Origin of the sequence: Pseudomonas multiresinivorans (assembly GCF_012971725.1) — a bacterium.
Classification (GTDB): domain Bacteria; phylum Pseudomonadota; class Gammaproteobacteria; order Pseudomonadales; family Pseudomonadaceae; genus Pseudomonas; species Pseudomonas multiresinivorans.
The window spans coordinates 1-114,820 of the sequence record NZ_CP048833.1; the positions used below are offsets into that span (position 1 = coordinate 1).

The 114,820-nt window shown below is 65.4% G+C and carries 101 protein-coding genes, 1 tRNA gene and 2 pseudogenes (1 of these 104 cut by a window edge); 55 read left to right on the plus strand and 49 right to left on the minus strand.

From position 1 onward, the window contains the following. Nucleotides 1–194 precede the first annotated feature (194 nt). The 4 genes from dnaG to G4G71_RS00020 all read left to right on the plus strand — a co-directional run bounded on the left by dnaG (nt 195) and on the right by G4G71_RS00020 (nt 8,084). Entirely contained in the window at nt 195–2,219 is a 2,025-nt protein-coding gene (gene dnaG, locus G4G71_RS00005) for a DNA primase (RefSeq protein WP_169934900.1), read from the plus strand. 78 nt (nt 2,220–2,297) lie between these two features. Next, nucleotides 2,298–4,151, plus strand: a complete 1,854-nt coding sequence (gene rpoD / locus G4G71_RS00010; RefSeq protein ID WP_169934901.1) for an RNA polymerase sigma factor RpoD — start codon at nt 2,298–2,300, stop codon at nt 4,149–4,151. A gap of 105 nt (nt 4,152–4,256) precedes the next feature. After that, the gene (locus G4G71_RS00015; protein ID WP_169934902.1) at nt 4,257–7,991 is read left to right on the plus strand and encodes a bifunctional diguanylate cyclase/phosphodiesterase; all 3,735 of its coding nucleotides are present in this window, start codon (nt 4,257–4,259) and stop codon (nt 7,989–7,991) included. 16 nt (nt 7,992–8,007) lie between these two features. Further along, a tRNA-Ile gene (locus tag G4G71_RS00020) sits at nt 8,008–8,084 on the plus strand. A gap of 57 nt (nt 8,085–8,141) precedes the next feature. Here the strand turns inward: G4G71_RS00020 and G4G71_RS00025 are convergent. Next, a complete protein-coding gene (locus tag G4G71_RS00025) occupies nt 8,142–8,546 on the minus strand; it encodes a type II toxin-antitoxin system HicB family antitoxin (protein WP_169934903.1) in 405 nt (134 codons plus the stop codon). Between the two features lie 29 nt (nt 8,547–8,575). Further along, complete coding sequence (locus tag G4G71_RS00030) at nt 8,576–8,782, minus strand: type II toxin-antitoxin system HicA family toxin (RefSeq protein ID WP_169934904.1); 207 nt, start codon at nt 8,780–8,782, stop codon at nt 8,576–8,578. Between the two features lie 438 nt (nt 8,783–9,220). Between G4G71_RS00030 and G4G71_RS00035 the strand changes: the two genes are divergently transcribed. From G4G71_RS00035 to G4G71_RS00050, 4 genes are all read left to right on the plus strand, one after another. After that, nucleotides 9,221–9,706 (plus strand): BRO-N domain-containing protein, encoded by a 486-nt coding sequence (locus G4G71_RS00035; protein WP_169934905.1) that lies wholly within the window; start codon nt 9,221–9,223, stop codon nt 9,704–9,706. Nucleotides 9,707–10,146: 440 nt separating this feature from the next. Next, on the plus strand, nt 10,147–10,470 hold the full coding sequence (locus tag G4G71_RS00040) for a hypothetical protein (RefSeq protein ID WP_169934906.1): 324 nt from the start codon (nt 10,147–10,149) through the stop codon (nt 10,468–10,470). Between the two features lie 164 nt (nt 10,471–10,634). Next, the gene (locus G4G71_RS00045) at nt 10,635–12,815 is read left to right on the plus strand and encodes a putative bifunctional diguanylate cyclase/phosphodiesterase (protein WP_169934907.1); all 2,181 of its coding nucleotides are present in this window, start codon (nt 10,635–10,637) and stop codon (nt 12,813–12,815) included. Beyond that, nucleotides 12,812–14,380, plus strand: a complete 1,569-nt coding sequence (locus tag G4G71_RS00050) for a methyl-accepting chemotaxis protein (protein WP_169934908.1) — start codon at nt 12,812–12,814, stop codon at nt 14,378–14,380. Before G4G71_RS00045 ends, G4G71_RS00050 begins: the two co-directional genes overlap by 4 nt. Here the strand turns inward: G4G71_RS00050 and G4G71_RS00055 are convergent. From G4G71_RS00055 to G4G71_RS00075, 5 genes are all read right to left on the minus strand, one after another. Continuing rightward, complete coding sequence (locus tag G4G71_RS00055; RefSeq protein WP_003084988.1) at nt 14,377–14,535, minus strand: YqaE/Pmp3 family membrane protein; 159 nt, start codon at nt 14,533–14,535, stop codon at nt 14,377–14,379. The two genes, G4G71_RS00050 and G4G71_RS00055, sit on opposite strands and share 4 nt — an antisense overlap. A gap of 205 nt (nt 14,536–14,740) precedes the next feature. Further along, a complete protein-coding gene (locus G4G71_RS00060; RefSeq protein ID WP_169934909.1) occupies nt 14,741–16,090 on the minus strand; it encodes a glutamine synthetase family protein in 1,350 nt (449 codons plus the stop codon). A 77-nt stretch (nt 16,091–16,167) separates the two neighbouring features. Continuing rightward, on the minus strand, nt 16,168–16,719 hold the full coding sequence (locus G4G71_RS00065) for a helix-turn-helix domain-containing protein (protein WP_169934910.1): 552 nt from the start codon (nt 16,717–16,719) through the stop codon (nt 16,168–16,170). A 13-nt stretch (nt 16,720–16,732) separates the two neighbouring features. After that, nucleotides 16,733–18,022, minus strand: coding sequence for an NAD(P)/FAD-dependent oxidoreductase (locus tag G4G71_RS00070; RefSeq protein ID WP_169934911.1), 1,290 nt, complete (start codon nt 18,020–18,022; stop codon nt 16,733–16,735). A gap of 107 nt (nt 18,023–18,129) precedes the next feature. After that, a complete protein-coding gene (locus G4G71_RS00075; RefSeq protein WP_169934912.1) occupies nt 18,130–18,888 on the minus strand; it encodes a COG4705 family protein in 759 nt (252 codons plus the stop codon). A 287-nt stretch (nt 18,889–19,175) separates the two neighbouring features. Between G4G71_RS00075 and fnr the strand changes: the two genes are divergently transcribed. Beyond that, entirely contained in the window at nt 19,176–19,877 is a 702-nt protein-coding gene (gene fnr / locus G4G71_RS00080) for a fumarate/nitrate reduction transcriptional regulator Fnr (RefSeq protein ID WP_401035794.1), read from the plus strand. A gap of 158 nt (nt 19,878–20,035) precedes the next feature. On the opposite strand, the gene G4G71_RS00085 is transcribed toward fnr, so the two are convergent. Then, the gene (locus tag G4G71_RS00085) at nt 20,036–22,009 is read right to left on the minus strand and encodes a PhoX family protein (protein WP_169934914.1); all 1,974 of its coding nucleotides are present in this window, start codon (nt 22,007–22,009) and stop codon (nt 20,036–20,038) included. Nucleotides 22,010–22,216: 207 nt separating this feature from the next. Then, nucleotides 22,217–22,924 carry an MOSC domain-containing protein gene (locus tag G4G71_RS00090; RefSeq protein WP_169934915.1) on the minus strand — a complete coding sequence of 236 codons (708 nt, stop codon included), beginning with the start codon at nt 22,922–22,924 and terminating at the stop codon, nt 22,217–22,219. Between the two features lie 100 nt (nt 22,925–23,024). Here G4G71_RS00090 and G4G71_RS00095 point away from each other — a divergent pair, with 100 nt between their 5' ends. Beyond that, a complete protein-coding gene (locus G4G71_RS00095) occupies nt 23,025–23,903 on the plus strand; it encodes a LysR family transcriptional regulator (RefSeq protein ID WP_024763624.1) in 879 nt (292 codons plus the stop codon). Nucleotides 23,904–24,412: 509 nt separating this feature from the next. Here G4G71_RS00095 and G4G71_RS00100 read toward each other — a convergent pair. From G4G71_RS00100 to bioB, 10 genes are all read right to left on the minus strand, one after another. Continuing rightward, nucleotides 24,413–26,191 carry an acyl-CoA dehydrogenase C-terminal domain-containing protein gene (locus G4G71_RS00100; RefSeq protein ID WP_169934916.1) on the minus strand — a complete coding sequence of 593 codons (1,779 nt, stop codon included), beginning with the start codon at nt 26,189–26,191 and terminating at the stop codon, nt 24,413–24,415. 306 nt (nt 26,192–26,497) lie between these two features. Continuing rightward, nucleotides 26,498–28,294, minus strand: coding sequence for an acyl-CoA dehydrogenase C-terminal domain-containing protein (locus G4G71_RS00105; protein WP_169934917.1), 1,797 nt, complete (start codon nt 28,292–28,294; stop codon nt 26,498–26,500). A 119-nt stretch (nt 28,295–28,413) separates the two neighbouring features. Then, nucleotides 28,414–29,694 carry a GGDEF domain-containing protein gene (locus tag G4G71_RS00110; protein WP_169934918.1) on the minus strand — a complete coding sequence of 427 codons (1,281 nt, stop codon included), beginning with the start codon at nt 29,692–29,694 and terminating at the stop codon, nt 28,414–28,416. A gap of 165 nt (nt 29,695–29,859) precedes the next feature. Then, nucleotides 29,860–31,665, minus strand: coding sequence for a phenylacyl-CoA dehydrogenase (locus tag G4G71_RS00115; protein WP_054908004.1), 1,806 nt, complete (start codon nt 31,663–31,665; stop codon nt 29,860–29,862). A gap of 308 nt (nt 31,666–31,973) precedes the next feature. After that, a complete protein-coding gene (locus G4G71_RS00120; RefSeq protein ID WP_169934919.1) occupies nt 31,974–32,204 on the minus strand; it encodes a hypothetical protein in 231 nt (76 codons plus the stop codon). A 74-nt stretch (nt 32,205–32,278) separates the two neighbouring features. Continuing rightward, complete coding sequence (bioD, locus tag G4G71_RS00125) at nt 32,279–32,962, minus strand: dethiobiotin synthase (protein WP_169934920.1); 684 nt, start codon at nt 32,960–32,962, stop codon at nt 32,279–32,281. Between the two features lie 120 nt (nt 32,963–33,082). Continuing rightward, nucleotides 33,083–33,880 (minus strand): malonyl-ACP O-methyltransferase BioC, encoded by a 798-nt coding sequence (gene bioC, locus G4G71_RS00130; RefSeq protein WP_169934921.1) that lies wholly within the window; start codon nt 33,878–33,880, stop codon nt 33,083–33,085. Then, entirely contained in the window at nt 33,873–34,598 is a 726-nt protein-coding gene (locus G4G71_RS00135; RefSeq protein WP_169934922.1) for an alpha/beta fold hydrolase, read from the minus strand. Before G4G71_RS00135 ends, bioC begins: the two co-directional genes overlap by 8 nt. Continuing rightward, a complete protein-coding gene (bioF, locus tag G4G71_RS00140) occupies nt 34,591–35,796 on the minus strand; it encodes an 8-amino-7-oxononanoate synthase (RefSeq protein ID WP_169934923.1) in 1,206 nt (401 codons plus the stop codon). Before bioF ends, G4G71_RS00135 begins: the two co-directional genes overlap by 8 nt. Before the next feature lie 308 nt (nt 35,797–36,104). After that, nucleotides 36,105–37,163 (minus strand): biotin synthase BioB, encoded by a 1,059-nt coding sequence (bioB, locus tag G4G71_RS00145; RefSeq protein ID WP_138525334.1) that lies wholly within the window; start codon nt 37,161–37,163, stop codon nt 36,105–36,107. 243 nt (nt 37,164–37,406) lie between these two features. Here bioB and G4G71_RS00150 point away from each other — a divergent pair, with 243 nt between their 5' ends. The 7 genes from G4G71_RS00150 to rarD all read left to right on the plus strand — a co-directional run bounded on the left by G4G71_RS00150 (nt 37,407) and on the right by rarD (nt 42,894). Next, entirely contained in the window at nt 37,407–37,700 is a 294-nt protein-coding gene (locus G4G71_RS00150) for a hypothetical protein (RefSeq protein ID WP_024763634.1), read from the plus strand. A 24-nt stretch (nt 37,701–37,724) separates the two neighbouring features. Then, the gene (locus G4G71_RS00155) at nt 37,725–38,447 is read left to right on the plus strand and encodes a ComF family protein (RefSeq protein WP_169934924.1); all 723 of its coding nucleotides are present in this window, start codon (nt 37,725–37,727) and stop codon (nt 38,445–38,447) included. Nucleotides 38,448–38,540: 93 nt separating this feature from the next. Then, nucleotides 38,541–39,305: a TOBE domain-containing protein gene (locus G4G71_RS00160; protein WP_169934925.1), complete on the plus strand. Its 765-nt coding sequence runs from the start codon at nt 38,541–38,543 to the stop codon at nt 39,303–39,305. Between the two features lie 100 nt (nt 39,306–39,405). Further along, complete coding sequence (locus tag G4G71_RS00165; RefSeq protein WP_169934926.1) at nt 39,406–39,777, plus strand: type 2 periplasmic-binding domain-containing protein; 372 nt, start codon at nt 39,406–39,408, stop codon at nt 39,775–39,777. Nucleotides 39,778–39,845: 68 nt separating this feature from the next. Continuing rightward, nucleotides 39,846–40,820, plus strand: a complete 975-nt coding sequence (locus tag G4G71_RS00170; RefSeq protein ID WP_169934927.1) for a serine/threonine protein kinase — start codon at nt 39,846–39,848, stop codon at nt 40,818–40,820. 56 nt (nt 40,821–40,876) lie between these two features. Further along, on the plus strand, nt 40,877–41,875 hold the full coding sequence (locus G4G71_RS00175) for a lysozyme inhibitor LprI family protein (protein ID WP_169934928.1): 999 nt from the start codon (nt 40,877–40,879) through the stop codon (nt 41,873–41,875). Between the two features lie 131 nt (nt 41,876–42,006). Next, nucleotides 42,007–42,894, plus strand: coding sequence for an EamA family transporter RarD (gene rarD / locus G4G71_RS00180; protein WP_169934929.1), 888 nt, complete (start codon nt 42,007–42,009; stop codon nt 42,892–42,894). Nucleotides 42,895–43,541: 647 nt separating this feature from the next. Here the strand turns inward: rarD and G4G71_RS00185 are convergent. Further along, on the minus strand, nt 43,542–44,060 hold the full coding sequence (locus tag G4G71_RS00185) for a glycine cleavage system transcriptional repressor (protein WP_024763639.1): 519 nt from the start codon (nt 44,058–44,060) through the stop codon (nt 43,542–43,544). 19 nt (nt 44,061–44,079) lie between these two features. Further along, the gene (locus G4G71_RS00190; RefSeq protein WP_169934930.1) at nt 44,080–44,529 is read right to left on the minus strand and encodes a GNAT family N-acetyltransferase; all 450 of its coding nucleotides are present in this window, start codon (nt 44,527–44,529) and stop codon (nt 44,080–44,082) included. A gap of 294 nt (nt 44,530–44,823) precedes the next feature. On the opposite strand from G4G71_RS00190, the gene G4G71_RS00195 reads away from it, so the two are divergent. After that, entirely contained in the window at nt 44,824–47,001 is a 2,178-nt protein-coding gene (locus tag G4G71_RS00195; RefSeq protein ID WP_169934931.1) for a malate synthase G, read from the plus strand. 444 nt (nt 47,002–47,445) lie between these two features. After that, nucleotides 47,446–48,975, plus strand: coding sequence for an NCS1 family nucleobase:cation symporter-1 (locus G4G71_RS00200; RefSeq protein ID WP_169934932.1), 1,530 nt, complete (start codon nt 47,446–47,448; stop codon nt 48,973–48,975). A gap of 45 nt (nt 48,976–49,020) precedes the next feature. Here G4G71_RS00200 and pcaD read toward each other — a convergent pair whose 3' ends face one another. Then, a complete protein-coding gene (gene pcaD, locus G4G71_RS00205) occupies nt 49,021–49,818 on the minus strand; it encodes a 3-oxoadipate enol-lactonase (RefSeq protein ID WP_169934933.1) in 798 nt (265 codons plus the stop codon). A gap of 97 nt (nt 49,819–49,915) precedes the next feature. Between pcaD and G4G71_RS00210 the strand changes: the two genes are divergently transcribed. Further along, nucleotides 49,916–50,791, plus strand: coding sequence for a LysR family transcriptional regulator (locus tag G4G71_RS00210; protein WP_169934934.1), 876 nt, complete (start codon nt 49,916–49,918; stop codon nt 50,789–50,791). Here G4G71_RS00210 and G4G71_RS00215 read toward each other — a convergent pair whose 3' ends face one another. Beyond that, a complete protein-coding gene (locus G4G71_RS00215; RefSeq protein ID WP_169934935.1) occupies nt 50,792–51,544 on the minus strand; it encodes a glutathione S-transferase family protein in 753 nt (250 codons plus the stop codon). 177 nt (nt 51,545–51,721) lie between these two features. On the opposite strand from G4G71_RS00215, the gene G4G71_RS00220 reads away from it, so the two are divergent. The 3 genes from G4G71_RS00220 to G4G71_RS00230 all read left to right on the plus strand — a co-directional run bounded on the left by G4G71_RS00220 (nt 51,722) and on the right by G4G71_RS00230 (nt 55,789). Beyond that, nucleotides 51,722–52,225, plus strand: a complete 504-nt coding sequence (locus G4G71_RS00220; RefSeq protein ID WP_420826034.1) for an RNA polymerase sigma factor — start codon at nt 51,722–51,724, stop codon at nt 52,223–52,225. Further along, the gene (locus tag G4G71_RS00225; protein ID WP_169934937.1) at nt 52,222–53,184 is read left to right on the plus strand and encodes a FecR domain-containing protein; all 963 of its coding nucleotides are present in this window, start codon (nt 52,222–52,224) and stop codon (nt 53,182–53,184) included. Before G4G71_RS00220 ends, G4G71_RS00225 begins: the two co-directional genes overlap by 4 nt. 196 nt (nt 53,185–53,380) lie before the next feature. Further along, nucleotides 53,381–55,789: a TonB-dependent siderophore receptor gene (locus tag G4G71_RS00230; protein WP_169934938.1), complete on the plus strand. Its 2,409-nt coding sequence runs from the start codon at nt 53,381–53,383 to the stop codon at nt 55,787–55,789. Nucleotides 55,790–55,925: 136 nt separating this feature from the next. Here the strand turns inward: G4G71_RS00230 and G4G71_RS00235 are convergent, their stop codons facing one another. Then, a complete protein-coding gene (locus G4G71_RS00235; RefSeq protein ID WP_169934939.1) occupies nt 55,926–56,783 on the minus strand; it encodes a protein phosphatase 2C domain-containing protein in 858 nt (285 codons plus the stop codon). A gap of 80 nt (nt 56,784–56,863) precedes the next feature. On the opposite strand from G4G71_RS00235, the gene G4G71_RS00240 reads away from it, so the two are divergent. Both G4G71_RS00240 and G4G71_RS00245 read left to right on the plus strand, forming a co-directional pair. Further along, complete coding sequence (locus tag G4G71_RS00240; protein WP_169934940.1) at nt 56,864–57,814, plus strand: Vgb family protein; 951 nt, start codon at nt 56,864–56,866, stop codon at nt 57,812–57,814. Nucleotides 57,815–57,833: 19 nt separating this feature from the next. Continuing rightward, a complete protein-coding gene (locus G4G71_RS00245; protein ID WP_169934941.1) occupies nt 57,834–58,457 on the plus strand; it encodes a glutathione S-transferase in 624 nt (207 codons plus the stop codon). A 50-nt stretch (nt 58,458–58,507) separates the two neighbouring features. Here G4G71_RS00245 and G4G71_RS00250 read toward each other — a convergent pair whose 3' ends face one another. The 6 genes from G4G71_RS00250 to rloA2 form a co-directional block, all read right to left on the minus strand. Further along, the gene (locus G4G71_RS00250; protein ID WP_169934942.1) at nt 58,508–58,771 is read right to left on the minus strand and encodes an ABC transporter substrate-binding protein; all 264 of its coding nucleotides are present in this window, start codon (nt 58,769–58,771) and stop codon (nt 58,508–58,510) included. Then, entirely contained in the window at nt 58,768–59,076 is a 309-nt protein-coding gene (locus G4G71_RS00255; protein WP_169934943.1) for a hypothetical protein, read from the minus strand. Before G4G71_RS00255 ends, G4G71_RS00250 begins: the two co-directional genes overlap by 4 nt. Before the next feature lie 11 nt (nt 59,077–59,087). After that, on the minus strand, nt 59,088–60,530 hold the full coding sequence (gene creD, locus G4G71_RS00260) for a cell envelope integrity protein CreD (protein WP_169934944.1): 1,443 nt from the start codon (nt 60,528–60,530) through the stop codon (nt 59,088–59,090). A 188-nt stretch (nt 60,531–60,718) separates the two neighbouring features. After that, nucleotides 60,719–62,134, minus strand: coding sequence for a two-component system sensor histidine kinase CreC (gene creC, locus G4G71_RS00265; RefSeq protein ID WP_169934945.1), 1,416 nt, complete (start codon nt 62,132–62,134; stop codon nt 60,719–60,721). Next, nucleotides 62,134–62,823 carry a two-component system response regulator CreB gene (creB, locus tag G4G71_RS00270; RefSeq protein ID WP_169934946.1) on the minus strand — a complete coding sequence of 230 codons (690 nt, stop codon included), beginning with the start codon at nt 62,821–62,823 and terminating at the stop codon, nt 62,134–62,136. The genes creC and creB overlap by 1 nt, the downstream gene beginning before the upstream one ends. Before the next feature lie 65 nt (nt 62,824–62,888). Continuing rightward, entirely contained in the window at nt 62,889–63,425 is a 537-nt protein-coding gene (gene rloA2 / locus G4G71_RS00275; protein ID WP_169934947.1) for a retropepsin-like aspartic peptidase RloA2, read from the minus strand. 134 nt (nt 63,426–63,559) lie between these two features. Here rloA2 and G4G71_RS00280 point away from each other — a divergent pair, with 134 nt between their 5' ends. Beyond that, on the plus strand, nt 63,560–64,459 hold the full coding sequence (locus G4G71_RS00280; protein ID WP_169934948.1) for an acyltransferase: 900 nt from the start codon (nt 63,560–63,562) through the stop codon (nt 64,457–64,459). A 6-nt stretch (nt 64,460–64,465) separates the two neighbouring features. On the opposite strand, the gene G4G71_RS00285 is transcribed toward G4G71_RS00280, so the two are convergent. Together G4G71_RS00285 and G4G71_RS00290 are read right to left on the minus strand one after the other, a co-directional pair. Further along, a complete protein-coding gene (locus G4G71_RS00285) occupies nt 64,466–65,020 on the minus strand; it encodes a DUF2780 domain-containing protein (RefSeq protein WP_169934949.1) in 555 nt (184 codons plus the stop codon). A 97-nt stretch (nt 65,021–65,117) separates the two neighbouring features. Next, nucleotides 65,118–65,660 (minus strand): DUF2780 domain-containing protein, encoded by a 543-nt coding sequence (locus G4G71_RS00290; RefSeq protein WP_169934950.1) that lies wholly within the window; start codon nt 65,658–65,660, stop codon nt 65,118–65,120. A 288-nt stretch (nt 65,661–65,948) separates the two neighbouring features. On the opposite strand from G4G71_RS00290, the gene mdtD reads away from it, so the two are divergent. Further along, nucleotides 65,949–67,385 carry a multidrug transporter subunit MdtD gene (mdtD, locus tag G4G71_RS00295; protein WP_169934951.1) on the plus strand — a complete coding sequence of 479 codons (1,437 nt, stop codon included), beginning with the start codon at nt 65,949–65,951 and terminating at the stop codon, nt 67,383–67,385. Here the strand turns inward: mdtD and rloA3 are convergent, their stop codons facing one another. Both rloA3 and G4G71_RS00305 read right to left on the minus strand, forming a co-directional pair. Further along, the gene (gene rloA3, locus G4G71_RS00300; protein ID WP_169934952.1) at nt 67,386–67,898 is read right to left on the minus strand and encodes a retropepsin-like aspartic peptidase RloA3; all 513 of its coding nucleotides are present in this window, start codon (nt 67,896–67,898) and stop codon (nt 67,386–67,388) included. Between the two features lie 111 nt (nt 67,899–68,009). After that, on the minus strand, nt 68,010–68,219 hold the full coding sequence (locus G4G71_RS00305; RefSeq protein WP_169934953.1) for a cold-shock protein: 210 nt from the start codon (nt 68,217–68,219) through the stop codon (nt 68,010–68,012). A 323-nt stretch (nt 68,220–68,542) separates the two neighbouring features. On the opposite strand from G4G71_RS00305, the gene dbpA reads away from it, so the two are divergent. Next, entirely contained in the window at nt 68,543–69,919 is a 1,377-nt protein-coding gene (gene dbpA / locus G4G71_RS00310; RefSeq protein WP_169934954.1) for an ATP-dependent RNA helicase DbpA, read from the plus strand. A gap of 209 nt (nt 69,920–70,128) precedes the next feature. After that, complete coding sequence (yccS, locus tag G4G71_RS00315) at nt 70,129–72,324, plus strand: YccS family putative transporter (RefSeq protein ID WP_169934955.1); 2,196 nt, start codon at nt 70,129–70,131, stop codon at nt 72,322–72,324. Nucleotides 72,325–72,443: 119 nt separating this feature from the next. Here the strand turns inward: yccS and G4G71_RS00320 are convergent, their stop codons facing one another. The 6 genes from G4G71_RS00320 to rpmE form a co-directional block, all read right to left on the minus strand. Continuing rightward, nucleotides 72,444–73,178: a substrate-binding periplasmic protein gene (locus G4G71_RS00320; RefSeq protein ID WP_169934956.1), complete on the minus strand. Its 735-nt coding sequence runs from the start codon at nt 73,176–73,178 to the stop codon at nt 72,444–72,446. A 64-nt stretch (nt 73,179–73,242) separates the two neighbouring features. Continuing rightward, nucleotides 73,243–74,016, minus strand: a complete 774-nt coding sequence (locus G4G71_RS00325; RefSeq protein ID WP_169934957.1) for a phosphatase PAP2 family protein — start codon at nt 74,014–74,016, stop codon at nt 73,243–73,245. 180 nt (nt 74,017–74,196) lie between these two features. Further along, on the minus strand, nt 74,197–75,465 hold the full coding sequence (locus G4G71_RS00330) for a malic enzyme-like NAD(P)-binding protein (protein ID WP_169934958.1): 1,269 nt from the start codon (nt 75,463–75,465) through the stop codon (nt 74,197–74,199). A gap of 103 nt (nt 75,466–75,568) precedes the next feature. After that, entirely contained in the window at nt 75,569–77,020 is a 1,452-nt protein-coding gene (locus G4G71_RS00335) for a M48 family metalloprotease (protein ID WP_169934959.1), read from the minus strand. Next, nucleotides 77,017–77,769 carry a thermonuclease family protein gene (locus G4G71_RS00340; RefSeq protein WP_169934960.1) on the minus strand — a complete coding sequence of 251 codons (753 nt, stop codon included), beginning with the start codon at nt 77,767–77,769 and terminating at the stop codon, nt 77,017–77,019. The genes G4G71_RS00335 and G4G71_RS00340 overlap by 4 nt, the downstream gene beginning before the upstream one ends. Nucleotides 77,770–77,845: 76 nt before the next feature. Continuing rightward, on the minus strand, nt 77,846–78,061 hold the full coding sequence (gene rpmE / locus G4G71_RS00345; protein ID WP_024766509.1) for a 50S ribosomal protein L31: 216 nt from the start codon (nt 78,059–78,061) through the stop codon (nt 77,846–77,848). 175 nt (nt 78,062–78,236) lie between these two features. Here rpmE and G4G71_RS00350 point away from each other — a divergent pair, with 175 nt between their 5' ends. The 11 genes from G4G71_RS00350 to G4G71_RS00400 all read left to right on the plus strand — a co-directional run bounded on the left by G4G71_RS00350 (nt 78,237) and on the right by G4G71_RS00400 (nt 92,814). Then, the gene (locus G4G71_RS00350) at nt 78,237–80,498 is read left to right on the plus strand and encodes a primosomal protein N' (RefSeq protein WP_169934961.1); all 2,262 of its coding nucleotides are present in this window, start codon (nt 78,237–78,239) and stop codon (nt 80,496–80,498) included. Between the two features lie 205 nt (nt 80,499–80,703). Further along, nucleotides 80,704–82,443 carry an arginine--tRNA ligase gene (gene argS, locus G4G71_RS00355; protein WP_169934962.1) on the plus strand — a complete coding sequence of 580 codons (1,740 nt, stop codon included), beginning with the start codon at nt 80,704–80,706 and terminating at the stop codon, nt 82,441–82,443. Nucleotides 82,444–82,449: 6 nt separating this feature from the next. Further along, nucleotides 82,450–83,262 (plus strand): SPOR domain-containing protein, encoded by an 813-nt coding sequence (locus G4G71_RS00360; protein WP_169934963.1) that lies wholly within the window; start codon nt 82,450–82,452, stop codon nt 83,260–83,262. Nucleotides 83,263–83,396: 134 nt separating this feature from the next. Continuing rightward, the gene (gene hslV / locus G4G71_RS00365; RefSeq protein ID WP_037013407.1) at nt 83,397–83,933 is read left to right on the plus strand and encodes an ATP-dependent protease subunit HslV; all 537 of its coding nucleotides are present in this window, start codon (nt 83,397–83,399) and stop codon (nt 83,931–83,933) included. A 29-nt stretch (nt 83,934–83,962) separates the two neighbouring features. Then, complete coding sequence (gene hslU, locus G4G71_RS00370) at nt 83,963–85,303, plus strand: ATP-dependent protease ATPase subunit HslU (protein WP_084358347.1); 1,341 nt, start codon at nt 83,963–83,965, stop codon at nt 85,301–85,303. A 93-nt stretch (nt 85,304–85,396) separates the two neighbouring features. After that, nucleotides 85,397–85,768 (plus strand): gamma-butyrobetaine hydroxylase family protein, encoded by a 372-nt coding sequence (locus tag G4G71_RS00375; protein WP_169934964.1) that lies wholly within the window; start codon nt 85,397–85,399, stop codon nt 85,766–85,768. A 133-nt stretch (nt 85,769–85,901) separates the two neighbouring features. Next, on the plus strand, nt 85,902–86,843 hold the full coding sequence (locus G4G71_RS00380) for an IS481 family transposase (protein WP_169934965.1): 942 nt from the start codon (nt 85,902–85,904) through the stop codon (nt 86,841–86,843). A gap of 469 nt (nt 86,844–87,312) precedes the next feature. Then, entirely contained in the window at nt 87,313–88,992 is a 1,680-nt protein-coding gene (gene phaC, locus G4G71_RS00385; protein ID WP_169934966.1) for a class II poly(R)-hydroxyalkanoic acid synthase, read from the plus strand. Continuing rightward, nucleotides 88,989–89,993, plus strand: a complete 1,005-nt coding sequence (gene phaZ, locus G4G71_RS00390; protein ID WP_226045854.1) for a poly(3-hydroxyalkanoate) depolymerase — start codon at nt 88,989–88,991, stop codon at nt 89,991–89,993. Before phaC (G4G71_RS00385) ends, phaZ begins: the two co-directional genes overlap by 4 nt. A gap of 331 nt (nt 89,994–90,324) precedes the next feature. Next, the gene (phaC, locus tag G4G71_RS00395; RefSeq protein WP_169934967.1) at nt 90,325–92,007 is read left to right on the plus strand and encodes a class II poly(R)-hydroxyalkanoic acid synthase; all 1,683 of its coding nucleotides are present in this window, start codon (nt 90,325–90,327) and stop codon (nt 92,005–92,007) included. A gap of 192 nt (nt 92,008–92,199) precedes the next feature. After that, nucleotides 92,200–92,814, plus strand: a complete 615-nt coding sequence (locus G4G71_RS00400) for a TetR/AcrR family transcriptional regulator (RefSeq protein WP_169934968.1) — start codon at nt 92,200–92,202, stop codon at nt 92,812–92,814. A 78-nt stretch (nt 92,815–92,892) separates the two neighbouring features. Here G4G71_RS00400 and G4G71_RS00405 read toward each other — a convergent pair whose 3' ends face one another. From G4G71_RS00405 to G4G71_RS00415, 3 genes are all read right to left on the minus strand, one after another. Further along, nucleotides 92,893–93,834: a phasin family protein gene (locus G4G71_RS00405; protein WP_169934969.1), complete on the minus strand. Its 942-nt coding sequence runs from the start codon at nt 93,832–93,834 to the stop codon at nt 92,893–92,895. 10 nt (nt 93,835–93,844) lie between these two features. Further along, entirely contained in the window at nt 93,845–94,255 is a 411-nt protein-coding gene (locus tag G4G71_RS00410) for a phasin family protein (protein ID WP_169934970.1), read from the minus strand. A 169-nt stretch (nt 94,256–94,424) separates the two neighbouring features. After that, nucleotides 94,425–94,700 carry a polyhydroxyalkanoic acid system family protein gene (locus G4G71_RS00415; protein WP_024767449.1) on the minus strand — a complete coding sequence of 92 codons (276 nt, stop codon included), beginning with the start codon at nt 94,698–94,700 and terminating at the stop codon, nt 94,425–94,427. A 150-nt stretch (nt 94,701–94,850) separates the two neighbouring features. Here G4G71_RS00415 and ubiE point away from each other — a divergent pair, with 150 nt between their 5' ends. From ubiE to G4G71_RS00475, 14 genes and pseudogenes are all read left to right on the plus strand, one after another. Continuing rightward, nucleotides 94,851–95,633: a bifunctional demethylmenaquinone methyltransferase/2-methoxy-6-polyprenyl-1,4-benzoquinol methylase UbiE gene (gene ubiE, locus G4G71_RS00420; protein WP_169934971.1), complete on the plus strand. Its 783-nt coding sequence runs from the start codon at nt 94,851–94,853 to the stop codon at nt 95,631–95,633. After that, complete coding sequence (locus G4G71_RS00425; protein WP_240964989.1) at nt 95,630–96,256, plus strand: ubiquinone biosynthesis accessory factor UbiJ; 627 nt, start codon at nt 95,630–95,632, stop codon at nt 96,254–96,256. Before ubiE ends, G4G71_RS00425 begins: the two co-directional genes overlap by 4 nt. Next, entirely contained in the window at nt 96,253–97,860 is a 1,608-nt protein-coding gene (ubiB, locus tag G4G71_RS00430; RefSeq protein WP_169934973.1) for a ubiquinone biosynthesis regulatory protein kinase UbiB, read from the plus strand. The genes G4G71_RS00425 and ubiB overlap by 4 nt, the downstream gene beginning before the upstream one ends. Nucleotides 97,861–97,943: 83 nt before the next feature. After that, complete coding sequence (gene hisI, locus G4G71_RS00435) at nt 97,944–98,357, plus strand: phosphoribosyl-AMP cyclohydrolase (RefSeq protein ID WP_138213084.1); 414 nt, start codon at nt 97,944–97,946, stop codon at nt 98,355–98,357. Continuing rightward, entirely contained in the window at nt 98,347–98,685 is a 339-nt protein-coding gene (locus G4G71_RS00440) for a phosphoribosyl-ATP diphosphatase (RefSeq protein WP_169934974.1), read from the plus strand. Before hisI ends, G4G71_RS00440 begins: the two co-directional genes overlap by 11 nt. 24 nt (nt 98,686–98,709) lie before the next feature. Further along, nucleotides 98,710–98,958, plus strand: coding sequence for a twin-arginine translocase TatA/TatE family subunit (locus tag G4G71_RS00445; RefSeq protein ID WP_169934975.1), 249 nt, complete (start codon nt 98,710–98,712; stop codon nt 98,956–98,958). A gap of 3 nt (nt 98,959–98,961) precedes the next feature. Then, nucleotides 98,962–99,474, plus strand: a complete 513-nt coding sequence (gene tatB, locus G4G71_RS00450) for a Sec-independent protein translocase protein TatB (RefSeq protein WP_045212905.1) — start codon at nt 98,962–98,964, stop codon at nt 99,472–99,474. Continuing rightward, nucleotides 99,471–100,265, plus strand: coding sequence for a twin-arginine translocase subunit TatC (gene tatC, locus G4G71_RS00455; protein WP_169934976.1), 795 nt, complete (start codon nt 99,471–99,473; stop codon nt 100,263–100,265). The genes tatB and tatC overlap by 4 nt, the downstream gene beginning before the upstream one ends. Then, on the plus strand, nt 100,262–100,969 hold the full coding sequence (locus G4G71_RS00460) for a 16S rRNA (uracil(1498)-N(3))-methyltransferase (RefSeq protein ID WP_169934977.1): 708 nt from the start codon (nt 100,262–100,264) through the stop codon (nt 100,967–100,969). The genes tatC and G4G71_RS00460 overlap by 4 nt, the downstream gene beginning before the upstream one ends. 186 nt (nt 100,970–101,155) lie before the next feature. Next, nucleotides 101,156–102,148: pseudogene (locus tag G4G71_RS30120) on the plus strand (methyl-accepting chemotaxis protein); the annotation flags it as partial. A 216-nt stretch (nt 102,149–102,364) separates the two neighbouring features. Further along, nucleotides 102,365–103,069 (plus strand): methyl-accepting chemotaxis protein, encoded by a 705-nt coding sequence (locus G4G71_RS30125; protein ID WP_420826035.1) that lies wholly within the window; start codon nt 102,365–102,367, stop codon nt 103,067–103,069. Between the two features lie 515 nt (nt 103,070–103,584). Next, nucleotides 103,585–104,478: pseudogene (locus G4G71_RS30130) on the plus strand (methyl-accepting chemotaxis protein); the annotation flags it as partial. A gap of 201 nt (nt 104,479–104,679) precedes the next feature. Further along, a complete protein-coding gene (locus G4G71_RS30135; RefSeq protein WP_420826036.1) occupies nt 104,680–105,384 on the plus strand; it encodes a methyl-accepting chemotaxis protein in 705 nt (234 codons plus the stop codon). A 94-nt stretch (nt 105,385–105,478) separates the two neighbouring features. Continuing rightward, nucleotides 105,479–105,907, plus strand: coding sequence for a UPF0158 family protein (locus tag G4G71_RS00475; protein WP_169934980.1), 429 nt, complete (start codon nt 105,479–105,481; stop codon nt 105,905–105,907). Between the two features lie 148 nt (nt 105,908–106,055). Here G4G71_RS00475 and G4G71_RS00480 read toward each other — a convergent pair whose 3' ends face one another. From G4G71_RS00480 to mexA, 3 genes are read right to left on the minus strand one after another with little or no spacing between them, the layout of a single operon-like run. Beyond that, complete coding sequence (locus G4G71_RS00480; protein ID WP_169934981.1) at nt 106,056–107,513, minus strand: AdeC/AdeK/OprM family multidrug efflux complex outer membrane factor; 1,458 nt, start codon at nt 107,511–107,513, stop codon at nt 106,056–106,058. Between the two features lies 1 nt (nt 107,514). Further along, nucleotides 107,515–110,658: an efflux RND transporter permease subunit gene (locus tag G4G71_RS00485; protein WP_169934982.1), complete on the minus strand. Its 3,144-nt coding sequence runs from the start codon at nt 110,656–110,658 to the stop codon at nt 107,515–107,517. A 15-nt stretch (nt 110,659–110,673) separates the two neighbouring features. After that, nucleotides 110,674–111,831, minus strand: coding sequence for a multidrug efflux RND transporter periplasmic adaptor subunit MexA (gene mexA, locus G4G71_RS00490; RefSeq protein ID WP_169934983.1), 1,158 nt, complete (start codon nt 111,829–111,831; stop codon nt 110,674–110,676). A 270-nt stretch (nt 111,832–112,101) separates the two neighbouring features. Between mexA and G4G71_RS00495 the strand changes: the two genes are divergently transcribed. Continuing rightward, complete coding sequence (locus G4G71_RS00495) at nt 112,102–112,536, plus strand: MarR family winged helix-turn-helix transcriptional regulator (RefSeq protein ID WP_045212926.1); 435 nt, start codon at nt 112,102–112,104, stop codon at nt 112,534–112,536. 51 nt (nt 112,537–112,587) lie between these two features. Here G4G71_RS00495 and G4G71_RS00500 read toward each other — a convergent pair whose 3' ends face one another. From G4G71_RS00500 to G4G71_RS00510, 3 genes are all read right to left on the minus strand, one after another. Then, nucleotides 112,588–113,163 carry a YceI family protein gene (locus tag G4G71_RS00500; protein ID WP_017520144.1) on the minus strand — a complete coding sequence of 192 codons (576 nt, stop codon included), beginning with the start codon at nt 113,161–113,163 and terminating at the stop codon, nt 112,588–112,590. Nucleotides 113,164–113,191: 28 nt separating this feature from the next. Beyond that, the gene (locus G4G71_RS00505; protein ID WP_169934984.1) at nt 113,192–113,746 is read right to left on the minus strand and encodes a cytochrome b; all 555 of its coding nucleotides are present in this window, start codon (nt 113,744–113,746) and stop codon (nt 113,192–113,194) included. 176 nt (nt 113,747–113,922) lie between these two features. After that, nucleotides 113,923–114,820 carry the 3' portion of a flavin monoamine oxidase family protein gene (locus G4G71_RS00510; protein ID WP_169934985.1) on the minus strand. The gene runs 590 nt beyond the window's last position, so only the last 898 of its 1,488 coding nucleotides appear in the window; the start codon falls outside the window, past its right edge; the stop codon is at nt 113,923–113,925.

Genomic DNA, 114,820 nt, shown 5'->3' on the forward strand with positions numbered 1-114,820 from the left:
GCGCTTCGTCGCACGCTTTCCGCATCGCCCGGCCCACTCGCCGGGCGAGTGCCTGAAACAAGGCACCCGACTCCGATTCGCATTCGCGGACTTCGGAGTTTTTGCTTTTCAAGCCCCATGCTTAGTCTCAAGCCTCGCTCGCGGCTTCATCGCCCCGCGCTATGCTTGGGTCCACCCTGCGTCCCGATGAGTCTATGGCCGGCCTGATTCCACAATCCTTCATCGATGACCTGCTCAACCGCACCGATATTCTCGATGTGGTGAGTTCGCGCATCCAGCTGAAGAAGACCGGCAAGAACTACAGCGCCTGCTGCCCGTTCCACAAGGAGAAGACACCCTCCTTCACCGTCAGCCCGGACAAGCAGTTCTACTACTGCTTCGGCTGTGGCGCCGGCGGCAACGCGCTCGGCTTCATCATGGACCACGACCAGCTGGACTTCGTCCAGGCGGTCGAGGACCTGGCCAAGCGCGCCGGGATGGACATCCCCCGCGAGGAAGGCCGGCGCGGCAACAAGCCCCGGCAACCGGTCGACTCGCCGCTGTACCCGCTGCTGGCCGGCGCCGCCGAGTTCTACCGCCAGGCACTCAAGAGCCACCCGGCACGCAAGGCCGCCGTGGAATACCTCAAGGGTCGCGGCCTGACCGGCGAAATCGCCCGCGACTTCGGCCTGGGCTTCGCCCCGCCGGGCTGGGACAACCTGCTGAAGAACCTGGGCGGCGACAACCTGCAGCTCAAGGCCATGCTCGATGCCGGCCTGCTGGTGGAAAACCCCGACAGCGGCAAGCGCTACGACCGCTTCCGCGACCGGGTGATCTTCCCCATCCGCGACAGCCGCGGCCGGGTGATCGCCTTCGGCGGCCGCGTATTGGGCGACGACAAGCCGAAATACCTGAACTCGCCGGAAACCCCGGTCTTCCATAAAGGACAGGAGCTCTACGGCCTGTTCGAAGCGCGGAAGAACAACCGGGATCTCGACGAGATCATGGTGGTCGAAGGCTACATGGACGTCATCGCACTGGCGCAGCAGGGCATCCGCAACGCGGTCGCCACCCTGGGCACGGCCACCAGCGAAGAACACATCAAGCGGCTGTTCCGCATCGTGCCGAACATCCTCTTCTGCTTCGACGGCGACCAGGCCGGCCGCAATGCTGCCTGGCGCGCACTGGAGTCGGCACTGAGCAACCTGCAGGACGGACGCAAGGTGCGCTTCCTGTTCCTGCCCGAAGGCGAAGACCCGGACAGCCTGGTACGCGCCGAAGGCCCGGATGCGTTCCGTGCCCGCCTCGCCCACCAGGCACAGCCGCTGGCGGACTACTTCTTCCAGCAACTGACCGAGGAAGCCGACCCCAGCACGCTGGAAGGCAAGGCGCACCTGGCGACCCTGGCCGGACCGCTGCTGGAGAAGATCCCCGGCAATACGCTGCGCCTGCTGATGCGCCAGCGCCTGGGCGAGATCACTGGCCTGTCCGCCGAAGCGCTCAGCCAGATCAGTGCGCCGCGCTCGGGCCTCACCGGCCAGGCCAAACCGAATCACACCCCTGCAACGGCGCAGGCACCTGGCTCGGAGCAGCACGCCCACGAGTACGCCGACTACGACATGGGCCAGTTCGCCGGCCAAGGCGACAGTCATTACCAGGACGCTTCGAGTTACTTCGAAGCGCCGATGGAGTTTTCCCCCGGCAACGGCGGAGCCAAGCAGGGCAAGAAGCCCTGGAAGGGCGATCGCAAATGGGATGGCAAAGGCAGGAAAGGCGACTTCACGCCACGCCAGCCGCGCACCGAGATCAGCGTCGAATCGCCGACCCTGACCGCGCTGCGCACCCTGCTGCACCATCCCCAACTGGCGCAGAGCGTCGAGGATGCGAGCCACTTCTCCAACGAGGGACAGACCTATTCGCAATTGCTCGCCGCACTGGTCGAAGCGTTGCAGAAGAATCCGAAACAGAGCTCGATGCACCTCATCGCGCGCTGGCACGGAACGCCCCAAGGGCGCCTGCTACAGGTGCTGGCGGGAAAAGAATGGCTGATCGACGACGGCAATCTTGAAAAGCAGTTCGTCGACACCATTACTACACTTGCACACAACCAGCTGCTCAGCAGCCGTGAAGCCCGCTTGCACAGCGTGCTGCGAAAGAACCCCAGTGAACTGACCGACGAAGAGAAAGCGTTACTGCGGGAGCACTACAGCACCCCCTCTTCAACAGGCAGCCAGAGCTGAACTGGCGCCTGAAGCCTCGAATCTGGTATAATCCTCGGCTTATTTCAGCCCGCCAAGACCTTCAGTGGATAGGGTGTTATGTCCGGAAAAGCGCAACAGCAATCTCGTCTCAAAGAGTTGATCACCCGTGGTCGTGAGCAGGGTTACCTGACTTACGCGGAGGTCAACGACCACCTGCCGGAGGATATCTCTGATCCGGAACAGGTAGAAGACATCATCCGCATGATCAACGACATGGGGATCAACGTATTCGAGACAGCCCCGGATGCGGATGCCCTGTTGCTGGCGGAAACCGATACCGATGAAGCTGCCGCCGAAGAAGCTGCTGCCGCCCTTGCCGCGGTAGAGAGCGACGTTGGCCGTACGACCGACCCGGTGCGCATGTACATGCGTGAAATGGGTACCGTGGAGCTGCTGACCCGCGAAGGCGAGATCGAAATCGCCAAACGCATCGAGGAAGGCATCCGCGAGGTCATGAGCGCCATCGCCCAGTTCCCGGGCGCGGTGGACGGCATTCTCGAAGAGTACAACCGCATCGTTACCGAAGGCGGCCGCCTATCGGACGTTCTCAGCGGCTACATCGACCCGGATGACGGCACCCTGCCGGCCGAGGAAGTCGAGCCGGTCGGCCTGAAGGACGACGCCGAAGCCAAGGATAAGGACAAGGACGAAGAGGACGAAGAGTCCGACGGCGATAGCGAGGAAGAAGAAGGCGATGGCGGTCCGGATCCGGAAGAAGCCGCCCGTCGCTTCGGCGCCGTCTCCGAGCAGCTGGAAAAGGCCAAGAAGGCCCTGAAGAAGCACGGTCGCGGCAGTAAGCAGGCAACCGAAGAACTGGTCGCCCTGGCCGAGCTGTTCATGCCGATCAAGCTGGTGCCCAAGCAGTTCGACGTGCTGGTTGCCAAGGTCCGCGATGCGCTGGATAGCGTGCGCCGCCAGGAACGCGCCATCATGCAGCTGTGCGTGCGTGATGCTCGCATGCCGCGTGCCGACTTCCTGCGCCAGTTCCCCGGCCACGAAACCGACACCGCCTGGGTCGACTCCGTACTCAAGGGCAAGCCCAAGTACGCCGAGGCCATCGAGCGCCTGCGTGACGACATCCTGCGCAACCAGCAGAAGTTGGTCGACCTGGAAACCAGCTCGCAGCTGACCGTTGCCGAGATCAAGGACGTCAACCGTTCCATGTCCATCGGCGAGGCGAAAGCCCGTCGTGCGAAGAAGGAGATGGTCGAGGCGAACCTGCGTCTTGTGATCTCCATCGCCAAGAAGTACACCAACCGCGGCTTGCAGTTCCTCGACCTGATCCAGGAAGGCAACATCGGCCTGATGAAGGCGGTGGATAAGTTCGAATACCGTCGCGGCTACAAGTTCTCGACCTATGCCACCTGGTGGATCCGCCAGGCGATCACCCGTTCGATCGCCGACCAGGCCCGCACCATCCGTATTCCGGTGCACATGATCGAGACGATCAACAAGCTCAACCGTATCTCCCGCCAGATGTTGCAGGAGATGGGCCGTGAACCGACCCCGGAAGAGCTGGGCGAACGCATGGACATGCCGGAAGACAAAATCCGCAAGGTCCTGAAGATCGCCAAGGAACCGATCTCCATGGAAACGCCGATCGGTGACGACGAAGACTCGCACCTGGGCGACTTCATCGAGGACTCCACCATGCAGTCTCCGATCGAAGTGGCGACCAGCGAGAGCCTCAAGGAAGCCACCCGCGAAGTCCTCGCCGGCCTCACCGCTCGCGAAGCCAAGGTCCTGCGCATGCGCTTCGGCATCGACATGAATACCGACCACACCCTCGAGGAAGTCGGCAAGCAGTTCGATGTGACCCGCGAACGTATCCGCCAGATCGAAGCCAAGGCGTTGCGCAAGCTGCGCCACCCGTCGCGAAGCGAGCACCTGCGCTCCTTCCTCGACGAGTGATGAACAAACCCCCGGCCCAAAACCGGGGGTTTTTCTTTGGGCCTTCCATCGGGCAAAGTGCCACGTCTACACTTCGGCATAGTCCCCCCTGGAATGAGGCCCTTCATGCCGCGTCTGCAGGCAGTTCTACTGTGGTGCCTCGCATTCTGGGCGGGACAGGCATTCGCCCTGAGCCTCACGCCCGACGAACAGCAGTGGCTGCAGGCACACCCCTCCCTGCGCCTGGGTGTAGACGCCTCCTGGCCCCCCTTCGAATTCCGTGACAACGACGGCGTTTACCAGGGCCTGGCTGCCAGTTACGTCAAAGTCATCAGCGACAAGCTCAAGGTCCAGCTCCAACCGATCGAGCCGGCAAGCTGGAGCGAAGTCCTGCAACAGGCGCGGGACAGCCATCTCGACCTGCTCCCCGGCATCATGGCTACGCCGGAACGCCTCGAGTACCTGACCTTCACCCGCCCCTACCTCGACTTCCCGATCATCATCCTTGCCCGCAAGAACGGCCCCGCGCCAGCCAGCGTGAAGGAGCTTTACGGCCTCAAGGTCGGTGTGGTCGCCCACTACGCCCCGCATGAACTGCTGGTCGCCAGGCACCCCGACCTCAACCTGCAACCGCTGCCCAGTGTCGCTGCCGGACTGCAGGCGCTGGCGGTCGGCCAGGTGGATGCGTTTGTCGGCGACCTCGCCTCCAGTGTCTGGAACCTTCGTCAGCTCAAGCTCGAGGGCCTGCAGATCAGCGGCGAAACCCCCTACCGCTACCAGTTGGCCATGGGTGTGCCGAAGGACCAGGCGATCTTCGTCGGCATTCTCGACAAGGTGCTGGCGGACATGACCGTAGAACAGATCGACGCACTGCAGGCCCCCTGGGTCGGCGGCCTGGTCGACCACCGTAGCGTGTGGCCTGATGTGTTCCGCGTGGTCGTGCCCATCGCGGTTCTGACCACCCTCACCCTACTGGTCCTGTTCACCATGAACCGGCGCCTGCGCGGCGAGATGCAGCGCCGGGAGAAACTCGAGCAGGCCCTGCGCGACAGCGAACAGCACTACCGCGGCCTGGTGGAAAGCCTGACCGCCATCGCCTGGGAAATGCGCCTGGCGGAGAACCGCTTCACCTACGTCTCGCCCCACGCCCAGCGGCTGCTCGGCTACCCGCTGACCGACTGGCTGGAGCCCGGCTTCTGGCAACGCACCCTGCACCCGGAAGACGCCGAGCACGCGATCCACTTCTGCATGAGCGAGAGCCATGCCGGGCGCAACCACAGCTTCGATTACCGCATGCTCGCCGCCGATGGGCGAATCGTCTGGATCCGCGACATCGTCACGCTGATCCAGCATGGCGACGACCTGATCCTGCGCGGCCTGATGATCGACATCACCGAGGCGAAGCACACCGAACAGGCCCTGCGCCTGTCCGAGCAGAAATTCGCCTCGGTCTTCCATCACTGCCCCGACATCATCGTCCTCGCCCGCCGAGTCGACGGCGTGCTGCTGGCGGTGAACAGTACCTTCGAACAACAGATCGGCATCCCCGCCAGCGAAGCCCTGGGCAAGACTTCGACCGACCTGGGAATCTGGGGCGCCCCTGGCATGGGCCCGGCCATGCTGCAGCGCCTGCAGGGCGAACCGCTGAACAACGTCGAGATCCCGCTCAACCGCCGCGACGGCAGCCACTTCACCGCCCTGCTGTCGGCGCAGCACATCATCCTCGACGACACGCCGGCGCTGGTCGTCGTGGTGCGCAACATCTCCCAGGTCAAGGAAACCCAGGAGCAACTGCGCGTCTCCGAGGAAAAATTTGCCAAAGCCTTCCACGCCTCGCCCGACGGCATGCTCATCTCCCGCATCAGCGACGGCCGGTTGGTGGAAGTGAACCAGGGCTTCACCCGCATCACCGGCTACAGCCGTGAGGAAGCCGCCGAGCGCTCCACCCTCGACCTGCGCCTGTGGGCCAACCCGGCCGACCGCAGCAAACTGCTGGGCATCCTCGACAACGCCGCCAGCGCCCCAGGCTTCACCGCGCAGATTCGCACCCGCGACGGCAGCCTGCGCCTGTGCGAGCTGTCCGCCCACCGCATCACCATCGGCAGCGACGACTGCATGCTGACCATCGCTCGCGACATCACCGAGCAGCAGCAGATGCAGGAAAAACTCCGACTCGCCGCCACCGTATTCGAGAGCACCGCTGAAGGCGTGATGATCACCGACGCACGCCAGCGCATAGTCGCGGTCAACCGCGCCTTCAGCGAGATCACCGGCTACAGCGAACAGGAAGCCCTCGGCAGTTCGCCGCGCCTGCTCGCCTCCGGCCAGCACGACAGCAGCTTCTACGTCGCCCTCTGGCACCAGCTCAACGCCGAGGGCCATTGGCAGGGCGAAATCTGGAACCGCCGGAAGAACCAGGAGCTCTACCCGGAGTGGCTCACCGTCAGCGCCGTGCGCAATGCCGACGGCGAGTTGTCGCACTATGTCGGCGTGTTCGCCGACATCTCCACCCTCAAGTACGCCCAGGCACGGCTGGACTACCAGGCCCACCACGATCCACTCACCGGCCTGCCCAACCGCCTGCTGTTCGAAAGCCGCCTGAACGCCTCGCTCAAGGAAGCCCAGGAAGACGATCATCAGGGCGCCGTGCTGTTCCTCGACCTGGACCGCTTCAAGCACATCAACGATAGCCTCGGCCACCCGGTCGGCGACCTGCTGCTCAAGTCCATTGCCACCCGCCTGCGCGAGCAGCTGCGCGACGTCGATACGGTAGCGCGCCAGGGCGGAGATGAATTCATCATCCTGCTGCCCGGCCTGCACCACGCACTGGACGCCGAACACGTCGCCAACAAGCTGCTGCTCTGCTTCGACAAGCCGTTCATCGCCGGCGAACAGGAATTCTTCGTCAGCGCCAGCATCGGCATCTGCCTCTACCCCAGCGATGGCTCGGATGTCGCCACCCTGGTGAAGAACGCCGACGCCGCCATGTACCGGGCCAAGGCCCAGGGCCGCAACCGGGTGGAGTTCTACACCCGCGAACTGACCTTCCAGGCCACCGAGCGCATGGCCCTGGAACATGAATTGCGCCGCGCGCTGGAAAGCGACCAGCTGCAGCTCTACTACCAGCCCAAGCTCTCCCTCGGCACTGGCCAACTGGTCGGCGCCGAAGCCCTGATCCGCTGGAAACATCCTCAATTCGGCGCGATTTCGCCCGATCGCTTCATTCCGCTGGCCGAGGAAAACGGCCTGATCCTGCCATTGGGCGACTGGGTGCTGCGCGAAGCCTGCCGGCAGATGAGCCGCTGGCAGGACAGCCACGCCGCCTTCGGCCCACTTTCGGTCAACCTGGCTGGCGCCCAGCTGCGCCAGACCAACCTGGTCGAACGCATCCGTGAACTGCTCGCCCACTACAACCTGCAGCCCTCGCGCCTGCAGCTGGAAATCACCGAAAGCTTCCTCATGCACCAGACCGAGGAAGCCCTGTCGATCCTGCACAGCCTCAAGCATCTGGGCGTACAGCTGGCCATCGACGACTTCGGCACCGGCTACTCCTCCCTCAGCTACCTGAAGCAACTGCCGCTGGACACCCTGAAGATCGACCAGTCCTTCGTCCACGGCCTGCCGGACGACCCACACGACGCCGCCATTGCCCGGGCCATCATCGCCCTGGGGCGCAGCATGAACCTCATCGTGATCGCCGAAGGCGTGGAACACGAAGCCCAGGAACGCTTCCTCGAAGCCGAAGGTTGCGACCAGATCCAGGGCTACGCCCTGAGCGCCCCACTGCCGGCCGACGCCTTTGCCAACCGCTTCCTGGTCCCGCTGCATCCGATTGGCGCGACGCACAACGCGCCGGTATAATCCGCCCGCCTTCTGGGGGCCTATAGCTCAGTTGGTTAGAGCAGAGGACTCATAATCCTTTGGTCCACGGTTCAAGTCCGTGTGGGCCCACCACCTCTTCAGCAAAAAGCCGCGCGAATGCGCGGCTTTTGCGTTTCTGGCATTCGGTCGTCAGGAGTTCGCCAGTTCCCGCAGCGCCGCTGTGGCGAGGAAGCCGGAGCGGGAGCTGTAGCGCTGGTCTTTGCTGACGCGGTCGTCGATGCGTTGCAGCAGATGTTCGGGCAGCGTGGCGTTGAAGCGTACTGCTTTGCCCAAATACGGCGTGACGTCGAACTCGATAACCGCCCAGACACCACCGGCGTAGTCCGGGTTGTTCAGGTGCTGGTCAATGGCTTGCGGTTGGGGCAATTCTTCGCCGTCCGCGACCAGCCCCTCGAAATGCAAGGCAAGGGCTTCTTTCGCGTTATCCAGGGCTTCGTCGACGGTACAGCCAGCAGAAAAACAGCCGGACACATCCGGCAGGGTAACGCCGTAGTCGCTGTCGGGGTCCTTGTGGAGCACGACGGGAAATTTCATGGGTGGCTACCTGCTGTCACGTATTCGGTTCAGTGGCTGGCACTGGATTGTCCGAGCTTGAGGCCGGCCTGCTTGAGGATGCTGTTGACCGTTCCTTTAGGCAGGCTGGCTTTCGGATGTGGGACCGTCACCTTGCCGGGCCTGACCGGGTGCTTGAACTGGTGATGGCTGCCATTGCAGCCGATCTCGAACCAGCCATCCTCGATCAACAAATCAATGATCTCTTTGCTGCGCATCGACGCTCTCCCGACGGCGCAGCAGTGTGTACCGTACACACCAAAATCGAAGCCCGTCAATGTGACGAGGAGATAAGCCGACAGGCGCTGCAGTTACCCGTGCTGGAGGCAGGTTCGCCGCAGACCAGCGGTATTTCCCGAATTGCCCTACGCCGCAACGGCGTTGCTGTCCTACAAGGGCTCTGCGTAGCGTTCCGTCTGCCACGGCTCGCCGTGGTCAGGAGTGGAATCCTGAAAAAGGCACATTACGCAATGCAAGCCATAGCAGAGAGCGGCAGCCCCACGGCTGCAGGTCTTTGGTGGTCTATGGCGGGCCGTGCAAGGAGGGCTCCGTGCCCTACCGGTCGTGTGCCACACCGGCGATTCCACCCTTGCACGGTCCGCCGCCCTCTTCGGTTGTTCGGGCGGCGGCTTCCTGGATGTACATGGAGAGACAGCATGAAGTTTTCCGATTCGCCATCGGCCGACGAAGGCCTGATTCCTACCGTGTTCCACCGTTACAACCGTCGTCTGCGCGGGCTGCTGATCGAGCGGCAGGCGTGGTTCGTCCTGCGCGATTTGGCCAAGCTGACCAACAGCCACCTGGGCGAGCGGGTCACCAGCAAGCTCGATCCGGACCAGCTTCGCCATGAGCAGTTGGCAGGCTGCGACGAAAAGCTCTACCTGGTCAGTGAAAGCGGTCTCTATGCGCTGCTGCTGGTGCACTTCTATCACCCGGAGAACCGCAGCCTGCGGCAGTGGATCAGCACCGAGGTGCTGCCGGCCCTGCGCGATGCGCAGCAGAACAACCCACACCTGCCGCGCCGACGCATGGAGCAGATCGAAGGCCAGCCGACCAGCGTGATGGACTGGCAGGGCAAGGTCTGGGTGCGCTGGACCGATGCGGTGCGCATCATGGAAAACCAGGTGCGCTCGTTGCACTGATCCTGCCCGGTGCACTTCGTAGAATGGCGTGGAGCGAAGCGATACCCATCGCTTCCCGCCCCAATGAGCTTCGCAGACAAGGTCCGCTCCTACAGGATCAAAGCCCCCTCACCCTAACCCTCTCCCGCAAGCGGGAGAGGGGACCGTTCGGAGCGAGAAATAACCTCGGTGTCAGCCGGTACGTTTTGCCTGCTCTCCCAGCAGTAGGGCGCATAACGCGCCAGCGTTATCCGCCGCCGAGGGTCTGGCGGATAACCTGTTCCAGGTTATCCGCCCTACGTTTTCCGCGCGTTTATGGCAGTTTTCCGGCACCGTATTGCGGGCCACTTCACACCTAACGTCGTCCATCTGACGCAAGCGCCCCGCCGAGATGACTGGGGTCAATATCAGATAGCCACTAGCCATTAAATTGGCATCTCCCTGATATGAGTGAGCCCCTCATGACTCTTCACCGGTACCCGGTCCAGTTGCTGGTCACCTCCCAGGACGCGGCGCTGGCTCGCCAGGTTCGTGCGTTGCTGGCGGCCTATGAGCTGCCTTGCGCGGTGATGGAAGGACCAACCAACTGCGAGCAGGCACCGCTGTGCCGATGGTTCAAGGACGCGCCCTTGAGCGATTCGGCGCGGATGCTCGCGCTGCTGGCCGATGCCATCGGGGTGCTGGAGAGAACCCGCCACGCCTTCCGCTCCCGCGAGCTGGGCGAGTTGCGTCAGCGCCTGAGTGGCGCACTGCAGGAGTTGTCGGGGCCGCGCCCGCTGGTGTAAAAGACTTCCACCCGCGTTCCGCGTTGCGGAAGCTGGCTTTGCCGGGCAGGACTTGTGGGCCTGCAAGACAAAGCGCCGAGTTGGTCGCCGTCGATTTCGACGTGACGACGAGCCGGCGCTTTTTTCATGCCCGACAAAAACAGCAGACCCGCAAGGAGCCGAACATGGGCCTGGGACCGAAGCTCGATAGCGTGCTCGAGCGCATCGGCCTGTCGACGATGGAAGTCGATCAGCGCCTGAGTTACCTGGAGTGGCGCGAGGAGGATGGCCGCCATCTGCATGGCCGCGCCGCCGAACTGGAGGGCTGCCACCAGCGCTTCATCGAGCAGCTCTACGATCACCTGCGCCACTATCCGCCTCTGGGCGCGATCCTCTCCGAGCCGGCGACGCTGGCGCGGCTGAAATGCAGTCAGTTCGAATACTACCGCCAGCTCTGGGACGCCCCGCAGGACGCCGACTACGTGCGCGACCGCCTGCGCATCGGGCTGGTGCACCAGCAAGTCGGCGTCGAGCTGAAGTGGTACATGGGCGCCTATCGCCTGTACCTGGACCAGATGCTCGCCGACCTGATGGGCGACGCCCCGGAAGCCAAGACCTACGCCAGCCTGCTCAAGCGGGTGTTCTTCGACATGTCGCTGGCCATCGACACCTACGGCGCTGCCCAGCGTCAGGCGCTGGAGGACAGCGAGGCGCGCTTCGCCCGCGCGCTGCGCGGCGCCAACGACGGCATCTGGGACTGGGACCTGGGCAACGACCGCCTCTACGTCTCCGAGCGCTGGGCACGCATGCTCGGCCTGACCCGCGACAACCTCGGCGAAGGCAGCACCAGTTGGTTCGCCCGCGTGCATCCGGACGACCTGCCCGGCCTGCGCAAGGCCATCGACGCGCACCTGCGCGGCAGCAGTGCGCTGCTCAGCCACGAATACCGTATCCGCCAGCGTGACGGCAACTACCTCTGGGTGCTGGCGCGTGGCGTGGTCACCGATGGGCGCATGGCCGGCTCGCAAACCGACATCAGCCAGCACAAGGCCAGCGAGCACCAGCTCAGCCATGCGGCGCGGCATGACCCGCTGACCGGCCTGGGCAATCGTCTGCGCCTGGACGAGTTGCTGCAGCAAGCCCTGATGCGCCAACGCCGCCCCGGCGCGCGCGAGTCCGGCCTGCTGTTCATCGACCTGGACCGTTTCAAGCTGATCAACGACAGCCTCGGCCACGCGGTGGGCGACCGCGTATTGGTGGAGGTCTCCCAGCGCCTGCTGCGCTGCCTGCGGCCGGGCGACCACCTGGCGCGTTTCGGCGGCGACGAGTTCGTCGTGCTGCTGGACGACCTGGCCAGCCTGGTCGACGCCGAACAGGTCGCGCAGCGCATGCTCGACTGCCTGCGCCAGCCGCTGCACGTGGACGGCCGCACGCTGGTGGTCAGCGCCAGCATCGGCATCACCGGGCTGATGACCGACGGCCAGGCCATCGACACCCTGCAGGCCGCCGACCTTGCGCTGTATCGCGCCAAGGAAGCCGGCAAGGCGCAGTACGCGCGCTTCAGTCTCGAACTGCAGGCCGAGGCGCAGCGCCGGCTCGACCTGGAAAGCGCGCTGGCGCAAGCCCTGCGCCGCGAGGAGTTCAGCCTGCACTACCAGCCCATCGTGCGCCTGGATCGCGACACGCCGCACTGGGAAGCGGTGGAAGTACTGCTGCGCTGGAAGCACAACGGCGCGTCAGTCTCGCCGCTGGACTTCATCCCGGCGCTGGAGGAATCCGGCGAGATCGTCCCGGTCGGCGACTGGGTGCTGCGCCAGGCCTGCCGGCAGACGGCGCTCTGGCAGAGTCAGGGACATCGCAATCTCTACTGTTCGGTGAACCTGTCGAGCCGCCAACTGCAGCAGCCGGGCTTCGCTGCGCGGGTGCAACAGATCCTCGACGAGAGTGGCCTGTCGCCACGCAGCCTGGTGCTGGAGATCACCGAGAGCCTGCTGATGCAGGATGGCGCGGAAACCCTCGCCTGCCTGCGCGAACTGGCCGCCGAGGGTGTACGCCTGGCGCTGGATGATTTCGGCACCGGCTACTCCTCGCTGGGGTATCTCAAGCGCTACCCGCTGCACATTCTCAAGGTCGACCGCAGCTTCATCACCCGCGTGCCCGACGACCCTGAACTCAGCGCCATCTGCCGCGCCATCATCGGCCTGGGCCATAGCCTCGGCCTGGAAGTGGTGGCCGAGGGCGTCGAACGCCAGGAGCACCTGGACTTCCTGCGCACCGAAGGCTGCCGTCACGCCCAGGGCTTCCTGTTCAGCAAGCCGCTGGCGCCCGAACAACTGTTCCAACACAACCTGGAGCACCAGCGATGAAGCAGAACCTGCCGATCACCGGGCGCCAGGTGGATGTACCGGCCAACGCCAACATCCTCTCCACTACCGACCTCAAGGGCGCGGTCACCCATGTGAACCCGGACTTCCTCCGGATCAGCGGATTCGAAGCCGAAGAACTGGTGGGGTTCAACCACAACCGCGTGCGCCATCCGGACATGCCGCCCGCCGCCTTCGCCCACCTCTGGCAGACGTTGCAGGCCGGGCGCAGCTGGATGGGCCTGGTGAAGAATCGCTGCAAGAACGGCGACCACTACTGGGTCAGTGCCTTCGTCACACCGATTCGCCATGGCGGAAAAGTCGTGGAGTACCAGTCGGTGCGCACCCGCCCCGGCGCCGAGCAGGTCGATGCCGCGGAGCGCCTTTACGCGCGGATGCGCAAAGGGGCGAAGCCGAGCCGTACGCGCCTGCCACTCGCGGCGCAATTGCTGCTCGGCCTGCTGCTGGCTCAAGCCGGCGGCGCCCTCCTCGCCCTGCTGCTGCCCAAGCTGACGGTGCTGGCTTTCCTGCTCGCACTGGGCGCGTCCGGCGCCTGGCTGGTGCTGCGCCTGCAACCGCTGGGCGCGCTGCTCGGGCGAGCGCGGAAGATCGCCGACAACCCGCTCAGCCAGCAGCTGTATACGGGCCGGAACGACGAATTCGGCGAGCTGGAGTTCGCCTTCCGCATGCTGGAGGCGGAAACCGCCGCCGTGGTCGGGCGCATGGCAGATGCCTCGCAGCAGCTGGCCGAACACTCTGCGGCGCTAGCCGATGCCATGGCCGGCGGCAGCGCCGCTTCGCAGTTGCAGCAACGTGAGACGGAACAGGTTGCGAGCGCCATGCAGCAACTGGCCCAGAGCGTCCAGGAGGTCGCCCGCCACGCACAACATAGTGCGGTGGCAGCGCAGTGCAGCGAGCGCATTACCCAGTCCGGCCATGAGGATGTGCACGGCACGCGTGGGCAACTCGCCGCGCTGGAAGCCGGTGTCCGCGCGGCGAGCACGGCGGTGGAGCAGCAGAAGGAGCACAGCGAGGCTATCTCGCGGATGCTCGAAGTGATCCGCGATGTCGCCGGGCAGACCAACCTGCTGGCGCTCAATGCCGCCATCGAGGCGGCACGCGCCGGGGAAAGCGGGCGCGGTTTCGCGGTGGTCGCCGATGAGGTGCGGGCGCTGGCCTCGCGCACGGAGAATTCCGCGCGGGACATCCAGTCGCTGGTCGGCAATCTCCAGCAGGGCGCCGAGGATTCGGTGCGCGCGCTATGGCACTGCTGCGAGCAGGCGGTGGCCAGCCTGGAGCAGGCCGGGCACGCGGCGGGCACGCTGGAACAGATCAGCGAGCAGGTCTCGGCGATCCAGCGCATGAGCCTGGAGATTGCCGAAGCCATCGAGGAACAGGGCGTCGCCAGCGAAGACGTACAGCGCAGCCTGCACGCCATTCGCGGATCGGCAGACAGCAACGCGGAAAAAGTATCCACCTGCCAGCGCAGCGCCGCGCGCATGGCGGAACTGTCGGCGGAACTGCGGATACTGGCGGAGCATTTCTGGGAAGGCAGCCGGGCGGGTTAGCGCTTGGCGATGATGTACACGGCGTGGACGATACCGGGGATGTAGCCGAGCAGCGTCAGCAGGATGTTGAGCCAGAACGCGCCGCCGAAACCGACCTGGAGGAACACGCCCAGCGGCGGCAGAAGGATGGCGATCAGAATGCGGATGAGGTCCATGCAGTGGCTCCTTGTGAGATTGCCTTGTGCATGGAATTGACCGCAGGAAAGCGAAGCGGGTTCAGAGAAATAGGCGAAACGCTGCGCCGTGCTCACTCACGTGAGAGGCTTTTCTGTAGGAGCGAGCTTGCTCGCGAACAATCCCCGACGCGGGACTGGTTCGCGAGCAAGCTCGCTCCTACAAGGTGAGATCAGGCATCAGGCGTTACAGGAACCAGCGGTACTCCCGCGCGCTGACTTCGTTCATGAAGTCCAGGTGGTCGTGGCGCTTGTTCTCGCAATAGACGAAGACGAACTCGCTGCCCAGGCCTTCCTTCACCACCGGATGGTCTTCCATCTCGGCGACGGCGCCGAGCATGTCGCGGGGGAAGTCGATGCCGCTGGAGCGGTCTTCGTTGAGCGGCGGGATGGGCTCCTGGCGGGCCTCCAGGCCGTGCTCCATGCCAGTGAGAATCGCCGCGAGCACCAGGTACGGGTTGGCGTCGGCGCCAGCCAGGCGGTGTTCGATGCGCAGGTTCTTGCCATCCGATTCGGGAATGCGAATGCACGCATCGCGATCCTCGAAGCCCCAGCTGGCCTTGCTCGCGGCGTTCACGCGGGAGCCGTAGCGGCGGTAGGCGTTGTGGTTGGCGGCGAAGATCGGCATGCAGTGCGGCAGCAGTTCCAGGCAGCCGGCCACGGCGTGGCGCAGGGCCTGCTGGTTGTCGCGGTCGAGCAGGTTGTTGCCGTCGCGGTCGTAGAGACTGACGTGCACGTGCATGCCGCTGCCCGGCGCATGCAGGTAAGGCTTGCTCATGAAGCTGGCGCGGTGGCCATGCTTGAGCGCCACGCCACGGGTGGCGCGGGTGAACAGCGCGGCCTGGTCGGCGGCGTGCAGGCCGTCGTCGCAGTGGGCGAAGTTGATCTCGAACTGGCCAGGGCCGATCTCGGCGGTGATCACGTTGGCGTCCACGCCCTGCTCGCGGGAGGCTTCGACGATCTCGTGGAGCACATCGGAGAAGCGCGACAGGCGCTCGATGTGCATGTTCGGCTGGTCGTCCTCGTCGTCACACAGCGGGTCGCGCGGGTATTGCGGCAGGCCGTTGTCGAGCTTCTTGTCGAACAGGTAGAACTCCAGCTCAAAGGCCACCACCGGGCGGATGCCCTTGGACTCCAGGCGCTGCATGACGCGGGCGAGCACTTCGCGCGGTTCGAATTCGATGGGCGCCTCGGTGCCGTCGGAGCTGATCAGCATCTGCCCCAGCGGCTGGTTCTCCCAGCGCACCGGCTTGAGCGAGCCTGGGATCAGGCGGCGCGGCGCGTCCGGGTCGCCATCGTTGAAGCAGTAGTCGCCGATGGGGTGCAGGCCCCCCTGTACGCCCAGCAGCACACAGTTCTGCGGCAGTTTCAGCGGGCTGCCGGCGGCGACCTTCTCCAGCATGTCCACGGGGTAGCGCTTGCCGTAGAAGTGGCCGGGAATGTCCAGGCAGATCAGGTCAACGTAGCGGATGTCCGGGTATTGCTGGCGGAAGGCGCGGACTTCGCTGAGCAGGTCGGGATGCATCGGGCGGTTCATGATGTTCTCTGGGGCCTTTGTGCGGGGGGCGGCCGGATCGTTTTCCCAAGCCAACCCACGCGGGCTGGCTTGGGAAATTACGTGAAGATCCACAGCACCCTTGTTGGTTTATCGGTGAGGTTGCCGTAGCGGAACTGGCTGTGCGGCGGCAGCTGGAAACTGTCGTTGGGATAGAGGGTGACGGTGTCGTCCTCGTACCAGATGGTCAGCTCACCTTCGAGGACGAAACCGCCCTGCTCCGAGCTGTCGTCCAGGTGGCCTTCGCCGCTGGTGGCGCCGGGGGCGAGGATGCTGTCGAGCATGGAGAAGCCGCCGGACATGTTCGGCGAGGCGAGGATGTCGGTGACGCCACCGGCGTAGTACAGGGTGCGGCGATCGTTCGGCCGGGTGACCCAGTCGCGTTCGCGGCGGGTGTCGCCGGCGTAGAAGTAGGTGGTCGGCACGCCCAGGGCTTCGCTGATGGCAGTGAGGTCGGCCACGGTGGGTTGCGACAGGCCGCGCTCGACCTGGGACAGGAAACCCACCGAGCGGCCGATCTGTTCGGCCAGCTCACCCAGGGTGAGGTTCTTGTGCTTGCGCAGGTCGCGGATCAGCGTGGCAAGGTGTTCGTTGGCAGCCGTTTGAGTCATGGCAGGGTCCGGATCAGATGAAATCCCGTAATCGATACCAGGCCTTGCCGGCGGCTTCCAGTGGCGCGGCGAAGCGCTGGCCGCCGGGGAACCCGGGATTGCGGATGCGTTGATAGAGGTCAAGCTCGTCGCTGCGGCCCTGCATCGCCTCGCTCACGGCGTGGGCAGCGGCCAGGCTGGGCAGTACGCCGTGGCCGGAATAGCCCTGCAGCCAGTAGAGATCGCCGCGTCGACCGATGTCCGGGGTGCGCCGCATGCTGCAGTCGATGTGCCCGCCCCAGGCGTATTCCAGTTCCACGCCCTTGAGTTGCGGGAATACCCGTTCGACATAGGGGCGAGTGGCGGCGCGGATGTCCGAAGGCATGCCGCCCAGGTAGGTGCAGCCGCCGCCGAACAGCAGGCGATGATCGGGGGTCAGGCGGAAGTAGTCGAGGACGAACTGGTTGTCGGTGACGCAGCAGTTCTTCGGCAGCAGGGAACGAGCCAGCTCCTCGCCCAGAGGAGCGGTGGCAACCTGGTAGGTGCCCACCGGCAGGATGCGCTCGGAAACGTCGCGGTCGAGCCCGTCGATGTAGGCATTACAGGCCAGCACCAGGGACGCACAGCGGACGCTGCCATGCTCAGTGGTCACCTCGTAGCCATTGCCGCTCTCGCGGAAGCTCAGTGCGCGGGTCTGCTCGAAGATGCGCCCGCCAGCGCGCTCGATGGCGCCCGCCAGGCCGTAGGCCAGCTTGAGCGGATTCAAGTGCGCGGAGTTCGGGTCGTACAGGCCGGCCTGATAGCGGTCGCTGGCGATCCACTGCGGCAGGTCTTCACGGGGGATGAATTGCAGGCCTTCGTAGCCCCAGCGACGATTGGCTTCCGCCTGCCAGTCGTAGAGCGAGCCGACGCGGCGTTGCAGCACGGCGGTCCACAGGTGGCCGATGCGGTAATCGCAGTCGAAGCCGTGGCGTTGCGGCAGGTCGCGCAGCTCGTGGGCGGCCCACAACATGCCCTGCCACAGGCGCAGCGCGCCTTCATGGCCGAGGTCGTCCTCGATGGGGCCCAGGTCGCTGGACCAGCCCGGCAATGCCTGCCCGCCGTTGCGTCCGGAGGCAGCCCAGGCGATCCGGCTGGCTTCGATCATGCAGACCTGGCGGCCACTTTCGACCAGTTGCAGCGCCGTGTGCAGGCCGCTGAAACCGGCCCCGATCACCAGGACTTCGCATTCCAGCGGTTCGCGCAGCACATCGCGCGGCTGAATCAGCTCGGGGTTGGCGCCGGCGTAGTAGGTGCCGACCGGCTCGGCGGAGCGCAGGAACATCGCGACCTCGTGAAATTGTTCTGTTTATTTTTCATGAAAAATAACAGAACAAATTTCACAAGGCTAGTCCGCCGATCTTTTCGCCCGGCGGACTCCGCTTCAACTCGTCAGGAAGACAGCACCGCTGCGCTGCCCTGCTCTTCGCGCTTCTGCCGCACGCTGACCATGACCACCAGCGCCACCAGGATGCCGGCGAGGATGGCCGAGGAGCCGATGGTGCCGAAGTCCAGTCCACCCTTCTCGTGGGACTTGGTCAGCACGTCGCCCAGGGTCGCGCCGAACGGCCGGGTCAGCACGAAGGCGACCCAGAACAGCAGCACCGAGGAGAGCTTGGTGAAGTAGTGCAACAACACCACCACGGCGATCAGGCTGCCGATCAGCAGCGCGCCGCCGGCGAAGCCAAGGCCGGAGTCATCGGCGAGGAAGTCTCCCAGCGCGGTGCCCAGGGTGTTGGAGAAGAGGATGGCGATCCAATAGAACATTTCGCCCTTGAAGCTGCGGATGTTGTCGACCGACAAAGAGGTACCGCTGAAGCGCCAGGCCGCGAAGATCGCCACCAGGATGCTGACCAGGATCGCCGAGCCACTGGCGTAGCCCAGGCCCAGGGTGCGGTCCATGAAGTCGGACATGGTGGTGCCGGCGGTGCTGGTGGAGAGGATGACCAGCCAGTACAGCCAGGGTACGTAGCGCTTGCTTGCAAGCTGGCCGAACAGGGTGATGAGGAAGACGCTGATGAGGATCAGTGAGCTGATCGCATAACCGACGTTCAGGGTCATCGACAACAGATCGCCGGCGGTTTCCCCCAGGGTGGTGGCGCAGATTTTCATCACCCAGAAGGCCAGGGTGATCTGTGGCAGTTTGTTCACGACGTATCTCCGGAAAATGAGCGGGATCGACGCGCGGGTCGCGTCACGGCACCCCGGAGTTCCTGTGGTCTCCCCCAATGGCCCCGGTGCCTGGGCGTGGAGACTGAAGTCGGCGCAGTGAAGAAAGGGTCAAGCAGGTATGAAAAATCCATTGGCCTGCTTCCCGACTGGTGATCCGACGGATGACAGATGGCTGTCAGTTGCTATGGTTCCATGAGGGGGCGATGCGCCCGAGAAACGCTGAATTGCGCGCGATTGGCCGGCGCATGGGGATATGGATGAATCAGATGATCAAACCGCAACCGTACTGCAAGAACTGCCGGCTGGCGCCGCCAACCTTGAGCGACGACAAGGTCGAGGAGCTCGAGGCGATCATCAAGCCGGGGCACTTGCTGCACAAGGGTGACTTCGTGTTCCGCCAGGGCGATCCGTTCCACAGCGTGTACCTGGTGCGCTCCGGTTCGATCAAGACCTTCACCACCAACGAACAGGGCCTGGAAAAGATCACCGGCTTCTACTTCGCCACCGAGATCTTCGGCTTCTCCGGCATGGGCGAAGGCAGCTATCCGGTATCGGCGCAGGCACTGGAAAGCACGCTGTGCAGCGAGATTCCGTTCAACCAGCTGGAGGAGCTGTCGCTGCAGATTCCCGGCCTGTCGCACCAGATCATGCTGATGATGAGCCGCAAGATCCGTGAGGATCAGCAGATGAAGCTGCTGCTCTCGCGGCTGAACTCGGACTCGCGGATCGCCGCCTTCCTGCTGAACATTTCCGCGCACTTCCGCGAGCGCGGCTTCTCTGCCACGCGCTTCCGCCTGAGCATGTCGCGCAACGAGATCGGCGACTACCTGGGACTGGCGGTGGAAACGGTGTCGCGCAGCTTCACCCGCCTGCAGAAGCACGGCTTGATCCGGGTGGATGGGCGGGAGACAGAGATCGTCGATTTCACCGAGCTGTGTGCGTTGGCAGGCGGGGAAGTCGAGCTTTGAGGTTCCAGCGGTCCTTGTTCGCGAGCAAGCTCGCTCCTACAGGGTCCGCATTCCCCCGCTGGTTCCATGCTGGCTCCTGCTCTTGTAGGAGCGAGCTTGCTCGCGAACCGACCGAGCGGCGAGTTTCCTAAAGCCCTTCACCCTCGCCACTCTGCCCATCATGTCCCGATCACACCCCCATCATCCTTGGTGATCACCATCGTCGTAGAGCGCGGGATGCTCTTGCCGTCGCTGGCCGGGAAGCTGATGCCCGGGTGCTGGATATTCACCCACATCGTCCTGCCATCCGGGCTCTGGGTAATCCCCGTCAGCTCGCAGCCTCGCGGGCCGACCAGGAAGCGGCGCACCTCGCGGCTGTGCGGGTCGGCGCAGAGCAGCTGGTTGCAGCCCATGGCCTGCATCGGGGCCTCGGCATCGTCGTAGTCGGTCTCGATCCAGAGGCGGCCGGTGGTGTCGAAATACAGCCCATCCGGCGAGGAGAAGATATCGCCGTTGATGGTGCCGATCAGGTTCTCCGGCGCAGTGGAGCCCTTGTGCTCGCCAGCCAGCAGGAAGATTTCCCACTCGAAGGTGGTGGCGGTTGGATCGCCGCCGGCTTCGTTCCAGCGCAGAATCTGCCCGTGCAGGTTTTCCTTGCGCGGGTTGGCCGCGTCCACCGCCTGCTTCTTGCCGCGCGCATCGTTGTTGGTGAGGCTGACGTAGACCTCACGGGTGGTCTGCTGCACCGCGACCCACTCGGGACGATCCATCGGCGTGGCACCCAGCAGGTCGGCGGCGGCACGGGCGTTGACCAGTACCTCGGCCTGGCTGGCGAAGCCATTCTCGGTGGTCAGGCCATTCTGCCCGTGCACCAGCGGCAGCCACTGGCCACTGCCGTCGGCGTTGAAGCGCGCGACGTAGAGGATGCCCTCGTCCAGCAGGCCGATGTTGGCCGCTCGGTTGGCCGGATCGTACTTGCCCGCCGGAACGAACTTGTAGATGTACTCGCCCTTGGTGTCGTCGCCATAGTAGTAGGCCATGCGGTTATCCGCGCCCAGCGAGAGGGTCGAGCACTCGCGGCAGAAGCGGCCAACAGCGGTGCGCTTCTTCGGCGTGGATGTCGGATCGAAGGGGTCGATCTCCACCACCCAGCCGAAACGGTTCGGTTCGTTGACGTGGCCACCGTGGGGCTGGTCGGCTTTCGGCGTGGCATCGAAGCGTTCGTCCACCGCCTCCCAGGCGTAGTAGTTGCTGAACTGGCCGTTGGACAGCCCATAACGCTTGTGCGAGAGGCGCTTGGCGTAGTCGGCCTTGTTGCGGTTGACGAAGTACTGGTGCCAGTTTTCCTCGCACGCAAGGTAGGTGCCCCACGGCGTGACGCCCATGGAGCAGTTGTTCAGGGTGCCCAGCACCTGTTTCGCCTCCGGATCGCTGGCGGTGCGCAGCAGGTCGTGGCCGGCCAGCGGGCCGGACAGGGCCAGCGGCGAGCTGCCGGTGATACGGCGGTTGTAGCTCGAACCTTCAACGCGCTGCCATTGGCCGCCAGCGTCCTTCTTCACCTCAATGACGCTGAGGCCGTGGGCGGCGATCTCTTTGCGCACCTCGGCTTCCGGGCGACCACGGGTGCCGTCGGGGCGATCCTCGAAGGTCTGGCCCTTGGGGTGCAGCGTCGGGTTGATGTACTCGTGGTTGATCACCAGCAGACCGTGGCTGTCCGGCGCATCGGGGAAGGGGAAGTAGTGCATGCCGTCATGGTTGTCGCCGGCCTGAAGCTCCTGGGCTTTCCAGTCTTCGCTGGCGTCACCTTTCCAGGCCGGCGAGCCGGTCACCACCGCATCGCCCCAGGAGAAGAACGGCCGCGCGGTATAACCGTCGGCGACTATCACGCGGTCGAACTTCGCATCCTGCTGCACCGGCACGCCCTTGAAGCCCAGCAGCCCGGTCGGCACCGGGGCATCGGCGGCGAACAGGGAGCGGCCGGGGAACAGGCCGCCGCCGAGGAAGCCGACGGCGCCGAGCACCAGGCTGTTCTTCAGCAGGCGGCGGCGCGAGGCGTCGATCAGCTCGCTCATCGGCACGTTGGCGGAGGGGTTGATCGACTGGTCGTCGAAGGCGGCCAATCGGTCGTGGAAATCCTGGAAACGTTCGCTCATCACGGGGAGTCCTTCCGCAGGGCCGCTCTATGGTCGGCTCGGGTTGCCAGTAGAAGCTATCGGCGGAAGGTTAGGAACGCGGTGTTACGACGGCATGACAGCGCCGCCGAGTCCTGTGACAGGCTCGGCGGCGGGAATAAAAGCCGCCCCGCAGGACCAAGACGACGTCCGGGGGCGGGCGCGAGGGCATTTGCGAAACAGTGCGGCTCAGGCTTGCAGGCCGCCCTGCTCCGAACATTCGGGGCCCGCCAGGCGGGCCGTCCAGTCTTCCAGCACGCCACTGGTGAGGCGTTGCGCGGCGGTCTTGCGCCAGCGCAGGGATAAAGCATCGCAGGCCATCATCAGGCGCAGCCCGGTTCGGTCCAGCGGGTGGCCGAAGTACCAGTCCAGCAGGCTCGCCACGGAAAGCTGCGGGTAGTGCCGCTGCACCAGTTCCAGCGGTGCGTCGGGCACGACCATGCCGGAGCGGCGCACCCGGTAGAACCAGCCGCAGCGACCCTGCTCCTGCACTTCCAGCGGAAGCTCGGGCAGGTTCCAGCGCCGCGCCAGGCGGTAGCTGGGCGAGCGCGGCTGGCTCACTTCGATCAGCGCCTCGCCCCAGCGGAACAGGTCGCCGATACACACCTCGTGTTCGTTGAGGCCGAAGGTCGACAGGTTCTCGCCGAAGGCCGGCTGTCGCCAGCGCGTCTGCGGGTGCTGCTTGCGCCAGTGGCGGTAGTGCTCGGCCGGATAGTGATGCAAGGCGCGGTCCAGGCCTCCGTCGCGGCGCAGGTCGGCCCGTGCGTCCCCCGGCAGCCCTTCGGCGCCGAGCCAGACTTCCTGATGCGTTTCCAGCTTGTCGATATCGCTGAGCAGACCTCCCCAGCTTTCTTCGACTTTGCCTATGAAAACGCCCTGGATGACGATGCTTTCCACCTTTGTCTACCCATCTGAGACAGCGGACAAGCGCTAGAGTAGTGGCCTGGAGGGGTGACACTCCATTTCGATTTTCCAGTTTCGTTGATAAGCAGACCTTATGGATTTCCGCCAGCTCCGCTATTTCGTCGCGCTTTACGAGGAAGGCCATGTCGGGCGCGCCGCCGAACGCCTGGCGATTTCCCAGCCGGCGCTATCGCAGCAGATTCGCCAGTTGGAGCAGAACCTCGACGTCGCACTGTTCCAGCGCAGCGGCAAGCGCCTGCTGCCGACCGCCGCCGCGCACACGCTGTACAACCACGCGGTGCCGCTGCTCGAAGGCCTGGAGCGCGCCCGCGAGGCGCTGCGCGGCTTCCGTGGGCAGAGCGCACGCAGTTTGGCCATTGGCGTGCTGCAGACGGTCAACGCGAGCCTGGTTCCGCATCTGGTGGAACGCCTGCATGCGGCGCAACCTCACGTGCAGGTGCGCATCTACGAGCTCTCCGGCGTGGAGATCGAGCGCCGCCTGTTGATCGGCCAACTGGATATCGGCATCGGCTTCCTGCCGCCGCGCCAGCCGGCGCTGCACGGCGTGGAGCTGTATCCAGACGAACTGCAACTGGTGATCCCGGCGGACCATCCGCTGAAGGACTTCAAGAAGGTGTCGCTGGCCCAGGCCGCCGAATTGCCGATGCTGCTGCTGGGCGAAGAATTTCGTGCCCGGCAGATCTGGCAGGAGCAACTGGCGGCCATTGGCCGGCGGCCACGGGTGCAAGCGGAGCTGAACCATATGGGCGGCATCCTCGACAGCCTGCCGCAGAGCCGTTTCGCCACGGTCCTCCCCGGCCGTGCGCGGCAGATGCATGCGCACAAGGATTTGCTCTGGAAACCCCTGAGCGAGCCGCGCATTCCGCTGAGCGTGGGATTGGTCTATCGCGATGCGCAGCGCCAGCAGCCGACAGTGGAGTTGCTGCGTTCGTTGCTCGACGGCGCCGTATGAACGCACAGGGGCAGCCTTGTAGGAGCGAGCTTGCTCGCGAACCCAGACCCGCCGCAGAGTTTGTTCGCGAGCAAGCTCGCTCCTACAAGTGGCTCCAACACAGCTGCGTAGGGCGCATAACCTGGAACAGGTTATCCGCCGGCCCTGGCAGCGGCGGATAACGCTGGCGCGTTATTCGCCCTACGAGTGGGCGCCCTCAGGCGGGCAGGAATCACAGGCAAAGAAAAAACCCCGCCTCTTTCGAGGCGGGGTTTTGCAGACCGATATCCTGACGTCCGTGCTAGCCACCGTCCTTGGTGGATTCCCTTGTTTCCGTATTGTCGTTGGCGCTTCCTGCGCAATGTCCTGACTGAGATAAAGGTTACCGCTGTAGGCCTTTGTCAGAAAGACGCCGATCACCACCGCTGTTTGTAAGCCATAGCTTACAAAGATTCGAAATACCCTTCTTCTCAAAGGAAATATCCCAATAAAAAAGCCCCGCCAAGGCGGGGCTTTTCATACGCGACCGCTTAGAACTGTGCGGCGTCCAGCAGGTACAGCGACTCGCTGCCGGCCTTCACCGAGGCGGTCAGGGAGTGGATACGCGGCAGCAGGCGGGCGAAGTAGAAGCGCGCGGTGCCCAGCTTGCTGGCGTAGAACTCGTCCTGGCCTTCCTTGCCCAGCGAAGCGCGGGCCATCAGCGCCCACATGTACGCGTAGGCGGTGTAGCCGAAGGCGTGCAGGTATTCGACCGAGGCAGCGCCGATCTCGTTCGGGTTGCCCTTGGCACGGTCCAGGACCCACGCGGTCAGCTCGTCCAGGTTCTGCACGGCGGCGTTCAGCGGGCCGGTGAACTCGGCCAGCTCGGCAGAGGCCGATGCGGTGAATGCACGGATCTCGTCGGTGAACAGCTTGGAGTAAGCGCCGCCGCTGCCGACGATCTTGCGGCCCATCAGGTCCAGCGCCTGGATGCCGTTGGTGCCTTCGTAGATCTGGGTGATGCGGCAATCACGCACCAGTTGCTCCTGGCCCCACTCGCGGATGAAGCCGTGGCCGCCGAAGATCTGCTGGCCATGGATAGTGGTTTCCAGGCCCATGTCGGTAAGGAAGGCCTTGGCCACCGGGGTCAGCAGGGCGACCAGTTCCTCGGCGCGCTTGCGGGTGGTCGGCTCTTCGCTGTACTTGGCGGTGTCCAGCTGCATGGCAACGTAGCTGGAGAAGGCACGGCCGCCCTCGTTCAGCGCCTTCATGGTCAGCAGCATGCGACGCACGTCCGGGTGGACGATGATCGGGTCGGCGGCCTTGTCCTTGGCGACCGGGCCGGTCGGCGCGCGGCTCTGGATACGCTCGCGGGCGTATTCCACGGCGCTCTGGTAGGAGCGCTCGCCAGTGGCCAGGCCCTGGATGCCGACGCCCAGGCGCTCGTAGTTCATCATGGTGAACATGGCGGCCAGGCCCTTGTTCGGAGCGTCGACGATCCAGCCGGTGGCGCCGTCGAAGTTCATCACGCAGGTGGCGGAGCCCTTGATGCCCATCTTGTGCTCGATGGAGCCACAGGACACGGCGTTGCGTTCGGCCAGGGAACCGTCGGCGTTGACCATCACCTTCGGCACCAGGAACAGCGAGATGCCCTTGGAGCCTGCCGGCGCGTCGGGGAGCTTGGCCAGCACCAGGTGGATGATGTTCTCGGTCAGGTCGTGCTCACCGCCAGTGATGAAGATCTTGGTGCCGGAAATCTTGTAGCTGCCGTCAGCCTGCGGTTCGGCCTTGGTGCGGATGATGCCCAGGTCTGTGCCGGCGTGCGGCTCGGTCAGGCACATGGAACCGGCCCAGGTGCCGGCGTACATGTTCGGCAGGTACTTGGCCTTGAGTTCTTCGCTGGCGTGGTTGAGCAGCGACAGGCAGGCGCCGGCGGTCAGCATCGGGTACAGGCCGAAGGACAGGTTGGCCGAGTTGACCATTTCCTCGACCTGGGCGCCGATCACCTTGGGCATGCCCATGCCGCCGAATTCCGGCGCGCCGCCCACACCCACCCAGCCGCCTTCGGCGTAGGTGCGGTAGCCCTCGGGGAAGCCGGCCGGGGTCTTCACGCCCTCGGCGCTCCAGCTGCAGCCTTCTTCGTCGCCGCTGCGGTTCAGCGGGGCGATCACGCCGCCGGTAACCTTGCCGGCCTCTTCGAGGATCGCGGCCGCGGTCTCGACGTCGACGGTTTCGGCCAGGGCAGGCAGTTCGGCCCACAGATTGGCGACCTCGAAGACTTCATTGAGGACGAATTGCATGTCGCGCAGGGGAGCTTTGTAGTCAGCCATGATGGATCCTCGAACGAAAACGACGGCTGATCAGGCAGCCAGCGGTATCAGAATAGGAGGTACACGAAGGTACGCCGCCGGAGTTTACTCCAACAACTTTTCAGACTTTAAGCGTCATGTTGTGACCATACAACTACAGCTTAGTCACATTTTGTAGCGATGGGCAGAAGGCCCGCGCAGGGCGGGCCTCCTTGTCTGGCACACGGTCTCCAGCACGTAGGGCGCATAACGCCAAGGGCGTTATCCGCCGTTTGGACCGGCGGATAAAGCGTTCCGCTTTATCCGCCCTACGCGATCAGCCAGGGATTACAAGGCGAACTGCTCGGCCGACAGGCGCATCAGCACCTCGGAACCGGCTTCCGCCGCCGCCACGTGGGACAGCGCGCGGGGCAGCAGGCGGCTGAAGTAGAACTCGGCGGTGGCCAGCTTGGTTTCGTAGAAGGCCTTCTCGCCAGCGCCCTCCTCCAGCTTCTGCTGGGCGACCAGCGCCATGCGCAGCCAGAAGTAGCCGAGGGTGATGTAGCCGGAGTACATCAGGTAATCCACCGAGGCGGCGCCGACTTCGTCCGGGTTCTTCATGGCGGCCAGGCCGAGCTTCTGGGTCAGCTCGCCCCACTGCTTGTTCAGCGCTGCCAACTGGGCGATCTGGGCCTTGAGTTGAGGGTGCTCGGCGTGCTGCAGGCAGAGCTGGTGGACCAGCTTGGTGAAGCCCATCAGCAGCTTGCCCTGGCTACCGAGGACCTTGCGACCCAGCAGGTCCAGCGCCTGGATACCGTTGGTGCCCTCGTAGATTGGCGCGATGCGGCAGTCGCGCACCAGCTGCTCCATGCCCCATTCGCGGATGAAGCCGTGGCCGCCGAACACCTGCATGCCGTGGTTGGTGACTTCCAGACCGGTCTCGGTCATGAAGGCCTTGCAGATCGGCGTCAGGAAGGCCAGCAGGTTGCCGGCGCGCTCGCGCTCCTCGGCGTCCTGGGAGAGGTGTTCGATGTCCAGCAGTTGCGCGGTGAAGTACGCCAGCGCGCGGTTGCCCTCGTTGAACGCCTTCATGATCAGCAGCATGCGGCGCACGTCCGGGTGGACGATGATCGGGTCGGCGGGTTTCTCCGGCGCTTTCGGCCCGGTCAGCGAACGCATCTGCAGACGGTCCTGGGCGTAGCGCACGGCACCCTGGTAGCTGGTCTCGCCGAGGCAGAGGCCCTGCATGCCGGTGCCCAGGCGCGCGTGGTTCATCATGGTGAACATGCAGGCCAGGCCCTTGTTGGCCTCGCCGATCAGGAAGCCCTTGGCGCCATCGAAGTTCATCACGCAGGTGGCGGACGCCTTGATGCCCATCTTGTGCTCGATGGAGCCGCAGGCCACGGCGTTGCGCTCTCCGGCCTCGCCGTTCGCGTCGAGGTTGAACTTGGGAACGATGAACAGCGAGATGCCCTTGGTGCCGGCCGGCGCGTCAGGCAGCTTGGCCAGGACCAGGTGGATGATGTTCTCGGAGAGATCATGCTCGCCGGCGGAGATGAATATCTTGGTGCCGGTGATCGCGTAGCTGCCGTCGGCGTTGGGCACGGCGCGGGTCTTGATGATGCCCAGGTCGGTGCCGCAATGCGGTTCGGTCAGGCACATGGTGCCGGTCCATACCGCGCTGGTCATGCGCGGCAGGTAGGTGTTCTTCTGCTCGACGGTGCCGTGGGCGTGGATGGCGGCCATGGCGCCCTTGGTCAGGCCCGGGTACATGCCCCAGGAGCAGTTGGAGGCGCCGATCATCTCGCTGACCAGCAGGCCGAGGGACGGCGGCAGGCCCTGGCCACCGTATTCCGGATCGCTGGAAACGCCGTTCCAGCCGGCCTCGACGTACTGCGCGAAGGCTTCCTTGAAGCCCTTGGGCGTGGTCACCACGCCGTTGTCGAAGTGGCAGCCTTCCTCGTCGCCGGAGCGGTTCAGCGGGGCGATGACCTGTTCGCAGAACTTCGCGCCTTCCTCGAGGATGGCGGCGAACATGTCCGGGGTGGCGTCGGTGGCGCCGAGGGCTTCGTAGCGGCCAGTGAAGTCGAAGACTTCGTCGGTGAGGAAGCGCACGTCGCGCAGGGGAGCCTTGTACTCGGGCATCGCGAATCTCCGTTCGGTTCAGGGCGCCACAATGGCGCGCAAACTTCGAACCTAACGGTGCATGACCGCCCGGACAATCACGCTGCACGCGCTGAATGCGTGGTCATAACCCGGCCGGGTCAGGCAGTGCGCACCGCGCCGCGACGGGATTGCCCGTGTACGGCCACGCGGTTGCGCCCGCCGCTCTTGGCCGAGTACAGCGCCTCATCGGCGCCCTTGATGACTTCCTCCGGGCTGCGCCGCTCGCCGTCGCGCTCGGCGACGCCGACGCTGATGGTGACCGAAACGGTCTGCGCATCCTTGCCGCCGCGTTTGCTGCGACCCTGGCGGTCATCCTTGGGGCGGTTGCCGCGATCGCGCAGGTGCATGGCGTAACTCTCGATGGCCTGGCGCACGCCGTCGAGGTACGGCAGGCACTGTTCCACCGTCTTGCCGGCGAACACCAGGGTGAATTCCTCGCCGCCATAACGGTACGCCTTGCCGCCGCCACCCGTGCGACGCAGCTGGCTGGCGACCATGCGCAGCACCTGGTCGCCGACGTCGTGGCCGTGGCTGTCGTTGAATTTCTTGAAGTGGTCGACGTCGATCATCGCCAGCACGTACTGCTGGCCCAGGCGCTGGAAGCGCTCGTTCAATGCGCGACGCCCCGGCAGGCCGGTGAGTTCGTCGCGGAAGGCCATCTGGTACGCCTCGTGTGCGACGGCGCCGGCCAGGGTGAGCATCACCAGGCTGGTCATCACGGTGAGCGCATGGGGCAGGATGAAGACTTTGGGCAGCATCCACAGCAGGCCGAGCAGACCCAGCAGTTGCGCCGCATGCAACGGCCGCGGCTGGCGCACGTAGGCCGCGACCAGCGCAATCAGGGCGATGATGAAGCCGAAGTAGGACAGCTGCGCGAGGCTCATCCACTGGCCGTGCAGCGACGGCCAGTAGGTGTCGCTGAGCAGCTCCGCCAGGCCCTGCGGGAAGCGCTTGGCCAGGGCGGTCGCCACGCCCACCACGGCGATCAGCGCGGCGCTGCGGGCGAGCAGGTCCTGCAGCATATGCATGCGCTCCTGCCAGATGCCGTACATGCCGTAGAGCAGCGGCAGCAGCACGCAACAGAGATGGAACACCAGCGCCGCCTCCGGGAGTACCACGCGGTGCGCCTGGAAGTAGTCGACCTGGGTATCGAGGAGGAAATAGGCGATGTAGACCACCGCCAGCATGAACAGCTGACGCTGGCGCCCATAGACCATGCACAGCGCACCGCCGAGCAGCAGCAACAGGGTCGGCAGGACGTTGAACAGGGAGGTGAAGAAATCGGACAGTTCGGCCAGGGAGCCGGCGGCGATGCCGGCCGGGATCAGCAACAGGGGCGTGAGGAAGTGGCTGAGCCGGTAGGGGGCCGTGGGTCGCACAGGGGGTTCCGCAAGGTGGGTGCCGGGCTCGCCGTCAGTCTATCGGCAAGTGGCGTAATGATGGCATTTTCTGCGGACATTTGTGTGGGATCGGATACGAAAAAGCCCGCCTTGCGGCGGGCTTCTTCCTGTTCAGCAGACGGACGGCGAGCCGCCCTCCCCTGATCAGTAACCGAGGGCGAAATCTTCCTCGGCCAGGTCCATCAGGTTGTTGGCGCCGGACAGCATGGAGCCAACGTGCGCGCGGGTGCGCGGCAGGATGCGCTGGAAGTAGAAGCGCGCGGTCTTCAGCTTGGCCTGGTAGAAGGCCTCTTCGCTGGTACCGGCAGCCAGCTTCTCGGCAGCCAGGCGAGCCATGTCGGCCCAGAAGTAGGCCAGGCAGGCGTAGCCGGAGAACATCAGGTAGTCGACCGATGCGGCGCCGACTTCCTCGCGGTCCTTCATGGCGGCCATGCCGACCTTCATGGTCAGGTCGCCCCACTCCTTGTTCAGCGCAGCCAGCGGTGCAACGAACTCCTTGACGGCTTCGTTGGCTTCGTTGGCCTGGCAGAACTTGTGCACGATCTTGGTGAAGCCCTTGAGCGCTTCGCCCTGGGTCATGAGGATCTTGCGGCCCAGCAGGTCCAGCGCCTGAACGCCGGTGGTGCCTTCGTACAGCATGGAGATGCGGCTGTCGCGGACGTTCTGCTCCATGCCGTGCTCGGCGATGAAGCCGTGGCCGCCATAGATCTGCACACCGTGGTTGGCGGCTTCGAAGCCCACTTCGGTCATGAACGCCTTGGCGATCGGGGTGAGGAAGGCCAGCATCGAGTCAGCGGCTTTCTTCTCTTCTTCGTCCTGGCTGCGCTGGACGATGTCGACCTGCTTGGCAGCGAAGTACAGCATGGCGCGGTTGCCTTCGGCGAAAGCCTTGGCGGTCAGCAGCATGCGACGTACGTCCGGGTGCACGATGATCGGGTCAGCGGCTTTTTCCGGCGCTTTCGGGCCAGTCAGCGAACGCATCTGCAGACGCTCGCGAGCGTAGGCGATGCCACCCTGGAAACCGATTTCGGCGTGGGCCAGGCCTTGCAGCGCGGTACCCAGGCGAGCGGTGTTCATGAAGGTGAACATGCAGTTCAGGCCCTTGTTCGGCGGGCCGATCAGGAAGCCGGTAGCAGCGTCGAAGTTCATCACGCAGGTGGCGTTGCCGTGGATGCCCATCTTGTGCTCGAGCGAGCCGCAGGAAACGGCGTTGCGCTCGCCCACGTTGCCTTCGGCGTTGGGCAGGAACTTCGGCACGATGAACAGCGAGATGCCCTTGGTGCCCTGCGGGGCATCGGGCAGGCGAGCCAGCACGATGTGGACGATGTTGTCGGCCATGTCGTGTTCGCCAGCGGAGATGAAGATCTTGGTGCCGGTGATCTTGTAGGTGCCGTCAGCCTGCGGCTCGGCCTTGGTGCGCAGCATGCCCAGGTCGGTGCCGCAATGCGGCTCGGTCAGGCACATGGTGCCGGTCCACTCGCCGGAAACCAGCTTGGTCAGGTAGGTGTGCTGCTGCTCGGAGGTGCCGTGGGCGTGCAGGGTGTTCATGGCGCCGTGGGACAGGCCCGGGTACATGCCCCAGGACCAGTTGGCCTGGCCGACCATTTCGCTGATCGCAAGGCCGAGGGATTCGGGCAGGCCCTGACCGCCGTGCTCGACGTCATGGGCCAGGCTCGGCCAGCCGCCTTCGACGAACTGCTGGTAGGCCTCCTTGAAGCCGGTCGGAGTCTTGACGCCTTCCGGGCTCCATTTGCAGCCTTCCAGGTCGCCAGTACGGTTCAGCGGAGCGATTACCTGTTCGCAGAACTTCGCACCCTCTTCGAGGATGGCATTCACCATATCCGGAGTCGCGTCTTCGGCGCCCGGCAGGTTCTGGTAGTGCGCTTCGTAGCCCAGCAGCTCGTCGCGAACGAAACGGATATCACGCAAGGGGGCCTTGTAATCAGGCATAGCGGTAAACCTCTACGAAGGGTTCTGGTTAATGGGCGACCGGTTGCTGCGGTCGCAGTGCGGGAGCATTCCCGGCCGCCCAGTCGGTGCGCGCACGCATCCGGACAGTCAAACAGGCGTTTGAAACATACGTTTACGCCATACCCTTGTCAAGCGTGCAAACCGACCATCCGGTCACGCTCGCAAGGCGCTCAGCCGGGCATTCCGACAGCGAACTCCTGAGCTTGATTAAAGCCCATGGCAGAGCGGCCGGCGTGTCGTGAGGACAGCCGGCCGCCAGGGGAATTCAGTTCAGGGAAAAGTGGCCGTCAGGCGCGGATATCGATGAGCGTGCCGAGCGTTTCGTCGGCTGCCTGGATGACCTTGGCGTTGGCCTTGACCTCGTGCTCGCCGCGGCGCAGGTCCACGAGGCGATCGTTCAGCACTTCGCTGGGAGCGGTGCCGGCAGTGGCGATGTCGCTGCTGGCGCGGTCGACGCGGCGCTGGCCGCTCTGCACGCCATACAGGCCTGCAGAGAAAGCATTACCGGAAATTTCCATCGCAGCGCCTCCACAACAAAAAGCAGCAAGTGGCCACTATTCAAGCAGACAGACCGCCCCAGGCCAAGGCTCGGTTACAAATCCAGGATGCCCAGGTCCAGGTACGCAGAGACCGCCGCCGGAGTCGCCGAGGCCAGGCGCGGCACTCGCCCGAGGCAGGGCGCGGGCAATCGCTCGGCGAGGGTCGCGAGGTTTTCTTCCAGACGGGAGGTCTGCGCGTCGACGATGTTCGCCACCCAGCCGGCCAGCACCAGGCCGTCGCGCTGGATGGCCTCAGCGCTGAGCACGGCGTGGTTGATGCAGCCCAGGCGCACCCCGACCACCAGGATCACCGGCAGCCCGAGGGCGACGGCAAGGTCCGACAGATTCTCCTCCCCCGCCAGCGGCACGCGCCAGCCACCGGCGCCTTCCACCAGGGTGAAGTCGGCGCCCAGCTCCAGCACCAAACGCACCGGCCCCTTGAGCGCTTCCACCGTCAGCTTCACGCCCTGCTCGCGGGCGGCAAGGTGCGGCGCAATGGCCGGCTCGAAGGCGAAGGGGTTCACCTGCTCGTAAGCCAGCGGCACGCTGCACTCGCCCAGCAGCGCCAGCGCGTCGGAGTTGCGCAGGCCCTCGGGGCTACGCTCACAGCCGGAGGCCACGGGCTTGGCAGCGGCGGTGGACAAACCCGCCTGCCGCGCCGCGTGGAGCAGGCCGGCGGCGATGGTGGTCTTGCCGATTTCGGTGTCGGTGCCGGTGACGAAGTAGGCGTGGGACATGGGTTCCTCTTGGTGCTCTTTGTAGGATCGAGGGGGGCGCCCAGCTCTTGCTCGCGAACGGGACTCACCGGCAGCACCAAAGCTGGGGCGTGTTCGCGAGCAAGCTCGCTCCTACAGGATTCAGTTCTTGCGCAGGACGGCATAGACCACCCGATAGGTCGCCGGCAGCCCCTCGGGCTGGCGGAAGCGCTCGTAGGCGGCGATCAGCGCGCGCACCCGCTCGCGCCCGGTGAGGCCGTCGGGCCGGCCGGGGTTGAGGTTGTGCGCACCGAGCGCCTTGAGTTCATGGGTCAGGCTGCGCAGGTCGGGGAAGTGCAGGACGCGATCCTCGGTGCACAGCTCCAACACCTCCAGGTCGCTGTCGGCGCAATGACGCTGGTACTGCTCGAAGGCGCGGAAGCGGTTCACATGAACGAAACCGTCTACCTCCTCCCAGCTCTGCCGCAACTCGCCCAGGGTGCCGATGCACAGGCTGCTGAAGGCAAGCAGGCCACCGGGGCGCAGCACTCGGCTCGCTTCTGCGAGCACGGCCGGAAGATCGGCGCACCACTGCAGGGCCAGGCTGGAGAACAGCAGGTCCGCCGCGCCATCGCGCAGTGGCAGGCTTTCGGCGTCTCCGCCGACAAAGTACTGCGCGCCACCCTGCTCGCGGGCATGGCGCAGCATGCCCTCGGCAATGTCGACTGACAGTCCCTGCGCCTGTGGATAACGCGCCGCCAGCGCGCGGGTGAAATAACCGGTACCGCTCCCCAGGTCGATCCAGCGCTGCGGCGCGCCCCCGGCTGGCAAAGACTCCAGCAGACGGTTGCCGACAGCACGCTGCAGCTCAGCCACTGCGTCGTAGGTCGATGCGGCGCGGGAAAAGGAGGCGGCCACTTGGCGCTTGTCGGGCAGGCCGGTACTACTGCAATCAGGCATCGTCGCCCTCGTGGATGAAACGCAGGATGGCGCCGGCCACTTCGTCCGGCTGCTCCAGTGGCAGCCCGTGGCTGGTTCCGGGCAGCAGGTTGACCTCGACGTCCGGCAGCCACTCCAGCAAGGCATCCGCGGCGCTCGCCGGGACCAGCGCATCGTTGCCGGCGAACAGGTGCAACTGCGGTCCGGAATAGCGCCCCAATGCGGCGCGGGTATCCAGCTGCCCCAACAGTTGCAGGCCGGCGGTGAGCCCTTCGACATTCATCTGCGGCAGCGCCACCTGCAGCTGGCGAGCGAGAGTGCGCGCGTCGCGAGCCCCCTGGCTGACCAACATCGTGAAGCGCTTGCGCACCAGGTGCGGTTCCAGCAGGAAGGCTTCGAAGAAGTCCTCGAACACCTCATTAGGCATCGCTTCCGGCCAGTCCTCGCGGCGGCGGAAGCAGAGGTTGCTGGCCAGCGTGATCAAGCCGCGGCAGGACTCGCTCCGGCGCGCGGCCAGTTCGGCGCCGAGCATGCCGCCCAGCGACCAGCCGGCGATCCAGGCGTCGTGGGCGACATTGTCGTCCAGTTCGTCGAGCCAGGCATTCGGATCGGCGTCCGCCGGCAGCGGCTCGATCTGCACGTTCAAATGCGGTGCCTGCTCCAGCAGCGCATCACGCAGCGGTTCCAGCGGCGCGCTGCCCAGGCCCCAGCCTGGCAACAGGATCAGTTGGTCACGCATCATCGCCCTCCTCGGCATCGATCTCTGCCAGAAGGCTAGACGACACGCGCTGCCAGCTCTCCGCCAGCGCCACGAGCAGGCGATCGACCTGCGCTTCGGTGTGCGAAGCGGACAGCGTCACGCGCAGGCGCGCGGTGCCGGTCGGCACGGTGGGCGGGCGGATCGCGCCGACCAGAATGCCGCGCTGGCGCAGCTCGACCGACAACGCCATAGCCTGGGCACTGCCGCCGATGAGGATTGGCTGGATCGGCGTCGGGCTGTCCATCAGGCTCAGGCCGATGGCCTCGGCACCAGCGCGGAAACGCGCGATCAGCGCATTCAGGTGATCACGGCGCCAGCGCTCGGCGCGCAGCAGCTCCAGGCTTTTCAGCGTGGCGCAGGCCACGGCGGGCGGCTGGCTGGTGGTGTAGATGTAGGGGCGGGCGAACTGGATCAGCGTCTCGATCAGCTCCTCGCTGCCCGCGACGAAGGCGCCAGCGGTGCCGAAGGCCTTGCCGAGGGTGCCGACCAGCACGGGCACGTCCTCAATGCCCAAGCCGAAGTGTTCGACGATACCGCCGCCGCTAGCACCCAGCGGGCCGAAGCCGTGGGCGTCGTCGACCATCACCCAGGCATTCTGCTGTCGAGCCGTCGCGCAAAGACTGGGCAGGTCGGCCAGGTCGCCGTCCATGCTGAACACACCATCGGTGACGACCAGCGTATTGCCTTCGGCCTTCTCCAGGCGCGAGGCGAGGCTGGCAGCATCGTTGTGCAGGTAGCGCGAGAAGCGCGCACCGGAGAGCAACCCGGCATCCAGCAGCGAAGCGTGGTTGAGGCGGTCCTCCAGCACGCTGTCACCCTTGCCGACGAGGGCAGTGACGGTGCCGAGGTTGGCCATGTAGCCGGTGGAGAACAGCAGCGCGCGCGGTCGGCCGGTGAACTCGGCGAGCGCCAGCTCCAGTTCGTGGTGCGGGCCGCAGTGGCCGTTGACCAGGTGCGAGGCGCCACCACCGACGCCCCAGCGTTCGGCGCCGGCGCGCAGTGCGGCAATCACCTCGGGGTGATTGGCCAGCCCCAGGTAATCGTTGGAACAGAAGGCCAGCATCGGCTGGCCGTCGATGACCACCTCCGGGCCCTGCGGCGACTCAAGCAGCGGGCGGCGGCGGTAGAGGTCCTCCGCCTGGCGCTGGGCCAGGCGGGCGGCGAGATCAAAAGGCATACGCAACCCCGTGTCGGCGGCGGTCCTCCGGATGAAGGACCTGCAGGAGCAACAGTCTTCTTCCACGAAGTCCGTGCCGATGCTTCCCCTCTCCCCAGCCCTCTCCCTGAAGGGAGAGGGAGCAGTTCGTGCCGGCTGACACAGAGGCTTCGGCCTGCACCGAACGGTCCCCTCTCCCGCTTGCGGGAGAGGGTTAGGGAGAGGGGCACTTGTAGGAGCGAGCTTGCTCGCGAACACTTTTCCCGGCCATATCGATGCGCGGACGGTTCGCGAGCAAGCTCGCTCCTACATGAAGAAAAGCGGCTCTATCAGGCCGAAGCCGCGTTATAGAACAGCTGGGAGTCGCGTTGTTCCACCAACGCCTGCTCGATGGCGGCCTGGTGCACCTCGTCGGCGTGTTCCTCGCGCTCCTCGGGCTTGATGCCCAGACGCGCGAACAGCTGCATGTCCTTCTCGGCCTGCGGGTTGGTGGTGGTCAGCAGTTTCTCGCCGTAGAAGATCGAGTTGGCGCCAGCCATGAAGGCCAGGGCCTGCATCTGCTCGTTCATCTGCTCGCGGCCGGCGGACAGGCGCACATGGGATTTCGGCATCATGATCCGGGCGACCGCCAGGGTGCGAATGAAATCGAACGGATCGACGTCCTTCTCTTCGGCCAGCGGAGTGCCTTTCACCTTGACCAGCATGTTGATCGGCACCGACTCCGGGTGCTCGGGCAAGTTGGCCAACTGGATCAGCAGGCCGGCGCGGTCGTCCACCGACTCGCCCATGCCGAGGATGCCGCCGGAGCATATCTTCATCCCCGCCTCGCGCACGTACGCCAGGGTCTGCAGGCGCTCGCTGTAGGTGCGGGTGGTGATGATGTTGCCGTAGAACTCCGGCGAGGTATCGAGGTTGTGGTTGTAGTAGTCCAGGCCCGCTTCGGCCAGGGACTGGGTCTGCTCCTGGGTCAGCTTGCCCAGGGTCATGCAGGTTTCCAGGCCGAGCTTCTTCACGCCCTTCACCATTTCCAGCACGTAGGGCATGTCCTTGGCGGAGGGGTGCTTCCAGGCGGCGCCCATGCAGAAGCGGGTCGAGCCGATGGCCTTGGCCTCGGCAGCGGCCTGCAGCACCTTCTGCACTTCCATCAGCTTTTCCTTGTCCAGGCCGGTGTTGTAGTGGCCGGACTGCGGGCAATACTTGCAGTCTTCCGGGCAGGCACCGGTCTTGATCGACAGCAGCGTGGAAACCTGCACGCGATTCGGATCGAAATGCGCGCGGTGCAGGGTCTGCGCCTGGAACAGCAGGTCGTTGAACGGCTGTTCGAACAGGGCGCGGACTTCGGCAAGGGTCCAGTCGTGGCGGGTTACTTGGGCTGCGGTGGCACTCATCGGCAAAGTCCTTCGACGCTTGGGGGCGCGCCTCTTGTCTAAGGTGCCCCGGCGGCGCGCCACCGGGGAAATCAGGCTCAAGGCATCATATGTGGAGCTGTGACGCTGTCAACCACCCTCGCGACACAGGTCGACAAGTGATCATTTATTGACCATCAACATGCAGCAGGTGACTGCTGTCTCTGAACCGATCCGGCCATTTGCCGCTCCAACCAGACAGCACACTCAGGAGTCATTACCCAGATGGGAACAGAAGGATTCTTCGACGGCCTTGGCCAGATGGCCGGCAAGGCCATCCGCTTCATCGTCGATCTGCTGTCGGGCGTACTCGGCGGCCTCTGGCGCGCCATGGACGACTTCTTCCACGGCCTGGCACGCGCTGTGGGAATCGACGTCTCGATCTTCAGCTTCGTCCTGCTCTTCATCGGCCTGCTGCTGCTCTACAGTGGCATCCGCGCCTTCCTGCGGCGCTCGATCTTCGGCGGGCTGATCTGGACGGTACTGGGCCTGGTGGTCCTGAGCTGGCTGATCCACTGACGGCGCCGCCCTACGGAGGGCGGAATGCGGTTGCTTCAATGGCGCCCCATCTGGTGGCGCCTACGCGTGCAATGCCTGCTTTGCGGTGGAACGGCGGAACCGGCCGTGCTGCCGCTGTGCGCGGGTTGTGACGACGATCTGCCCTGGCTCGCCGGCCACTGCGTGATCTGTGCGCTACCCCTGCCGACCCTCGATCTCGCCTGCGGCCAATGCCTGCGCCGAGCACCGGCTTTCCAGAAAGTGGAAACGCCGTTGCGCTACGGCTTTCCCGTCGATGCGCTGATCACCCGCTTCAAGCATCAGGCAAACGCACCGCTGGGCCGCTTGCTCGGCCAGATACTGGCGCGCCATCTGCTGCACGCCTTCGACGAGGGGCTGCCACGGCCGGATCGCCTGGTCCCCGTGCCACTGTCCCGCCGGCGCGAACGCCAGCGCGGCTTCAACCAGGCCGCCCTGCTGGCCGACTGGATCGCCGACCCCCTCGGTGTGCCTGTGGATAACCGCCTGGTGCTGCGCACGCAGGACACCCCGGCACAGCAAGGCCTCGATGCCGCCACCCGCAAGCGCAACCTGCGCAATGCCTTCGTCCTGGCCGACGGCGCCATGGTCGAAGGCCTGCACCTGGCGCTGGTGGATGACGTGCTGACCACCGGCGCCACCGCCGAACGCATCGCCCGCCTGCTGCGCCGCGCGGGAGCCAGGCGGGTGGACGTCTACTGCCTGGCGCGCACGCCGGCCCCGGAATAGACGACCGTTCGGCCACATTCCTGGCATCTGCCCCTTGCGTTTTGCCCGCCAGCAACGGAGCCTCCCTGCATACCAATAAGTACCCGCGGAACCATGACCACCCTCAGCCTGTTGACCCAGCACGTTACCCGTCGCCCGCAGCGCATCGCCCTGCTGGCACAGATTGCCCAGCTCGGCTCGATCACCCACGCCGCCAAGGCCGCGGGGATGAGCTACAAGACCGCCTGGGACGCCATCGACGAACTGAACAACCTCTCCGACCGCCCGCTGGTGGAACGCAGCGTCGGCGGCAAGGGCGGCGGCGGTGCGCGCCTGACGGTCGAGGGCGAACGCCTGCTGGCGCTCTACCAGCGCCTGGAAGCGCTGCGCGAACACATCGTCGAGCACGTCGAACACCAGGCCGACCTGGAACTGATCGGCCGCCTGATGATGCGCACCAGTGCGCGCAACCAGTTGCACGGGCACGTTAGCGCGGTGGAGGCGTCCGGGCTGAATGACCTGATCAGCATCGAGCTGCCCGGCGGCTCGCGCATTCAGGCGCGGGTCACCCGCGAAAGCACCGAGAAGCTGGAGCTGGCCGATGGCGTTCCGGTGGTCGCCCTGATGAAGGCCGGCTGGCTCTATGTCGACCTCCCGCACATCCCTTGCCCGGAAGGGCTGAATGCCCTGGAAGGGCACATCGACGACATCCGCGAAGCCGACGACGGGCCCAGCGAAGTGCGCATCCAGCTGCCCAGCGGGCAGATGCTCTGCGCCCTGACCGACCCGGAGCGCATCGAGATCCTCGGCCTGAAAGCCGGCTCGCCGGTGCGCGCACAGTTCTCCCCGGCGCAGGTGATCCTCGGCACGCCGCTGTAGTTTCCCTGCCGCATATCAAGCCCCACGCCGCCGCGCCGCGCTCCAATAGCCTTCAGAGTCCCGCCCATGCCGGGCGGGCTTCGGCCAATTGGAGCCCACTATGCGCCGCCCACTTCTGCTGCTCGCCCTGCTGCTCGTGCCTTTCGCCAGCCAGGCCGGCCCCGACGTCTTGCGCGTCGGCGCCAGCAACGAGCTGATGTCGACGCTGGAGCCACTGGTGGATCAGTACCAGATCGAGACGCGCAACAAGGTCCTGCTGATCGGTGGCAGCGAAAGCGAACTCACCGAGCAGGTGCGCCAGGGCACGCCCTACGACCTGCTGCTGACGCCGCTGCACAACACGGCCAGGCCGTCCCAAGCGATCGAGTGCAAGGCCCGTTCGATGCAGAGACTGACCCTGGTGAAAGGCGAGCGCCGTGCGCTGGCTACGGACTTCGTCGACTACCTGAGCAAGCACTGCGCCGACCACTGAGGCGACTTCCCACCCATTGACGGTGGACTGGGTACACTAGGCAGCTTTACCACTGCCGGATCGTCGCCATGTCTCATCCTTTTTCCGACCTCACGCCCGATCTGGTACTGGATGCAGTGGAAAGCATCGGTTTTCTCAGCGACGCCCGTGTTCTTGCGCTCAACAGCTACGAGAACCGCGTCTACCAGGTGGGCATCGAGGACAGCGAGCCGCTGATCGCCAAGTTCTACCGCCCCGGGCGCTGGACCAGCGAGGCGATCCTCGAGGAACACACCTTCTCCGCTGAACTGGCCGAGTGCGAAGTCCCGGTAGTGGCGCCGCTGGTACATGAGGGTCAGACCCTTTTCGAGCACGCCGGCTTCCGCTTCACCCTGTTCCCCCGCCGTGGCGGTCGCGCGCCGGAGCCGGGCAACCTCGATCAGCTCTATCGCCTCGGCCAGCTGCTCGGTCGCCTGCACGCCGTGGGCGCCAATCGCCCCTTCGAGCACCGCGAGGCACTGACGCCGCGGAACTTCGGGCACGAGTCCCTGGCCACTCTGCTGGAAGGCAATTTCGTCCCGAAAAGCCTGCTGCCGGCCTATGAATCCGTGGCCCGCGACCTGCTGAAAAAAGTCGATGACCTGTACGCCCGCGTGAAATACACGCCTATCCGCATGCACGGGGATTGCCATCCCGGCAACCTGCTGTGCCGCGACGACACCTTCCACGTCGTCGACCTCGACGACTGCCGCATGGGCCCGGCTGTGCAGGACCTGTGGATGATGCTCGCCGGCGAGCGCCACGAGCGCCTGGGCCAGCTTTCCGAGCTGGTAGACGGCTACCAGGAATTCCACGATTTCGACCCGCGCGAACTGCCGCTGATCGAAGGCCTGCGCTCGCTGCGCCTGATGCACTACAGCGCCTGGCTGGCGCGCCGCTGGGACGACCCGGCGTTCCCGCCGAGCTTCCCCTGGTTCGGCAGTGAACGTTACTGGGGCGAGCAGGTGCTGGTGCTGCGCGAGCAGTTGGCGGCGCTGGATGAAGAGCCGTTGCGGTTGTTCTGATTCGGCACACCGACGCAGGAGCGTTCGGTATCGCGCCACTTCAAGGAAGAAACACCATGAAACTGCACCTCTTACTGATCCTTGCTGCCGGTCTGGCGACCGGCCTGATGCCGGCGCTGGCGGCCAGCTTCGATTGCCGGAAGGCCAGATCGCCGATGGAAGAAGCCATTTGCGCAAACGGCGATCTGTCTGCGCTGGATGACCAGTTGAACGCCTCCTACCGCGCGCATCTGGGCGATACCGAGCAGAACACGACCGCACTCAAGACCTCCCAGCGCGCCTGGCTCCGAGCGGTCCGTCAACGCTGCGAAGCGGTCGATGAAATAGCCGACTGCCTGAGCGACGCCTATCGCGAACGGCTGGAGAACCTCGGCCCCGCCACCAACGCCGCTCCACAGGGTCACGACTGGAAACTGGCATTGCGTATCGGCAACGCCGCTCCAGGCTACGACTTCCTCCTCGACATGCAGCCCTGCGCAGAGCAGACCTGCGAGGGCCCGGCCTATCTCGGCATCCAGCGCAAGGGCAGCAACCACGTGATGCAGGCGATCTACCTGCCCAATGTCTTCCTCACTCGACAGGACAATGGCGAACCGCTGGTGAACTCGGCCCGGCTCTACGACTACCAGGGTGTGATCAATAGCGGCGACTTCAATTTCGACGGCCAGCCGGACTTCGCTGTGCAGAATGGCAATCGTGGCTCCTACGGCGGGCCCAGCTACGACGTATTCCTCTTCGATGCACCGCGCCAGCGCTTTATCCACAGCCCCGAATTGAGCGACCTGACGCTGGAGAACCTGGGGTTCTTCGATGTCGACAGCAAGCGTAAGCGGCTCATCACCTTTGCCAAGAGCGGCTGCTGCTACCACGAGAAGAGCGAGTACATCGTCAAAGCCAACCAGCCGCTCGCCGTGAAACGCGAAATCGAGGACGCTGCCGGCGGAAGTGGCGAACCAGAAATGGTGCTGCTGGGCACGGAGGAGCTCGTCGACGGAAAGTGGCAGACCACCTCATCGCGCAAGGTTCCGTTCAAGGAGCTCTACGGCGACCAGTAGTGCGCCGTAAAGCCAACGTTACGCGCAATAGTCGGCCCTGGCTCGGCAACTCATGTGGCGGCACAGACAAGCCTTCGCGAGCGCCCTAGAATTGTGCAGCCACTCATTAGCTGCCTAACCAAGGATGTTCCATGGCCATCGCCAATCCCCGCCGGGGCTACGCCCTGGGCTTGACTGCCTATGTCATCTGGGGGCTCTTCCCAATCTACTTCAAGCTGCTCGAACGCATCCCCGCCCTGGAAATCATCACCCATCGCGCCATCTGGTCCGCGGTGTTCGGCGCCCTGCTGTTACTGGTCTGGAAGCATCCCGGCTGGTGGCGCGAACTGCGCGAGAATCCCAAGCGCATCGCCGTGCTCACCGCCAGCGGGCTGCTCATTGCCAGCAACTGGCTGGTCTACGTCTGGGCGGTGAACAACGGTCACATGATCGAGGCCAGCCTGGGTTACTACATCAACCCGCTGATCAACGTGCTGCTGGGCCTGGTGATCCTGCGCGAGCGCCTGCGCCCGCTGCAGTGGGTCGCTGTCGGCCTCGCCGCGCTGGGTGTGGCCCAACAGCTGTGGCAACTGGGCAGCCTGCCCTGGGTATCACTGGCGCTGGCGCTGACCTTCGGCTTCTACGGGCTGATCCGCAAGCAGGCGCCGGTAGCCGCGCTGCCGGGGCTGGTGGTGGAAACCTGGATCCTGCTGCCACTGGCGATCGGCTACCTCGTGCTGTTCGCCGACGGCCCCAGCGTGCACGCGGACTTCTGGACCACCAAGGACGCCCTCTGGCTCGCCGCCGCCGGCCCGATCACCCTGGTGCCGCTGGTGTGCTTCAACGCCGCCGCACGCCACCTCCCCTACGCCACCCTGGGCTTCCTGCAATACCTGGCGCCAACCCTCGTGCTGCTGCAGGCGATCCTGCTGTTCGGCGAGCACCTGGACACCACGCGCCTGATCTCCCTGTGCTGCATCTGGGCGGGTCTGGTCGTGTACAGCGTGGACATCTGGTATCGCCTCTCCCGCGGCGACTGATCATTAATTGATCCACCGCCTGCAAGCCACACCAGCTGTGGCTTGCAGGCAGTCACCAGCAGATTGTCCACAGCTCTATCCCGCGATTGCGGGGATAACGCTCGTTTCTTCCACAACCGGCCCCAGCCCGCTCCTCTCACTGCCTATTTCTGCGGCGGCAGAATGCCGACCGATCAATATCTGATCAAATCCATAGAGTCCGCGCCCCCTCTGGTCTGCAAGAACATTCCCCCGACTTTTCCACAGGCTGATCCCCGCTTCGTGTGGATGAGCGAGAGCCGCCCGATCAGAAAGTGGACAACTCTCTGGACGCCAGAAGCGGCGCCATCTGTAGCGTTCCATGAACGGCTTCTCCACAGACTCTTCCAGTGGATTTGTGCACAACGTCTGGAAGGTTCGGAGCACTGTTTTCACTGAGCCTCTGCTGTACAAAAAACAAGCAGCACCATCAAGCCCCCGAAAACAGTGCACCGCAGACAGTTATCAACAGAATGCCCACGGCGCGATCCCCGCGATCTGTGCACAGATTCAAGGCAGGAAGTGGATAAACGGGTTGGCGCCATGCCCAAATAAAATGGGCCCTCCGTCAATTCATCAACAGAGAGCCCACAGGTTTTTCCACAAGACGGAGGATCAGAGCAGAGCTGTTACTCCCCGCTGTGGAAATTCAGTTCCACCATCAGGTCGTCGGCCAGTTCTTCCAGCTTTCCTTGCAGGGTTTCCAGCGGCAGGGTCAGTGGCACGGCCAGCAGTGCCTCCGCGTGGAACAGCGGCTCGCTGCTCATGGGCGCGGGCAGTACCTCGGTGGTCAAGCTCTCCAGGTTCACGCCATGCTCGGCCAGCAGCTGGGTGATGTCGCGGACGATGCCGGGGCGGTCGTTGCCCACCAGGTCGAGATGGATCGGCTTCCAGTTGCAGGCCGGCTCGATACCGCTTTCCGCCAGCAGCACACGGATACCGTGCTCGCTCAGCTCCTGCAGGCCTTCCACCAGTTCGTCATAACCCTCGGCGGGCACCGCCACGCGGAGAATCCCGGCGAACTGCCCGGCCATGCGCGACATGCGGCTTTCCAGCCAGTTGCCACCGTGGGCAGCGATGCATTTGGCCACGCGCTCCACCAGGCCGGGCTGGTCCTGGGCGATGACGGTCAATACGAGGTGGTCCATGAGCAGTCTCCGCGAAGGGCTAGGCCGTGAGGTCCAGCCAATAGGTGTAGAACTTGTCGTCCCGCTTGTAGCCCAGGCGCTCGTACAGCGACTGGCCGGCGTGATTGGTCTTCGCCGTCTCCAGCATCAGGCCGCAGGCACCGGAGCTTTCGCCGTGGGCGCGAGCGGCGTTCATCAGCGCTTCGCCATAACCATCGCGGCGCGCGGCGGGCAGCACGTAGAGGTCGCTGACCAGCCACGACGCCTGCAGCGCCAGGGAGGCGAAGAAGGGGTACAGCTGCACGAAGCCTACCGCCAGCCCATCGATGCTGCGGGCGATGAAGACCGTGGATTGGCCGCTGCCGATGCGCGCCTGGAGGTACTCACGAATTTTCGCGTGGGGCGCGGGCACTTCGTAGAAATCGAGGTAGCCGGAAAACAGCGGAACCAGGTCATCCAGATCATTGGGGGTGGCAAGCGTCACGGACATGCGGGATTCTCCAAGAGGGAAGAAGCAGTATAGGCACGGCGAGGTTAGCCGGCTGCGACGGGCTGCCACAGGTACCCAAACGGGTTATCCGTGTACAGTTTTAAGATTTATCTGGAACAATCCAGAAGATTTTTGCGAACATATGACCTGCTACGTGACTGATATGCGTACTTTGGTCTAACCGCGACGCTAGCCCACTGATTTTTCCCACGGCATCATGTAGTATTCCGCGGCTCGGACTACAAGGCGTTTTGCCTGTGTCCAGAGCTGGTCCTGAGCAGAGTGAGGCAAGCAATGACTGAACGCGTTCAAGTCGGTGGCCTGCAGGTCGCCAAAGTCCTGTTCGACTTCGTAAACAACGAAGCCATTCCCGGCACCGGCATCGACGCCGGCAAGTTCTGGGCAGGTGTCGAAACCGTAATCAACGACCTGGCCCCCAAGAACAAGGCCCTGCTCGCCAAGCGCGACGAGATCCAGGCGAAGGTCGATGGCTGGCACCAGGCCCGCGCCGGCCAGCCGCATGACGCGGCCGCCTACAAGGCCTTCCTGCAGGAAATCGGTTACCTGCTGCCCGAGCCGGCCGACTTCCAGGCCAGCACCCAGAACGTCGACGAAGAAATCGCCCGCATGGCCGGCCCGCAGCTGGTCGTACCGGTCATGAATGCCCGCTTCGCCCTGAACGCCGCGAACGCCCGCTGGGGCTCGCTGTACGACGCACTCTACGGCACCGACGCCATCAGCGAAGAGAACGGCGCCGAGAAGGGCAAGGGCTACAACAAGGTCCGTGGTGACAAGGTCATCGCCTTCGCCCGCGCCTTCCTCGACGAAGCCGCCGCGCTGGAATCCGGCTCCCACGTCGACGCCACCGCCTATGTCGTGAAGAACGGCGCCCTGGCCGTGACCCTGAAGAATGGCAGCGAGACCGGCCTGAAGAACGCCGCTCAGTTCCTCGCCTTCCAGGGCGAAGCCGCCAAGCCGAAAGCCGTGCTGCTCAAGCACAACGGCCTGCACTTCGAAATCCAGATCGACCCCACCAGCCCGATCGGCCAGACCGACGCCGCTGGCGTGAAAGACGTCCTGATGGAGTCCGCGCTGACCACCATCATGGACTGCGAAGACTCCGTGGCCGCCGTCGATGCCGACGACAAGGTCGTGGTCTACCGCAACTGGCTGGGCCTGATGAAAGGCGACCTCGCCGAGCAGGTCTCCAAGGGCGGCAGCACCTTCACCCGTACCATGAACCCGGACCGCGTCTACACCAGGGCCGACGGTTCCGAGCTGAGCCTGCATGGCCGTTCGCTGCTGTTCATCCGTAACGTTGGCCACCTGATGACCAACCCGGCGATCCTCGACGCCCAGGGCAACGAAGTGCCCGAAGGCATCCAGGACGGCCTGTTCACCAGCCTGATCGCCATTCACAACCTGAACGGCAGCGCTTCCCGCAAGAACAGCCGCACCGGCAGCGTCTACATCGTCAAGCCGAAAATGCACGGTCCGGAAGAAGTCGCCTTCGCCGCCGAGATCTTCAGCCGCGTCGAGGACCTGCTGGGCCTGCCGCGCAACACGCTGAAAGTCGGCATCATGGACGAAGAGCGCCGCACCACCGTTAACCTGAAGGCCTGCATCAAGGCCGCCGCCGAGCGCGTGGTGTTCATCAATACCGGCTTCCTCGACCGCACCGGTGACGAGATCCACACCTCCATGGAAGCCGGCGCCATGGTGCGCAAGGGCGCCATGAAGACCGAGAAGTGGATCGGCTCCTACGAGAACAACAACGTCGACGTCGGCCTGGCTACTGGGCTGCAGGGCAAGGCGCAGATCGGCAAAGGCATGTGGGCCATGCCCGACCTGATGGCCGCCATGCTCGAGCAGAAGATCGCTCACCCGCTGGCTGGCGCCAACACCGCCTGGGTTCCGTCGCCGACCGCCGCCACACTGCACGCGCTGCACTACCACAAGGTCGACGTGTTCGCCCGTCAGGCCGAACTGGCCAAGCGCGCACCAGCTTCGGTGGACGACATCCTGACCATTCCGCTCGCCCCGAACACCAACTGGAGCGCGGAAGAGATCAAGAACGAGCTGGACAACAACTCCCAGGGCATCCTCGGCTATGTAGTGCGCTGGATCGACCAGGGCGTTGGCTGCTCCAAAGTGCCGGACATCAACGACGTCGGCCTGATGGAAGACCGCGCCACCCTGCGCATCTCCAGCCAGCTGCTGGCCAACTGGCTGCGCCACGGCGTAGTGACCGAAGAGCAGGTGCTGGAAAGCCTCAAGCGCATGGCGCCGGTGGTAGATCGCCAGAACGCCGGTGACGCCCAGTACCGCCCGATGGCGCCGAACTTCGACGACAACGTGGCCTTCCAGGCCGCGCTGGAACTGGTCATCGAAGGCGCCAAGCAGCCCAACGGCTACACCGAGCCGGTCCTGCACCGCCGCCGTCGCGAGTTCAAGGCCAAGAACGGCCTGTAAGAGCTTCGCCAAGCGTTGAAAGAACCGCCCTTCGGGGCGGTTTTTTATGGCTACCGGTTGGGATTTGCGCCGTTCCCAGCCGATCGCGGACAGAGCCCGCTCCTACGCAAACGGGTAGCTTCCGCGTAGGAGCGGACTCTGTCCGCGATTGCCTTTGGGCCACTTCGAACCCCATACGTAACGCCTGTGCACAATTATTGTGTACAAAATCCCCAATCCGCTTATTTTCCACACAGGCAAGAGCTGACTCTCAAGTCAATGATTGCTATGGAAAAATTATTTCGCGACCCCCTGGATACCTGGCAAAGCCGCACCAAGCAAGGGCTCTGCTCGATTCCCAAGAAAGTGGAAAATCCACCGGGACTGCAAGGAGAACCGGGCTGGCACGGAATTGGCTTTTGCACACAAACCACAAAAAGCCGTGCATACAAAGCCGAGTAGCCCATGACCAGCAGTCCCACGCACCTGTCCGGCGTTACCCCCATCCAATCTGCTGATAGCGCGGCCGCCGCCCGGCCGACCGCGCCAACCCTGAGCCCGCGTCTGTACAGCGCCGACTTGGCGCCGACCAAGGCTGCTGGCCGTAGTTGGGGGCGCTACAGCCTGTTCGCGCTGTGGACCAACGATGTGCACAACATCGCCAACTACTCCTTCGCCATCGGCCTGTTCGCGCTGGGCATGAGCGGCGCGCAGATCCTCGCCGCCTTCGCCCTCGGCGCGCTGGTGATCTACGGGCTGATGAACCTCTCCGGCTACATGGGCCAGAAGACCGGCCTGCCCTACCCGGTGATGTGCCGCATCAGCTTCGGCATCCACGGCGCCCAGGTGCCGGCGCTGATCCGCGCGGTGATCGCCATCGCCTGGTTCGGCATCCAGACCTACCTCGCCTCGGTAGTCCTGCGCGTGCTGCTCACCGCCATTGCACCGAGTCTTGCGGCCTACGACCAGGATTCGATCCTCGGCCTGTCGAGCCTTGGCTGGATCACCTTCCTCGGCATCTGGTGCGTTCAGTTGGTGATCTTCGCCTACGGCATGGAGATGGTGCGCCGCTACGAATCCTTTGCCGGCCCGATCATCCTCGTCGCCTTCGCCAGCCTCGCCGGCTGGATGTACTGGCGTGCCGGGCTGTCGATTGCCTGGTCCAGCGGTAACGCGCCGACCGGCTCGACGATGTGGCTCAAGGTGCTGGGCGCCGCCGCATTGTGGGTCTCGCTGTACGGCACCATGATCCTCAACTTCTGCGACTTCACCCGCAATTGTCCGGACCGCCGCACCATCAGCGTCGGCAACTTCTGGGGCCTGCCGGTGAACATGCTGGGCTTCGCGCTGATCGCCGTGGTGCTGGCCGGCGCGCAGTTCAGCATCGACGGCAAGCTGGTGCAGAACCCCACCGAGATCGTCGCCGCCATCCCCAACACCTTCGGCCTGGTGCTGGCCTGCCTGGCCTTCCTGATCGTCACCGTGGCGGTGAACATCATGGCCAACTTCGTCGCCCCGGCCTACGTGCTGACCAACCTCGCGCCGAACCTGCTGAACTTCCGCCGCGCCGGCCTGCTCAGTGCCACCATCGCCGTGCTGATCCTGCCGTGGCACCTGTACAACAGCCCGGCGGTGATCGTGTACTTCCTCGGCGGCCTGGGCGCACTGCTCGGCCCGCTGTACGGGATCATGGTCACCGACTACTACCTGGTGCGCCGTGGCCGGGTGAACCTGCCGGAGCTCTACAGCGAAAGCCGCGAGGCGGCCTATCACTTCAGCGGCGGGGTCAACCTGCGCGCGGTGGCGGCGTTCGTCCCCGCCGCGCTGATCGCCATCGTCCTCGCGCTGGTGCCGGCGTTCGAAAAGCTGTCGCATTTCTCCTGGTTCTTCGGCGCCGGGCTCGGTGCGCTGATCCACTTCGCCCTCGCCGATCGCAAGCGCAGCCATGTGGACGTCTGCGGCGAATCCATCGCAGTGGACGCTGCGCATCATTGAGGTTGTGGATAAACGACAAGGCCGCCTTCGGGCGGCCTTGTTCATTCAGCGAGCCAGCAGGAAGTCCAGCACCGCGCCTTCGAACTCGCGGGGAAACTCGATGTTCGATAAATGCACGGCCGGTAGCCTGAGCAGACAAGCACCGGGGATCGCTTCGGCGATCAGCTCCCCGTGGCTGGCGGCGGTGACGGTGTCGAACTGGCCAGCAATCACCAGAGTGGGCAGACGGACGTCCCGCAAGGCCGCGCGCAGATCGGTTTCCTGCACGGCGGCGAAGGAACCGGCCAGCCCGTGCCGGTTGGTCGCTAGCAGCGTCGCGCGGAACGGCTCCACCTCCGGGCGGCCTTGCGCCAGCCAGGTCGCCGGGAACCAGTTGCCAAGGAAGGTCGCGGCGGTGCCCCGCATATCTTCCGCCTCCAGCACTTCGGCGATGCGCGCATCCCACTGAGCCTGCGACCCCAGCCAGGCGGAGGTGTTCGCCAGCACCAACCGTTCGATGCGTTGCGGCGCGTTCAACGCCAGCCATTGGCCGACGAAGCCACCGAGCGACAAGCCGAGAAAATGCGCACGTTGCACACCCAGTGCGTCCAGCAATTCGATGACGTCTTCGCCCAGCTGCGCCAGCGAATACGGCCCCGGCGGCACGCTGGAAGCACCATGGCCGCGAGCGTCGTAACGCAGCACGCGGAAGTGCTCGCTCAGCGCGGCAATCTGGCCGTCCCACATGTGCAGGTCGGTGCCGATGGAGTTGGACAGCACCAGCAACGGCAAGCCGGCGGAGCCATCCAGGCGGTAGGCAATACGCGCGTTGTCGCGGGTCGTCAGGTAATGCAGCGGGCTCATGGGAGCGTCTCCGTCAGTGAAGGTGCAGACGAAGGTAGTTGCCGCGGCATTCCGAAGAAATTACAAAGATCTGACCAAGACTGTCAGGAAAGCTGACATGCACGATTTCACCCTGCACGACCTGCAATGCTTCGACGCGGTGGCCACGGCGGGCGGCTTCCAGGCGGCGGCGCAGCAACTGCACCGTTCGCACCCCGCGGTGTTCGCCGCCGTCGCCCGGCTGGAGCGGCAGCTCGGTTTCGCGCTGCTGGATCGCAGCGGCTACCGCGTCACCCTGACCGCCTCCGGCCAATCCTTCCATCGCCGCGCCCAGGGCTTGTTGCGCGAGCTGGGCAGCCTGCGCGACCACGCCACGCACCTGGCCGCCGGAGAGGAAAGCGAATTGCGCGTGGTGCTCGGCGACTTCTGCCCGCGCCCTACCCTGCTGGAGCGATTGGCGCGTTTCTTCTCCGGTGAACCGCAGACACGGCTGCAGCTGTACTTCGAAAGCGTCAGCGGCCCGCTGGAGCGGCTACTGGATGATGAGGCGGACCTGATCCTGCATCGCGTCGACAAGGCCGATCCGCGCCTGGAATGGCTGGACCTGGGCGCCGTGGATTTCATCCCGGTCATCGCCCCGGCGCTCCTGCCGGAAATGGCGAGCCCCGGCCCGGAACACCTACGCCCGCTCACCCAGTGCGTCATGCGTGACAGCGCCCGGCACTCGCCGCCAGTAGAGTTCTTCACCCTGGATGGCGCGCCGCAATGCAGCGTGCCGGACCAGGCGATGAAGAAAGAGCTGGTGCTGTACGGCCTGGCCTGGGGCCACCTGCCACGTCACCTGATAGAAGAGGAACTCGCCGACGGCCGCCTGCGCGACCTCCGCGGAGCACAGCTGCCCGGCCGCCGCGAGGAACTGGTCGCCGCGCGCCGCCGCGACCGTGCCCACGGCCCGGTCGCGCAACGGCTCTGGAGCTTCTTGCAGGCAGGCTGATCAGCTGCGACTCATTGGCCCGCGCACAGGCTGCTCGCGCAGGTGGCTGACCTCGCTGACTGGCGCGCCCGCTGCGATCAGCACCTCGCGCTGCTGCAGGATCGGCGTGCGGGCAATGGCGCGCTCGAACGGGTGGAGTTTTTCGAATGCCGGCAGGGCGAAGGCCACTTCCAGCATCGCCGCCAGTTTTGGCCAGCGCTGGGCGTCGAGCTGGTAGCGGGCGAACTGCGCGTTGCGCATGAAGCAGGCAACGCTGATGTCAGCGATGGACAGCTCGCCGAATAGCCAGCCGCTCGCCGGCAACTGTGCTTCCAGATAGTCAAGGACCGCTGGCAGGTCCTGCTGATAGGTCTTCTCCAGCACCGCCGCATCCGGCTCGCGGCCCCAGACGCCACGGCCGATCACCAGTTGGTCGAACAGCTGCCAGATCACCACCTGGCCCATGCGGCTGTCGGCGAACTCCTCGATCCAGCGCGCGCGGGCGCGCTGGGTGATATCCGTCGGGTAGAGCGCAGGCTGTGGATAACGATCTTCCAGGTACTGGCAGATCACCGAGGAGTCGTTGAGCACCAGTTCTCCGTCCACCAGCACCGGCACCTGGCGCAGCGGGCTGAGGCGCTCGAACTCGGCGTTGCCGTAAAAGGGCACGACGGAATCGATGCGGTAGTCCACGCCCTTCATTTCCAGCAGGACCAGCGCTTTGCGCACATAGGGGGACAGGTAGGAGCCGATGATGAGTACGGGGTCGGACATGGCTGTTTTTCTTATAGGAATAGGCGCCCGATTGTAGATCGTGCCGCGAACGGCAGACAAAAGCCGACGGGCGCCAATTGCGCGCGTGACTGCACTTTGCGATCATTTGCGAATAGTTATCGTTTTTGAACTTGATCCCATTCGGGTCATTGGGGGAGTAGCTTGTCGGCCATCCAGATGGGTAGCGGCGAACTCGTTGGCGCCTTGTATCGCGATCACCGCGACTGGCTGACTGCCTGGCTGAACCGCAACCTGGGCTGTCCGCAGCGCGCCGAAGACCTGAGCCAGGACACCTTCGTCCGCGTGCTCGGCCGTCGCGAGCTGCCTTTCCTGCGCGAACCGCGCGCCTTCCTGGTCACCGTCGCCAAGGGCCTGCTGGTGGATCACTGGCGCCGCGTGGCGCTGGAGCAGGCCTACCTGGAAGAGCTGAAGTTCCTGCCCGAAGCCGTGCAGCCCTCGGCCGAGGAACACTGCCTGATCCTCGCCGACCTGCGCGAGATCGACCGCCTGCTGGGCAAGCTGTCCACCCGCGCGCGCAGCGCCTTCCTGCTCAACCGCCTGGATGGCCTGGGCCACGCCGAGATCGCCGAACAACTGGGCGTTTCCGTGCCGCGGGTGCGCCAGTACATCGCCCAGGGCCTGCGCCAGTGCTACATCGCCTTGTACGGCGAGCCGACGTGAAGGGACCGGTTTCCCTGCAGGTGCTGGACGAGGCGATCAGCTGGCAGCTGCGCCTGGGCTCCGGGGAGTCGCGCCCGGACGATGAAGCTGCCTTCGCTCGCTGGCATTCCGCCCACAGCGAACATGCCCGCGCCTGGAGCCAGTTGGGCATGCTCGACCGCAGCCTTGCCGGCGCCGCCCCCAAGGCCGCACGCAATGCCTTGCTGCGCTCGCCCGGCGAGTCGCGGCGCAAGGTCCGCCGGCTGGCCGGCACCGGGCTGTCGCTGCTGCTGCTCGGCGCGCTCGCGCTAGGCGTAGGCAATCGCTATACGCCGGTACGCTACGTCTTCTCCGACCTGGTAACCGCCACCGGCGAGCAGCGCGAACTGCGCCTGCCGGACAACACCCTGCTCAAGCTCAACAGCCGCACCGCCGTCGACGTGCGCTTCGACGCCCAGCAGCGCCGCATCGTGCTGCTCAGCGGCGAGATCCTGGTGGAGACCGCCCACGGCGACAGCCGTCCGTTCATCGTCGAAACCGACGAGGGCCGCCTGCGTGCCCTCGGCACGCGCTTCCTGGTGGAGCGCGACGAAGGCGACAGCACCTTGCTCAGCGTCCTGCAGTCCGCCGTGGCCGCGCGCCCCGAACAACTGCCGGACGAGCGCGTGATCAACCAGGGCCAGCAGGTACGTGTGCGCGCCAACGGCTTCGGCACAGTGGAGGCCAACAGTGCCACTGCCGATGCCTGGACCCACGGCATGCTGGTGGTGGACAACGTGCGCCTGAGCGAGCTGATCGACCAACTGGCTCGCTACAGCCCCGGCTACCTGGCGGTGGACCCGGCGCTGGCGGACCTGCGCATCACCGGCAGCTTCCCGCTGAAGAACATCGACCTGGCGCTGAGCTCGCTGGAGCCGACGCTGCCGGTGCGTATCGAGAAGCACGGCCCCTGGTGGTCGCGCGTGGTACCGCGCGGCTGAACGCAAACGCCCCGTAGGAGCGGACTCTGTCCGCGATGGCCTCCGACGCGATGCGGACCTATCGCGGACGAAGTCCGCTCCTACAAAAACCCCGCCTAAGCAGAAGGCCGAATTTTTTTCACCCAGCCCTATCACTTTTTGATTCTCGTCCGGCAAGGAGGCATCGAGAAACGTTTTCATTCAGGAGTCGTTTTCAATGCGCCGCCCGTTCGAGCTTTCGCTTCGCCCTTGTCTGCTGGCCACCGCCATTCTGCTGGCAACCTCCTCGGCCCTCGCCGCCGACGCCGTGCGTGATTACCAACTGCCCGCCGGCCCGCTGGCCAGCACCCTCAACCGCATCGCCGCCGAAGGTGGCCTGAGCCTGAGCCTCGACCCGGCACTGGCCCAGGGCCGCAGCGCGCATGCCGTGCAGGGCCGCTTCGATGCCGCCAGCGCACTGCGCCAGGCGCTGCAGGGCACCGGGCTGGAGCTGGTGGAAAGCGAATCGGGCAGCTACAGCCTGCGCCCGGTGCCCAGCGACACCCTGTCGATGTCCGCCACCACCATCAGCGGTACCCAGGAAGACCCGGACGGCCCGACCGTCGGCTACCTCGCCACCCGCACCCGCGCCGGCACCAAGACCGACACCCCGCTGCTGGAAGCCCCGCGCTCCATCTCCGTCGCCACCCGCGAGCAGATGCAGGACCGCAACGTACAGAGCCTGGACGACGCGGTGCGCTACATGCCCGGCGTGATCGCCAGCAGCTACGGCAACGATACCCGCGCCGAATGGCTGAAGGTACGCGGCTTCGAGCCGACCCAGTTCCTCGACGGCCTGCCGCTGCCCAAGGGCTCCTACGTGATGCCCAAGCTGGAAACCTGGGACCTGGAACGCGTCGCCCTGCTGCGCGGCCCGGCGTCTTCGCTGTACGGCCAGACCCCGCCCGGCGGCCTGCTGGACATGACCAGCCGCCGTCCGGAAGCTGAAAGCAGCCATGAAGTGCAGCTGCAGGTCGGCAGCTACGAGCACAAGCAGATTTCCTTCGACAGCACCGGCAAGGTCGACGACGCCGGCAACCTGCTCTACCGCGTCAGCGGTGTGGTCCGCGACAGCAACACGCAGATCGAGCACGTCGACAACAAGCGCTACAACATCGCGCCGAGCCTGACCTGGAACTTCGACGAAGACACCAAGCTGACCTTCCTCTCGCAGTTCAACCGCGACGATACCGGCATCACCAGCCAGTTCCTGCCGCTGCAGGGCACCAAGCTGTCCACCCCGGCGGGCGAGGTGAAGTACCACAAGAACCTGGGCGACCCCGAGTGGGAGTTCTACGACAAGACCTATTACGCCCTGGGTTACGCCTTCGAGCACCGCATCAACGACGTCTGGCAGTTCCGTCAGAACCTGCGCTACACCAAGAGCGACCTGTCCTTCCAGGGCATCACCGCCGGCGGCAGCGCGACCTCGGTCAGCGACGACGGCACCCTGGCCCGCGGCGCCAACGTGGTGAATGAAGACATCAGCCAGTTCGCCATCGACAACAACCTCCAGGCGGACTTCTCCACCGGCCCGCTCAAGCACACCCTGCTGCTGGGCCTGGATCACCAGCGCGCCAACACCAACTACAAGTGGCTGTATGGCGCGGCGTCGACCAGCAATATCAACAAGCCGATCTACGGGCAGGACTTCAGCAACGTCGCCTTCACCGCGTACAACGATTACAACCAGAAGATGCGCGACACCGGCCTCTACGCGCAGGACCAGATAGCCCTCGACAACTGGCGCCTGACCCTGGGCGGCCGCCAGGACTGGGCCCACACCGGCTCGAAGTTCTACAACGCCGGCGGCGCCACCGATACCCGTCGCGACAGCCAGTTCAGCGGCAACGCAGCCCTCAGCTACGTGTTCGAGAATGGCGTGGCGCCCTACGTGTCCTATGCCGAGTCGTTCCAGACCGAAGCGGGCGGCGCCGCCGGCGCGGCCTTCGAGCCGAGCACCGGCAAGCAGTACGAGCTGGGCGTGAAATACCAGCCGGTGGGCACCGACCTGATGCTCAGCGCTGCCGTCTACGACCTGACCCGCAAGAACATTGTCCTCACCGGCAGCGACTTCATCAGCCGCCCGGTGGGCGAAGCGCAGGTGCGTGGCTTCGAGCTGGAAGCGGTGGGCAACGTCACCGAGAACCTCAAGGTGACCGCCGCCTACACCTACGCCAACAGCAAGATGACCAAGGTCGCCAACCCGCTGGACAAGAACCGTCCGCTGCCGCTCACCCCGGAAAACCAGGCCTCGCTGTGGGCCGACTACACCTGGCATGACGGCCTGCTCGACGGCTTTGGCCTGGGCTTCGGCACCCGCTACGTCGGCGAGACCCATAACATCGCCATCGGCAGCATGGGCTACGTGCGCGACAAGTCTGACGGCGACACCGGCTCCTACACCGTCTACGACGCCGCGGTGCACTATGACCTCGGCCGCCTGGACAACAGCCTCAACGGCCTGAACGTCGCGCTGAACGCCAACAACGTATTCGACAAGGAATACATCTCCACCTGCGACGGCTTCTACTGCTACTACGGCGACCGTCGCAACGTGGTGGCCAGCGTCAACTACAAGTTCTGACCGGAACCGGCGGCCCGCGCAACGCGGGCCGCTTCGATGTTTAGGGGAACGTAGGAGCGGGCTCCGTCCGCGATGGCCTCCGGCGCGAGGCGGACCTATCGCGGACAGAGTCCGCTCCTACGCAATGCCCACCTGCTCAGCGCCGCACGGCTCCCCAGACCACACTCGCATCGTCGTGGATCTTCAGGCGCGGATAGTCCAGCGCCTGGCCATCGGCGCTTTCCAGCGCGCGCAATTCGTCGATCAGCGCTTCGACGCCACGTTCGGGCAGCGCCGCGAACAGCGAATCCAGGTCGTAGCGACGGAAATCCAGCAGCCGGTCGAATCCATCGGTCACCAGCATGAACGCCTTCAGACCCGAAGGGTCGAGCACCCGGCGCTGCACATGCGCAATCCAGCGCTCGCTCGGATCGAGGCACCAATAGCCTTGCGGGGTGTTCGCCAGCGCCCGGTTGCGCCGTACCCACTCGCGACTGGCCTGCCACAGCTGCGCATGGGACCAATCCGGGTTTGCCTCGCGCAGCGCCAGCAGGCGCTGCACCGACTGGCGGTCGATCTCTTCCAGCGGGGTGTCGCCGAAGCTCTCCACATGCCCGTCATCCCACGCCAGGTGGATGCAGGTGTCGCAGAGATTGAGCAGCTCCAGCGAACCATCGCCCAGCACCCGCAGCAGGCTCAGGCAGGCGGTGGGCAGGTTCAGATCAAGACTCACGGCCACGCCGGAATCACGCTGGAAATCCACAGCGATGCCCGCCTGCAATTGCACCAGCAGGTCTTGAGTCGGCCGGTACGGCTGCTCCTCCAGCAGGCGCTGGAGGTGGGCATTGGCGCTCTGCGCCAGCCAGCGCGCATCGCTCTCGCCGCCCACCAGCCCCTGCCCGAGACTGGTCGCCCCGTCCAGCACCCAGGCCGCCGTGGCGGTATAGCCGATGGCATCGTCATTCACCGGCGAGCCCTGGCGGCACGCCGCCCCCAATACGGAAATCGTCGTCACAACCGCTCTCCTTCGTTTCGTCGGCCACACTGACCGGCGTACAGTCTCATCACCTTCCGGACTCTGCCAAGGAGAGCCCCATGTTTCGAGTCCTGCCGTTGCTGCTCGCCGGCCTGTTGCTGGCCACCGGCGCCCACGCCACGCAAGTGAAGTACTTCGACCTGCCCAAGGGCTCCGGCCCGCACGACGTGGCGCCCACCGAGGACGGCAAGGTCTGGTACACCGCGCAGAAGCTCGGCGTGCTTGGCCGGCTCGATCCGCAGACCGGGCAGAGCGAGCAGATCAGTCTCGGCAAGGGCTCCAGCCCCCACGGCGTGATCGCCGACGCCAACGGCGACGCCTGGATCACCGACAGTGGCCTCAACGCCATCGTCCACGTGGACGCGCAGCGTCTGGGCGTGGAAGTCATCCCATTGCCCAAGGAAGCGGCCAACGCCAATCTCAACACTGCGGTATTCGATGACGACGGCGTGCTGTGGTTCACCGGGCAGAATGGCTTCTACGGTCGACTCGACCCGGACAGCCGCGACCTGAAAGTCTGGCCGGCTCCGCGCGGCAAAGGCCCGTACGGCATCGCCGTGACTCCGGATGGAGGCGTCTGGTACGCGTCCCTCGCGGGCAACTACATCGGCCAGGTCGACGATATTGCCGATAACGCCACCACCTTCGACGCCCCCGGCAACGACAGCGGCCCGCGTCGCCTGTGGGCCGACTCCGTGGGGCGGCTGTGGATCAGCCAGTGGAACGCCGGAAGCCTGGCGCGCTTCGACCCCAGCGACAACCAGTGGAAAACCTGGAAGCTGCCGGGCGATCATCCGCAGCCCTACGCGGTCTACGTCGATGCCATGGACCAGGTCTGGCTGAGCGATTTCGCCGCCAATGCCCTGCTGCGCTTCGATCCGCAGAGCGAGAAATTCACCACCTACCCGAGCGACCACGAACACGCCAACGTGCGTCAGCTGCTCGGCCGGCCCGGCGAGGTGTGGGGTGCCGAATCCGGCACCGACCGCCTGGTCGTCATTCAAGATTGAACCCACCCAGGAGTCATCGATGAGTACCCGCCCCGTCCTGTTCCACGCCGCCGCGTCGCCCTTCGTGCGCAAGGTCATGGTCCTGCTGCACGAGACCGGCCAGGCCGATTCCGTGGAGCTGTACGCCGCCGTCCACACACCCATCGCGCCGGACGCCGGCGTGCTGCAGGACAACCCCGCCGGGAAGATTCCTGCCCTGCGCCTGGCCGACGGCCAGACCCTGCATGACAGCCGGGTGATCCTCGAATACCTCGACCAGCAGCACGCCGGCGAGCCGCTGATTCCCCGCGACGGCGCGGCACGCTGGCGCCGCCTGAGCCTCGCCTCATTGGCCGACGCAGTGCTGGATGCCGCCGTGCTGATTCGCTACGAAACCGCCATGCGCCCCCAGGAGAAACACTGGGACAAATGGCTCGACAACCAACAGCTGAAGATCGTCCGCACCCTCGCCTATTTCGACGGCCCGGCCCACCCCGAGCTGGCCGAGCGCTTCGACATCGCCGCGATCGGCGTCGCCTGCGCGCTGGGCTATCTGGACTTCCGCCAGCCGCACTGGGATTGGCGCGCGGACCATCCGCAGCTGGCGAAGTGGTTCGCCGAAGTCAGCCAGCGGCCGTCGATGCAGGCGACCGTGCCGGGCTGACTGACGATGGGTATCGCTGCGCTCCACCCATCCTACGAGGGCCAGGGTACTCAGCTCAGAGTGTGGGCCGGCATGCTCCAGACCTGCCAGCCCGCACCGCCCAGCCCCCTCTCCCCTCGGGAGAGGGTTGGGGTTAGGGGAAGACGGCTGCGCCAGGTCTTCATCATCGGCTGGCTGTGCCGCACGACCCGCCGCTGAAAACGCTCATCACGCATTTCCCTCCGCCCCATCCCCTGCTCGAACAACCCGGCGATACGCCGCGCCAGCCGCCGCCCCACCTCGCGCTCCTCGCGCAGCCCTGCCCACGCACTCATGACTGCTGCTCCTGGCGGCCGAAGCGATAGATCGGCAGCGCCAGCAGCAGGCCGAGCTGGGCGACTCCCACACACATCTCCAGGAAGGAGCGCACGTGGGGATTGTTCGCCGCATCCTCGACGCCGGTGAGCAACTCCCACCAATCGCCCGGCAGCAGCAGGGCGATGTGGGCCAGCGGTTTGCCGCTGGCCACCAGCAGGGCGATCCAGTCGAAGCGGCCGATGAGCATCAGCACTGGCAGGCACAGACCACTGACCAGCAGGCCGGCGAACAGGCACAGGGAAAAGCGCATCACGTTGGTCATCACGACTCTCCTCAGCGCTGTACGCGCACATCGTCCAGGGAAAATTCCAGGTCATCGCCACGGGGCTTGCCGATGCCATACCAGTCCAGCCGGCGAGTCAGCACCATCACGCCACCGAGCACACCGAACAGCAGCAGCGAGCCCATCAGCAATGCATAGTCTTCGGCGCTGAGCAGCGCGTAGAGCATCCCGTAGAGCCCGGCGAGCCCCAGGCTGAAACCGGCGCCGCGCCACAGGCTGTGCAACACGTGGCAGAGGTAGAAACCGATCAGCCCGACACAGGCGCCAGCGGACAGCAGGTACGCCAGCTCGAAGCCGAGGTGCTCGGAGAGCGACAGCAGGAGCAGGTAGAACAGCGCCAGCGCCATGCCCACCAGCGCGTACTGGATCGGGTGCACCGACAGGCGCTTAAGCACTTCGAAGAGGAAGAAGCCAGCGAAGGTGAGGACGATGAACAGCAGCGCGTACTTCACCGCGCGGTCGGTCTTCAGGTACTGGTCCACCGGGTCCACCAGCGCCACGCCGAAGCGATGCTCACCGAACTGGCTGCACTCGGCGGTGCTGGCGCCAGAGGTATCTGGATCATCCGCACCGACCGCGCGAGCCACATCGACCTGGGCCGGCGCGGTGCATGCACGCAGTTGGTCCTCCAGATTGGTGGCGAAGAAACTGGTGCGCCAGCGGGCGCTGAAACCCTGGTCGCTGACACTGCGCTCGATGGGCAGGAACTCGCCGCCGAAGCTGGGGTGCGGCCAGTCCGAGACCAGGTTGACCTGGCTGTCGCGGCCCACAGGGGTGATGTCCAGGCGGCTGCTGCCCAGCAGCGAAAGCTCGAAGGCGTAGTCGAAGCGCTGCTCGCGGTCGCTGGCCTTGAACGGCAGCAGCGCATGCACGCCGTTGCCGAGGAACTGGCTCTGGGTGCCGGGCTGGAAGTCGCGCAGTTCGTCGCCGATCTTCAGCTTCGGCGCGTTCTCGATGCCGCGCACATCGCTGATGCCTACCGCCAGCAGCGGCTCATCGAAACGGTAACTGGTGAGATCACTGGTGATGCCGTAGTTGGCCGGCAGGACGAAGCTGCCGCCGATCTGGCTGTCGGCATGGAACAGGCGCGCCTCGTAGATGCCGCGATGGCGCAGTTCGGTGCGCATCTGCCCATCGAGGCTGAAGACTTCCGGCAGGAAGTACAGCCGCCCGCGCACCTCGCGCTCCTGCAATACGCGCTGCTGGCTGGCCTTGTCCAGGCGCCAGGCGCGAATGGTGCGGGTGTAGGGCACGACCACCAGCGGGCCGGTGAGCTGCTGGCTGTAGCTGGCGCTGCGGGCGATGTCCTGCAGGACCTCGTCGCGGTAGTTCTGACGCTCGTCGACGAGGCCGTCGATCATTAGCAGGGGTATCAGCAGGAGGACGATCAACAGCGCGATGGCGCCGAGCTTGATGCCGAGTTGGCGGTTCATCGAAGGCTTTCTCCGTGGGTGGACGACGGAGAGAGCTTGGGGTTCGCACGTGGCGGCGCTCGGGGCGGAATGTGGAGAGTCTGTGGGGATTGTGTGGCTATGGCTTTTCGTAGGAGCGAGCTTGCTCGCGAACCTGAGCCCCACAGCGGGGGTTGTTCGCGAGCAAGGACTGGGCGTCCCCCTCGGTCCTACATAGGCAAGAACAGAGTCGCGCGGACGCCGCCGTCGACGTTCTCCACGCTCAGCTCGCCGCCATGCAAGGTCGCCACTTCCGCGACGAAATTGAGCCCCAGCCCGGTGCTCTTGCGGCCACTCGCCGGCCGCGGCAGGGAGTAGAAGCGCTCGGTCAATCGCGGCAGGGCGAACTCGGGAATCGCCTCGCCCTGGTTGAACAACTCGACGCGCCAACCTTCGCCATCGGGCTGCGCATCGAAGCGAATGACGCCACCCGCCGGCGTGAAATCCAGCGCGTTGTCCAGCAGGTTGCCCAGCGCCTGGCGCAGCAGGAAGCGCTCGCCGTGTACCGTCGCCTGCGACGGGATGGCGTTCTCCAGCTGCACGCCCTGCACCCGCGCCATACGCTCGTCGATCAGCTCGCTCGCCAGCTCATGCAAGGCCACCGGTACGCGCTCCTCCAGTCCCTGGCGCTGCTCCACCTGTGCCAGGCTCAGCAGGCGCTCAATCAGTTGCTGCAGGCGCTCGCTTTCCCCGGCGATATTGCCGACGAAGCGCGCTCGCTGCTCGGCGGGCATCTCGCCTTCGAGCAGTTCCGCCGCGCCGCGGATCGCCGCCAGCGGGCTCTTCAGTTCGTGGGTCAGGGTGTGCACGTAGCGCTCGACGTAATCCTTGCCCTCCAGTTGCACACGCATGCGCTCCACGGCGCCGGCCAGCTGCGCCATCTCGCCCCCGCGATAACGCGGCAGCTCCGCGCGGCGCCCTTCGCTGACGGCCTGGGCGTAGCGGGTGAGGCGATCCAGCGAGCGGCTCAGCCACCAGGACAGCCCCGCGCCGACCAGCAGGCCGAGCACGATCAGCCCCGCACCGAGCCATGCGAGGCGCCGTTGCGAACGGTCGATATAGGGCTGCAACGTGCGGTTGGGCTTGGAGACCGAAACCACGCCGATGATCTTCTCGCCATCGCGGATCGGCGCGGCGACATACATCACCGAGGATTCCGGGTCGTCCGCCGACTCGCGGCTGGAACGCGCGCCGTACTGGCCGCGCAGGGTCAGGTAGACGTCGTTCCAGCGCGAGTAGTCCTGGCCCACGGCCTGGCCGAGGGAATCCAGCAGGACGATGCCGCGCGCGTCGGTCACGTAGATGCGGTGGTTCACCGCGGTCTTGTTCACGCCCCAGATATCCGCCTGCGGACTGCGCGCGCCATAGGCGCGAAGCATCTCGGGCAGGCGGCTCTGGTCGAGGGTGCCGCGCTTCACGTCGGCCTGGAGAATCTCGGCCAGCAGGTTGGCCGTGTCCACCAGCGTCTCTTCGCTGGACTGGCGCACGCCGGGGCGGATTTCATCCATGACCGTGCGCAGCACGAACCAGCCGGTCAGCCCGACGAAGAAGAAGTAGACCAGGAAGATCCGCAGCGACAGGCGCATCAGCTCTTGTCCGGCGCGTAGCTGTAGCCCAGGCCGCGGTGGGTCTGGATCGGTTCGGCGACGGGGGCGACCTGGCGCAGCTTGGCGCGCAGGCTCTTGATGTGGCTGTCGACGTTGCGCTCGTAGCCGGCCTCGGCGGCGACGCCCAGGGCATCGAGCAACTGCTCGCGGCTGAACACCCGTTCGGGACGCGCCAGCAGCGTCTGCAGCAGACGGAATTCGTGGCGGGTCAGGCTCAGTGACTGGCCGTGGTAGCGGATCTGGAAGCGCTCCTCGTCCACCTCGAACGGGCCATTGCCGATCACCGCGGGGGCAGGCGCTTCACGCGGTGCCGTGCGCTTGAGGATGGCCTTCACCCGCGCGGCGACTTCGCGCGGGCTGAAGGGTTTGACGACGTAGTCGTCGGCACCGATTTCCAGGCCGACCACGCGGTCGATCTCGGCGTTGCGCGCGGTGAGGAAGATCACCGGCACCTCGGAGAAGCGACGCAGTTGTTTGCAGGCTTCGAAGCCGCTGATATCCGGCAGCCCGACGTCGAGGATGACCAGGTCGAAGGCGTCGCGCTGCAGGCGCTCGAGGGCGGGGCCGGCGAGGTTCAGCCAGGTCGTTTCGAAACCTTCGGCCTGCAGGGCATAGAGCAGCGTGTCGGCGATGGCGGCTTCATCTTCGACGATGAGGATGTGGGGCATGGGATTCCGATTCCCGGGAAAGTCCCGGAAGGGTCCACCAAGCCCCGCGCCGCGTCAATCGAGGATCAGGAGCAGTCCGGCTTGCCGGCGACGAAGCGCTCGCCCGCGTCCACCGCGACGTGGAACTTGCGCAGGCCCTTGGCGCCCATCAGGAAGGGGTAGTTGAAGTGGCTGCGGTCGGTGAGGTTGACCTCGATGGTGCGCTGGTCACCGCCCAGGCACACCGGCAGTTCGATCACCGGGCGCTGGCTGAGGCCGGGGCTGGACTCTTCCTCTTCATCCTCGCCGGCGCCGTCCGAGCGGTTCTTGATCTTGGAGATGCGCGCCAGCTTGTGTTCGTACACCGAGTCGCCGCCATCCTTGGTGGCCAGCTTGAAGCGCACCCAGTCCTCGCCGTCGCGCTGGAAGATCTGGATGTCCTTGGCCGACAGCGAGGAGGTGTAGGCGCCGGTGTCCATCTTGGCCTGCAGGGTCTGGTCGAGCTCGGGCAGGCTGACCCACTCGTAGCGGCCATAGAGCTTGGTCTCAGCGGCATGGGCGAGGCCGGGCAGGGCCAGCGCTATGAGGGTCGGCAGGGAAAGCAGGGCGAGGGCGCGTTTCACGCGGAATCTCCGGGGTGGATTACGTCGCATAGGACTAGCACGACGACCATTGGTTCGCCATACCTGCCCGGCTTGGGCCGAAGGAATTGTCTGCGTATCATGGCCGCGCCACCGTCGCACAAGGAAAGGAACCTATGCGGGCACGCCCTCTGCAAGCGCTGGCCGGAATCATCGCCGGCCTCCTGCTGTTGCTCAACACCCTGATCCTGATCGGCCCGATGCTGCTGATCGCCCTGCTCAAGCTCATCGTTCCCGGACAAGCGGCGAAGGATGCCTGCTCACGCGGCGTGATGTGGATCGCCGAGACCTGGGCGGAGATCGACAAGGCCATCTTCGCCCTGCTGACCCCGACCGTGTGGGACATCCGTGGCTCCGCCCAGTTGCGCGGCGACACTTCCTATCTGGTGATCAGTAACCACCAGTCCTGGGTCGACATCCCGGCGCTGGTGCAGGCCTTCAACCGCAAGACGCCCTACTTCAAGTTCTTCCTCAAGAAGGAACTGATCTGGGTGCCCTTCCTCGGCCTGGCCTTCTGGGCGCTCGACTATCCCTTCATGAAGCGCTACAGCAAGGCCTTCCTGGAGAAGCACCCGGAACTCAAGGGCAAGGACCTGGAGATCACCAAGGCGGCCTGCGAGAAGTTCAAGCGCATGCCGGTGACCGTGGTGAACTACCTCGAAGGCACGCGCTTCACCCCGGTCAAGCAGGCCAAGCAGCAATCGCCCTACCAAAACCTGCTGCGCCCCAAGGCCGGCGGCGTGGCCTTCGTGCTGGCGGCCCTGGGCGAACAGCTCGATACGCTACTGGACGTCACCCTGGTCTACCCGAAAGGCCCGCGACCAGGCTTCTGGGACCTGCTCTGTGGACGCGTGCCGCGGGTGATCGTGGACATCCAGGCGCGCGAGATCGACCCCGCGCTGTGGCAGGGCGATTACGAGAACGATCCGGAATTCCGCCAGTACGTGCAGAACTGGGTGTCGCAGTTGTGGGAGCAGAAGGACCAGCGCATCGAGCAGTTGCGCCAGGAGTTCTGACGCCCGTTACGCGCCTCGCCCGGCGACCGGCGCAGCCGGCTTCAGCGGGGTCCCCCAGAGTCCGCCGAGCGTACCCAGCAGCTGGCTGCTCAGGCCCTGTTCGGTGAAGTAGTCGAGGATCACCCCGGCGAAGCGGCCGATCATCGACTGGTCCATCCCCAGCACGCCGAAGATCTGGTCGACGTCCTGCAGGTTGTTGATTCCGCCCAGCAGCGCCGCGGCGTTGCCCAGCCCGCCGAAACCACCCAGCGCCCCGCCCAGGTCGCCCAGCGTACTGTTGCCGGCGAGCTGGTCGAGATTCGGCAGGGATTTCTGCAATTGCGCCGTGTCGGTTTCCTTCAGGCTGTTCATCGCCAGCCCCAGCAAGGCGCCCGTGCCACCGATGGCCTGCTGCTCGCTGACGCCCAGTTGCCGGGTGAGGTTGCCCAGCAGTGCGTTGGCAGCCGGCGGCACGCCCTGGGTTTCAGCGGCGGGCTCGCTGGTGTCGGTGAAGGTAGCGGCGAACACAGGGGACGCGACCAGCCAGGCGGCGACCAGGAAGACGGCGGAACGGGTGGGCATCGACGGCTCCGGAAAACGGATGTCCGGCCCCAGGTCGGGGCCGGATCGTCGATAGGACCGGTGCCCGGCGCGGCGGTTCCGCGCCGGCCGGCGGATATCAGGCGCCGGTGCCCCAGAGGCTGCCCAGGGTGCCGAGCAGGTTGCTGTTGGCGCCCTGCTTGCCGAGGTAATCCAGCAGCACGCTGGAGAATTTGCCGGTCATGTCCTGGTCCATGCCCAGCGCACCGAAGGCCTTGCTCACGTCGCCCATGCTGCTGACGTTGCCCAACAGGCCGCTGGAAGCGCCGCCGCCAAGATTGCCGAGCTGCCCGCCCAGGCCACCCAGGGCGTTGCTGCCGGTGAGCTTGTCGAGGCCAGGGACGGTCTTCGCCAGCTGCGAATAGTCGGCAGTGCTGAGCTTGTTCTTCGCCAGGCCCAGCAGGGCGCCGGTACCGCCGAGGGCCTGTTCGTCGCTGACACCGAGCTGGCCGGTCAGGGCGTTGAGCAGGCCGCTGGTCTGCGGGGTGGAGGCGACCCGCGAGGTATCGGCGCCGGTCGTGCCGGATACCGCCTTGGCGGCATCGCCCAGGTTGAAGGCAAAGGCTGAGGAAGCCGCCAGCAGGGCGGCCAGTGCGAGGGTGACACGGGGTTTGACGGACATCGCTGTCTCCTGGGGGTGTACCGGACGCCATATCGACCGGGTGCCGGAGCCGTTGTTCCGCCATGGACGGCCCCAAGGGACAAAGCACGGCTCGGTCACAGTGTCGCCAACGAGCGCCCATCTGCAGGCCCGGCGGGGAACTCCTTCATGTCGTCGCGACGAAAGGCCATTCGTACAATCATTGCGCAAGGGTCCATCGGAGAATCATCACGCCCCGGCCGCGGCGTTTTTCCCCGCGAGCACCAAAGATTCCCTAAGCTAGAGCCATTCCCGCCCGACGGACCGACCATGAGCGAACCCTTCCTCCTCACGCCCCGCGTGGCCCGCCTGTTGCCCTGGCTGGTGGCCATCGCCTTCTTCATGCAGGCCCTGGATGGCACCATCCTCAACACCGCCCTGCCGAGCATGGCCCGCTCGCTGGAGGAGGACCCTCTGCGCATGCAGGGCGTGGTGATCGCCTACCTGCTCACCGTGGCGCTGCTGATTCCCTCTTCGGGCTGGATTTCCGACCGTTTCGGTACGCGCCGGGTGTTCCTCTTCGCGATCTTCCTGTTCAGCTTCGGCTCGCTGCTCTGTGCGCTCTCGCCCAGCCTCGGCACGCTGGTCGGCGCACGGGTGGTGCAGGGTATCGGCGGCGCCCTGATGATGCCGGTGGGACGCCTGGTGATCCTGCGCGTGTACCCTCGCACGGAGCTGGTACGCATCCTCAGCTTCGTCACCATTCCCGGCCTGCTCGGCCCGCTGGCCGGCCCGACCATGGGCGGCTGGCTGGTGGAATACGCCAGCTGGCACTGGATCTTCCTGATCAACCTGCCGGTCGGGCTGGTGGGCTTCATCGTCGCCCTGCGCCTGATGCCCGACCTGCACGGCGTTCGCGCGACACGTTTCGACTCGATCGGCTTCCTGCTGTTCGGTGGCGCCATGGTGCTGATCACCATCGCTCTCGAAGGCCTGGGCGAACTGCACATGCCCCACGTACGCGTGGTCCTGTTGCTGGTAGGCGGGCTGGTGCTGCTGGCGGCTTACTGGCTGCGTGCGCTGCGCATCGAAGCACCGCTGTTCCCACCGTCGCTGTTCGCCACGCGCACCTTCGCCGTGGGCGTACTGGGCAACCTGTTCGCGCGCCTGGGCAGCGGCTCCCTGCCCTTCCTCACACCGCTGCTGCTGCAGATCGGCCTGGGCTTCTCGCCATCGCGTGCGGGCATGACCATGATCCCGATGGCCCTGGCGGCCATGGTCATCAAGTCGCTGGCGCGACCGCTGCTGGACCTGTTCGGCTACCGCAAATTGCTGGTCAGCAACACGTTGCTGCTGGGCGCGATGATCGCCAGCCTCGGTCTGGTCGACCAGGACACCCCTTACGCGCTGCTGCTGGTGCAGTTGGCAGTGCTGGGCGGGATCAACTCGCTGCAGTTCACTGCGATGAACACCCTGACCCTGATCGATCTGCGCGACGACAACGCCAGCGCCGGCAACAGCCTGCTCTCGGTGGTCATGCAGTTGTCCATCGGCATGGGCATCGCCTGCGCGGCAGCGCTGCTGGGCGGGTTTACGGGCGATCAGGAAAGCGTACAGGGTGACGTGCTGTCGGCCTTCCACGCGACCTACTTCAGCGTGGGCATCCTCTCGATGCTGGCGGCGGCGATCTTCTTCCAGCTCAACGCCGAAGACGGCCGCACCACACCACGCCGGGTCGAACCCGAGCATGGTGTCGACGAGCATTGATCAGGGCTTGCAGGTCGGTGCGACGGTCTGAGTCTTCGAGGCGTCCACCGGCCCCAGGTGTTCCAGGGTGCGACGCCCCAGCAGCACCGGGTAGTCCAGGGTCTGGCGGTCGCGCAGGGTGAACTGCTCGCGGTAGACCTTGCCGCCCAGGCAGACGTCCATCAGCACCACGGGAGCGCGCTCGACGCCGCTGGCGGTCTTGAACTTGAGCACGCGCTCGACACGCCGCTCGAAAGGCAGGCGCTCTTCCTTGCCGGTGGCCGGGTCAGTCAGCATCACGTCGTACTGTACCCAGCGCTCATCGTTCTTCCTGATGCGCGTGATGTTGCGCGCGTCCATCACCGAGGTCTGCGCGCCGGTATCCAGCTTCGCCTTGAGGGGTGCCTGCTCGGGCATCAGCGTGAGCGTCTCCACCCATCCCCAGGTGGTAGGCTGGGCGGGCGCGTCGGCGGCAAGGGCGCTGCCCGAAACGAGCAGACCGGCGAGCAGCAGGCGGAAGGCGGGCGATGGCATGGATGGCGGCTCCGGAAAATCGATGGCGGCACTATGGGCGACAAGGACATAGGCAATAAAAAACCCCGGATGTTTCCACCCGGGGTTCTTTTTGGCTAACGCCAGGGGATCTTAGATCACCTGTACGCGCTCAGCCTGCATGCCCTTCTGGCCAGGCACGACTTCGAAGCTGACTTTCTGGCCTTCAGCCAGGGTCTTGAAGCCGGTACCTTCGATAGCGCGGAAGTGTACGAACACGTCCGGGCCGCTTTCCGGGGTAATGAAGCCGTAGCCTTTGGTCTCGTTGAACCACTTGACGGTGCCGTTCTGACGATTCGACATGGTGTTCTCCTTGGAACGTATTTTTAAAAATTCAGCCACGAATGGCCAGGAACTGAGTTGCAAGGAGTTACAAGGAGTCGAGCAGGACGGGGTGGAATAACCGACCGCATCAGGTCACGATCGACGGCGACCCATGCAAACACAGTCCGGAAACTCTACGATAAAAATCTGCGGAAAGCGAATCTCTTGAAAAAACCGTTCATCGCCACTTGGAGAAATTCTGACGAGCGGCCTCAAACCCTTGCCATATCGGCTTCTCAGCCCTTTTGAGGGTGCTCTCCTGCTACACTGCGCGGCCATATGGATTCACCCGGGCTCCCTTCGTGACCACCTCTGCATTTTCCAGCCTCGCGCTGTCGGCCGACCTGCTGGCCAACCTCGATTCTCTCGGTTACCGCGAGATGACGCCGATCCAGGCCGCCGCCCTGCCGGCGATCCTCAAGGGCCGCGACCTGATCGCCCAGGCCAAGACCGGTAGCGGCAAGACCGCCGCCTTCGGCATCGGTCTGCTCAGCCCGCTGAATCCACGTTATTTCGGCTGCCAGGCACTGGTGCTGTGCCCGACCCGCGAGCTGGCCGACCAGGTCGCCAAGGAGATCCGCCGCCTCGCCCGCGCCGCCGACAACATCAAGGTGCTGACCCTCTGCGGCGGCACGCCCTTTGGTCCGCAGATCGGTTCGCTGGAGCACGGCGCCCACGTGGTGGTCGGTACGCCGGGACGGATTCAGGAACACCTGCGTCGCGGCACCTTGAAGCTCGACGGCCTGAACACCCTGGTACTGGACGAAGCCGACCGCATGCTCGACATGGGTTTCTACGACAGCATCGCCGACATCATCGGCCAGGCTCCGGCGCGCCGGCAGACCCTGCTGTTCTCCGCCACCTACCCCGACGGCATCGGCCAACTGGCGGCAAAGTTCCTGAAGAACCCCGAGCGCGTGGAAGTGGAAGCTCTGCACGACGACAGCCAGATCGAACAGCACTTCTACGAGATCGATTCGAAGCAGCGCCTGGATGCCGTCGTGCGCCTGCTCCAGCATTTCCGCCCGCAATCCTGCGTCGCCTTCTGCCATACCCGCCAGCAGTGCATGGAAGTGGTGGAGCAGCTCAATGCCCGCAAGATCTCCGCCCTGGCCCTGCACGGTGACCTCGAGCAGCGCGAGCGCGACCAGGTGCTGACCATGTTCGCCAACCGCAGCTGCAGCGTGCTGGTGGCCACCGACGTGGCCGCGCGCGGGCTGGACATCGCCGCGCTGGAAGCGGTGATCAACGTCGAGCTGTCGCGCGATGCGCAGGTCCATGTGCATCGCATCGGCCGCAGCGGCCGTGCCGGCGAGAAGGGCCTGGCGCTGTCGCTGGTGACCCCGGCCGAAGCCGGCCGCGCCCAGGCCATCGAAGACCTGCAGGGCGCGCCGCTGAACTGGGAGCGCATCGACTTCCTCAAGGCCAACGACGCCCCGCTGCTGCCGCCGATGACCACCCTGGCAATCGCCGGCGGGCGCAAGGACAAGCTGCGCCCCGGCGATATCCTCGGCGGGCTGACTGGCGACGCGGGACTCAAGGGCACGCAGGTCGGCAAGATCGCCATCTTCGACTTCCAGGCGTTCGTCGCCGTGGAGCGTGACGTCGCCAAGCAGGCGCTGAAGCACTTCAACGAAGGCAAGATCAAGGGCCGTTCGTTCAAGGCGCGGATTCTCTGAACTGAGTGCGCACCTGGCAGGGGCGTGGTACAGGTTCCCATACTGGGTAGGAGCGGACTTCGTCCGCGATTGGCCCCGCATCGCGCCGGACGGCATCGCGGACGGAGTCCGTTCCTACGACGTGCGTCAGCCTAACTACGCCCCCTGATAGCCGTGCCCGAAGCGTTCCGCTAGTCTGAGCAGCAGACATTCGGAAGTCCCCCACGCGCATGTTCTCCTCCCCACTGCTCCAGTCTCTGCAGCGCCTCTGGGCGCTGGACAAGTTCGCCTACAGCCTGCGGGTATTCGTTGCCCTCAGCGGGGTCATGCTCGCGTGCTGGCTGCAGGGCCGACCGGAGCTGGTGATCCCGCTGTTCCTCGGGGTCATCGCCAGCGCCCTGGCGGAAACCGACGATCACTGGCTCGGCCGCCTGCAGGCGCTGCTGGTGACGCTGGCCTGCTTCAGCATCGCCTCGCTGGCGGTGGAACTGCTGTTCCCCTACCCATCCCTTTTTGTCGCCGGGCTGGCGCTTTCGACCTTCGCGATGACGCTGCTCGGAGCCCTGGGCGAGCGCTACGCGGCTATCGCCTCGGCGACGCTGATCCTGTCGATCTACACCATGATCGGCGTCGACCAGCGCGGCGGTACGCCCACCGACTTCTGGCGCGAACCGCTGCTGCTGGTTGCCGGCGCCGGCTGGTACGGGCTGCTCTCGGTACTCTGGAACGCGCTGTTTGCCAACCAGCCGGTGCAGCAGAGCCTGGCGAAACTCTTCCTCGAACTGGGCGAGTACCTGAAGATCAAGTCGACCCTGCTGGAGCCACTGCGCCACCTTGATGTCCAGGCCCAGCGCTTGGCCCTGGCGCGGCAGAACGGCCGTGTGGTGGTGGCGCTGAACCAGGCCAAGGAGACCATCCTGGCGCGGCTCTCCCACGGCAGACCGAGCCCGAAGATCAGCCGCTACCTGAAGCTCTATTTCATCGCCCAGGACGTCCACGAGCGCGCCAGCTCCTCGCACTATCCGTACAACCAGTTGGCCGAAGCGTTTTTCCACAGCGACGTACTGTTCCGCTGCCAGCGCCTGCTCAACCAGCAGGGCAAGGCGTGCAAGGCACTGGCGAAGGCGATCCAGCTGCGCCAACCGTTCGACTACAACGACAGCGAACTGGCCCTCGCCGACCTCAACGCCTCGCTGGAACACCTGCGCCAGCAGGGTAATCCGGCCTGGCGCGGCCTGCTGCGCTCCCTCGGCGCCCTGGCGGCCAACCTCACCACGCTGGACCGCAAGCTCAGCGGCGCGAGCAATCCCGATGCGCTGGACGACGAACAGGACAGCACCTTGCTGGACCGCTCGCCGCGCTCGTTCAAGGATGCCCTGGAGCGCATCCGCCTGCAGATTTCGCCGACCTCGCTGCTGTTCCGCCACGCCCTGCGCCTATCGCTGGCGCTGGCTGCCGGCTACGGCGTGCTGCACCTGATCCACCCAACCCAGGGTTACTGGATCATGCTCACCACGGTATTCGTCTGCCAGCCGAACTACGGCGCCACGCGCATCCGGCTGGTGCAGCGGATACTCGGCACGCTGGTCGGTCTGGTGGCCGGCTGGGCGCTGATCGACCTGTTCCCCAACCCGCTGATCCAGTCGCTGCTGGCGGTGGTGGCCGGGGTCGCCTTCTTCGCCACGCGGAGTACCCGCTACACCCTGGCGACGGCGGCGATCACCCTGCTGGTGCTGTTCTGCTTCAACCAGGTGGGCGACGGCTACGGGCTGATCCTGCCGCGTCTGTTCGATACCCTGCTCGGCGCGCTGATCGCTGGCATCGCGGTGTTCCTGGTGCTACCCGACTGGCACGGGCGCAGCCTGCACCGGCTGGTCGGCGGCACCCTGGCCTGCAACAGTCGCTACCTGCGGGAAATCATGCAGCAGTACGCCAACGGCAAGCGCGACGACCTCGCCTACCGCACCGCTCGGCGCAACGCGCACAACGCCGACGCGACGCTCTCCACCACGCTGTCGAACATGCTGCTGGAGCCCGGCCACTTCCGGAAGGACGCGGAGATCGGCTTCCGCTTCCTGGTGCTGTCCCACACCCTGCTCAGCTACCTCTCCGCCCTTGGCGCGCACCGCAACCAGCTGCCGCCGGACGTCAACGACGACCTCATCGCCGAGGCCGCCGAGCGCCTCACCGCCAGCCTCGACGACATCGCCGCGCGCCTCAACGAGCGGCGCCCGGTAGCTATCTACAGCGACGAGGAAGACACGCTGGCCAAGCGCCTGGAAGAACTGCCCGATGAACAGGACGACGCCCACCGCCTGGTGCAGACCCAGCTGGCACTCATCTGCCGACAGCTCACGCCATTGCGCACCCTGGCGGCGCACCTGCTGAAGAAGGACATCGGCGCGGAGCAGACCGAAGCCGCCTGACGCTTTTGCAGGATCGAGGGGGACGCCCAGTTCTTGCTCGCGAACGCATTGCACCGGATGGTCTGGCGTGAAACCGGGTTCGCGAGCAAGCTCGCTCCTACATAGAGCCCAAAGCCCCGTCAGAGACCGTGCTCGCGCATCAGCTGGTCGTAGCTGCCATCCGCACGCATCTCGCGGATCGCCTTGTTGAAGGCCGCGACTATCTCGGCATGGTGCGGGTTATGCCGGCCGACGAGGATGTGCAGGCCGTTCTCGGCCAGCGGCACCGGCAGGAATTCCAGCTGCCCCTTGAGTTCGGCGAGGTCGCCGTTGAAATGCACGCGCGCGGTGATCTCGTCTTCCAGCGTCAGGTCCACCCGCCCGGCCTGCAGCATCAGCGCCGCGTTGACGAAGCTGAACACCGACACCCGCTGCAGCTTCGGGTCATTGTCGAAGGCCTCGGAGTAGGCGTAGCCACGCACCATGGCGATGCGGTACGGATACAGATCGGTCAGATTGCCAAAGACGATGGGCGAACCCAGGCGCTTGATCAGGCGCACGCGGTTGACCAGGTAGGGCTCGGAATACACGCCGAAGGACTCCCGCTCCGGCGTATACCAGGCGTCCGCCACCAGGTCGTACTCGCCGTTCGCCACACCGTGCAGCACGCGCGGCCAGGGCACCTCGATGTATTCGCTGGCATAGCCGGCGCGCTTGAGTGCCGCCTGTACCAGGTGCACGGCCACGCCATTGCCGGGCAACTGGCGGTCCGCGTAGGGCGGCCAGCGATCCGCGGCGATGCGCAGCACTTCGCCGGCTTGCGCCGCGCAGGAAACGCACAGGAACAGCAGGATCAGCAACAGGCGCAGCGGCATCGGGGATGTCGTCCAGGGAGAAGCTCTGGCAAGACTAGACGCTGCCCACCTCGGCGCGCCAACCTCAGAACAGCATCGCCGCGCGCAGGCTCATGCCACCGCCGGTTTCCGGGACCACCGCCACGTTGTAGCGCTCGCTTTCCGGCCCCTCGAGGAACAGGTTGTAGGTGAAGTTGGCGAAGAAGTTGCCCACCGCCATCCCGACCAGCACGTCGGTGGGGTAGTGCTTGTCCCCCTCCACACGCGACAGCGCGGTCAGCCCGTCGAGGGTGTAGAGCCCGGCCTTGGCGGTGTAGCGCCAGGTCGGATTCATGTCGATATAGTCCAGGTTGCGGCGGGTGAAGCTGTTGTGCACGGCCGTCACGGCGGTGTGCTTGGACGGGAAGGAGTCATCGGGGATTCCGTCCGGCCGCTCGCGCCCGGACCATTCCTTGGCCTCCTCGACGAAACCGGTCACCGCGTAGCGGTCCGCCGCCAGCAAGGTCAGGTTGCGCCCGCGCCAGCTCCATTTCTCCTCGGTGCTCACGTCCTTGGGCGAAGCCACCAGGGCGCTGACGACGCTCAGGCCGGTAGCGAGGTTGAGCATGCGGTCGGCGGCCTGGTTGGCGTCGCCGCCGAAGAACCAGTCGTGATTGCTCGCCGATTTCTGCCACTTGTGGTCCCAATTGCCTGCGGCGATCACCGCCGCGCCAGCCACAGGTGCCCAGACGTCGGCACTGGTGACCGCGCGCTGCGCCGAATCCCCCACCCGATCCCAGCTCATCTGCGGTGCCCCTGCGCAACCGATGAGCGCGGCGCTGGCCGCCAGGGTGGCAACTGCCAGCAAAGTCCGATTCATGATGTTCCCCCATGCGCCCGGCCCGCTCCAGGGCAGCGGACGCGTCAATGCATGAGCAGGGAAGGATAGTCGGGACGATTCTGAAGGCCCCTGCCTTCAGTCATGAATGGGTAACTCTTCGTTTCACTCAGCGGAAAAAGAAAAACCCCGCCGAGGCGGGGTTTTCCACGTCAGACGGAATCAGCCTTTGAAGACGTCTTCCACCGACTGCAGCGGGTAGTGCTTCGGATACGGCAGAGTCGCCACACCGGTCTCGATGGCAGCCTTGGCCACGGCGTCGGAGACGACGGTGATCAGGCGCTTGTCCATCGGCTTCGGAATGATGTACTCGCGGCCGAATTCCAGGGCGGTTACGCCGTAGGCGTCGCACACGTCCTTGGGCACCGGCAGCTTGGCCAGGTCACGCAGGGCCAGGGCGGCAGCGATCTTCATTTCTTCGTTGATGCGGGTGGCGCGCACGTCCAGGGCACCGCGGAAGATGAAGGGGAAGCCGAGCACGTTGTTGACCTGGTTCGGGTAGTCCGAACGGCCGGTGGCCATGATCACGTCGTTGCGGGTGGCGTGGGCCAGTTCCGGCTTGATTTCCGGGTCCGGGTTCGAGCAGGCGAAGACGATCGGGTTCGGCGCCATGCGCTGGAGGTCTTCGGCGCTGAGCAGGTTGGCGCCGGACAGGCCAACGAACACGTCGGCGCCTTCCAGGGCGTCGGACAGAGTGCGCTTGTCGGTCTCGGTGGCGAACACCGCCTTGTACTGGTTCAGGTCGTTACGGCCGGCGTGGATCACGCCCTGGCGGTCGATCATGTAGATGTTCTCGACCTTGGCGCCCATGCTCACCAGCAGCTTCATGCAGGAGATGGCGGCGGCGCCGGCGCCGAGGCAGACGATCTTCGCGGTTTCCAGCTTCTTGCCGGCGATTTCCAGGGCGTTGAGCATGCCGGCGGCGGTCACGATGGCGGTGCCGTGCTGGTCATCGTGGAACACCGGGATGTCGCACTGTTCGATCAGGGCGCGCTCGATCTCGAAGCACTCGGGTGCCTTGATGTCTTCCAGGTTGATGCCGCCGAAGGTGATGGAGATGCGCTTGACGGTATCGATGAAGGCCTGCGGGCTCTCGGCGTCGACTTCGATGTCGAATACGTCGACACCGGCGAAGCGCTTGAACAGGACGCCCTTGCCTTCCATGACCGGCTTGGAGGCCAGCGGGCCGAGGTTGCCCAGGCCGAGGATGGCGGTGCCGTCGGAAATGACCGCGACCAGGTTGCCCTTGCCGGTGTACTTGAAGGCGAGCTCGGGGTCACGCGCGATTTCGCGGACCGGCTCGGCGACACCTGGGCTGTACGCCAGCGACAGGTCGCGGGCGGTCACGGTCGGCTTGGTCAGCTCGACGCTCAGTTTTCCGGGGCGGGGTTGGGCGTGATATTCGAGGGCAGCGGTCTTGAGATCAGACATTTGGGCACTTCCGCTTTTGTTGCTTGTTGGACAGACGGGGGACCGAGCATACGCAGAAAGGCCGCACCTGCCAAGGTAGCCCAGGCCCCAGCTGTCAAGACCTCTAGCGTACGACTTTCAGCCAGTCGCCCGGTTTTGGCTGACCAGTTGGATACAAGTCATTCAATAAACGTATACGATTTATCGAGTCAGATTCCGGACCGGTTTCAGCCTTCGCGAACTGCTCGACAGTCTGCCCGGATTTGACCTGAACGACGGCGATCCGGCGCGGTTGCGCGAGTTTCTGCTCGTCGGCGCGCATCGGCCGGAAGCTGCGGATGACCTGCATGAAGTGATCGTCCTCGCTCTCCAGCGAGGCGCGACCTTTGACCACACCGATGAACAGGTAGGCGTGGTCCTTCTGGTAGACCACCGCCGCGCGACGGGCCGGATTGCCGGGAACCACGCCAGTGGCGACGTCGAGACCGTTCTGCTGGAAGCTTTCTTCGTTCGATAACCGCCCGCCAGCGCCTTTTCGCAGGTACTCCGCCGGAGTCAACTGGCCATCGCGCGGCACCAGCTTCATGCCGATGTAGGCCTGCTGGTCGGCGGTGTAGCCCACCAGCGCGGTCGGCTGGTTGAGGATGCCCCAGCCGGACGGGTAGGTCAGGGTGAAGTCCAGTTCCGAGTGGTAGAAGCTCTGCCCGCGGCGCACGCCGCTGGCGGCGGAATCGCCGAAGGGCATGCCGTCGATGGCTTTCAGGTAGCGCTCGGCAGCGACTTCGCGCTGGCCACTGCCGGCCAGGGCCTGGGCCGGGCCGAGGACCTGCTTGAGGCGCTCATCGTTGTCCGGGTGGGTGTCGAACAGCCCGTGGTAGCCGACCGGCTGGGCCGCCTGGCCCTTGCGCGCCGCCTCGTCGCGGGCGAAGTCTTCCTGGTTCTTCAGCACCCGCACCACCTGGATCATGGCGGTCGGGTCGTAGCCGGCGCGAGCCAGGTACTTGGCGCCCAGACCGTCGGCCTCCAGCTCCATGTCGCGGCCATAGCCACGCACGAAGGCGGTGCCAAGCACGTTGGTGAGGTCGGCGGCAGCGCCGACACCGGTGCCGAGGGCCACGGCCTGGCCGAGGATGCTCCAGGCGCTGGACTGGCTCTGCTGCTTGACGCTATGCCGCGCGGTCACGTGGCCGACCTCGTGGCCGAGCACGGCGGCCAGTTCCGCCTCCGAGCCCAGATACGCCATCAGCCCGCGGTGGATATAGATGTAGCCGCCGGGCAGGGCGAAGGCGTTGATGTCGGGAGTGTCGATGACCGTGAAGTGATACTGCAGCTGCGGCCGGTCGCCGGCACGGGCGACCCGCTCGCCAACCTGCTGGACGTAGGCCTGCAGCTTGGCATCCTCATAGCGCGGGTACTGCTTGGCGATTTCCTGGCTGTACTTCTGGCCCATCTCCAGTTCGCTCTGCTCGCTCATCATCACGAAGTCAGACTTGCCGGTGGCCGGGTTGGTGGCGCAACCGCCGAGGACGCACAGCAGCGCCAGCAGCACCAGGATTCCGAACGAGCGCACGCTCATGGCAATACCTCCATCATCGCCGGGTCGGTTACAGGCAGCATCCAGCGCGCCTGTCCGGTTTTCACTCCACCGCGCTCGGAACGGTCGATGACCCAGCCGCGCGCTTCTATTTGTCGACCCTTCAGCTCACGCAGGGTTGCATCGTCGAACTGCCTCACAAGGCGCGGCTGGATACGCAGCACCAGCGGGCCGTCGAGCTCGATCCACAGGCCGCCGCGGTTGCGTTGAACCTGCTCCACCCGACCGCGTACCACCGCAAAGCCGCTGTCCTGAACTTGCTGCGCCGTCTGCACCGGGGACTTTTTCCACAGCCCCAGCTTGGCGCTGCGCGCCTCGCGCTCGGCGGCCCGCTGGCAGGCGGTGAGATCAGTGTTGGGGGCGATAGCTACAAGGTAGCCCAGGCCTTCGGCGAGCAGGCGGGATTCGAGGTTGTTGCCCCGAGCGTCATAGGCGTGGGCCAGCGTGCGGCCGTACTTGTCCTTGCCCTGCTGACCGGTAACCAGGCCGACATCACCGTCATTGGCCGCCACCAGGTCCTGCAGGCGGCGCTGGGCGGCAACGGCAAAGGGCTCTTCGGAGCGGCCATGGTGAGCCAGTTCCGGGGCGTTCACGCCGATCAGGCGGACGCTGCGGCCGTCGGCCAGCTTCAGCGTGTCACCGTCCACCACCCGTGCCACGCGTACCGTTTCCGCTGACGAAGGCTTCGGGCAGGCAGCAGCGCTGGCGTCCAGGGAGAATAGGACGGCCATAAAAAAGGCGCCCACAAGGGACGCCTTTTTCGAATTACCGTGAAAAACCATCGTGGGCCTTTCCCGGAAATCGATCTTACTTCTTGCCGCCGAACATGGCGAAGCGCTGGTTGAAGCGGTCGATACGGCCGCCAGTGTCCAGAACTTTCTGCTTACCGGTGTAGAAGGGGTGGCACTCGGAGCAGACGTCCAGGTGAATGCCCTTGCACAGGGTGGAACGGGTCTTGATCACGTTGCCACAGCTGCAGGTAGCTTCGATGTCTTCGTACGCGGGATGGATTTCCGGTTTCATGGTCTCTTCCTCTCAGTGGTGTGCCGCCACCCAGTCTCTGGCAGAAGCCGAGCCACGGTCATCAAGGACCGCGGGCGGGATCTTTTACCGGGCACCGCACGGAAATTAAGGGCGTGGATCATACCAGAGAACGCTTTCAACGCAAGATCAGGCATGACCGACCGTCGCATTGCCCATGCTACCATCCAGCGCTCCCAGCCGCCCCGGAATCCGTCGCGTGCCCACACCCTCCATCCTGCGTCTCGCCCTGCCCTCGCCGCTGCGTCGCCTGTTCGATTATCTGCCTCCGCGCGGGGTCGACGTGACGCGCCTGCAGCCGGGCGTACGCCTGCGCGTGCCGTTCGGCCGGAGGGAGATGGTTGGCGTACTGGTGGAGCAGGTGGAAACCTCCGACGTGCCGGCGGACAAGCTGCGCCCGGCCCTGGCCGTGCTCGATCGCGAGCCGCCGATGCCGGCGCACCTGCTGGAGCTGTGCCGCTGGACGGCGCAGTACTACCAGCACAGCCTGGGCGACACCTTCTCCTGGGCGCTGCCCAACCTGCTGCGCCAGGGCGATCCGGCCGAAGCACGCCAGCAGCGCTTCTGGCACGCCGAACCCGGCGCCCGCGAGGAAGACCCGCGCCTGACCCGCGCGCCGCGCCAGCGCGAGACGTTGAAGATTCTCAAGCAGCACCCCCACGGCGTTGCCCACGACCTGCTCAGCCAGTTGCAGATCAACAAGGACAGCCTCGACCTGCTGCAGGAAAAAGGCCTGGTCACCCTGGAAGTGCGCGAGCACAGCGTGCTGCCACACCATGGCCCGTGGCTAGCGCAGGCGGAGCTGCCGCTCAATGCCGAACAACGCGCTGCCTTCGAGGCGGTTCGCGCCGGATTCGGCAGCTTCCACAGCTTCCTCCTGGCCGGCGTCACCGGCAGCGGCAAGACCGAGGTCTACCTGCAACTGATCCGCGAGGCCCTGGAAGCCGGCAAGCAGGCGCTGGTGCTGATCCCCGAGATCAACCTCGGCCCGCAGACGTTGAGCCGCTTCGAACGGCGCTTCAACGCGCGCATCGCCCTGCTGCACTCGGCGCTGACCGACCGCGAGCGCCTCGACGCCTGGCTGGCGGCCCGCGACGGCGAGGCGGACATCATCATCGGCACCCGCTCGGCATTGTTCACCCCGCTGAAGAATCCGGGGCTGATCATCATCGACGAGGAACACGACGCTTCCTATAAACAGCAGGAAGGCCTGCGCTACCACGCCCGCGACCTGGCCATGGTGCGCGCGCGGCTGGAGAACGTGCCGATCCTGCTGGGCTCGGCCACACCCGCGCTGGAAAGCCTGCACAACGCCCAAAGCGGCCGCTACGGCCTGCTACGCCTGACCCAGCGTGCCGGCGGCGCGCACCAGCCGAAGTTCCACCGCCTGGACGTGAAGAGCCTGCCGCTGGATTCCGGCATTTCCATGCCGTTGCAGCGCTCGATCAAGGAAACCCTCGCCGCCGGCCAGCAGGTGCTGGTCTACCTGAACCGCCGCGGCTTCGCCCCGACCCTGCTGTGCCACGACTGCGGCTGGATCAGCCAGTGCCCGCGCTGCGATGCGCGGATGACCGTGCACCAGGGCAGCGGCGAACTGCGCTGCCACCACTGCGACCACCGCGAGCGGCCGCCGCGCAACTGCCCGAAATGCGGCACCGTGGACCTGCGCCCGGTCGGCGCCGGCACCGAGCGCGCCGAGGAGCGCCTGCGCATCCTCTTCCCCGACTACCCGGTGCTGCGCATCGACCGCGACAGCACCTCGCGCAAGCACGCCATGCGCGACCTGTTCGCCACCATCAACAAAGGCGAGCCGTGCATCCTGGTCGGCACGCAGATGCTCGCCAAGGGGCACCACTTCCCGCGGGTCACCCTGGTGGCGATCCTCGACGCCGATGGCGGGCTGTTCTCCGCCGACTTCCGCGCCAGCGAGCGCATGGCCCAGCAGATCGTCCAGGTCGCCGGCCGCGCCGGGCGCGCCGAGGAGCCGGGCCGCGTGCTGATCCAGACCCATCTGGCCGACCACCCGCTGCTGGTGCAGCTCACCGAGCAGGGTTACTTCGCCTTCGCCGAGCAGGCCCTGACCGAGCGCCGCTCCGCCGGACTGCCACCCTTCTCGCACCTGGCGCTGCTACGCGCCGAGGCGCACAAGCCGGGACAGGCCGAAGGGTTCCTCGACGAGGCCTGCGCCGAGGCCGAGCGCCTGCAGGCCACCCTGGGCCACGACGTGGAACTCCTCGGCCCGGTACCGGCGCCCATGGAGCGCCGTGCCGGCCGCTATCGCGCCCAGTTGCTGCTGATGAGTACGGCCCGCGCTCCGCTGCACCGTCTTCTCACCCCCTGGCTGTTGACGCTCGAGGGCATGCCCAGTGGGCGCCAGGTGCGCTGGTCGCTGGATGTCGACCCGATCGATCTGTTCTGACGACCCTCTTTTATTCCCAAGAACCCGTCCGCCGCGCCGGAACCGTCCTACATTGACTTCCATCAGCCGCGACGGATGGCGCAGCGGCGAGACTGAACTCGGAGCGCTCCGCGGTTGGCAAGCCATGCCCAGCCACGGATAATGCGCGGTTGTGAGCCCGATAACCGGTCGCGCGCGCCGGATGCACGCGAGCACGGAGAAAACCATGAAAGACACGATTCGCCACCTGATCCAGCAAGCCCTTGTCAGCCTCACCGAAGACGGCACCCTGCCGGCCGGCCTGACGCCCGACATCCAGGTGGAGAACACCAAGGACCGAACCCACGGTGACTTCGCCAGCAACATCGCCATGATGCTGGCCAAGCCCACCGGCATGAAGCCGCGCGACCTGGCCACCAAGCTGGTCGAGGCGCTGCCGCAGAGCCCGGAAGTAGCCAAGGTCGAGATCGCCGGCCCCGGCTTCCTGAACTTCTTCCAGGACCAGGCCTGGCTCGCCGCCAGCCTCGACAAGGCCCTGGCCGATGAACGCATCGGTGTGCGCAAGGCCGGCCCCGCGCAGCGCGTGGTGGTGGACCTGTCCTCGCCGAACCTGGCGAAGGAAATGCACGTCGGCCACCTGCGCTCGACCATCATCGGCGACGGCGTCAGCCGCGTGCTGGAGTTCCTCGGCGACACGGTAATCCGCCAGAACCACGTGGGCGACTGGGGCACCCAGTTCGGCATGCTGCTGGCCTACCTGGAAGAACAACCGGTGGACGCCCAGGCCGAACTGCACGACCTGGAAGTCTTCTACCGCGCCGCCAAGCAGCGCTTCGACGAGTCGCCCGAGTTCGCCGACCGCGCCCGTGAACTGGTGGTCAAGCTGCAGGCCAAAGACCCCAAGTGCATGGCCCTGTGGACCCGCTTCAACGACATTTCCCTGTCGCACTGCCAGAAGGTCTACGACCTGCTGGACGTCAAGCTGACAATGGCCGACGTGAAGGGCGAGAGCGCCTATAACGACGACCTCGCCCAGGTAGTCGCCGACCTCACCGCCAAGGGCCTGCTGGTCGAGAGCGACGGCGCCCTGTGCGTGTTCCTCGACGAGTTCAAGAACGCCGAAGGCGAGCCGCTGCCGGTGATCGTGCAGAAGGCCGGCGGCGGCTACCTCTATGCCACCACCGACCTCGCCGCCATGCGCTACCGCCACAAGGTGCTGCACGCCGACCGCGTGCTGTACTTCGTCGACCAGCGCCAGGCCCTGCACTTCCAGCAGGTGTTCGAAGTGGCCCGCCGCGCCGGCTTCGTCCCGGCCAGCATGGACCTGGAGCACATGGGCTTCGGCACCATGAATGGCGCTGACGGCAAGCCGTTCAAGACCCGCGACGGCGGCACCGTGAAGCTGATCGACCTGCTGATCGAAGCCGAGGAGCGCGCCTACACCCTGGTGAAGGCCAAGAACCCCGACTTCAGCGAGCAGGACCTGCGCCAGATCGCCCACGCCGTTGGCATCGGCGCGGTGAAATACGCCGACCTGTCCAAGCACCGCACCAGCGACTACAGCTTCAACTTCGACCTGATGCTGAGCTTCGAAGGCAACACCGCGCCGTACCTGCTGTATGCGTACACCCGCGTGGCGAGCATCTTCCGCAAGCTGGGCAAGGGTTATGACGAAGTGGGCGGCAAGATCGTCCTGCAGCAACCGCAGGAAATCGCCCTGGCCGCACAGCTGGCGCAGTTCACCGACCTGCTCAACAACGTGGCGATCAAGGGTGTGCCGCACATTCTCTGCGCCTACCTGTACGAACTGGCCGGCCTGTTCTCCAGCTTCTACGAGCACTGCCCGATCCTCACCGCCGAAGACCCGGCGCAACAGGAAAGCCGCCTGCGCCTTGCCGCGCTGACCGGCCGCACCCTCAAGCAGGGCCTGGAGTTGCTGGGCCTGGAAACCCTGGAGCGCATGTAAGCACCCATGGCGAAGAAGAAACCCGCTCCCAAGCGCGGCGCCAGCCGCTACCAGGCCCCGGCCAAGAAGAGTTCGGTCCCCGGCTGGGTATGGCTGGTGGCCGGCCTGGCCATCGGCGGCTTCATCATGTTCCTGATGAAGCTGGAGCCGGGTCGCAACGACGTCAAACGCGAAAAGGCGGAGGCGCCCAAGGCCGTGGTCGGCTCCAACAAGCCCTCCGGCACCGTGCAGCCGCAACAGCCGGCCGCGCCGACCGGGGTGAAGCCCAAGTACGACTTCTACACCCTGCTGCCGGGCTCGGAAGTCGCGGTACCGCCGGAGGCCGTGCCGCCGCCGGCCAAGCCGACTCCGCCGCCGACCGTGGTCGCCACCAAGGAAGAAGCCGAGAAGATCGACACCCAGCGCGCCCTGACCGCCCTGAGCGGCCAGACTCCGCCACCGCCCGCAGTGGTCAAGCCGGCAACGCCCGCCACGCCGCCAGCGACCCAGGTCGCCAGCGCGCAGAAGCAGGCGCTGCCGCAGGCTCCGGCCAGCGATACCACGCCAGCCAAGCCGACACCGCCGCCGGCCGTAGCGGCCACGCAGTACTACCTGCAAGCCGGCTCGTTCCGTAAGCAGACCGACGCCGACCACCTGCGTGCGCAGATCATCATGATGGGCCAGAACGCCCGCGTGGAGTCCGGCACGGTGCGCGACGAAACCTGGTACCGCGTCATGGTCGGCCCCTACGGCGACCGCGCCAAGGCCTCCGCCGCGCAGAAGCAACTGGCCGGCAACGGCTTCAGCAACCTGCTGTTACAGCAGCGCCAGACCCGCTGATTCCAAGGCCCGCACCGACGAGTGGCGCGAGAAATGCGCACTGCTCGTCCGGTGCAGGACTTGAACCCCGCCTTCCTAGTCCCCATCTGACTCTGCATTCGGGCACATCGCCCCGCTAGTGTGGAGTAAGACCCTTGACCACCATCGTATCTGTCCGCCGTAACGGCAAAGTCGTCATGGGCGGCGACGGCCAGGTTTCCCTGGGCAACACCGTGATGAAAGGCAACGCGAAGAAAGTCCGCCGCCTGTACCACGGTGAAGTACTGGCCGGCTTCGCCGGCGCCACCGCCGATGCCTTCACCCTCTTCGAACGCTTCGAGCAGCAGCTGGAAAAACACCAGGGCCACCTGGTGCGCGCTGCCGTCGAGCTGGCCAAGGACTGGCGTACCGACCGTTCCCTGAGCCGCCTGGAGGCCATGCTGGCCGTGGCCAACAAGGACGCCTCCCTGATCATCACCGGCAACGGCGACGTGGTCGAACCCGAGCATGGCCTGATCGCCATGGGCTCCGGTGGCGGCTTCGCCCAGGCGGCCGCCATGGCGCTTCTGCAGAAAGCCAACGACGAGATGAGCGCCCGCGAAATCGCCGAGACCGCGCTGAACATCGCCGGCTCCATCTGCGTGTTCACCAACCAGAACCTGACCATCGAGGAGCTCGACAGCGCCCTCTGAGGCGTTGTCGTTCCGGAGTAACCCGTCAAATGTCCATGACTCCCCGCGAGATCGTCCACGAACTCAACCGCCACATCATCGGCCAGGACGACGCCAAGCGCGCCGTCGCCATCGCCCTGCGCAACCGCTGGCGGCGCATGCAGCTGCCGACCGAACTGCGCGCCGAAGTGACGCCGAAGAACATCCTGATGATCGGCCCGACCGGCGTCGGCAAGACCGAGATCGCCCGTCGTCTGGCCAAGCTGGCCAACGCGCCGTTCATCAAGGTGGAGGCGACCAAGTTCACCGAGGTCGGCTACGTCGGCCGTGACGTCGAGTCGATCATCCGCGACCTCGCCGATGCCGCGATCAAGATGCTCCGCGAGCAGGAAGTGCAGAAGGTCAAGTACCGCGCCGAAGACGCCGCCGAAGAGCGCATCCTCGACGCCCTGCTGCCGCCGGCGCGTACCGCCGGTTTCGGCGACGAGCCCGCACGCGAGGATTCCAACACCCGCCAGCTGTTCCGCAAGCGCCTGCGCGAAGGCCAGCTGGACGACAAGGAAATCGACATCGAGGTCGCCGATATTCCTTCGGGCGTGGAAATCATGGCCCCGCCCGGCATGGAAGAGATGACCAACCAGCTGCAGAGCCTGTTCTCCAACATGGGCAAGGGCAAGCGCAAGAGCCGCAAGCTGAAGGTCGCCGAGGCGATGAAGCTGATCCGCGACGAGGAAGCGCAGCGCCTGGTCAATGAAGAAGACCTCAAGGCCCGCGCCCTGGAAGCAGTGGAGCAGAACGGCATCGTCTTCATCGACGAGATCGACAAGATCGCCAAGCGCGGCAACGTCGGCGGCGCCGATGTCTCCCGCGAGGGTGTACAGCGCGACCTGCTGCCGCTGATCGAAGGCTGCACCGTGAACACCAAGCTGGGCATGGTGAAGACCGACCACATCCTGTTCATCGCCTCGGGCGCGTTCCACCTCTCCAAGCCCAGCGACCTGGTACCTGAACTGCAAGGCCGCCTGCCGATCCGCGTCGAACTGAAGGCCCTGAGCCCGAGCGACTTCGAGCGCATCCTCAGCGAGCCGCACGCGTCGCTGACCGAGCAGTACACCGCGCTGCTGAAGACCGAAGGCCTGGACATCGAGTTCGCCGCCGACGGCATCAAGCGCCTCGCGGAAATCGCCTTCCAGGTCAACGAGAAGACCGAGAACATCGGTGCGCGCCGCCTGCACACCCTGCTCGAACGTCTGCTCGAGGAGGTGTCGTTCGATGCCGCAGACCTGGCCAGCGAGCACAGCGACAAGGCCATCGTGATCGACGCGGCCTACGTCAACGGCCACCTGGGCGAACTGGCCCAGGACGAAGACCTGTCGCGTTACATCCTGTAAGCGGATCGACGCCACAGTGACGGGGCGCCTCAGGGCGCCCCGTTCCTTTTTGCGCGGCGCTACAATGCCGCCATGACCGTTCAGGAGTCCCCCATGCGCATCCCTTCCGCCATCAAGCTGCACAAGGCCTCCAAGAAGCTTTCGCTGACCTACGGGGAGCAGTCCTACGACCTTTCCGCGGAGTTCCTGCGCGTGCATTCCCCTTCGGCGGAAGTCCAGGGCCACGGCAACCCGGTGCTGCAGGTGGGCAAGCTGAATGTCGGCCTGAGCAACCTGGAGCCGGCCGGGCAGTACGCACTCAAGCTGACCTTCGATGACGGCCACGACAGCGGCCTGTTCACCTGGGATTACCTGTACGAGTTATGCGTGCGCCACGACGAGATGTGGGCCGACTACCTGGCGCAACTGGAAAAGGCCGGCAAGTCGCGTGACCCGTCGGAGTCCGTGGTCAAGCTGATGCTGTAAAGCTTCCGCCATCGCACATTGTTGCCTGCAGGACCGAGGGGGACGCCTAGTTGTGATTTCTCGGTAGGTTGTTCATCCGGGGCTTACCCGGAAAACTGGAAGTGCGACCAACCAATCCTTCCAGGAGCCCCGAATGAACCTGCATAAACATGCCCGTCTTACACCGCGCGGTCGAGCCCTTTTAGTCCAGCGCATGCTTCAGGGGTTACGTGCTGAAGAGGCAGCGCAGGCGGCCGGTGTCAGCGTACGTACGGCCTACAAATGGCTTCGGCGTTACCGCGAAGAGGGAGAGGCCGGCATGATGGATCGCACTTCGCGCCCTCACGCCTGCCCCCATGCCACACCCGAGTCCCGGCTCGAAAGGCTGATTGAGCGGCGCAGCGCCCGTCAAACCTATCGGCAAATTGCCAACGAGTTAGGGCTGGCAGTCAGTACCATCGCTCGCCACCTCAAACGACTCGGACTCAATCGGCTCCCCGAGTTGGAGCCCGCTCCGCCGATCAGGCGTTATCAGTACGCTCAACCAGGTGATCTACTGCATCTGGATATCAAGAAGCTCGCACGCTTTTGGAGACCGGGACATCGAGTTACGGGAACCCGGCTGATGGGCTCTGACGGAGCGGGCTGGGAGTTTGTCCATGTCGCCATCGACGATGCCTCGCGCATCGCCTTCTCCAGCCTGCATGCTGATGAACGAGGTGGAAGTGCCTGTCGCGCTCTGCTCCAGGCTTTGCGCTACTACCGCTCGCTGAAGATTCGATTTACTCGGGTCATGACTGACAACGGTGCCTGCTACCGATCAGGTCTATTCCGCCGCCTATGCCGGCGTCTGGGCTTACGACATATCCGCACCAGACCCTACACCCCACGTACCAATGGCAAAGCTGAGCGCTTCATTCAAACCAGCTTGCGGGAGTGGGCCTACGCCCGTAGCTACGAGAGCTCTGAGCAGCGCGCCCAGCATCTGGCCCTCTGGCTACACCAATACAACTGGCACAGGCCTCACTCCAGTCTGCATTACTGCCCACCCATCAGCCGCATTCCACTGAACAACCTACTGGGTTTACACACCTAGTCCTTGCTCGCGAATAGCCCCGCAGCGGAATCGGTTCGCGAGCAAGCTCGCTCCTACAGGTCGTTCGCCCCGCTCCCGCTCCATTCCTCGCACCAACCTTCGTCGGGCAATCGCCCAGGGCACGCCATTTGCAACATTCCTCCGGCAGACTGCTGTTCGCGTGGCCGCCGTCAGGGAGTTGGCGAGATGCCCCCGCTCTAGGGCGCGTTTTCTAACTTTTCCCGACATACTCCCAGGAGAAGGCCCACGCTGCACCAGCTTGCGCGGCGAAGGAAACTCGGGTAACCAAGGCAGTGCAATGTACGGAGTTACAGTGCACAGAGCGTGGTCACCTGAAGTTCCAGTGATGCCGCCAAGTAGATGAATCGCGTGGAGCTGTCTCCACGTTCCGCAACCCGAGCAGTACTTGGCCCTACGTCACTCAGGTGAGCCCCGCCAGTATGCGTCTCAGGACAATGGAGCGTCGCCGATGACCCAGAAGAACAACAGCGATCTACCCCAGCAAGCCGCGGAAAACACCCTCGCCCTGAACCCGGTGATAGGGATCCGCGGCAAGGACCTGCTCACCTCTGCCCGGATGGTGCTGCTGCAAGCGGTCAAACAGCCCTTCCACAGCGCCAAGCACGTGACCCACTTCGGCCTCGAACTGAAGAATGTGCTGCTCGGCAAATCCGACCTGAAGCCGTCGGACGACGACCGCCGCTTCAACGACCCGGCCTGGAGCCAGAACCCGCTCTACCGCCGCTACCTGCAGACCTACCTGGCCTGGCGCAAGGAGCTGCACACCTGGATGGGTGAGAGCGACCTGTCGCCCCAGGACATCAGCCGCGGCCAGTTCGTCATCAACCTGATGACCGAGGCCATGGCACCGACCAACACGCTGTCCAACCCGGCGGCGGTCAAGCGCTTCTTCGAGACCGGCGGCAAGAGCCTGCTCGACGGCCTCACCCATCTGGCCAAGGACCTGGTGAACAACGGCGGCATGCCCAGCCAGGTGAACATGGACGCCTTCGAGGTCGGCAAGAACCTGGCCGTCACCGATGGCGCGGTGGTGTTCCGCAACGACGTGCTGGAGCTGATCCAGTACAAGCCGATCACCGAGAGCGTGCATGAGCGCCCGCTGCTGGTGGTGCCGCCGCAGATCAACAAGTTCTACGTCTTCGACCTGTCGCCGGAGAAGAGCCTGGCGCGCTTCTGCCTGCGCAACCAGGTGCAGACCTTCATCGTCAGCTGGCGCAACCCGACCAAGGCGCAACGCGAGTGGGGCCTGACCACCTACATCGAGGCGCTGAAGGAAGCCATCGACGTGGTCCTGGCCATCACCGGCGCCAAGGACCTGAACATGCTTGGCGCCTGCTCCGGCGGCATCACCACCGTCACCCTGCTCGGCCACTACGCCGCGCTGGGCGATAAAAAGGTCAACGCCTTCACCCAGATGGTGAGCGTGCTGGACTTCGAGCTGGATACCCAGGTCGCCCTGTTCGCCGACGAGAAGACCCTGGAAGCCGCCAAGCGCCGCTCCTACCAGGCCGGCGTGCTGGAAGGGAAAGACATGGCCAAGGTCTTTGCCTGGATGCGCCCCAACGATCTGATCTGGAACTATTGGGTCAACAACTACCTGCTGGGCAACGAGCCGCCGGCCTTCGACATCCTGTTCTGGAACAACGACACCACGCGCCTGCCGGCCGCACTGCACGGCGAACTGGTGGAAATGTTCAAGACCAACCCGCTGAGCCGCTCCGGTGCGCTGGAGGTGGGCGGCACACCGATCGATCTCAAGCAGGTGACCTGCGACTTCTACTGCCTGGCGGGCCTCAACGACCACATCACCCCGTGGGAAGCCTGCTACCGCTCCGCGCGCCTGCTCGGCGGCAAGTGTGAATTCGTCCTTTCCAACAGCGGGCACATCCAGAGCATCCTCAACCCGCCGGGCAACCCCAAGGCGCGCTTCATGACCGGCCCGGAACTCTCGGTCGATCCGAAAACCTGGCAGGAAAACGCCAGCAAGCACGCCGACTCCTGGTGGCTGCACTGGCAGAACTGGCTGGCCGAACGCTCCGGCAAAACGCGCAAGGCGCCGTCTTCGCTGGGTAACAAAACCTATCCGGCTGGCGAAGCCTCCCCCGGAACCTACGTACACGAACGATGAAAACAGAACTCCTCCCGCAAGCCGGCGCCGTGGACGACGCCAACTCCCCAGAATCGTCGACGGCCGTGGAAGTGGCCGCGCCGACGAGCCGGCGCGCACGCAGCAAACGCAGCGGCGAGGAGATCCTGCCGAGCAAGGCGCCGGCGGCGCAGCCCTTCGAGTTCCGCACCATCGAACTCGACGGGCAGACCATCCGCACCGCCGTGCGCCCGGGCAAGAAACACATGACGCCGCTGCTGATCTTCAACGGCATCGGCGCCAACCTCGAACTGGTGTTCCCCTTCGTCGCCGCGCTGGACCCGGACCTGGAGGTGATCGCCTTCGACGTCCCCGGCGTCGGCGGCTCGTCCACACCCAGCACGCCGTACCGCTTCCCCGGCCTGGCCAAGCTGGCCGCGCGGATGCTCGATTACCTGGATTACGGCCAGGTGACCGCCATCGGCGTGTCCTGGGGCGGCGCCCTGGCGCAGCAGTTCGCCCATGACTATCCCGAGCGCTGCAAGAAGCTGATCCTCGCCGCCACTGCCGCTGGCGCGGTGATGGTGCCGGGCAAGCCCAAGGTGCTCTGGCGCATGGCCAGCCCGCGCCGCTACATCCAGCCGTCCTACGGTGTGCACATCGCGCCGGACATCTACGGCGGCGCCTTCCGCCGCGATCCCAAGCTGGCCATGGCCTTCGCCAGCAAGGTCCGCTCGTCCGGCAAGATGGGCTACTACTGGCAGCTGTTCGCCGGCCTCGGCTGGACCAGCATCCACTGGCTGCACAAGATCCGTCAGCCGACGCTGATCCTCGCCGGCGACGACGACCCGATCATCCCGCTGATCAACATGCGCATGCTGGCCTGGCGCATCCCCAACGCCGAGCTTCACGTGATCGACGACGGCCACCTGTTCCTGGTGACCCGCGCGGAAACCGTGGCGCCGATCATCATGAAGTTCCTCCAGGAGGAACGGCAGCGCGCCGTCATCCACCCCCGGCCATTCACTCCCAAGGCCAGCTGACGCATCACAGCTTCGTCATAGTTCGAGGTCATCCTGCCTTGACCGATCGCTGCGCAGGCACTTTTTTTAAAGAGCCGAACAACAAACAGGCGTGTTCACGGGTATCGACACGTAGCGCCTGAATCGGGACAGCGCTGCGGCCACCCTCACCGGTGTCCGCAGGGCAACCCGACTGCTGATCCGCTGCCCTGTTTTCGGGCAGTTTCCTCTCGCGTCGATACCCGTGCACATCCCTCGAACCGGCGGCAAGTGTCTGGAACGGGCCATTCCCGATTCTGGTACAGGCTTTGCGTCGCCATTGTCAGGTCGGACCCTTTACGGAGTGCTGTTCATGCGAGAGAAAGCAGAGCCTGGTAGCGTCCCCGTTCCCACCCAATACATGAATGCGCAAAGTGCGATGGTCGGCCTGCGCGGCAAGGACATGCTGTCCACCCTGCGCATGCTGGCGCTGCAGGGCGTGCGCCAGCCGATGCATTCGGCGAAGCACCTGGCGGCGTTCGGCAAGCAGGTGGGCAAGGTGCTGATCGGCGACTCGCCGCTGCAACCCAACCCGCAGGACGCGCGCTTCCAGGACCCGTCCTGGCGGCTGAATCCGCTTTACCGGCGTACCGTGCAGGCCTACCTGGCCTGGCAGAAGCAGTTGCTCGCATGGGTCGACGAAAGCGACCTGAAGCCCGACGACCGCGCCCGCGCGCGGTTCCTGCTGTCGATCCTGTCCGACGCCGCCTCGCCGTCCAACACGCTGCTCAACCCCCTGGCGGTGAAGGAGCTGTTCAATACCGGCGGCCAGAGCGTCCTCAAGGGCGTGCAGCATCTACTGGACGACCTGATGCACAACGGCGGCATGCCCAGCCAGGTCAATCGCAGCGCCTTCGAGATCGGCCAGAACCTGGCCACCACGCACGGCGCCGTGGTGTTCCGCAACGAGGTGCTGGAGCTGATCCAGTACAAGCCGATGGGCGAACACCTGCACGCCAAGCCGCTGCTGATCGTGCCGCCGCAGATCAACAAGTTCTACATCTTCGACTTGTCGCCGGAGAAGAGCTTCGTCCAGTACGCCCTGAAGAATAACCTGCAGGTATTCATGGTCAGCTGGCGCAACCCCGATGCGCGTCACCGCGAGTGGGGGCTGTCGACCTACGTCACGGCGCTGGATGAAGCCATCGGGGCGTGCCGCTCCATCAGCGGCAGCCGCAGTGTGAACCTGATGGGCGCCTGCTCCGGCGGCCTGACCATCGCGGCCCTGCAGGGCCACCTACAGGCGCGCCGACAACTGCGCAAGATTGCCAGCGCGACCTACCTGGTCAGCCTGCTGGACAGCCAGGTGGAAACGCCCGCCGCGCTGTTCGCCGACGAACAGACCCTGGAGAGCAGCAAGCGCCGCTCCTACCAGCACGGCGTTCTGGACGGCCGTGACATGGCCAAGGTGTTCGCCTGGATGCGGCCCAACGACCTGATCTGGAACTACTGGGTCAACAACTACCTGCTGGGCAAGCAGCCACCGGCCTTCGACATCCTCTACTGGAACAACGACAACACCCGCCTGCCCGCCGCGCTGCACGGCGACTTCCTCGACTTCTTCAAGCACAACCCGCTGGCCCGGCCCGGCGCCATGGAGGTCAACGGCAGCGCCATCGACCTGAAGAAGGTGGCGGTGGACAACTTCCACGTCGCCGGCATCACCGACCACATCACCCCGTGGGACGCGGTGTATCGCTCGGCACAACTGCTGGGCGGCGACAGCCGTTTCGTGCTCTCCAACAGCGGGCATATCCAGAGCATCCTCAACCCGCCCGGCAACCCCAAGGCCTGCTATTTCGAGAACGGCAAGATCAGCTCCGACCCGCGCGCCTGGTACTACGACACCAAGCGCCAGGAAGGCAGCTGGTGGCCGCTGTGGCTGGAGTGGATCCAGCATCGCTCGGGCGAGCGACGCCCGGTGAGCTTCGAGCTGGGCAACGCCGAATACCCGCCCAAGGAGGCCGCGCCGGGGACCTACGTGCACGTGCGCTGAGCCGTGATACCGGAGCTTCTGTAGGAGCGAGCGTGCTCGCGAACCGCCCGAGCATTGGTGCAGCCGGAGAAGCGTTCGCGAGCAAGCTCGCTCCTACAGGGCTACGCCGTGCAGAAGTTTGAAGTGCGCCGATTGGCAGCCCCCTCCCCTGACGCTATCGTCGGCCCCACTGCGGCTGGAACCTGAACACGGATGAAAACGCGCGACCGGATTCTCGAATGCGCCCTGCAGCTGTTCAACGAGCAGGGCGAGCCCAACGTTTCAACCCTGGAGATCGCCACCGAACTGGGCATCAGCCCCGGCAATCTCTATTACCACTTCCACGGCAAGGAGCCGCTGGTGCTGGCGCTGTTCGAGCGCTTCCAGGACGAACTGGCGCCGCTGCTCGACCCGCCCGAGGACGTGCGACTGGGCGCCGAAGACTACTGGCTGTTCCTGCACCTGATCGTCGAGCGCCTGGCGCACTACCGCTTCCTCTTCCAGGACCTCTCCAACCTCTCCGGAAAGTTGCCCAAACTGGCCCGCGGCATGCGCGCCTGGCTCAATCAGCTCAAGCGCACGCTGGCCACCCTGCTGGCGCAGCTCAAGGCGCAGGAGGAACTGCTCAGCGATACCGAGGCCCTCGGCCAACTGGTCGAACAGATCACCCTGACCCTGCTGTTCTCACTGGATTATCAGCGCATCCTCGGCCACGAGGGCGACGTCCGCCACGTGGTGTTCCAGGTGATGATGCTGGTGGCGCCGCACCTGCGCCCCGACTCGCAGCTGATCGCCGAACGACTCGCCAAGCGCTACCTCGCCCCCTGACTTTTCCCCGCAGGCATTTCCCTTGAGGGAATGAAAACGCCCGGCGCGAGGCCGGGCGTGGGTGTTGCAGCAGACCGATCAGGCCTGGGACGACGGCGTCGCCGGAGCGGCAGCGGACGGCGTCACGGCCGGCGCGGCGGCAGCAGGGGCCGACGGTGCCGGGGTGGCGGCCGGAGCGGTTGCCGGCTTCGGAGCAGCCGGCTTGGCGGCGGCCTTGGGTGCAGCGGGTTTCTTCACGGCGGGCTTCTTCGCCGCGGCCGGCTTGGCTGCAGGTTTCGCAGCGGCAGGCTTGGCGGCAGCAGCCGGTTTCGCCGCGGGCTTGGCTGCCGGCTTCGCAGCGGCTTTCGCAGCCGCGGGCTTGGCGGCCGGTTTGGCCGCGGCCTTGGCAGCCGGTTTCGCGGCAGGCTTGGCAGCAGGTTTCGCAGCAGCCTTGGCAGCCGGCTTCGCAGCGGCTTTCGCGGCGGGCTTGGCGGCGGGTTTGGCAGCAGGCTTCGCAGCAGCCTTGGTCGCCGGCTTGGAGGCCGCGGTCTTCACAGCGGGTTTCGCGGCCGGTTTGGCGGCTGCTTTCGCTGCGGGTTTGGCGGCGGCCTTGGCGGCCGGTTTGGCGGTCTTGACGCTGACGCCGGTGAGTTTTTCGATCTGCTTGGTGAGGCTGTCGACCTTGCTGTGCAGGTCTTTCACTTCACGGCTGCTCGGTACGCCCAGACGCGAAATCGCGCTGTTCAGGCGCTTGTCGAAGGCCTCTTCCAGCTCGCCCCACTTGCCGATCGCGGCGCCCTTGACGGCATCGACGCGAGCCTTCGCGGAACGGGTGGAAGTCTTCACCGCACCCTCGACTTCGGTCTTTGCCAGTTTCTCGGCCTTCTCGCCGTCCTTGACCAGGGTCTCGAACACCTTGCTGCCGTCCTTGCTGACCTTCGAGTAGGCCCCCAAGCCAGCCAGCCAGATCTGCCGCGAGTATTTCTCGATCTCGCCGATCCAACTGGACTCTTTTTTATCGGTAGTTTTTTTGCCAGCCATCCCGCTCTCCTTATTGGTTTTTCGCGACTCGCTCGAGCACTGCGCTCAGCTCATCCAGCTTAGCAGAGAGCGCCTCCACATCACGCCTGGAGGGAATTCCGATTCGATTGAGGGCGGAGGCGACACGCGCATCGAACGCTTCCTCGATCCTGTCGAAGTTGAGCTTGGCTTTGACGCTGTGCAGGCGACCCTTGACGCTGTCGTTGGCGGCGTCGATCTGGGTGCTCACCAGGTCGCGACCTTTCTTCTCCACGGACTCGCCGGACTTGACCAGTTCCTTGAAGTACTCGCTGCCTTCGGCGCCCACGCGAGCGTAGGTACCCAGGCCCGCGAGCCAGATCTGCCGCGCGTAGTGCTTGGCATCGGAGTAGAGGGAGGATTCGAGCTCTACGACTTTCTTCTTGCTGACAGCCTTGGCCATGGTGGCACCTCACAGGGTTCTGATTCGATGATGTCGAACAGCTGCCCGCGAAAGGCGGGACTGTGAGCCAAGGTATCGGGGAAAATTAGAAAACACATACCAGGCTTTGTAGGAAAGCCGGCGCCGCCCGAAAGCGGCTTGGCCCCGCAGGGAGCGGGGCCGGAAGGTATCAGGCCAGCGCCTTGTCCAGCGCGCGCTCGATCTCGCCCTTGAGCAGGCCGCCCATGGCCGAGAGCATCAGGCCCAGCTTCACGTCCACCGCGACCTTGTCCGCGCCCACTTCGATGCGCCCATCCACGCCGCTGCGCTTGAACAGCAGGGTATCGCCCTGCCATTCGCTGCTCACGCCGTGCTCGCGGCCGAGCTTGTCGGCGAGCTTCTCCGCCTTGGCGCGGGCGGCTTCGAGGCCGAGGGAGTGGGAACGTTCGACGTGGATACGGGACATGCTGGAACTCCGCGAATGACTGACTTTCCAGATGATACGCGCCGCGCCGTATCGCCGCACCCCGGCGCCCCTCTTGCCGCGGCGAGCGGGGCGGCGTTTTCTCCGCATCCTGTTAGAATGCCCGCCACTGACTTCCAGGGTAGAAATGCCATGAGCGAACCGCGCAAGCCCCAAGCCGGCCAGGACGGCGCCGATCCCACCACGCACTTCGGCTACAAGACCGTGCGCGAGAGCGAGAAGGCCGAGAAGGTCGCCGAGGTATTCCACTCGGTCGCCGCCAAGTACGACCTGATGAACGACCTGATGTCCGGCGGCGTCCACCGTCTGTGGAAGCGCTTCACCATCGAGCTGTCCGGCGTGCGCGCCGGCAACCGGGTGCTGGACATCGCCGGCGGCACCGGCGACCTGACCCGCCAGTTCTCCCGCCTGGTCGGCCCGACCGGCGAAGTGGTGCTGGCCGACATCAACGCCTCGATGCTCAAGGTCGGCCGCGACAAGCTGCTCGACAGCGGCGTCGCCGGCAACGTCAACTTCGTCCAGGCCGACGCCGAGAAGCTGCCGTTCCCCGACAATTATTTCGACGCAGTAACCATCGCCTTCGGCCTGCGCAACGTCACCCACAAGGACGAAGCCATCCGTTCGATGCTGCGCGTCCTCAAGCCCGGCGGCCGCCTGCTCGTGCTGGAGTTCTCCAAGCCCACCAGCAGCCTGCTGTCCAAGGCCTACGACGCGTACTCCTTCACCCTGCTGCCGCTGATGGGCAAGCTGGTGACCAACGATTCCGAGAGCTACCGCTACCTCGCCGAATCGATCCGCATGCACCCCGACCAGGAAACGCTGAAGTCGATGATGGTGGAGGCCGGTTTCGACCGCGTCACCTACCACAACATGACTGGTGGCGTGGTCGCCCTGCACCGCGGCATCAAGCCCTGATGACCCTGCTCCTGCAGGCCGCCCTGGCCAGCGCCGAGGCCACCGTCAACCGTGTGTTGCGGCTCGATGGCGTGGCGCTGAAGCGTCTCGGCCGGCTCGCCGGCAAGGTGCTGGAAGTGGACTGCCAGGCGCCCGCGCTCAGGCTGTTCATCCTGCCCGACGCCGACGGCCTGCACCTGGCCGCGCACCACGAGGCCCAGCCCGACTGCACCCTGGTCGCGCCGGCCGGCAGCCTGCTGCAACTGGCACTGGCCAAGGACAAGACCCGCGTCCTGCACAGCCCGGAAGTGACCATGGGCGGCGACAGCGCGATGCTGCTGGAGCTGGCCGATATTCTCCAGAGCCTGGAGCTGGACTGGGAGTACGAAGTCTCCCGCTGGCTCGGTCCGGTGCCCGCGCACCTGCTCGGCGCGCGCCTGCGCGGCGGCATGGCCTGGGCCGGCGACAGCCTGGAAAGCCTGCGCCTGAGCCTCGCCGATTACCTCGCCGAGGAAAGCCGCAGCCTGGTCGGCCAGCACGAAGCCGAAGCACGCTTCGCCGAGCTGGACCAGTTGAAGATGTCCCTCGACCGCCTCGACGCGCGGATCAACCGCCTGACCCAGAAGATCAAACCCGACGCATGAAGCTGCTCGCCTTCCGCCGCCTGCTGCGCATCCAGCGCGTAGCCATCCGCTACCGTCTGGACGACATGGTCCTCGAACTGCCCTTCCTGCCCTGGTGGCTGCGCCTGCTCGGCGGCTTGCTGCCCTGGCGCTGGCTACCGCGCAAGCCGCTGGAGCTCAGCCGGGGGGCGCGTATCCGGCTTGCGCTGGAAGACCTCGGGCCGATCTTCATCAAGTTCGGCCAGATACTTTCCACGCGCCGTGACCTGCTGCCCGACGACATCGCCCTGGAACTGGCCTTCCTTCAGGACAAGGTGCCGCCCTTCCCGCCGGAACAGGCCGTGGCACTCATCGAGCAGCAGCTCGGCGCGAAGATCGAGCAGGTGTTCTCCCGCTTCGAGCGCGAACCGCTGGCCTCCGCCTCGGTGGCGCAGGTACACACCGCGCAGCTGAAGAGCGGCGAGGAAGTGGTGGTGAAGGTCATCCGCCCGAACCTGGAGCCAGTTATCCGCTCCGACATCGCCTGGCTGCACATCCTCGCCCGCACCGCCGAGCGCATCTCCGCCGACGCCCGCCGCCTGCACCCGGCCGAAGTGGTCAGCGACTACGAGAAGACCATCTACGACGAGTTGGACCTGCTGCGCGAAGCGGCCAACTCCTCGCAGCTGCGGCGCAACTTCGAAGGCTCGCCGCTGCTCTACGTGCCCCAGGTCTACTGGGACTGGTGCCGCCCCAAGGTGCTGGTGATGGAGCGCATCTACGGCATCCCGGTCACCGACCTGGAAACCCTGCGCGACCAGCGCACCGACTTCAAGGCACTGGCCGAACGTGGCGTGGAGATCTTCTTCACCCAGGTGTTCCGCGACAGCTTCTTCCACGCCGACATGCACCCCGGCAACATCTTCGTCAGCACCCGCACGCCCTGGAGCCCGCAGTACATCGCGGTGGACTGCGGCATCGTCGGCAGTCTCACCGACGAGGACCAGGACTACCTGGCGCGCAACCTGATCGCCTTCTTCAAGCGCGACTACCGCAAGGTCGCCCAGTTGCACATCGACTCGGGCTGGGTGCCGGCGGAAACCAAGGTCAACGATTTCGAGGCGGCGATCCGCACCGTGTGCGAGCCGATCTTCGAGAAGCCGCTCAAGGACATCTCCTTTGGCCAGGTGCTGCTGCGCCTGTTCCAGACCGCGCGGCGCTTCAACATGGAAGTGCAGCCACAGCTGGTGCTGCTGCAGAAGACCCTGCTGAACATCGAAGGCCTGGGCCGCCAGCTCTACCCGGAGCTGGACCTGTGGACCACCGCGCAGCCCTTCCTGGAGCGCTGGATGCGAGATCGCGTCAGCCCCGGCACGCTGCTGCGCAATGCCCAGCAGCACATCGAACAGTTGCCGCACCTGGCGCAGATGACCCGTGACACCCTGGAGCGCCTGTCCCGCGAGCCGCAACCCGAGGCACGTCTGACCGGCGCCCAGGCCGGCATGGCCAGCGCCTGGCCGGCGCGACTGATCGGCGCAGTGCTGGTTGCCGGCGCCGCCGAAACCGGTCTGGCCACCCACTCCCTCGCGGCGTGGCCGGCCTGGGCGATGCTGGCCGGTGGTCTGTATCTGATTCTGCGCCGATAGCCAGTCGCCCCGGTGGCTGGCACACTTGACCGCTATACAAAGTGGCTCTGGGCACCACGCGTGCCCGCTGTACGGAACCCGAGATGAAAGACTGGCTGGACGAAATCAACTGGAATGCCGATGGACTGGTGCCGGCGATCGCCCAGGACCATCGCACCGGCCGCGTGCTCATGATGGCCTGGATGAACCGTGAGGCCCTCACCCTCACCGCCGCCGAAAACCGCGCCATCTACTGGTCGCGCTCGCGCGGCAAGCTCTGGCGCAAGGGCGAGGACTCCGGCCACGTGCAGAAGCTGCACGAGCTGCGCCTGGACTGCGACGCCGACGTGGTGATCCTGATGGTCGAGCAGCTGGGCGGCATCGCCTGCCACACGGGCCGCGAGAGCTGCTTCTACCGGGTGTTCGAGAACGGCGCCTGGCAGACCGTCGACCCGGTCCTCAAGGACCCGGATGCCATCTACTCCCACGTAGGTACAGGAAAACCCCATGAGCACTGATACCCTCGCCCGTCTGGCGGAAGTCCTCGAAGCGCGCAAGAATGCCGCACCGGACAGCTCCTACGTGGCCAGCCTGTATCACAAGGGCCTGAACAAGATCCTGGAGAAGGTTGGCGAGGAGTCGGTGGAAACCATTCTCGCCGCCAAGGACGCCGCCGCCAGCGGTGACTGCACGGACCTGATCTACGAAACGGCCGACCTCTGGTTCCACTCCCTGGTGATGCTCGCCGCCTTAGGCCAGCACCCGCAGGCGGTAATGGACGAGCTGGACCGCCGCTTCGGCCTTTCCGGGCATGACGAAAAAGCCGCGCGCCAACCGTCGGCCTGATACGAACAATTCGAGGAGAACAAGATGGGCATCTTTGACTGGAAACACTGGGTCGTCATCCTGATCGTCGTGGTCCTGGTGTTCGGCACCAAGCGCCTGAAGAACCTCGGCTCGGACGTCGGCGAAGCCATCAAGGGCTTCAAGAAGGCGATGAACACCGAGGAAGACGAGAAGAAGGACCCCAACGCCGCTGCCGGCAACCCGCCGCTGAACCAGCCGCACACCATCGACGCCCAGGCGCACAAGGTTGAAGAGCCGGCGCGCAAGGACTGATTCATGTTCGGTATCAGCTTCAGCGAACTGTTACTGGTAGGGCTCGTCGCCCTGCTGGTGCTCGGCCCCGACCGCCTGCCGGGCGCTGCGCGCACGGCGGGCCTGTGGATCGGCCGTCTAAAGCGCAGCTTCAACGCCATCAAGACGGAAGTTGAACGCGAGCTGGGCGCGGATGAAATCCGCCGCCAGCTGCACAACGAGCACATCCTGCAGATGGAACAGGAAGCCAAGAAGCTGATGGCGCCGCTGACCGACCTGCAGGAGCAGGCCCGGGAAACCTTCAATCCGCAGCAACAGCCGGCCCAGCCTGACGGCCAGGGCGCGCCTGCCGAGCCGCCCGCGGCGCCGAGCATCGCGCCCAATAGCCGCCTGAACAGCCTGCCGGGCGCGGGCCTCGCGCCCGCCACCCCGGAGGTTCCTGCCGCTGCACCGCAGGCGCCGGAAGCCGGCCAGCCGGCCCAACCGACCGCCGCGAGCCAGCCGCCCGCTTCGTCCGAGACGCCGCGTACCCCATGAGCGCCGAAAAACCCGACCAGCCCGAACATGACCAGGAAATGCCCCTGGTCTCACACCTGACCGAGCTGCGCACGCGACTGCTGCGCTGCGTGATCGCGATCTTCGTGATCTTCATCGGCCTGCTGTACTTCTCGCAGAAGATCTACGCGCTGGCCTCCGAGCCACTGCGGCGCTTCCTGCCCGAAGGCGCGACCATGATCGCCATCGATCCGGCGTCCGCCTTCCTCGCGCCCCTGAAGCTGACCATGATCGTCGCCGTCCTGCTGACCATGCCGATCATCCTCAGCCAGATCTGGGGCTTCATCGCCCCCGGCCTGTACAAGCACGAGAAGCGCGTCGCCCTGCCGCTGCTGGCCTCCAGCATCGTGCTGTTCTACGCCGGCATGGCCTTCGCCTACTTCCTGGTGTTCCCGTTGATGTTCCACTTCTTCCTCGGCCAGGCCCCGGAAGGGGTGACGCCGATGACCGACATCAACAGCTACCTGGACTTCCTCACCCTGCTGTTCGCCTTCGGCGTGGCCTTCGAGATTCCCGTGGCCACCGTGCTGCTGGTGTGGATCGGGGTGGTCGACGTGGCCTACCTGAAGAAGATCCGTCCGTACGTGATCATCGGCTGCTTCGTGGTCGGCATGATCCTCACGCCGCCGGACCCGCTGTCGCAAACCCTCCTCGCGGTGCCGATGTGGCTGCTGTTCGAGGCCGGCGTGCTGTTCAGCCACCTGATCCGCAAGCGCGGCCCGGAAGAGGAAGAAGAGTCCAAGGGCGACCAGCCGCCGGCTACCCGCCCGTGAACCTGCTGCTGCTCGACGACGCCGACTTCGTGGCGGCGGATCGCGTGATCCTGCGCGATCGCCGCCTGACCCACATGCAGGAAGTCCACCGCGCCGAAAGCGGCGACCGCATGCGCGTTGGCCGTCTCGGCGGCCTGATGGGCGAAGGCCGCCTGCTGCGCCTAGACGCCAACGAGGCCGAGTTGCAGGTGAGCTTCGACCAGGCGCCGCCGGCCAAGCTGCCGCTGACCCTGCTGCTCGCCCTGCCCCGCCCGAAGATGCTCCGCCGTGTGCTGCAGACCGTAGCCGCCATGGGCGTACCGCGCCTGGTGCTGCTCAACAGCTACCGGGTGGAAAAGAGCTTCTGGCAGACGCCCTTCCTAGAACCCGATGCCGTGCGCGAGCAGTTGATCCTCGGCCTCGAACAGGCACGCGACACCGTGCTGCCCGAGGTGATCATCGAGAAGCGCTTCAAGCCCTTCGTCGAGGATCGCCTGCCCGCCCTGGCCGCCGGCAGTCTCGGCCTGATCGGCCACCCCGGCCCCTGGCCCGAGTGCCCGCGCGCGCTGAGCGAGCCGGTGACCCTCGCCATCGGCCCCGAAGGCGGCTGGATTCCCTACGAGGTCGAGAAGCTGCGCGAAGCCGGTCTGAACCCCGTGCAACTAGGCGAACGCATCCTGCGAGTCGAGACCGCCGTCACCGCGCTTCTGGCACGACTGTTCTAAGTTGAACTGGCGCAAAGCCAGTAACCACGCGGCCTCCAGCGTGAACCACCAGTCAGAAAAAGCACTCCGGAACTCTTCAGTTCCACGCTGTCGCGCCGATATCAGCGGTACCGGTCGTCCCCCACTCTGCGCATTTCCTGCTCAGCCATGCGTACCGGCCCCGTTCAATCCTGGAGCGCCGCCTTCATGTTTCGCTGGTTCAACAACCTGACTGTCAAACTCAAACTCGCCGCAGGCTTCGGCCTGGTGCTGCTACTCACTCTGCTGATCGCCCTTACCGGCTGGATCAACCTGGGCAATGTGATTAGCCGAGGCGACAAGCTCGGCGAGATTTCCGAGCTGATTGCGATCGCCAAGGATCTGCGTATCGCCCGCCTGAAATTCCAGTCCACCCGCGCTCCGGAAGACGCCAAGGCGGTGCTCGATACGCTGGACAAGCTGGACCAGCGCCACCGTGCGCTGAACGAGCGGTTCACCGAAGCCGAGGACCGCCGAGTCATCGACCAGCAGCATGACCTGAGCGTGGAGTACCGCAAGCTGTACGCCCAGTTGCTGAAGTCCTTCGAAGAGCGCGACGCCGCCAAGCAGGTGCTGATCCAGGCTGCCGGCGCGGTCAGCGATGGCATGCAGAAGGCCGAGCAGAAGCTGGTCAACAGCGCCAGCGTGGAAAGCCTGCAACACCTGCAGGATCTCTCCGGCCTGGGCCGCGCGGTGATGCAGGCGCGCTTGCAGGTGATGGCCTACACCAGCACCGATGCGCAGAACCTGGAGCAGCCTGCCTTTGCCGCCCTGCAGAAGCTGATCGACGGCGTGAAGAGCGACATGAGCACCTCGCCGGCCGAGCTGAACGGCGAATTCCGCGCCACCCTCGATGCGCTGGAGACCTACCGCAACGCGCTGACCAACTACCGCAACGAGGTCAACGACAGCCAGGCCGCCCGCGACCGCATGCGCGACGCCGGCCAGCAGATCGAGAAGCTGAGCAACGAGCTGACATCCTCCCAGACCGCCAAGCGCGACGCCGGCGTCGCCCAGGCCAAGACCCTGCTGGGCCTGGCCGCGCTGATAGCCCTGGTGCTGGGCAGCATCGCCGCCTGGATCATCACCGCGCAGATCGTCAATCCGCTGCGCGACGTGCTGGGCCATGCCGAGCGTATCGCCGACGGCGACCTCAGCCGCGACATCCCCACCAATCGCCACGACGAGCTGGGCCAGCTGCAGAAGAGCATGCAACGCATGAATCTGTCCCTGCGCGAGCTGATCAGCCGCATCCACGACGGCGTGACACAGATCGCCAGTGCCGCCGAGGAACTGTCCGCGGTGACCGAGCAGACCAGCGCCGGGGTGAACAACCAGAAGACCGAGACCGACCAGGTCGCCACCGCCATGAACGAAATGGCCGCCACCGTGCAGGAAGTCGCGCGCAATGCCGAGGAAGCCTCCGAGGCTGCCTCCGCCGCCGACCGCCAGGCCCGCGACGGCGAAGGTGCGGTGAATGAGGCGGTGAACCAGATGGACCGCCTGGCCGGCGAAGTCGGCCGCACCAACGAATCGGTGCTCAAGCTCAAGCGCGAAAGCGAAAAGATCGGCAGCGTGCTGGACGTGATCAAGGCAGTCGCCGAGCAGACGAACCTGCTGGCGCTCAACGCCGCCATCGAGGCCGCCCGCGCCGGCGACGCCGGGCGTGGTTTCGCCGTGGTGGCGGACGAGGTGCGTGGCCTCGCGCAGCGTACCCAGTCCTCCACCGAGGAGATCGAGGAGCTGATCGCCGGCCTGCAGAGCGGTACCCAGCAGGCCGTGCAGATGATGGAGACCAGCCGCGACCTGACCGTCAGCACTGTCGACCTGACCCGCCGCGCCGGCGAGCGACTGGGCGCCATCACCCGCACCGTGTCGACCATTCAGTCGATGAACCAGCAGATCGCCGCCGCTTCCGAGCAGCAGAGTGCGGTGGCCGAGGAGATCAACCGCAGCGTGATGAACGTGCGCGACATTTCCGAGCAGACCGCCGCCGCCAGCGAGGAAACCGCCGCCTCCAGCGTCGAGCTGGCGCGCCTGGGCAACGAGCTGCAGGTGCTGGTCAGCCGCTTCCGCGTCTGATCTTTCCGAGACGAAAAGGCCCGCGCAATGCGGGCCTTTTTTATTTCTCCCTGCCGGACATCGGTATCGGGGCTTCCCCGTCAGCTCTCCCCTGGGAGAGCTGAGGGCAATCCCGAATCTGTAGGAGCGAGCTTGCTCGCGAACAAACCCCGCTGCGGGATCAGTTCGCGAGCAAGCTCGCTCCTACAAGAACTCTCGCGCCGCGCGAGAAACCCGCGACGAATTCGCGCCTTCAGTTTCTGCAGCTCCCGCCGATAGCCTCTGACGCACGAAGATGCGTCCCGACAATTGCGCCTCGCCTCCGATCTTTTGTTGTTGCCTGCCACGGGCCGTCGATCCCGTGGCGACGCCTGCCTGGAGTATTCGACATGTACGATTGGCTAGTAGTACAGCTGGGACGTCTCAACGTCAGCCTCAAGCTGGTGGTGGGCTTCGGTATCCTCCTCTTCCTCACCCTGCTGGTCCTGCTCAGCGGCCTGCACAGCCTGAGCAACCAGGCCGAGCGCGGCCAGCAGATGGCGACCATCACCGAGCTCAACGACCTCAGCCAGCAGGCCAACCTCGCCCGCCTGCAGTTCGAACTGGGCGGCGACCGCAGCCAGGCCGAGCGCGTCGAGCAGCACAGCACGAAGATGCTGGAGCTGATCGAACAGCGCCTGAAAGGCAGCGATATCGATGCCAGGCAATTGGACGCCGCACGCCAGGCGGTGAGCGAATACCGCGAAGCTTTCAGCGCCCTGACCCGCGCCGTGGACCAGCGCACCCAGGCCCGCAGCACCCTGGTGGGCAGCGCGCAGAGCGCCCTGCAGGCCTTCGAGGCACTGGACAAGCAGCTCTTCGACCTGCTCGCCGAGCAACCCGGCGATACCCAGTTGCTGCACAGCGCCCAGGCCGTCGGCCAACTGCACCAGCAACTGCTGGTGGTGCGCTACCAGGTGCGCGGCTACGTCTTCGAGCAATCTGCCAATACCGAACAGGCCGCCTTCGCCGCCTTCGACAAGCTGCGCGACACCGGTACCGCGCTGCAGAGGCAGTTACCAGCCATCGCCGCCGACGGTCTGAGTACGGCCCTGAAGGACCTGCAGAACTACCGCAGCGGCATCGAACACTTCCGCGACGGCGTTAACGCCACCCTGCAGGCACGCAAGGGCCTGAATGGCGCCAGCGAAGCGCTGCTCGCGGCGAGCGATCACCTGTACGACGACACCCTCGCGCGCAACGATGCCGAGACCGCCGCTGCCAGGACCCGGCAGATTCTCATCGCCGTCCTGGCGCTCGCCTTCGGCATGCTGTCGGGCTGGGCCATCAACCGCCAGATCGTCCGTCCGCTGCATGAGGCGCTGGAGCTGGCCGAGCGCATCGCCCAGGGCGACCTGTCCCAGGGCCTTTCCCGCGACCTCAACCTGCAGCGCAGCGACGAGCTGGGCCAATTGCAGCGCGTGATGATGCGCATGCGCGAAAGCCTGTCGCAGCTGCTCGGCCACATCGGCGGCAGCGTCAGCCAGCTGGCCACCGCCGCTGACGAACTCTCCGCCGTCACCGAGCAGACCCGCGCCGGGGTGAACAGCCAGCGAGTGGAAACCGAGCAGGTCGCCAGCGCCATCCATGAAATGGCCGCTACCGTGCAGGAGGTCGCGCGCAACGCCGAGCAGGCCTCCGCCGCCGCACAACAGGCCGACCAGCAGGCGCGCCAGGGCGACCAGGTGGTACAGGACGCGGTGAACCAGATCGACCGCCTGGCCATCGAGGTGGATCGCTCCGCCGAGGCCATGGAGCTGCTGCGCAAGGAAAGCGAAAAGATCGGCAGCGTGCTGGATGTGATCAAGTCGGTCGCCGAGCAGACCAACCTGCTCGCGCTCAACGCCGCGATCGAGGCCGCCCGTGCCGGCGAGGCCGGGCGTGGATTCGCCGTGGTCGCCGACGAGGTGCGCGGCCTGGCCCAGCGCACCCAGTCCTCCACCGCCGAGATCGAAGGCCTGATCGCCGGCCTGCAACGCGGCGCCCAGGAAGCGGTGACGCGCATGGACGACAGCCGCCGCCTGACCGGCAGTTCGGTGGAACTGACCCGCCGCGCTGGCGAGGCGTTGGGCGTAATCGCCCGCACCGTGGCCGACATCCAGGGCATGAACCTGCAGATCGCCTCCGCCGCCGAGGAACAGAGCAGCGTCGCCGAGGAGATCAACCGCAGCGTGGTGCAGGTACGCGAGATCGCCGACCAGTCGGCCGCCGCCAGCGAACAGACTGCCAGTTCCAGCACCGAATTGGCGCGCCTGGGCAACGAGCTGCAGCTGCAGGTGGGCCGTTTCCGCCTGTGAGGCCTCGGCTGGCCGGTGCACCCGCACCGGCCGGCGGGACAATTGTCATGCGCATGGCGTAGGATCGGTCACTCGCCATATAGGGAGAGTGACCATGCGCCCGCTGACCATCGACCTCGACGAACTCGCCTTCGCGCTCGACACCCAGGGTATCGATCACTACCTCGATCTGTTCAGCGGCCAGGTGCTGCTGATTCCCGAAGAAGACCCCGATCCTGAACTGGCCGAACTGCTGCACCACGAGCCGGAACGCCTGCTGCCCATCGAACCGCTGAGCAGCGGCCAGTCGCTGGAGCTGATGCGCGACTTTCTGCGCGAAGTGCCCGAACCCCACGCCTATTCCGCCCTGGCCAACGCCATCGAGGGACGCAAGCCGTTCAAGGCGTTCCGCCACGTGTTGATGGGTTATCCGGAGCTGCTGCAGACCTGGTATGTCTACCAGGGCGAGCGGCTGCGCGAATGTGCGCTGGATTGGCTGGCGGATAACCAGATCCAGCCGGCCACGCGCAGCGCGATGCTCTGATCCGCAGGTTCGCGAGCAAGCTCGCTCCTACGAAGAGCACCGTTTTCACCGGTAGCGTAGGAGCGGACTTCGTCCGCGATTGACCTGCCTCGCGTACCACCCGCCCAAACAAAAACGCCGCCCCGAAGGGCGGCGTTTCTGTTTCCGATCAGAACAATCGGCCTTCCGGCGCTTCGTTGGAGATCGGCTTGGCTTGCGCTGCCGTCGCCTGCCATCCGCCACCCAGGGCCTTGTACAGGTTCACTTCGCTGGTCAGCTGGTTCAGGCGATCGCTGATCAGCTGTTGCTGGGCACTGAACAGCGAGCGTTGCGCATCGAGCAGGGTGAGGTAGTTATCCACACCGGTGCGATAGCGCTTGTCGGCCAGGCGGTAGTACTCGCTGCTGGCGTCCACCAGCGCGCGCTGCGCCTGCAGTTGCTCGTTGAACGTGCCACGGGCGGCAAGACCATCCGCCACCTCGGAGAAGGCCGTCTGAATGGCTTTCTCGTACTGCGCGATGTTGATGTCCTTCTGCACCTTGGCCAGGTCCAGGCTCGCGCGCAGGCTGCCGGCGTTGAAGATCGGCAGGCTGATCGAGGGCTTGAACAGCCAGGTGCCGGAGCCGCCGTCGAACAGGCCACCGAGATCCGGGCTGATGGTGCCGGCGTTGGCGGTCAGGCTGACGTTGGGGAAGAACGCCGCCCGCGCCGCGCCGATGTTGGCGTTGGCCGCCTTGAGCTGGTGCTCCGCCTGGAGGATATCCGGGCGGCGCTGCAGCAGGTCGGAGGGCAGGCCCGCCGGCACGGTGGCCAGCAGTTCGTCGCCCAGGCCACGGCCTTGCGGCAGGTCCGCCGGCAGGCCGGAACCGAGCAGCAACACCAGGGCATTCTGGTCCTGCGCCACCAGGCGGGTGTATTGCGCCAGGGTCGCCCGCGCGCTTTCCACCGAGGTCTGCGCCTGGCGCAGGTCCAGCGCCGAGGCGACACCGACGTCGTAGCTGCGCTTGGTCAGGTCGTAGCTCTTCTGGTAGGTGCCGAGGGTGTCGCGGGTCAGCTGCAACTGGGCCTGGTCGGCGCGCAGCGTCAGGTAGGCGTTGGCGACGTTGGCCACCAGGCTGGTCTGGGTGCTGCGACGCGCCTCTTCGGTGGCGAAGTACTGCTCCAGAGCCTGGTCACGCAGGGCGCGCAGGCGGCCGAACAGGTCGATTTCCCAGGACGTGATGCCCAGGGTCGCACCGTACTGGCTGCTGATCATCGAACTGCCGGTCTGCGACAGGTCCGCCGGCAGGCGCTGGCGCGAGCCGTCGAAGCTGGCATCCACCGCGGGGAACAGGTCGGCCCGCTGGATGCGGTACTGCGCCCGGTAGGCTTCGATGTTCAGCGCGGCGACGCGCAGGTCGCGGTTGTTTTCCAGCGACACTTCGACCAGTCGCTGCAGTTGCGGGTCCTTGAAGAACTCGCGCCAGCCGATGTCGGCGCCGGCGTTGGCCGGTTGCGCCGCATCGTAGGCATCGCCCTGCGGGTAAGCCGCGGCTACGGGCGCCTCGGGGCGCTCGTAGTCGGGGATCAGCGAGCAGCCGGACAACACACCGGCCGCTATCGCAAGGGACAGTAAGGACTTTCTCATATCAATGCCCCTTCTCGGTGGCTTCCTGTTCCTTGGACTGCTTGTCCTTGAACAGGGTACTGACCACCACATAGAACAGCGGTACCCAGAAGATCGCGAGGATGGTCGCGGTGACCATGCCGCCGATCACGCCGGTACCGATCGCGTGCTGGCTGCCGGAGCCTGCACCGGTGGAGATCGCCAGCGGCAACACGCCGAGAACGAACGCCAGGGAGGTCATGACGATCGGGCGCAGACGCATCCGGCACGCCTCGATGGCGGCCGCGACGATGGGCTTGCCCTCGCGCTCGTGCAGTTCCTTGGCGAATTCCACGATGAGGATCGCGTTCTTCGCCGACAGGCCGATGGTCGTCAACAGGCCCACCTGGAAGAACACGTCATTGGACAGGCCACGCATGGACGTCGCCAGCAGCGCACCGATGACGCCCAGCGGCACCACCAGCATCACCGAGAACGGGATCGACCAGCTTTCATACAGCGCCGCCAGGCAGAGGAACACCACGATCAGCGACAGGGCATAGAGCGCCGGAGCCTGCGAACCGGACAGCCGTTCCTCGTAGGACAGACCGGTCCAGGAGTAGCCGACGCCCTTGGGCAGCTGCTTGACCATCTCCTCGACCGCGGCCATCGCCTCACCGGTGGAGCGGCCCGGGGCCGGTTCACCGAGGACTTCCATGGCCGGGACGCCGTTGTAGCGCGCCAGTTTCGGCGAGCCATAGCTCCATTCGCCGGTGGCGAAGGCGCTGAACGGCACCATCTCGCCGGCGCTGTTGCGCACGTACCACTTGTCCAGGTCTTCCGGGCTCATCCGCGAATTCGGGCGGCCTTGCAGGTAGACCTTCTTCACCCGACCGCGGTCGATGAAGTCGTTGACGTAGTTCGAGCCCCAGGCGATGGACACGGTGGTGTTGATGTCCGCCAGCGAGACGCCCAGCGCACTGGCCTTCTCGTCATCGATCAGCAGCTTGTACTGCGGCTCGTCGTTCAGGCCGTTGGGGCGCACGCGTTGCAGTGCAGGATTCTGCGCGGCCATGCCGAGGAACTGGTTGCGCGCCTGCATCAGCACTTCGTGACCGACGCCAGCCTGGTCCTGGAGGAAGATGTCGAAGCCCACGGCGTTACCCAGTTCGAGTACCGCCGGCGGGGCGAAGGCGAACACCATCGCGTCCTTGAAGCTGAAGAAGTGCATCTGCGCACGCTGGGCCAGCGCGAACACGCTGTTCTCCGCGCCCGGACGCTCTTCCCAGGGCTTGAGCATGATGAACGCCATGCCCGAGCTCTGGCCACGGCCGGCGAAGTTGAAGCCGGTCACGGTGAACACCGAGGCCACCGAGCTGCTTTCCTTCTCCAGCAGGTACTCACGCATTGAGTCCACCACCACCTGGGTGCGCTCGGCGGACGAACCGGCCGGGGTCTGCACCTGGGCGAACAGCACGCCCTGGTCCTCGTCAGGGAGGAACGCAGTGGGAATGCGGGTGAACAGGTAGACCATGCCGCCGAGGATCAGCACGTACATCAGCAGGTACGGCATGCGGTGATTGAGGATCGAGGTAACGCCGCGCTCGTAGCCATGAGTGGTAGCGAGGAACTTGCGGTTGAACCAGCCGAAGAAGCCGCGCTTGTGCTCGCCATGGTCGCCCTTCTCGATGGGCTTGAGCATGGTGGCGCAGAGCGCCGGGGTGAGGATCAGCGCCACGATCACCGACAGGGCCATGGCCGAGACGATGGTGATGGAGAACTGCCGGTAGATCACCCCGGTGGAGCCGCCGAAGAAGGCCATTGGCAGGAATACCGCCGACAGCACCATGGCGATACCCACCAACGCGCCCTGGATCTGGCCCATGGACTTGCGCGCCGCCTCGCGGGGCGACAGGCCTTCCTCGGCCATCACCCGCTCGACGTTTTCCACCACCACGATGGCGTCGTCCACCAGCAGGCCGATCGCCAGCACCATGCCGAACATGGTCAGGGTGTTGATCGAGAAGCCGAAGGCGGCGAGTACGCCGAAGGTGCCCAGCAATACGACCGGCACGGCGATCGTCGGGATCAGCGTGGCGCGGAAGTTCTGCAGGAACAGGTACATCACCAGGAACACCAGCAGGATCGCTTCGCCCAGGGTCTTCACCACCTCATGGATGGAGGCGGAGACCACCGGCGTGGTGTCGTACGGGTAGACGATCTTCATGCCCTGCGGGAAGAACGGCTCCAGCGTGGCCAGGGTGGCGCGGATCGACTTGGCGGTGTCCAGCGCGTTGGCGCCGGTGGCCAGCTTGATCGCGATACCGGAGGCCGGCTTGCCGTTGAACTGGGCGTTGATGCTGTAGTCCTGGCCGCCCAGGGCCACGTCGGCAACGTCCTTCAGGCGAACCTGGGAACCGTCGGCGTTGACCTTGAGGAGGATTTCCTTGAACTGCTCGGCGCTCTGCAGGCGGGTCTTGCCGATGATCGTGGCGTTGAGCTGCTGGCCCTTGACCGCGGGCAGGCCGCCCAGCTGGCCGGAGGAGATCTGCACGTTCTGCGCCTGGATCGCCGTCTTCACGTCGCCCGGAGTCATCTGGAAGCTGTTGAGCTTCGCCGGGTCCAGCCAGATACGCATGGCGTACTGCGAACCGAACACCTGGAAGTCGCCCACACCGGCGGTCCGCGACAGCGGGTCCTGGATGTTGGAGACGATGTAGTTCGACAGGTCTTCCTTGGTCATGCTGCCGTCTTCGGAGACGACGCCGACCACCATCAGGAAGTTCTTCACCGCCTTGGTCACGCGGATGCCCTGCTGCTGCACTTCCTGCGGCAGGAGCGGGGTGGCCAGCTGCAGCTTGTTCTGCACCTGGACCTGGGCGATATCAGGGCTGGTGCCCTGGTCGAAGGTCACGGTGATGGTCATGCTGCCGTCGGAGTTGGACTCCGAGGAGATGTAGCGCAGATGGTCGAGACCGTTCATCTGCTGCTCGATCACCTGCACCACGGTGTCCTGCACCGTCTCGGCGGAGGCGCCCGGGTAGCTCACCTGGATGGCGATGGCCGGCGGGGCGATGGCCGGGTACTGGTTCACCGGCAACTTGAGGATCGACAGACCGCCCGCCAGCATGATCACCAGGGCAATTACCCAGGCGAAAATGGGCCGGTCAATGAAAAACTTCGACATTACGAATCCCCTTGATTAACCCTGCTTGGCCGGTTCAGCGGCGGCGGGCTTGTCGGCGGCACCAGCGGTGGGCGCCACGTTCTTCGCGGGTACGGCCTTGGCCTGGGCGCCCGGCTGGACGTACTGCAGGCCTTCGGTGATCAGGCGATCGCCGGGCTTGAGGCCATCGCTGACCAGCCAGTAGGCGCCAACGGTGCGCTCGGTCTTGAGGGTGCGCAGCTCGACCTTGTCTTCGCCATTGAGCACCAGGGCAGTCGCCATGCCACGGAAGTCACGGGTGACGCCCTGCTGCGGCGCGAGGATGGCCTGCTTCTTGATGCCCTCCTCCAGCTGCGCATGGACGAACATGCCCGGCAGCAGTTCCTTCTTCGGGTTGGGGAAGATGGCGCGCACGGTCACCGAGCCGGTGCCCTGGTCCACCGAGACCTCGGAGAACTCCAGCTTGCCCTCGATGGGGTATTCGGAGCCGTCTTCCAGGTACAGCTTGACCTTGGCGGCGTTTTCGCCGGCCTTCTCCAGCTGACCGGCAGCCATCTCGCGGCGCAGGCGGATCAGCGCAGTGGAAGACTGGGTAACGTCGACGTAGATCGGGTCCAGCTGCTGCACGGTAGCCAGTGCGGTGGCCTGGCCGTTCTGCACCAGGGCGCCCTCGGTCACGCTGGAGCGGCCGATGCGGCCGGAAATCGGCGAGTAGACCTTGGTGTAACGCACGTTGATCTTCGCGCTGTCCACCGTGGCCTTGGCCTGCAGGTAGGCGGCCTGGGCGTCGGCGTATTGCTGCTTGCTCACCGCCTCGTCCTTGACCAGTTCCTTGTAGCGCTCGGCCTGCTGCTGGGTGGACACCAGGTTGGCCTGGGCACTCTGCAGGGTCGCGTCATAGGTGGCCGGGTCGATCTGGTACAGCTGCTGGCCTTCCTTGACGTCGCTGCCTTCCTTGAACAGGCGCTTGAGGATGATGCCGTTCACCTGCGGGCGAACTTCGGCGATGCGATACGCGGTGGTGCGACCCGGCAGTTCAGTGCTCAGGGTCACTTCCTGCGGCTGCAGGGTCACCACACCGACTTCGGGGATCTGCTTCTCCTGCGGGGCCTGGGCTTTATCGCAGCCGGCAAGAGTGGCCATGGCGACGAGCAGGGCCGGGACCAGGGCGCGCATGGCTGGCTTTCGTTGCATATCGTTGTCCTCGTGAGCAAAGCATCCGGTTTGGCTGTGGGCTTGCCGGTCCGGAAAAGCTGGCAAAAATACTTACATTCAGCTGTGTTTGTAAACGTCCGAAAGCCCTGAGGGAAAACTACTGAAACGTTTTAGCCAAAGGCTGATATCGCAGTAGGTTTCCCGCAAGGCAGTCGCGGCGACGAACAAAGTTGATAACATCAACTAAAATACGAAAAAATGGTTGAGCTGATCAACCTGATTTACACAAGGTTTACCGTGACCGAGCCGATGACCCACACCCTGAATCCCGACCTGCCACAGACCCTGATGAAGGTGCTCGACCATTTGCGCGAGAGCCTCCAGGACGAACTGTGCGCCGAGGGCATCGACCTCACCCCGCCGGACATCCGCCTGCTCGAGCTGATCGGCGCCGACGCGGGCCAGAGCCTGCAGAGCCTGGGGCGCAAGATGTGCCGCGACAAGGCGCTGGTGACCCGCAAGATCCGCGAGATGGAGACCCTCGGCCTGGTTCGCCGGGAGCGCAACCCGGACGACCAGCGCAGCTTCCAGCTGTTCCTCACCGAGGCCGGCAGCCGTATCGACGAGCGCACCCAGGCCATCCTCGCACGGACCCATGACAGTCTGTTCGCGCCGCTGGACGACGAGGAGCAACGCACTCTGACCCAGCTTCTGCGGCAGTGCCTGCAGGGCCGGGCAGACTAGCGCCACAAACGAAAACGCCGGCATTCGCCGGCGTTTTCGCAATCCTGCGTCTTACTGACGCACCCCTTCGACCGACAGGGTCAGCTCGACTTCCTGGGAAGCCGGGCCGAGGTCGCGCTGGATGTTGAAGTCCTTCAGCTTGAGGGTGGTGGTGCCGAGGAAGCCGGCGCGGTAGCCGCCCCACGGATCATCGCCCTGGCCAATCAGTTCAGCCTTGATGGTGACCGGCTTGGTCACGCCGTTGAGGGTCAGGTTGCCGGTGATCTCGGCATTCTTGCCATCGGCCTTCACGGCAGTGGATTCGAAGGTCGCAGTCGGGTTCTTCGAGACGTTGAGGAAGTCCGGGCTGCGCAGATGCTTGTCACGCTCGGCGTGGTTGGAGTTCACGCTGTTGGTGTTGATGGTCACCTTGACCTTGTCGGCGGACGGGTTCTTCTCGTCGAAGGTGAAGGCACCGTCGAAGTCGTCGAAGCGGCCATACAGCCAGCTGTAACCCAGGTGCTTGATGCGGAACTCGATGAAGGCGTGCTGGCCTTCCTTGTCGATCTTGTAGTCCGCGGCCATGGCCTGACCAGCGGAGAACAGTGCGGTACCCAGCGCCAGAGCGGCGAACGTCTTCTTCAGCATTGAAGCAATCTCCCTTTGGGGTGAGGTGTTATTTCGCGGCACGACCGAGCATGCGGACTAACGTCTCATCGCGGTCGAAGAAATGGTGTTTGAACGCCGCCAGGGCGTGCAGCACGGCCAGGACAACCAGGGCCCAGGCCAGGTACAGATGAATCGCGCCGGCGATATCAGCCTGGTCGGTGATGCCGCTCAGGGTGGCGGGCACGTCGAACCAGCCGAACACGCTGATGGGTTTGCCTTCGGCGGTGGAGATCAGGTAGCCGGCGATGATCACCGCGAACAGCAGCGCGTAGAGCGCCAGGTGACCCAGCTTGGTCGCCAGGCGGGTCATCTGGCCGTGGTTGGCCGGGGTCGGCGGCGCCGGGCTGATGAAGCGCCAGAGCACACGAACGATCAGCGCGATGGCCAGCAGGATGCCGATGCTTTTGTGGATTTCCGGGGCGCGGTGGTACCAGGTGTCGTAGTAGTCCAGCTCACGCATCCACAGGCCCAGGCCGAACAGGCCGAAGACCACCAGCGCGCTGCCCCAGTGCAGGAACAGGCTGACCAGTCCGTAGCGTGCGGGGGAATTACGCCATTGCATCGATACACATCCTTGAAAACGGGAATTCAAGACTAGCGGCTAATCCATCGAAGAAAAGCAGAAAAATCTGCTTTGAAACATCGACTGACAAGATAGGTCATCTCCTGAAACGGCCGTTCCAGAGCCAGAAACGACAATGCCGGCTTTCGCCGGCATTGTGGATGGAGCGCGTTGGCTCAGAACGGCAGCCAGGACATGATGCCCTTCTTCTCGCCTTTTTCGGCCGGTTTGTCGCTGGCCGCCGGCTTGCTGTCGGCAACCAGCGCCGCACCTTCGAGCACCGGGGTCTTGCCGGCGTACAGGTCGCGGACCTGGCTGGCGGCGCGCTTGCCGCTGCGCAGGGCGCCTTCGATGGTGCCCGGATAGAGTGCATCGGTGTGCTCGCCGGCGAAGGCAACGCGAGAAACCGGGGTTTCCCAGACGCGCCAGAAGCGGCTGATCTGGCCCGGACCATAGGCCAGGTAGGAGCCGCCGGTTCCGACGTCGGTGCTGTAGCGGCGCATTTCATAGCCGTCGTACGCGCCGCGCATCTTCGGGTAGTACTTGTTCATGCGGATCAGCACCTGCTCCGACAGCTGGCGATCACCGAAAGCCTGCATCACGCGGGCATTGTCGCCGGACAGGTTGATCAGCACGTTGGCGCCGCCCTTGGTCGCAGGCTCGACCCAGATCATGCCCAGGCCCTGGTCGCTGTAGATCTCGCCGGACAGGCGCGACTTGTCGTCCCACACCGGGCGCTTGAACTTCATCAGGATCTGGTCGCGCCAGCCGTAGTTGGTGCCCTTGAGCGCCGCCAGCTGCTTCTCGTTCAGGCCCGGGGTCAGGGTGATATTGCCCAGGGCGCGCAGCGGCACGGCCAGTACCAGGTAGTCGGCGCTGTAGCCGGTGGGGCCGACTTTGACGGTCACACCGTCCTTGTCCTGACTGATCGCGGTGACCTTGGCGTTGGTCTTGATGGTCTTGATCTGCTTGACGAAGGCCTGGGCCAGCACCTGGCTGCCGCCGGGCAGGCGTGCGGCGCGCAGATCACGGTCGTCGACGCCGCGGTACACACGGCCCTGCTGGGCGAGGTAG

Coding starts and splice junctions, on each gene's coding strand:
- mexA (WP_169934983.1), bottom strand. CDS start 111,831: ATGCAACGAAAGCCAGCCATGCGCGCCCTGGTCCCGGCCCTGCTCGTC.
- hslU (WP_084358347.1), top strand. CDS start 83,963: ATGTCCATGACTCCCCGCGAGATCGTCCACGAACTCAACCGCCACATC.
- G4G71_RS00115 (WP_054908004.1), bottom strand. CDS start 31,665: ATGCCTGATTACAAGGCCCCCTTGCGTGATATCCGTTTCGTTCGCGAC.
- G4G71_RS00415 (WP_024767449.1), bottom strand. CDS start 94,700: ATGTCCCGTATCCACGTCGAACGTTCCCACTCCCTCGGCCTCGAAGCC.
- G4G71_RS00360 (WP_169934963.1), top strand. CDS start 82,450: ATGGCGAAGAAGAAACCCGCTCCCAAGCGCGGCGCCAGCCGCTACCAG.
- G4G71_RS00095 (WP_024763624.1), top strand. CDS start 23,025: ATGGATTTCCGCCAGCTCCGCTATTTCGTCGCGCTTTACGAGGAAGGC.
- G4G71_RS00150 (WP_024763634.1), top strand. CDS start 37,407: ATGGGAACAGAAGGATTCTTCGACGGCCTTGGCCAGATGGCCGGCAAG.
- tatC (WP_169934976.1), top strand. CDS start 99,471: ATGAGCGCCGAAAAACCCGACCAGCCCGAACATGACCAGGAAATGCCC.
- rloA3 (WP_169934952.1), bottom strand. CDS start 67,898: ATGCCATCGCCCGCCTTCCGCCTGCTGCTCGCCGGTCTGCTCGTTTCG.
- creC (WP_169934945.1), bottom strand. CDS start 62,134: ATGCGCCTGTCGCTGCGGATCTTCCTGGTCTACTTCTTCTTCGTCGGG.
- bioF (WP_169934923.1), bottom strand. CDS start 35,796: ATGCCTTTTGATCTCGCCGCCCGCCTGGCCCAGCGCCAGGCGGAGGAC.
- dnaG (WP_169934900.1), top strand. CDS start 195: ATGGCCGGCCTGATTCCACAATCCTTCATCGATGACCTGCTCAACCGC.
- G4G71_RS30135 (WP_420826036.1), top strand. CDS start 104,680: ATGGCCGCTACCGTGCAGGAGGTCGCGCGCAACGCCGAGCAGGCCTCC.
- G4G71_RS00505 (WP_169934984.1), bottom strand. CDS start 113,746: ATGCAATGGCGTAATTCCCCCGCACGCTACGGACTGGTCAGCCTGTTC.
- G4G71_RS00285 (WP_169934949.1), bottom strand. CDS start 65,020: ATGCCCACCCGTTCCGCCGTCTTCCTGGTCGCCGCCTGGCTGGTCGCG.
- G4G71_RS00190 (WP_169934930.1), bottom strand. CDS start 44,529: ATGTCCGTGACGCTTGCCACCCCCAATGATCTGGATGACCTGGTTCCG.
- rpoD (WP_169934901.1), top strand. CDS start 2,298: ATGTCCGGAAAAGCGCAACAGCAATCTCGTCTCAAAGAGTTGATCACC.
- G4G71_RS00440 (WP_169934974.1), top strand. CDS start 98,347: ATGAGCACTGATACCCTCGCCCGTCTGGCGGAAGTCCTCGAAGCGCGC.
- phaC (WP_169934967.1), top strand. CDS start 90,325: ATGCGAGAGAAAGCAGAGCCTGGTAGCGTCCCCGTTCCCACCCAATAC.
- ubiE (WP_169934971.1), top strand. CDS start 94,851: ATGAGCGAACCGCGCAAGCCCCAAGCCGGCCAGGACGGCGCCGATCCC.
- rarD (WP_169934929.1), top strand. CDS start 42,007: ATGGCCATCGCCAATCCCCGCCGGGGCTACGCCCTGGGCTTGACTGCC.
- phaZ (WP_226045854.1), top strand. CDS start 88,989: ATGAAAACAGAACTCCTCCCGCAAGCCGGCGCCGTGGACGACGCCAAC.
- G4G71_RS00380 (WP_169934965.1), top strand. CDS start 85,902: ATGAACCTGCATAAACATGCCCGTCTTACACCGCGCGGTCGAGCCCTT.
- argS (WP_169934962.1), top strand. CDS start 80,704: ATGAAAGACACGATTCGCCACCTGATCCAGCAAGCCCTTGTCAGCCTC.
- G4G71_RS00120 (WP_169934919.1), bottom strand. CDS start 32,204: ATGGAAATTTCCGGTAATGCTTTCTCTGCAGGCCTGTATGGCGTGCAG.
- G4G71_RS00175 (WP_169934928.1), top strand. CDS start 40,877: ATGAAACTGCACCTCTTACTGATCCTTGCTGCCGGTCTGGCGACCGGC.
- G4G71_RS00070 (WP_169934911.1), bottom strand. CDS start 18,022: ATGTTCCTGCGCTCCGCCGAGCCGGTCGGCACCTACTACGCCGGCGCC.
- G4G71_RS00410 (WP_169934970.1), bottom strand. CDS start 94,255: ATGGCCAAGGCTGTCAGCAAGAAGAAAGTCGTAGAGCTCGAATCCTCC.
- G4G71_RS00305 (WP_169934953.1), bottom strand. CDS start 68,219: ATGTCGAATCGTCAGAACGGCACCGTCAAGTGGTTCAACGAGACCAAA.
- G4G71_RS30125 (WP_420826035.1), top strand. CDS start 102,365: ATGGCCGCCACCGTGCAGGAAGTCGCGCGCAATGCCGAGGAAGCCTCC.
- pcaD (WP_169934933.1), bottom strand. CDS start 49,818: ATGAGCCCGCTGCATTACCTGACGACCCGCGACAACGCGCGTATTGCC.
- G4G71_RS00085 (WP_169934914.1), bottom strand. CDS start 22,009: ATGAGCGAACGTTTCCAGGATTTCCACGACCGATTGGCCGCCTTCGAC.
- G4G71_RS00480 (WP_169934981.1), bottom strand. CDS start 107,513: ATGAGAAAGTCCTTACTGTCCCTTGCGATAGCGGCCGGTGTGTTGTCC.
- G4G71_RS00325 (WP_169934957.1), bottom strand. CDS start 74,016: ATGAATCGGACTTTGCTGGCAGTTGCCACCCTGGCGGCCAGCGCCGCG.
- G4G71_RS00220 (WP_420826034.1), top strand. CDS start 51,722: ATGGGTAGCGGCGAACTCGTTGGCGCCTTGTATCGCGATCACCGCGAC.
- phaC (WP_169934966.1), top strand. CDS start 87,313: ATGACCCAGAAGAACAACAGCGATCTACCCCAGCAAGCCGCGGAAAAC.
- G4G71_RS00025 (WP_169934903.1), bottom strand. CDS start 8,546: ATGAAATTTCCCGTCGTGCTCCACAAGGACCCCGACAGCGACTACGGC.
- bioD (WP_169934920.1), bottom strand. CDS start 32,962: ATGTCCCACGCCTACTTCGTCACCGGCACCGACACCGAAATCGGCAAG.
- G4G71_RS00340 (WP_169934960.1), bottom strand. CDS start 77,769: ATGGCCGTCCTATTCTCCCTGGACGCCAGCGCTGCTGCCTGCCCGAAG.
- G4G71_RS00335 (WP_169934959.1), bottom strand. CDS start 77,020: ATGAGCGTGCGCTCGTTCGGAATCCTGGTGCTGCTGGCGCTGCTGTGC.
- G4G71_RS00445 (WP_169934975.1), top strand. CDS start 98,710: ATGGGCATCTTTGACTGGAAACACTGGGTCGTCATCCTGATCGTCGTG.
- G4G71_RS00050 (WP_169934908.1), top strand. CDS start 12,812: ATGAAGCAGAACCTGCCGATCACCGGGCGCCAGGTGGATGTACCGGCC.
- bioB (WP_138525334.1), bottom strand. CDS start 37,163: ATGAGTGCCACCGCAGCCCAAGTAACCCGCCACGACTGGACCCTTGCC.
- hisI (WP_138213084.1), top strand. CDS start 97,944: ATGAAAGACTGGCTGGACGAAATCAACTGGAATGCCGATGGACTGGTG.
- G4G71_RS00170 (WP_169934927.1), top strand. CDS start 39,846: ATGTCTCATCCTTTTTCCGACCTCACGCCCGATCTGGTACTGGATGCA.
- G4G71_RS00330 (WP_169934958.1), bottom strand. CDS start 75,465: ATGTCTGATCTCAAGACCGCTGCCCTCGAATATCACGCCCAACCCCGC.
- G4G71_RS00060 (WP_169934909.1), bottom strand. CDS start 16,090: ATGAACCGCCCGATGCATCCCGACCTGCTCAGCGAAGTCCGCGCCTTC.
- G4G71_RS00375 (WP_169934964.1), top strand. CDS start 85,397: ATGCGCATCCCTTCCGCCATCAAGCTGCACAAGGCCTCCAAGAAGCTT.
- G4G71_RS00500 (WP_017520144.1), bottom strand. CDS start 113,163: ATGCTGAAGAAGACGTTCGCCGCTCTGGCGCTGGGTACCGCACTGTTC.
- creB (WP_169934946.1), bottom strand. CDS start 62,823: ATGCCCCACATCCTCATCGTCGAAGATGAAGCCGCCATCGCCGACACG.
- G4G71_RS00495 (WP_045212926.1), top strand. CDS start 112,102: ATGACCCACACCCTGAATCCCGACCTGCCACAGACCCTGATGAAGGTG.
- G4G71_RS00185 (WP_024763639.1), bottom strand. CDS start 44,060: ATGGACCACCTCGTATTGACCGTCATCGCCCAGGACCAGCCCGGCCTG.
- G4G71_RS00320 (WP_169934956.1), bottom strand. CDS start 73,178: ATGCCGCTGCGCCTGTTGCTGATCCTGCTGTTCCTGTGCGTTTCCTGC.
- G4G71_RS00350 (WP_169934961.1), top strand. CDS start 78,237: ATGCTACCATCCAGCGCTCCCAGCCGCCCCGGAATCCGTCGCGTGCCC.
- G4G71_RS00200 (WP_169934932.1), top strand. CDS start 47,446: ATGACCAGCAGTCCCACGCACCTGTCCGGCGTTACCCCCATCCAATCT.
- G4G71_RS00485 (WP_169934982.1), bottom strand. CDS start 110,658: ATGTCGAAGTTTTTCATTGACCGGCCCATTTTCGCCTGGGTAATTGCC.
- G4G71_RS00290 (WP_169934950.1), bottom strand. CDS start 65,660: ATGTCCGTCAAACCCCGTGTCACCCTCGCACTGGCCGCCCTGCTGGCG.
- G4G71_RS00045 (WP_169934907.1), top strand. CDS start 10,635: ATGGGCCTGGGACCGAAGCTCGATAGCGTGCTCGAGCGCATCGGCCTG.
- G4G71_RS00055 (WP_003084988.1), bottom strand. CDS start 14,535: ATGGACCTCATCCGCATTCTGATCGCCATCCTTCTGCCGCCGCTGGGC.
- G4G71_RS00160 (WP_169934925.1), top strand. CDS start 38,541: ATGACCACCCTCAGCCTGTTGACCCAGCACGTTACCCGTCGCCCGCAG.
- fnr (WP_401035794.1), top strand. CDS start 19,176: ATGATCAAACCGCAACCGTACTGCAAGAACTGCCGGCTGGCGCCGCCA.
- tatB (WP_045212905.1), top strand. CDS start 98,962: ATGTTCGGTATCAGCTTCAGCGAACTGTTACTGGTAGGGCTCGTCGCC.
- G4G71_RS00030 (WP_169934904.1), bottom strand. CDS start 8,782: ATGCGCAGCAAAGAGATCATTGATTTGTTGATCGAGGATGGCTGGTTC.
- G4G71_RS00210 (WP_169934934.1), top strand. CDS start 49,916: ATGCACGATTTCACCCTGCACGACCTGCAATGCTTCGACGCGGTGGCC.
- creD (WP_169934944.1), bottom strand. CDS start 60,530: ATGAACCGCCAACTCGGCATCAAGCTCGGCGCCATCGCGCTGTTGATC.
- G4G71_RS00280 (WP_169934948.1), top strand. CDS start 63,560: ATGCGGGCACGCCCTCTGCAAGCGCTGGCCGGAATCATCGCCGGCCTC.
- G4G71_RS00405 (WP_169934969.1), bottom strand. CDS start 93,834: ATGGCTGGCAAAAAAACTACCGATAAAAAAGAGTCCAGTTGGATCGGC.
- G4G71_RS00035 (WP_169934905.1), top strand. CDS start 9,221: ATGAAGTTTTCCGATTCGCCATCGGCCGACGAAGGCCTGATTCCTACC.
- G4G71_RS00155 (WP_169934924.1), top strand. CDS start 37,725: ATGCGGTTGCTTCAATGGCGCCCCATCTGGTGGCGCCTACGCGTGCAA.
- G4G71_RS00245 (WP_169934941.1), top strand. CDS start 57,834: ATGAGTACCCGCCCCGTCCTGTTCCACGCCGCCGCGTCGCCCTTCGTG.
- ubiB (WP_169934973.1), top strand. CDS start 96,253: ATGAAGCTGCTCGCCTTCCGCCGCCTGCTGCGCATCCAGCGCGTAGCC.
- rpmE (WP_024766509.1), bottom strand. CDS start 78,061: ATGAAACCGGAAATCCATCCCGCGTACGAAGACATCGAAGCTACCTGC.
- G4G71_RS00215 (WP_169934935.1), bottom strand. CDS start 51,544: ATGTCCGACCCCGTACTCATCATCGGCTCCTACCTGTCCCCCTATGTG.
- G4G71_RS00040 (WP_169934906.1), top strand. CDS start 10,147: ATGACTCTTCACCGGTACCCGGTCCAGTTGCTGGTCACCTCCCAGGAC.
- G4G71_RS00065 (WP_169934910.1), bottom strand. CDS start 16,719: ATGACTCAAACGGCTGCCAACGAACACCTTGCCACGCTGATCCGCGAC.
- G4G71_RS00105 (WP_169934917.1), bottom strand. CDS start 28,294: ATGCCCGAGTACAAGGCTCCCCTGCGCGACGTGCGCTTCCTCACCGAC.
- G4G71_RS00255 (WP_169934943.1), bottom strand. CDS start 59,076: ATGACCAACGTGATGCGCTTTTCCCTGTGCCTGTTCGCCGGCCTGCTG.
- G4G71_RS00135 (WP_169934922.1), bottom strand. CDS start 34,598: ATGCGTGACCAACTGATCCTGTTGCCAGGCTGGGGCCTGGGCAGCGCG.
- bioC (WP_169934921.1), bottom strand. CDS start 33,880: ATGCCTGATTGCAGTAGTACCGGCCTGCCCGACAAGCGCCAAGTGGCC.
- G4G71_RS00100 (WP_169934916.1), bottom strand. CDS start 26,191: ATGGCTGACTACAAAGCTCCCCTGCGCGACATGCAATTCGTCCTCAAT.
- G4G71_RS00195 (WP_169934931.1), top strand. CDS start 44,824: ATGACTGAACGCGTTCAAGTCGGTGGCCTGCAGGTCGCCAAAGTCCTG.
- G4G71_RS00015 (WP_169934902.1), top strand. CDS start 4,257: ATGCCGCGTCTGCAGGCAGTTCTACTGTGGTGCCTCGCATTCTGGGCG.
- G4G71_RS00250 (WP_169934942.1), bottom strand. CDS start 58,771: ATGAGTGCGTGGGCAGGGCTGCGCGAGGAGCGCGAGGTGGGGCGGCGG.
- G4G71_RS00240 (WP_169934940.1), top strand. CDS start 56,864: ATGTTTCGAGTCCTGCCGTTGCTGCTCGCCGGCCTGTTGCTGGCCACC.
- G4G71_RS00400 (WP_169934968.1), top strand. CDS start 92,200: ATGAAAACGCGCGACCGGATTCTCGAATGCGCCCTGCAGCTGTTCAAC.
- G4G71_RS00165 (WP_169934926.1), top strand. CDS start 39,406: ATGCGCCGCCCACTTCTGCTGCTCGCCCTGCTGCTCGTGCCTTTCGCC.
- G4G71_RS00475 (WP_169934980.1), top strand. CDS start 105,479: ATGCGCCCGCTGACCATCGACCTCGACGAACTCGCCTTCGCGCTCGAC.
- yccS (WP_169934955.1), top strand. CDS start 70,129: ATGTTCTCCTCCCCACTGCTCCAGTCTCTGCAGCGCCTCTGGGCGCTG.
- G4G71_RS00230 (WP_169934938.1), top strand. CDS start 53,381: ATGCGCCGCCCGTTCGAGCTTTCGCTTCGCCCTTGTCTGCTGGCCACC.
- mdtD (WP_169934951.1), top strand. CDS start 65,949: ATGAGCGAACCCTTCCTCCTCACGCCCCGCGTGGCCCGCCTGTTGCCC.